Genomic DNA, 113,447 nt, shown 5'->3' on the forward strand with positions numbered 1-113,447 from the left:
CTCAGCCTGGCGGAGATGAGGGTGCTTTTGCTGGGGGGGGGGGGGGGCCCCCCCGCGACCAGCCACGACGAAACCCCCGGCCGAAAACGGCGATGGCCGCCCCCACGCACATGGGAACGGCCACCGTCGAAGAGGCGAGAAGGGTTACGCGGGGACGGACGCGACGCCCGCCTCCAGGAACGGCTTGCCGTTCACCCGCTGGGAGACGCCCTCACGGTCCAGGTACGGCGTGATGCCGCCCAGGTGGAAGGGCCAGCCGGCGCCCGTGATCAGGCACAGGTCGATGTCCTGCGCCTCGGCGACGACACCCTCGTCGAGCATGAGCCCGATCTCCTGGGCGACGGCGTCGAGCACCCGGTCGCGGACCTGCTCCTCGGTGAGGACGACATCGCCCTGCTTGAGGAGCGCGGCGACCTCGGGGTCCAGCTCCGGCTTGCCGGAGTCGTAGACGTAGAAGCCGCGCTTGCCCGCCTTGACGACGGCCGCGAGGTTCGGGGACACCGTGAAGCGCTCCGGGAAGGCGCGGTTCAGGGTCTCCGAGACGTGCAGACCGATGGCCGGGCCGACCAGTTCGAGGAGGACCAGCGGCGACATCGGCAGGCCGAGGGGCTCCACCGCCTTCTCCGCCACCTCCACCGGAGTGCCCTCGTCGATGACGTTCTGGATCTCGCCCATGAAGCGGGTCAGGATGCGGTTCACGACGAACGCCGGGGCGTCCTTCACGAGCACAGCCGTCTTCTTCAGCTTCTTGGCGACACCGAACGCCGTGGCCAGGGCCGCGTCATCGGTCTGCTCGCCGCGCACGATCTCCAGGAGCGGGAGGATCGCGACCGGGTTGAAGAAGTGGAAGCCGACGACCCGCTCGGGGTGCTTCAGCTTCGACGCCATCTCGGTGATCGACAGCGACGAGGTGTTCGTGGCGAGGATCGCGTGCGCCGGGACGACGGCCTCGACCTCGGCGAACACCTGCTGCTTGACGCCGATCTCCTCGAAGACGGCCTCGATGACGAAGTCGGCGTCGGAGAAGCCCTCCGCCTTGTCGAGCACGCCGGAGACGAGCCCCTTCAGGCGGTTGGCCTTGTCCTGGTTGACGCGGCCCTTGCCGAGCAGCTTGTCGATCTCGGCGTGGACGTAGCCCACACCCTTGTCGACGCGCTCCTGGTCGATGTCGGTCAGCACGACCGGCACCTCGAGGCGGCGCAGGAAGAGCAGCGCGAGCTGCGAGGCCATCAGACCCGCACCCACGACGCCGACCTTGGTGACCGGGCGCGCCAGGTTCTTGTCCGGGGCGCCGGCGGGGCGCTTGGCGCGCTTCTGCACCAGGTTGAACGAGTAGATGCCGGCGCGCAGTTCGCCGCCCATGATGAGGTCCGCGAGGGCCTTGTCCTCGGCGTCGAACCCGGCCTGGAGGTCCCCGCTCTTCGCGGCGGCGATGATCTCCAGCGCGCGGTACGCGGCCGGGGCCGCGCCGTGCACCTTGGAGTCGGCGATGAACTTGCCGCGCGCGACGGCCTGGTCCCAGGCCTCACCGCGGTCGACGTCCGGACGCTCGACCTTGACGTCGCCCTTCAGCACCTGAGCGGTCCAGATCAGCGACTGCTCCAGGAAGTCGGCGCCCTCGAAGATCGCGTCGGCGATCCCCAGCTCGTGCACCTTCTTGCCGTTGAGCTGCCTGTTCTGGTTGAGCGAGTTCTCGATGATCACCGAGACGGCCTTGTCGGCACCGATCAGGTTCGGCAGCAGTGCGCAGCCGCCCCAGCCGGGGACCAGACCGAGGAAGACCTCGGGCAGCGAGAACGCGGGGAGCGCCTTGGAGACGGTGCGGTACGCGCAGTGCAGACCGACCTCGACGCCACCGCCCATCGCGGCACCGTTGTAGTACGCGAACGTCGGCACGGCGAGACCCGAGAGGCGCTTGAAGACCTCGTGGCCGCCCTTGCCGATGGCGAGCGCGTCGTCGTGGTTCTTCAGCAGCTCGACGCCCTTGAGGTCGGCGCCGACCGCGAAGATGAACGGCTTGCCCGTGATGCCGACACCGACGATGTCGCCGTCGGCCGCCTCCTTCTCGACCTGGTCGATGGCGACGTTGAGGTTCGCCAGCGAGCCGGGACCGAAGGTGGTCGGCTTGGTGTGGTCGAAGCCGTTGTCCAGCGTGATCAGCGCGAACCGACCGGCGCCGTACGGCAGTTCCAGGTGGCGTACGTGCGCGGAGGTGACGACCTCACCCGGGAACAGCTCGGCCGCACCCTTCAAAAGCTCAGCGGTGGTGCTCACTTGTCCCCCTCGAAGTGCGGGTTTTCCCAGATGACCGTCGCGCCCATGCCGAAGCCGACGCACATGGTGGTGATGCCGTAGCGGACTTCCGGCTGCTCCTCGAACTGCCGGGCCAGCTGGGTCATCAGCCGCACACCGGAGGAGGCCAGCGGGTGGCCGTAGGCGATGGCGCCGCCGTACTGGTTGACGCGCGGGTCGTCGTCGGCGATGCCGTAGTGGTCGAGCAGAGCGAGCACCTGGACGGCGAACGCCTCGTTGATCTCGAACAGGCCGATGTCCTCGATCGACAGGCCGGCCTTGGCGAGGGCCTTCTCCGTGGCCGGGATCGGGCCGTAGCCCATGACCTCCGGCTCGACGCCCACGAAGGCGTACGAGACGAGGCGCATCTTGACCGGGAGGTTGTTCTCGCGGGCGAAGTCCTCGGAAGCGAGGAGCGAGGCCGTGGCGCCGTCGTTCAGACCGGCGGCGTTACCTGCGGTGACGCGACCGTGCGTGCGGAACGGCGTCTTGAGACCGGCCAGGTTCTCGATCGTGGTGCCCGGGCGCATCGGCTCGTCGGCGGTGACGAGACCCCAACCGGTCTCGCCCACCTCGGCGTTGGTGTTGCGCACCGAGATCGGGACCAGGTCCTGCTGGATCTTCCCGTCCGCGTACGCCTTCGCCGCCTTCTCCTGCGAGCGCACGGCGTATTCGTCGGCGCGCTGCTTGGTGATCTGCGGGTAGCGGTCGTGCAGGTTCTCCGCGGTCATACCCATGAACAGGGCGGACTCGTCGACGAGCTTCTCGCTGACGAAGCGCGGGTTCGGGTCGACGCCCTCGCCCATGGGGTGGCGGCCCATGTGCTCGACGCCACCGGCGATGACGGCGTCGTACGCGCCGAACGCGATGGAGCCGGCCGTGCTGGTGACCGCCGTGAGCGCACCGGCGCACATACGGTCGATGGAGTAGCCCGGGACCGACTGCGGCAGCCCGGCGAGGATGCCCGCCGTGCGGCCCAGGGTCAGGCCCTGGTCGCCGATCTGCGTGGTCGCGGCGATGGCGACCTCGTCGATCCTGGCCGGGTCCAGGTTCGGGTTGCGGCGCAGCAGCTCCCGGATGGACTTCACGACGAGGTCGTCGGCGCGGGTCTCGTGGTAGATGCCCTTCGGGCCCGCCTTGCCGAACGGGGTGCGGACGCCGTCGACGAAGACGACGTCCCTGACGGTACGAGGCACGATGGCTCTCCTCCAAGATGCGGGACGGCACTGCCGCGGCGCGCGACTGAGCGCGCGCTCACTCCCTCATGCTACTTGCGGGTAACCATGCTGCCCAGTCCCCCCGGCCGGAGCGGCGAACGTCACATTGCGGGGTGGGTCGTCCGGGGGTGGGGTCGGTGGGGCTGCCGCGCCGTTCGCCGGTTCGTCTGCCGGGTGCGCTTTCGTTCGCGACTGCGGGCCGGTGGCCGCTTCTCGCGCAGTTCCCCGCGCCCCTGAAGCGAGCTTCGCTCGCTCAGGGGAAGGCGCGCGTAGCGCATGCCTTCAGGGGCGCGGGGAACTGCGCGACCAGCCACGACGAGAGCCGCGGCCGACGACGGATCAGGCGTGAGCGGTGGACAGGGCCGTCACCAGCACCGGGGTGACCTGCTCGATCTGCCAGCGCCGCGCCCCGTGCCCGGCCAGCGCGGCGGAAACGGAGTCGACGTCCACCGAGGACGGCGGCTCCCAGCAGACCCGCCGCACGGTGTCCGGAGTGATCAGGTTCTCCTGCGGCATGTTCAGGGTCTCGGCGAGCGCCGTCACCCCGGCCCGCGCCGCGGACAGCCGCGCCGCGGCGGCCGGGTCCTTGTCGGCCCAGGCGCGCGGCGGCGGCGGACCGGCGACCGGCTGTCCGGGCTGCGGCAGCTCCGACTCGGGCAGCTCCCGTACCCGGTCCACGGCGGCCTGCCACTGCTCCAGCTGCCGCCGGCCCATCCGGTGCCCGAACCCGGGCAGCGCCGAGAGGGCCTGCACGTTCAGCGGAATCGCGAGCGCGGCCTCGACGATCGCCCCGTCACCCAGCACCTTGCCCGGCGAGACGTCGCGCCGCTGGGCGACCTTGTCCCGCGCGGTCCACAGCTCCCGTACGACGGCCATCTGCCGACGGCGCCGCACCTTGTGCATGCCGGAGGTCCGCCGCCACGGGTCCTTGCGCGGCGGCGCGGGCGGCGCGGAGGCGATCGCGTCGAACTCCTCGTGGGCCCATTCGAGCTTGCCCTGCCGGTCGAGCTCCTTCTCCAGGGCGTCGCGCAGGTCGACGAGGAGCTCCACGTCGAGCGCGGCGTAGCGCAGCCAGGGCTCGGGCAGCGGCCGCGTCGACCAGTCGACCGCGGAGTGCCCCTTCTCCAGTACGTAGCCCAGCACGTTCTCGACCATGGCGCCCAGGCCCACGCGCGGGAACCCGGCGAGCCGTCCGGCCAGCTCGGTGTCGAAGAGCCGCGAGGGGCGCATGCCTATTTCGCGCAGGCACGGCAGGTCCTGGGTGGCGGCGTGCAGATCCCATTCGGCGTCGGCGAGCGCGTCGCCGAGGGAGGAGAGGTCGGGGCAGCCGACGGGGTCGATGAGCGCGGTGCCCGCACCCTCGCGGCGCAGCTGCACGAGATACGCGCGCTGCCCGTAGCGATACCCGGACGCGCGCTCGGCGTCGACGGCCACCGGTCCTGTGCCCCCGGCGAAGGCCGCGACGACGTCGGCCAGCGCGGCCGGGTCGGCGATCACCTCGGGGATGCCCTCACGAGGTTCGAGCAGGGGGACCGGTGCCCCGTCAGCAGTGACGTCGGTTTCCGGAGTATGGGGCGTCTGCGGCTGCCGCCGCGGGTCTCCGGTGGTGCGCAGTGAGCTGTCTGCTGCGGTTTCTTGGGCGTCGGTCACCTGTCAAGGGTATCTGTGAACGGACGGCGCCCGTCGACGGAACGTTCCGTCGACGGGCGCCGAAGGTGCGTAAACCGGAAAGATCCGGCCAGCTGGCGAAAGGGGAGGTTCAGTGAATGATTCCGGTCCGGAGGGCGACCGCCACCATCCCGGCACGGTCACCCGTGCCGAGCTTGCGGGCGATCCGGGCGAGGTGGCTCTTGACGGTCAGGGCGGACAGGCCCATCGAGACTCCGATGGCCTTGTTCGACTGACCCTCGGCGACGAGCCGGAGCACCTCGACCTCACGGCCGGAGAGCTCGCGGTAGCCGCCCGGGTGGCTCGGGGCACCCGGGGGGCGGCGGTGCATGCGGGCGGCAGCAGATCCGATCGGGGCGGCCCCGGGACGGGTCGGCAGGCCGACATTGGTGCGGGTGCCGGTGACGACATAGCCCTTGACGCCGCCTGCCAGGGCATTGCGTACGGCGCCGATGTCGTCGGCGGCGGAGAGGGCGAGGCCGTTGGGCCAGCCCGCGGCTCGGGTTTCGGAGAGAAGCGTCAGTCCGGATCCGTCGGGCAGGTGGACGTCGGCGACGCAGATGTCACGGGGGTTGCCGATGCGGGGACGAGCCTCTGCGACGGACGAGGCCTCGATCACGTCGCGTACACCGAGCGCCCACAGGTGGCGGGTGACGGTGGAGCGTACGCGCGGATCGGCCACGACGACCATCGCGGTCGGCTTGTTCGGGCGGTAGGCGACCAGGCTTGCGGGCTGCTCGAGGAGAACGGACACCAGGCCTCCTGGGGTGCGGGACGGAGCCGGCTCGGGGTGAAGCCGGGACGAACCGTGCTTTCAAGGTCACTGAGGTCTTCGGCAGCAAACCCGCCCGCCTTTAGAGAAAGATCACGATTTGGTGAGTAACAATTCACGCAATTCGGACAAGCGCTCGATCATCCGAAGATCGAACCGAATCGATTCGCCCGGACAGCGGACATGCGAGAGGGGCGGCACGGCCTATGCGGCCGAAAACCGCCCCTCGAATCAGTGTGTCTGGGGACCCCTGCGCTGCGGCAGCGTCACGACCGCGCCGTCCGTGCCCTGCGGCCCGGCCGGAGCGGGCGGCAGTCCCGCGAGCTGGCACAGCAGCTCGCACCACGCGGCCAGGTGCGCCGCCGTGTCCGGGACCCCGCCCCGGCCCTCGCGCGGCGTCCACGACGCGCGGATCTCGATCTGTGAGGCGGCGGGCCGGTCACCGATCCCGCCGAAGTAGTGCGAGCTGGCCCGGGTGACCGTGCCCGACGGCTCCCCGTAGGACAGCCCCCTGGAGCGGAGCGCGCCGGTCAGCCACGACCAGCACACGTCGGGGAGCAGCGGATCGGCCGCCATCTCCGGTTCCAGTTCCGCGCGGACCAGCGTCACCAGGCGGAACGTGCCGTGCCATGCCTCGTGCCCCGCCGGGTCGTGCAGCAGCACCAGACGGCCGTCGGCCAGTGCCTCCGCATCGTCCGCGTCGGGGCCCGGCTCAATGACCGCTGCCTCCAGCGCGTACGCGAAAGGAGCCAGACGCTGGGGCGGGCGCGTCGGGTCGATCTCGATCTCCGGGCGCAGCCGTGCGGCGCGCAGGGCGTCGACCGCCGTGCGGAAGGCAAGGGGAGCAGCGGGCGCCGTGTCGTCCTTCTTCTGTGCAGCGTTCATGTCCCGAGCGTTCTGCCCGTCCCTCACTGATTCACTCATCCTGTAGGCGTCGTCCGCGTACGAGTCCCGGCCGCGGCCATGCGGGGAAGGTTAAGGGGAACGAACGCCGGGTGCGGGTAGGGACACCCTGCGCCGACGCCGTTCCCGGGGTGACGCGCGGGCGTGCGAAACTCTCCGGTGTGAGTGCCAACACCGAGGCCACGGGCCAGCAGCCGTCAGCGACGACCGACGCAGTCAAGGATTCAGCCTTCCTGAAGGCATGCAGGCGCGAGCCTGTGCCGCACACCCCGGTGTGGTTCATGCGTCAGGCCGGCCGGTCGCTGCCCGAGTACCACAAGGTCCGTGAGGGCATCCCGATGCTGGAGTCGTGCACGCGGCCCGAGCTGGTCGCCGAGATCACGATGCAGCCGGTGCGCCGCCACAAGGTCGACGCGGCCATCTACTTCAGCGACATCGTCGTGCCGCTCAAGGCCATCGGCGTCGACCTCGACATCAAGCCCGGTGTCGGCCCGGTCGTCGCGAACCCGATCCGCAGCCGCGCCGACCTGGCCCAGCTGCGCGATCTGACCCCGGACGACGTCTGGTACGTCACCGAGGCCATGGGGCTGCTCACCGCCGAGCTGGGCCCGACGCCGCTCATCGGTTTCGCCGGCGCGCCGTTCACCCTCGCCAGCTACCTCGTCGAGGGCGGCCCGTCCCGCAACCACGAGCACACCAAGGCGCTCATGTACGGCGACCCGCAGCTGTGGGCCGACCTGCTGGACCGGCTCGCCGAGATCACCTCCGCGTTCCTGAAGGTGCAGATCGAGGCCGGCGCGAGCGCCGTGCAGCTCTTCGACTCGTGGGTCGGCGCGCTCTCGCCCGCCGACTACCGCCGCTCCGTCATGCCCGCCTCCGAGAAGGTCTTCCGGTCGGTGGCGCACTACGGCGTACCGCGCATCCACTTCGGTGCCGGCACCGGTGAGCTGCTCGGTCTCATGGGCGAGGCCGGCGCGGACGTCGTCGGCGTCGACTGGCGCGTCCCGCTCGACGAGGCCGCGCGCCGCGTCGGCCCCGGCAAGGCGCTCCAGGGCAACATCGATCCGGCCATCCTCTTCGCCACCCCCGAGGCGGTCGAGGAGAAGGCGCGCGAGGTGCTGGACGCCGCCGCCGGCCTGGAAGGCCACATCTTCAACCTCGGACACGGCGTCCTGCCGAGCACCGACCCGGACGCGCTGACCCGGCTCGTCGAGTACGTCCACACGCAGACCGCCCGCTAGAGCAGCGAGCCAGACGGACGCGGCGGGCGTCAGCCGCCCGCGCGTACCGCCGCGACCGCCTTGCGCGCCGCCACCAGCACCGGATCCCAGACCGGTGAGAACGGTGGCGCGTATCCCAGGTCGAGCGCCGTCATCTGCTCCACCGTCATCCCGGCGGTCAGCGCGACCGCGGCCACGTCGACCCGCTTCGCGGCGCCCTCCCGGCCCACGATCTGCACGCCGAGCAGTCGCCCGGTGCGCCGCTCGGCCAGCATCTTGACCGTCATCGGCGCGGCCCCCGGGTAGTAGCCCGCGCGGCTCGTCGACTCGACGGTGGCCGTCACGTACTGGAGTCCGGCCCGCCGGGCGTCCTTCTCGCGCAGCCCGGTTCTGGCGATCTCCAGGTCGCACACCTTGCTGACGGCCGTGCCGACGACGCCCGGGAACGTGGCGTACCCGCCGCCCACGTTCGACCCGATGACCTGCCCGTGCTTGTTCGCGTGCGTGCCGAGCGCGATGTGCCGCTCGCGCCGCGACACCAGGTCGAGCACCTCGACGCAGTCGCCGCCCGCCCAGACGACCCCGCCCGCCTCGGGCCCGCGCACCCGCATCGCCAAGTCCGTGAGCAGGCCGCCGTGTTCACCGAGCGGCAGCCCGGCGGCCCGCGCCAGCGTCGTCTCGGGGCGTACGCCGATGCCCAGGACCACGACGTCCGCGGGGAATTCGGCGTCCCGCGTGACGACGGCCCGTACCCGCCCGTCGTCCCCGGTGCGGATCTCCGTCACCTCGGCGTCGTCGACCATGGTGATGCCCATGCCGGTCATGGCCTCGTGCACCAGGCGCCCCATGTCCGCGTCGAGCGTGGACATCGGCTCGGCGCCCCGGTTGACCACGGTCACCTCGTAGCCCCGGTTGAGCAGGGCCTCGGCCATCTCGACGCCGATGTACCCGGCGCCGACGACCACGGCCCTGCGCCCCGAAGTTTCCCGGAGGGCATCGAGCAGCGCCTGCCCGTCGTCGAGGGTCTGCACCCCGTGCACCCCGGCGGCGTCGATGCCGGGCAGCTCCGGGCGGACCGGCCGGGCGCCCGTCGCGATCACGAGCTTGTCGTACGGCGTCCAGGACTCGGCCCCGCTGCCGAGGTCCCGGGAGCGCACCCGCCGCTCCCGGAGGTCCAGCTCCACCACCTCGGTCCGCATCCGCAGATCGATGTCGCGGGCCCGGTGCTCCTCGGGGGAGCGGGCGATCAACTCGTCGCGCTCGTCGACCTGTCCGCCCACCCAGTACGGGATCCCGCACGCCGAGTACGAGGTGAAGTGCCCCCGCTCGAACGCCACGATCTCCAGCTCGTCCGGGCCCCGGAGGCGGCGTGCCTGGGACGCGGCGGACATGCCCGCCGCGTCGCCGCCGATCACCACAAGTCGCTCAGCAGTCATGGGCCCACGCTACGTGGATCACCCGGGTCAGTCCTGCTCACCCGCCTCGGGCCGGGGGTGCGCGGGCAGCGGGCCGAGCGCCGAGCGGACCGGCTCCGGCGCGGGCCGCTTCGGCAGCCGCGGCCGGACCACCCGCACCCACACCAGCACCAGCAGCGCCACCAGGGCCGCGAACGGCAGCACGGCCGCGAGCACGATCGCGACCCACTTCAGGAACGTCACGAAGGCGCCCCAGCCGCCGGACAGGGCATCGAGGAACCCGGGCCCGTCGTCCCCGCCGCGCGCCGCGGCCGGGGCCGGGGCCTCGGTCAACTTCAGCGTGATCGTCGCCATCGTGGTGCGGTCCTTCAGGGACGCCTGCTGTGCGAGCAGCGCCTCCAGCTCGGACTCGCGGCTGCTCAGCTCGCCCTCCAGGGCCACGATGTCGCTCAACTTCGTCGCCCGGTCCATGAGTTCCCGTACGCGTGCCACGCTGGCCCGCTGCGACTTGACCCTGCTGTCGACGTCCACGACCTGGTCGGTGACGTCCTTGGCGCTCTGGTTCCGGGACAGCAGGCGGCCGGTTCCGGCTAGTTGGCCGATCACCTCCTCGTACGACTCCTGCGGAACCCGCAGAGTGACCCGGGTGCGTTCGTGCCCGTGCCCGTCGCGGTCGGTCGTCTCGTCGCCGACATAGCCGCCCGCGCCCTCGGCGGCGGTGCGCGCCGTGTCGAGCGCGTCCGGCACGTCCTTGACACGGACCGAGAGGGAGGCGGTACGGATGATGTGCGTACCGGTGAGCTTCGGCGACTTCGTCGTTTTCGCGCCTTCCTTGCCGCTGGTTTCGGCCGCGCCGCCGCCCGCGGCCCTGGAGTCCGCGTCGCCCCCCGCGTCGGCCCGCACGCCGGACTTGGCGTTGTCCCCGCCGGACGACGAGCCCGCACCCGAGCAGCCGGTCAGCGCCAGGGCCGCGGCGAGCAGCAGCGGAGCCAGGATGTGCGGCGCTCGCCGCAGTGTGGTCGAACCGGAAACCTGCATGGACGTACCCCCCAGAGAAATGCCGATCGTCGGACGCCTCCTTCGACGCGCGAGTGAGCCATTCGGTGATTGCCGGGCGGCGGCGAACCGGTAACGGTCGGGACTCGACGGAGACGGCCGTCCGTTCTGAGAGAGTGGGATACATGCGCGAAGCGGACACACGTACGGAAACAGAGACCGTCAGGGACGTCCTGGTGATCGGTGGTGGCATCACGGGCCTGGCGGCCGCCCATCGATTGCTCGACCGGGACCCCGGTGTCCGGGTCACGGTCCTGGAGAGCTCCCAGCGGCTCGGCGGCAAACTGCGCGCGGGCGAGATCGCCGGCGCGCGGGTCGACCTCGGCGCCGAGTCGATGCTGGCCCGCCGCCCCGAGGCCGTGGGCCTCGCCAAGGAGGTCGGCCTCGGGGACCGCCTCCAGCCGCCGTCGACCGCGACCGCCTCGATCTGGACCCGCGACGCCCTGCGGCCCATGCCCAAGGGTCACGTCATGGGCGTCCCCGGCACGGCCGACGCGCTCGCCGGGGTCCTCTCCGACGAGGGCCTCGCCCGCATCGCGCAGGACGCCGACCTCCCGCCCACCCCGATCGGCGACGACATCGCCGTCGGCAGTTACGTCGCGGCGCGGCTCGGCCGCGAGGTCGTCGACCGCCTCGTCGAACCCCTGCTCGGCGGCGTGTACGCGGGCGACGCCTACCGCATCTCGCTGCGCAGCGCGGTCCCGCAGCTCTTCGAGGAGGCCCGCCGCCACACGTCGCTGACGGCGGCCGTCCGCGCGATCCAGGCCCGCACCCCGCAGCCCGGAGACCGGCCCGCCCCGGTCTTCATGGGCATCGAGGGCGGCATCGGCACCCTTCCGGAAGCGGTCGCGCGATCGGTCCGGGAAAGGGGCGGCGAGATCGTGTTCGGAGAGCGCGCGGTGCAGCTGGGGGCGCGGGGAACCGCGCGCTCAGCCACCCACGACGATCACCCGACGACACCGCACCGGCCCCAATGGCGACTGGTCACGGAATCGGGCCGCACCTTCCACGCCCCCCAAGTGATCATCGCCCTCCCGGCGACCGCGGCGGCCCGCGTCCTGCGCACCGCTTCCCCGAACGCCGCCCAGGAACTCCGGGCGATCGAGTACGCGAGCATGGCCCTGATCACGCTGGCGTACCGCACGAGCGAGGCCGGCCTGCCGCCCGGCAGCGGATTCCTCGTACCCCCCGTCGACGGCCGCACCATCAAGGCCGCCACCTTCGCCTCGCACAAGTGGGGCTGGATCGCCGACGCCAACCCCGACCTGCGCATCGTGCGGACCTCGGTCGGCCGGTACGGCGACGACAAGGACCTGGCCCGCGACGACGCCGACCTCGTCGGCATCGCCCGCCACGACCTGCGCGAGGCCACCGGCCTGACCGCCACCCCCGTCGACGCCCACGTCACACGCTGGCAGGACGGCCTGCCCCAGTACCCCGTCGGCCACGCGGACCGCGTCACCCGCGTCCGCGAGCACATCGGGCGGCTGCCCGGTGTCGCCGTGTGCGGTGCCGCGTACGACGGCGTCGGCATCCCGGCGTGCATCGCGAGCGCGTACGCGGCCGTGGACGAGGTGCGCGGGGACACCGACGCCCGCGAGGAGCTGAAGGCGAACCCGGTGCAGAGCCTGCACGGCGGCGCGGGAGAATAAGAGACATGAGCGACGAGAACACCACCCCCGACGCGGCGGCAGCCCGTATCCCGAACAAGGGCAAGTTGGCGAAGGACCTCAACGAGGCGATCCGCTACACGCTCTGGTCGGTCTTCAAGCTGAAGGACGTCCTCCCGGAGGACCGGGCCGGGTACGCCGACGAGGTCCAGGAGCTGTTCGACCAGCTCGCCGCGAAGGACATCACGGTCCGCGGCACGTACGACGTGTCGGGTCTGCGCGCCGACGCCGACCTCATGATCTGGTGGCACGCGGAGACCTCCGACGAGCTGCAGGAGGCCTACAACCTCTTCCGCCGCACGAAGCTGGGCCGCGCTCTGGAGCCGGTCTGGTCGAACATGGCGCTGCACCGCCCCGCCGAGTTCAACCGCTCGCACATCCCGGCGTTCCTCGCCGACGAGACGCCGCGCAACTACGTCTCGGTCTACCCGTTCGTGCGCTCCTACGACTGGTACCTGCTGCCCGACGACGAGCGGCGCAAGATGCTCGCCGATCACGGCAAGATGGCGCGCGGGTTCGCCGACGTGCGGGCCAACACCGTCGCCTCGTTCTCGCTCGGCGACTACGAGTGGATTCTCGCGTTCGAGGCCGATGAGCTGTACCGCATCGTCGACCTCATGCGGCATCTGCGGGCTTCCGAGGCCCGGCGGCATGTTCGTGAAGAGGTGCCGTTCTACACCGGGCGCCGTAAGTCCGTCGCGGAGCTTGTTGCCGGGCTTGCCTAGGCAGATCAAGCCCCTCCGGCGATTGAGGAGCGGGGTCCGGGGCGGAGCCCCGCGACCTCAGCCCACGCGCCGGAGGAGCTTGGCCGAGCAGGGCGTCAGCGCAGCGGCGTCGGTTCGGCGTGGGCCGCACAGGCAGCCGCGCGCTCGCCCGGCACCCGGCCCTCCAGCACGTACGTGTCGAAATAGCCGTTGACGCAGGCGTTGGCGCCGCCGCCGATGCCGTGCGTGCCGGCGTTCTTCTCCGTCACCAGTGCCGAACCGGCGATCCGCCGGTGCAGTTCCCTCGCGCCCGTGTACGGGGTCGCCGCGTCCCGTTCGGCGGCGAGGATCAGGGTCGGCGGCAGTTCACCGGGCGCCGTCCGCACGTCGAGCGGGTGCCGGCGGGGTGTCGACCAGTAGGCGCACGGCAGGTTCATCCACGCGTTGTCCCACGTCTCGAACGGCGCCTTCTTCGCGAGCGCCGTGTTGTCGCGGTCCCAGACGCGGAAGTCGGTGGGCCAGGGCGCGTCGTTGCACTCGACGGCCGTGTAGACGGCGGTGCCGTTCTCGTTCTCCTGCTCGGCGCGCGCGCCCGACGGTGGTGTGGCCTGGCCGATCAACGGCTTCGGGTTGCCCTTCAGGTACTCGGACAGCGCCGTGGCCCGCATCGGCCAGTAGTCGTCGTAGTACCCGGCCTGGAGGAACGCCGACTGCAACTGCCCCGGACCGACCTTCTTGCCGGCCGGCTCGTGCGCCAGCTCCGCGCGCACCTTCTCGTACGAGCGCTGCACCTCCTCGGGGGTCGTGCCCAGGTGGTACGTCCTGTCGTGCTTGGCGACCCACGTCCGGAAGTCGCTCCAGCGCCGCTCGAACGCCGCGGACTGCTCCAGGTTGTTGCGGTACCAGATCCGCTCCGGCGCGGGATCGACCGCCGAGTCGAAGACCATGCGGCGCACGTGCGAGGGGAACAGCCGGGCGTACACCGCGCCGATGTACGTCCCGTACGAGGCACCCATGTACGTGAGTTTCCGCTCGCCCAGCGCGGCCCGCAGCACGTCCAGGTCACGGGCGTTGTCGAGCGTCGTGTAGTGCTCGATCCCCGGGTTCTTCGCACAGCCCGCCGCGTACGACCTGGCCTGCGCGACGCGCTCCTTCTTGTACGAGGCCGAAGGGTGCGTCGGCGACTGGGTCGGCGCCTTCGCGAAGCGCTTGGGGTCCTGGCAGGAGATCGGCGCCGAGCGGCCCACCCCGCGCGGCGCGTAGCCGACCAGGTCGTAGGCGGCGCCGATGCGCTTCCACTCCGGCATCTCGCCGGCCAGCGGGAAGTACATGCCGTTGCCGCCGGGACCGCCCGGGTTGAACACGAACGCGCCCTGCCGCTCGCTCTTCTTCCCGCGCGCGGCCACCCGGCTGACCGTCAGCCCGATCTGCTTCCCGGCCGGGTCCGCGTAGTCGAGCGGGACGGAGACGGTGCCGCAGCGCACCGAGTCCGGCAGATCCTCCACCTCGGGGCAGTCGCCCCAGGTGATGCCCGCGACGGCGGCCCTCGTCGCGGCGACCGTGACACCCGCCTGTTCCGGCGCGGCGGCGGGGCCGAGGGCAGGGGCGGGGGAGGGGACGGGCGCGGCGCTCGCACCGCCCAGCGCGGACAGGACCAACGATCCCGCGGCGGCGCAGAGGACGGACGTGGCTCGCATCGCGTGTCTCATATGCGGATACTTCGTGGGGTAGTTGGTGATGTAAAGCACCGGGTCGCCGGTGTCGGATCAATGACCCCGATGCGTCGCGGCCAGCGCGGCCCGCAACTGCGGATCGTCCACCGCGCGCAGCCCGCGCAGGGCGACCGCGACAAGGCTGCCCGCGGCCCCGGACCGCGCGGCGAGCAGTCGTTGCCCGACCGGCGACGCCCAGCGCGTGTACGGATGCACCTCGATCCGGGCGATGGCCAGACAGCTCAGGGTGAGCAGCAGCGGCAGCGCGAACCAGAGCGCCACCGGGGTCCGCTGCGCCTCGGTGCCCTCACCCGGGGTGAGCGTCGCGAGCGCGCCGAGCACCACCACCGCGACGGCCGCCGCCCGCACCTGCCGCACGGCGCCCGTGAGCGCCGAGCGGGCGGCGTCCGGGACCGCGAGGCCCGCCGCGACGAGTCCGTCGGCCAGCGCGCGCACCGCGTCGCCCGCGGCGGCTGCCGTCCGCAGCGCCGCCGTCCTGGACTGTCCCGCGGGGCCGATCGTGCCGAGCACGGAACGCTCCATGGCGTCCGTGCCCACCGGGTCGACGACCGTCGCCCAGCCGGTGTGCGCGAGCAGCAGACGGCGCCCGCGGGCCATCGACACCAGCGTCACGTCCACGACCCGCACCGGACCGCCGGACAGGAACGCCGTCTCGTACAGGGACAGTTCGTGGTCCGACAGGACGTGCGCGTCGGCCTGTTCGGTGCCCTCGGCGCGCTCGCCCTCGGCGGCGCGCACGGCCGCGAGGCACAGCCGTCCGCAGGAGACGGCGGCGGCCGCGCAGGCCAGGAGGAGGAACAGGACCCAGAACATGTGGTGTTTCTATGACAGGTGTTCGAGTTTCCGCTACGGCATATTCACTATGCGGACACTCATCGCCCGGCCGCGGAGCCGGACGCCGCCGGGCTGGACGCCGCGGGCGGCAGCGAATAGGTCGGCGACGGCGTGACGGGCGTCGCCGGGTCCGGGGACGAGGTCGGGCCCGGCGGGGCGGGGGAGCGGGTCCCGGGCGGCGGGCTCGCGGTGGCCGCATTTTGGGCCAGCGAGTCGAAGTCGACCAGGCCGGTCGCCTCCAGGACCTTCATGTGGTCCAGGACGGTGGTGTTGGCGTCGTCCGCGAGGTCGCGTACGAGCGTGTTGCGGGTCGAGGCGCGCACCTGGGCGACGAGCGCGAAGACCTGACCGTGTGCGCGGCGCAGGATGTTGGCGAACTTGCGCTCGTAGTCCAGGCCCTTCGCCGCGGTCAGCGTCCGCAGCCAGCCCTGCTGCTGAGGGTTGGGCTGGTTGGGCAGTTCGAGATGGAGCTGCGCCGCGACCTCGCGCACCCGCGCGTCCAGGAACGTGTGGCCCTGGACCAGGTGCTCGCCCGCCGTCTCGATCGCCTTCGTCGGGGCCCGCTCCTCGGCCTGCTGTCCCGCGGGCATCTCCCACAGCCCGGCGAGCCGCACCTTGGTGATGAAGAGACGGTCGGTCGCCGACAGCGGGCCGAACCTGGTCGGCACCGTCTGGGAGTTGAGCGTGTCCAGGCCGGTGGCCGACCGGTCCGCGTAGGACCAGATGGGAAAGGCGAGCGCGGCCAGGGTGGCCAGCAGCCCGGTGACGACGAGCGCGGTCCCGTTGAGACGGGGGCCGGTACGGGAGCCGGTACGGGTGCCGCGGATCGGCGAGAGCAGTCGCATGGTGCCTCCTGGTGCGGCACCGCACGCTAGTGCGCCCCGGGCGCGGAGTGCCGGGCATCAGCCTGGAGTACGTCAACCACCGTACGGAATGCGGGGGTTGTGTGTTTCGCGCGCTCCGCCCGGGTCAGTACGCCGCCCGGGGATCAGCCCCTGCGCAACGCGAACCGCGCGGCCCGCAGCGCCCGGGCCACCGGACGCCCCGCCAGCGACGCGGGGCCGGACCGCTCCAGCCACCAGGCGGTCAGCTCCCGGCGCGGTCCCGGCTCCCGGATCCGCTGTTCCAGGAGCAGGTCCTCGGCGAAGTCCAGCGCGTCGCGCCGGTAGCCGTCGGTCATCGGCCGCCGCGCCGCGTACGCGAGGAACGCCGTGCGGTACGCCGACGGGCCCAGGATCACCGGGAGTTCGGGTGCCACCTTGGCGACGACGTCGGCCCGCTTGCCCGCGAGCGCCCGGCTCTGCACGGTGAGCCGGACCCGGTCGAAGCCCTCCGGGGCCGGGGTGCCCGCGACGAGTGAGGAGAGCAGGGCGGCCTGGGCGAGGGCGAGCCGGCCCCGCACGGAGTCGTCGGCCACGGCGACATCCGTGGGCGCCGAACTCGCGGCGGTGGCCGGTACGGGACCGCCGGCCGCGCGCACCGTGGCCCGGATCGTCTCCACCTCGCGCCCCAGCTCACCGGCGTCCTCGGGGAAGTTCTCGTCCCGTTCGAGCAGGACGCCCGGCGGGGTCGCCCGTGAGGCCAGATCCGCCAGGATGTCGAGCACCGGCCGCGGCACCGGGTGGGCGTGGCTGTCGTGCCACACCCCGTCCCGCTCGAAGCCGCCCGCCACATGCACGTAGGCGATAGCCTCGACGGGCAGTTCGTCCAGCGCCTTGGCCGGGTCCTCGCCGCGGTTGACGTGGTTCGTGTGCAGGTTCGCCACGTCGATCAGCAGCCGGACGCCGGTGCGCTCCACCAGCTCGTACAGGAACTGCCCCTCGGACATCTCCTCGCCCGGCCAGCCGAACAGCGCCGCGATGTTCTCCACCGCGAGCGGCACCGGCAGGGCGTCCTGCGCGATCCGGACGTTCTCGCACAGCACGTCGAGCGCGTCGCGGGTGCGCGGCACCGGCAGCAGGTGTCCGGCCTCCAGGAGCGGCGACGCGGTGCGCTCGCCGCCCGCCCTGACGAACGCGATGTGCTCGGTGACCAGCGGCGCCCCCAACGCCTCGGCCCGCGCGGCGAGATCGGCCAGCCGCGCCCGGTCGGGGCGCTCGGCGCCGCCGAGCCCCAGCGAGACCCCGTGCGGGACGACGGTCACGCCCCGCTCGCGCAGCCGCCGCAGGGAGTCGGGCAGATGGCCCGGGCACACGTTCTCGGCGACGGCCTCGACCCAGTCGATGCCGGGCATCGCCTCGACCTCCTCGGCGATCTCCGGCCGCCAGCCGATACCGGTACCCAGGTGCCCAAGCTGCTCCATGTCCGTCCCCCTCCGCTGCCCCCACGTGTCGGCGCTGTTCAGGTGTCATGACCCCGGCGCGGCCGGCCGAACCCACGGGAGGAGACGTTCAGAGGAACATTTGAGGTTCCGTACCCGGCCGGGCGCGCGGGTCGCGTCCCAGCGCGGCCAGCATCCGCTCGAAGGCCGTGACCTGCCCGTCCAGCGCGACCGGCGGGGCGAAGGCGGCCCCCGGACCGCGCGATCCAGGTCCCGCCGGCACGCGCAGGGCCACGTCGAGCGCGGCCGCCACGACCGGTCCGGGCAGCTCGACCCGGGCGCCGACGGTCGCCGCGACGTCCCAGGCGTGGACGACGTGGTCCACGAGATGGAACCCGACGGCTACGTGTCCGGGCCAGCCGCGGTCGGGCCCCGGGCCCGGACGCGGAATCTCCGGAAGCGTGAACTCCCGCTCCAGGACGCCCGGCAGGGCGAACGCCCCGATCACCTCACGGGCGGCCTCCCGGTGCGCCGCCGCGACATCGGCGCCGGACGGCGGCTCCCGCCAGTGCGCCGGATCCCCGCCCTCGCCGTGCGCGGCGGCCGCGAACCCGCGGTGCTGGGCGGCCAGATGCGCGACGAGCCGGCGCAGTGTCCAGCCCGCGCACGGGGTGTCGCGGTCCCAGTCGTCGGCGCCGGCGAGATCCACCAGGCGCAGGCACTCCTCCACGGCTGCGCGGTCGAGACCGGTCAGCGTTCGCTCGGTCATCGCGGGTCCTGTTCCGTGCCGTACGAGGCGGCGGGCCAGGGCGAGGCTCCCACGAGTACGTCGCGCGCCGACCGCCAGACGGCCGCGGCGTCCCAGTACGGCACGGTCCAGGCGGTGGCCCGCATCGTGCCGTGATCGCGGAACGCGCGCACGGTGCGGGCGTGGTCGGGGCGGCGGACGAAGGCCGTGAGATGCCGGGCATCGGTCCACGCCGAGACCGAGCCCGAGCGGCGGCGCACCGGGTCGGCCCACAGCCACATGCCCACCGCCCCCTTCGTGCCGGGCCAACTGCGGCGCAGCCGCAGCCCGTTGAGGGCGACGCCGACGGAGCGCGGGTAGCCGTCGGCGGTGAACTCGGTGACGCTGACCTGGAGGGGACCGGTGGTCTCGCCGACGGCGGGACCCGGCTGCCAAGGAGCGCGCAGCAGGCGCGCGGACGCTGTCATGCCCCGACGATAAAACTAAACGAACGATCGTGCTGATACTTTCGCGAAGGTGCGGCGGACTTCTGGTGGGGCGGGGCTCAACTCCTAGGCGACGTGCGGCGCGTGGCGCCGATCGGTCGCGGCGGCGGCGATCCGCGCCGCGATACCCACCCGGGCCCGCCGGTAGGCGTCCGGCCCGCCGTGCAGCACCGAGTGGGCGTTGGCCGTCTCCATCAGGGCGATCACCTCGAAGGCGAGCTGGGGCACGTCCGTGTCCGCCCGCAGCTCGCCCAGCTCCCGGGCCTCCTCGGCGCACCGCTCGACCAGTGCCACCCAGGTGCGCTGGGCGCGGGCCAGCTCGTCGTGGACGGCGCCCTCCCTGGCGTCGTACTCGGCGAGCGCCCCGAAGAAGAAGCAGCCGCCGGGGAAGACCCGCTCCTGCGAGTACGCCAGCCAGCTCGCGCACAGCCGCCACAGCCGGTCCGCGCCCGCCGGGCCGTCCAGGGCCGGGCGGACGACCTTCTCCTCGTAGACGCGGGCCGCGGCCCGCACCGTCGCCAGCTGCAACTCCACCTTCGAGCCGAACAGGGCGAAGAGGCCGCTCTTGCTGATCCGGAGTTCGGTGGCGATGCGCCCCAGGGACAGCGCGTCGAGGCCCTCCACCGAGGCGAGGTCGACGGTCCTGCGCAGCACGAGCCGCCGGGTCTCGTTCCCGCGCGCGACCCTGCCGTCCACTGCTTCGTTCATGAGGTCATGATGCGCCACGGGAGAGCGGCCGCCGCCGGCGGCTGAGCCGGCATCGGCGGCGGCCCACGGGCACGGGAACCTGCGCCTCCCCCTGCGCGGCTCGCGTGCTCACCGTCCCCACCGGCCAGGGGCGGGCGGGAGGCCGCCCCGCAGGGGCCAGGGAGGACGAGAGGCCGGGGGTCGAACGACGGCGTGAACTCCCCCGGCCGCTCGGGGAACGGCAAACGGAAGGGACCCGGGGTCTCGGGGGTGTGGTGCGGGCGGCCGAGCGGCCGCCTCATCCGATGTCGCTGTGGGAATCCGACAGTGTCATCGCTTGTGGCCATCGATTGTGCATCGCTTCTGCCCCATCGATGCTAGGCCTCCGCGGACCGGGGCGCCAGGGTCCGATTCGGTCGCTTTCGGTGATCTGGAGGGCCGGGCTCCACCGGGGTGTTGTTACGGTGCTCCTCCGCCTCGGCAGGGGCCGGGGTGCACGAAACGGAACACGGGGGAACGACCATGGCCAAGCCTGTCCGCGCGTCACTGGGCGACATGTGGATCACCTGTCAGATATGCAAGAGCGACACGTTCCGAGAGCGGGGCGTGAAGCTGAACAGCACCGGCGGTGAGCTCTTCAATCTGGCCTGGGCCGACGAGACGGCCACCGGCCTGATCTGCTGGCGCTGCGGTCATGTCCAGCTCTTCGTCAACCGGCAGATCCAGCTGCACCGCGTCAAGGACTGAGCGAGCCGGCGGCGCGGCGTCTCACACGTGCCCGAGATCCGGGAGCCAACTGCCGTCCCGGGGACCCTCGGTGACGACGGTGCACGAGCCCGGCGCGATCTCCGTGAACCCGGCGTCGCGCACCACCGGCAGCCCGGCGCGGGTCAGCGCCGCCCAGCGGTCGCGGTCCTCGCACACCCGCACCGAGAGCGGGAAGCCCGCCTCGCGCCACTCCTTGCGGCGTGCCTCCGGCAGCTCCCACCAGGCGAGTTGGGCGCCGTGACCGGCCTGCGCCATGGCCTTGCCCGCGGTCATGTCCAGCTCCGGGTTGAGCCAGAGCGTCACCCCGGCGGGCCCGGGGGCGGCCGGCGGCTCGGGGTCTTCGAGGTCCGTGCCGGAGACCTGGAGCCGGGCCAGGTCCTTGGGCCAGCCGTCGAGCGGGACCGGCGGGTAGACGCGCACCTCGGTCCCGGCGGCACCCGTCACCGTGATGCCCTCCAGCGCCTCGGCGCGCCGCCACTCGGCGCCCCTGGCCCGCCGCACCACCTTGCGGATCCGGGCGTCCTGCCAGTCGCGCATCGCCTGCGCCCACTCGCCGTCGCCGAGCGCCCGCTCGTCCGAGAGGATCGTCAGCACCGCGCGGGCCGCCGTCTCCAGCGCGTCCGTGCGGGCCGGAGGCGCGGCCCGCTCGATCCGCACGACGAGCGGCAGCACGAACTGCGGCGCCTCGTCCCGCGCGGTGGGCTCGGACCGGAAAGGGCTGTCGGTGGCGGTGTCGTCGCTGGTCACGCCCTCCAGTCTGCCAGCCCGCCGCGCCCTCCCGGCCGCCGACCGGAGTGCTAGCCGGAACAAGCGGCGCGCTGCGCCTCCTGCCATTCGCACACCGGGCACAGCGTCGCGCCCTTCGTGGACTCCGGGTGCTCGGTGGGCTTCCGGCACAGCACGCACTCGGCGAACGGCCCCTCGGCAGCGGTTCCGGTGGCGGGGGCGCGGTGATCGGTCATGCCGGCCAGGGTACGGCCGTGCGTCACGGCTTCCTCGCCGCGGCCCCGACCAGCTCCGACACCCGCACGAACCGGTAGCCCTTCGCCCGCAGCGCCGGGACCACGTCGCGCACCACGCGCTCCGTCGTCGGGGCCGCGCTGCGCGTGCAGTGCATCACGACCACCGAACCCGGCCGCACCCCGTCGAGCACCTGCCGGGTCACCGCGCCCGCGTCCGTCGCGAACGCGTCGCCGCTCACCACGTCCCACTGGATCGCCGTGACGCCCGTGGGGGTCAGGGACCGCAGCGCCTGCCGGTCGTAACAGCCGCCGGGGAAGCGGAAGTACGGCACGACATGCCGCACCCCCGCCTTGCGGAACGCGGTGAAGGCCCGCTCCACGTCCGCCCGCATCCCCGCCGCGGGCACGGTCGGCAGGCCGTAGCAGTCGCCGGTGAAGGCGTAGTGGCTGTACGAGTGGTTCGCGACCTCGAAGAGCGGGTCGCCGCCGATGTCCTTCGCCTCGGCCGGGTACTCCTCGGCCCACCGGCCGGTCATGAAGACGGTCGCCGGGACCTTCAGCCGGCGCAGCGTGCCGATGAGCCGCGGATTGTCGAAGTGCTCGCCCGCGGCGGCCCGCGGCCCCTGGTCGGCGGTCATGTCGGCGTCGAAGGTGAGCGCGACGGTCCGCTCCCGCGCGGCCTTGTGGCCGGTGCCTCCCGCGGCGCTCTTGAAGACGGGCGTGAGGCCGGAAGGCCCCGGGGCGAGCCTGGGCGGCCCGGTCGGCGTCGCCGCGGCCGTGGGGCTCGCGGCGGGCCGCCCGGCCCGCCCCGGGGGCGGATGCTCGGAGCCGCCGGAACAGGCGGCGGCCCCGAGCGCGAGGGCGCCGACGGCGCACGACAGGACGGTGCGGCGGAGGAAGCGGTAGCTGATCACGCCGTGACGATAACTGCGTAAATGGGATTATTCGGTTATCGCCAGGGTTTGCTCACCCGGTCAGCGGGCCCGGTCAGCGGGACCGGGCCTCGTGCCCGCCGCGCGCCCGTCGCGCGGCTCTGATCAGCCGGGCCCGCTCCCGCTCGGAGGTGCCGCCCCACACGCCGGTCGTCTGTCCCGTGGCCACGGCCCAGTCGAGACATTCGGTGACGACCGGGCAGCGGTGGCAGACCTGCTTCGCGGCTTCGGTCTCCCGCAGGGCAGGGCCGGTCGACCCGACCGGGAAGAACAGCTCAGGGTCCTCATGGGCACACGCTGCCCAGTCCCACCACAACATTTCCGTCTCCCTCAACGGCATCTGGACTGCCGCGCGGGTGCCCGGAACCCCCGGAGGGAAAACCTCGCTCAGCCGTCTGCGCGCAACGCCTCGGTGAGCCGCTCGAAGAACGCGGCGTGCGCGGCCGCGCTGGCCGGGGTCTCCGGGTTCCACGGCAGCACGACGGCCCGCTCGGCCACGGCCGCCCAGTGGGCGTCACCGGCGTACTGCGCCTCCGGCGCCGCGTTCGCCCGGGCGTCCAGCAGGACGACGTCCGGGGCGAGTTCGGCCGCGTCGGCCCAGGTGCCGGTGTGCCAGTTGGCGCCGGGCCCCTCGGGCGGCTCGACGGTGTGCACCCCCAGGCCGGTCAGGGCGCTCAGGTCGGGCCACTTGGCGGGCCGCGCCAGATGGACGCTGTCCGGCCCGCCGGGCGACAGGGCCAGCACTCTGGCCGCCCCGCGCGCGGATCCCGCCAACTCCGCCAGGCCCGACTCGGCCCGGGTCAGTCCGGCCAGCGCGTCCGGACTCTCCGCGGTGCCGAGCGAGCGGCCGAGCTCGGCGAATCGTTCCCGTACGCCGGCCAGCGTCCGCCCCTGTCCCACGTCGATCACGACGACCGGGACGTGCTCCTCCAGATGCTTCGCCGTGTCGGGCTCGATCCCGTAGACCTGCCCGCCTCCGTAGGTGAGCGCGACCACCAGGTCCGGCCGCACCGCGAGCACGTCGTCCAGGCCGAGCCCGGCCCCCGCCCCCAGATACGGCACCTCGTCGAGCGGCAGCGATCCCGATTTGGCCCGGTCGGGGCTGTCCCCGTCGTGGTACGAGCCGAAGATTCCCACGGGCCGGGTGCCGAGATCCCACAGGCTCGCCCCGGCCTGTATGTAGGCGACGACGCGCCTCGGTGTGTCGAGCGAGGCGGCCAGATGCCCCCGGTCGTCCTTGAACTCCCATGACTGTGCGGAAGGTTGATTCATGAATCCACCCTGCCCACGGCGCACGGCGGACATGTCCCTTCCGGCTCTCCCGGCCGGTGGGGTGCGGTCAGTCCATCGCCAGCAGCCGCCGCCGGCAGTCCGCCACGTCGAAGTCCGCCTTGGGGTACTGCGGATCGAGGGCCTCCAGATGCTCCAGGAGCAGGGTGCTGACGGCCCAGTTGCGGTACCACTTGCGGTCCGCCGGGATCACGAACCAGGGCGCCGCGTCCGTCGAGCACCGCTCCAGGGCGATCTCGTACGCCTCCTGGTACGCGGGCCACAGCGCACGGTCCTCGATGTCGCCGGGGCTGAACTTCCAGTACTTGTCCGGGTTGTCGAGCCGTTCGAGGAGGCGGCGCTTCTGTTGCTCGTACGAGATGTGCAGGAAGCACTTCACGACCGTCACGCCGTCGTCGGCGAGGGACTTCTCGAACCGGTTGATCTGGCCGTAGCGGCGGCCGAGCGAGGCGCGCGGCACCAGCTCCCGCACCCGGGCGATGAGCACGTCCTCGTACTGGGACCGGTCGAAGATGCCGATCTCGCCCGGCTCCGGCAGCTCCTTGATCACGCGCCACAGGAACGGGTGGTTCAGCTCCTGCGGGGTGGGGGCCTTGAACGCCTTGATGCGGCAGCCCGACGGGTTGAACTGGCCGATGACGTGCTTGACCGTGCCGCCCTTGCCGCTGGTGTCCATGCCCTGGAGGATGAGCAGGACGCGGCGCCTGTCGCCGGCCGTGCCCGCCGCCCACAGCCGTTCCTGGAGTCCGGCCAGGCGTTCGCCGAGCTCCGCGGTGGCCGCGACCCCCGCCGCCTTGTCCTTCGGGCCGGCCGGGGTGGCGGACGCGTCGTACGCCGACAGGTCGACGCGCTCGCCCCCGGGGACGCGCAGCAGCTCGCGCAGGGCGGGCGCGGCCTTCTTCGGACCGCCCTTGCCGCCCTGCCTGCTCTTGTCCTTCGCCACTGCGCGCCCCTTCCGGTCAGGTCCTACGATCCTGCGTCGGTCCGGGCGCCGCCGCTACTTGTGCCAGGGACCGGTCACCGCGAACGTCGTCCCGGGTGTGTACACGTTCACGTACATCGTGTCCCCGCCGGGCGAGAAGGTGACCCCCGCGAACTCGCCCCATGCGGGCTCCTCGGCGGTCCCGATGTTCTGCCGCCCGCGCGCCATCGCGTACACCTCGCCCTTGCGGGTCACGCCGAAGACGTGCTGGGCGCCCTCGCCGTCCTCGCACACCATCAGCCCGCCGCTCGGCGCGAGACAGATGTTGTCGGGCTCCTCGCCCGGCAGCTGCACGTCGGTGTCGGGTCCGAAGACGATGACCAGGGTCAGGCGGCGCGACGACGGGTCGTAGCGCCAGATCTGGCCGAAGTGGTCGGCGGCCGAGCCCTCGCGGCTGCGCGCGTACGACGACACGAAGTAGACGCAGCTCCCGCCCCAGTAGCAGCCCTCCAGCTTCTGGGCGTGGGTGATGCCCTTCGGCCCGAAGTCCTGGTTGCGGATCGGGGTGGTGGCGGCCAGCGGGTCGGGTACGTCGACCCACTCGACGCCGCCGAAGGTGGCTCCCGTCTCCTGGACCACCGACAGGTCGGGCACGCCCGGCACCCGCATCGCCTGGAGCGTGCCGCCCGCGCGCAGGGAGCCGAGGCCGCCGCGGGGCTTCTCGGGCAGGAAGCGGTAGAAGAGGCCGAACGGCCTGTCGAAGGCGTCCTCCGTCTCGTAGACGACACCGCGCCGCGGGTCGACGGCGATCGCCTCGTGCTGGAAGCGGCCCATCGCGGTCAGCGGCACGGCTCCCGAGCGCCTCGGGTCGACCGGGTCGACCTCGAAGATGAAGCCGTGGTCCTTCGTGTAGCCGTTAGTACCGGCTCTGTCCTCGGTCTCCTCGCAGGTCAGCCAGGTGCCCCACGGGGTGTGCCCGCCCGCGCAGTTGACGGCGGTGCCGGCGATGGCGACCCGCTCGCCGAGGACGTCGTTGTGCCGGTCGAGCGTGAGCGCCGTACAGCCGCCCTTGGCCATCGGGTCGTACGTGATGCCCTCGACGACCGGGACCGGGATCCGGCCGGTGACCCTGTTCTCGTGGTTGCGCACGAGGTGCACACGGCCCTGTCCGCCCGCGAAGGCGGCCATGCCGTCGTGGTTGCTGGGGACCTTGCCCTCTTGGGAGCGCAGCTGGTCTCCCTCGCGGGAGAGGACCTTGTAGCGGAACCCCTTCGGGAGGTCGAGCAGACCGGCCGGGTCCTCGATCAGCGGGCCGTATCCTGCGCGGCCCTGGGCTGCGGCCGAGCCGGTGAACAGCTCGGACAGCTCCCCGGCGAAGGCGACTCCCACGCCGAGGGCGCCGGTGCGGGCGAGGATCTGACGTCGTGTTGCGGACTGTCGTGCATCCGTGGTGCGTGACATGAGTGCAACCTCCTGTTGGCGGACAGGAACCTGTGACCCGGCTGTGTCTACCACGCACTTCCCGCCCCGGGAACCACGCGCGTTGCCTGGCGGCGGTGCGGGTGGGTGGGGGCTGCCCTTATTGGGTTGTCGGTCGTGCGCGGGCCGGTGGCCGCTTCTCGCGCAGTTCCCCGCGCCCCTGGAGATGCGCACTTCGTGCGCTATCTCCATCGGGGGAGGCGCGCCATCTACCCAAGGCGGAGGCCGGCCCTTTGCCCCGGGTGGGGGCGCGGCGTCTGCCTCGGGTGGAGGCGCGCGAAGCGCAGCCTCAAGGAGAGGCGGCGCGTAGCGCCTGCCTCAGGGGCGCGGGGAACTGCGCGAGAAGCGGCCACCGGCCGGCAGTCGACCGTCAACCCGTTAAGGGGCGCGGGGAACTGCGCGACCAGCCCCCGCCGGGTCGCAGACGACCGACAACCCCATCAGGCGGCGACCAGCCCCTTGGCGTCGCGGGCCAGGGCGGTGAGGCGGGATATTGCGCGGAAGTACTTCTTCCGGTACCCGCCGTTCAGCATCTCGTCGCTGAAGAGCTTGTCGAACGGCTCGCCCGCCGCGAGCACCGGGATCTCCCGGTCGTAGAGCCGGTCGGCCAGGACGACGAGGCGCAGCGCCGTGGACTGGTCGGGCACGGCCGACACGTCGGTCAGGCAGACCGCCGTCAGGTCGTCCGTCAGCGCGCCGTACCGGCTGGGATGCACGCGCGCGAGGTGGTCGAGGAGGTGCGGGAAGTCGTCGAGCGAGGCGCCCTCGGTGGCGTACGCGGCCTTGGTGACCTGCTCGTCCGAGAACGGCGGCGGGGCGTCGGGCAGACCCCGGTGACGGTAGTCCTCCCCGTCGATGCGCAGCGGGCGGAAGTGCGCGGACAGGCCCTGGATCTCGCGCAGGAAGTCCACGGCGGCGAACCGGCCCTCGCCGAGCTTGCCGGGCAGCGTGTTGGAGGTGGCGGCGAGCGCGACGCCCGACTCCACCAGCCTGCGGAGCAGGGTGGAGACGAGCACGGTGTCCCCGGGGTCGTCGAGCTCGAACTCGTCGATGCAGAGCAGACGGTGTCCGCCGAGCGTCTTCACCGTCTGCTGGAAGCCGAGGGCGCCGACCAGATTCGTCAGCTCGACGAACGTGCCGAACGCCTTGAGCGCGGGCTCGGCCGGGGTCGCGTGCCACAGGGAGGCGAGCAGGTGGGTCTTGCCGACGCCGTAGCCACCGTCGAGGTAGACGCCGCGGGGGCCGGTGGGGGCGGCGGGCTTCTTGCCGAACCACTTCCGCTTGCCGGAGCCGGAGGGGTGCGCGCCGCCGAGCCCGGCGGCGAACGAGCTCAGGACCTCGACCGCCTGGGTCTGACTCGGCTGGTTCGGGTCGGGGATGTAGGTGTCGAAGCGGGCCGACGCGAAACGGGGCGGCGGCACCATCTCCGCGACGAGGCGCTCCGCGGGGACGCGCGGCTCGCGTGCGCACAGGGACTGCGGGGCGGCGGCGCGGGCGGCGGGCCCGTGGGCGGGGGACGACTGGGTGGAGGACGACACAACTCATCAGCTTAATGGCCGTGCCACACTGCACGTCATGCGACGCCTGTTCCCTGTGACGTACGAAACAGCAGATCACCTGGGCCGGGAAGCGGCCGACGGGCCGGAGTGGAGCCTGGAGGCGCTCGCCGACGCGTACGCCTATCCCGCGGTGTCCGAGGGGCGGCCGTGGCTGCGCGCCAACATGGTCTCCACGCTCGACGGCGCCGCCCAGCACGACGGCCGCTCCCAGCCGATCTCGAACGACACCGACATGCGGATCTTCGGCACCCTGCGCGGCCTCGCCGACGTGGTGGTGGTCGGCGCCCAGACGGTGCGTCAGGAGGGGTACCGGCCGGCCCGCGCCCGCGAGGCCTTCGCCGCCCGCCGCGCCGCGGCCGGCCAGGACGCCGCCCCGGCGATCGCGGTGATCAGCGCGAGCCTGGACCTGGACTTCGGCCTCCCGCTGTTCACCGGGCCCCTGGTCCCCACGTACGTGATCACCGGCTCGGGCGCCCCGGCCGACCGCATCGAGGCCGCCCGCCGCTCCGGCGCCGAGGTGCTGCTCGCGGGGGAGGGCGCGACCGTCGAACCGGACCGCGCGGTCGCGGCCCTCGCCGAGCGCGGGCACCGGCGGCTGCTCACCGAAGGCGGACCGCGGATGCTCGGTCAATTCGTCGCGGGCGGGGTACTCGACGAGCTGTGCCTGACGGTGTCGCCGATGCTCACCGCCGGCGATGCCCAGCGCATCGCCGGCGGCTCCACGCTGGAGGTGCCGGAACGTTTCGAGCTGCTGTCTCTGTTGGAGGAGGACGGTTTCCTGTTCACCCGATACGGTCGGAGGCGACACTGAACGGAATGATCTGTTCCGTTTGGTCTTCGCTGGGCACACTAAAACTCGCAGACCCCGTGCGGCCACGGGGCAGGATGGTTTCCGCAGTTCCGCAGGGACCCGTCGAAGGACGGCCCACGGTAGGAGAAGAAGGGCGCCCGTCGTGTTCACGAGCGTATTGATGATCGAGAAGGCCCTGACGTCTGCCGACGTGGAGTTCGTCACCACCTTGCACGGTGACGAGGGTGTCGCCTTCCACGTACTGCTCCAGCCCCGCGGCGACCAGGCCGACCGGCTGCTGCGCGCCATCGACGACGTGGCGATGGGCGAGCTGGACGAGGCGGCCCGCGAGGGCGAGGTCCCCGAGGGGGACGAGGCCAAGGGCCCCGCCGAACAGGCGCTCCAGGTCTCCCTGACCGCCCTGCACCAGGCGGGCAGCGCCGCGCAGGGCAGGCTCATCGAGGACCACCCGCTGAACGCGCTCAAGGCGCTGGTCGACGAGGTGAAGGCGGACGAGGTGATCGTCCTGACCGACCCGCACTACGTCGAGGAGTTCTTCCACCGCGACTGGGCCTCGCAGGCCCGCCACAAGGTCGGCGTGCCGGTCCTGAAGCTGTTCTCGCACAGCAAGGCGTAGCGCGGGCCGTGCGGGGTGCGGGGCGGCCGGTCCCGAGGCAATAGGCTGGGTCCGGTCCGTGGCCGCACGCGCCCCGGACCACGACGCATCGGCACCCCAGGGGAGTAACACGCATGGCACCCGGCCTTCCGCATTCCAGCGCCGCCATGGAGCGACCGCACTTCATCGGCATCGGCGGCGCCGGAATGTCGGGCATCGCCAAGATCCTCGCCCAGCGCGGCGCCACGGTCGCCGGCAGCGACGCGCGCGAGTCCGCCACGGCCGGTGCCCTGCGCGAGCTCGGCGCCACCGTGCACATCGGGCACGACGCCGCCCACGTCTCCCCGGAGACCAGCTGCGTCGTGGTCTCCTCCGCGATCCGCGAGGACAACCCCGAGCTGGCCCGCGCCAAGGAACTCGGCATCCCGGTCGTGCACCGCTCCGACGCCCTGGCCTCCCTCATGGACGGCCTGCGCCCGATCGCGGTGGCCGGCACCCACGGCAAGACGACCACGACGTCGATGCTCGCCGTGTCGCTGTCCGCCCTGGGCCTGAACCCCTCGTACGCGATCGGCGGCGACCTCGACGCCCCCGGCTCGAACGCGCTGCACGGCGAGGGCGACATCTTCGTGGCCGAGGCCGACGAGTCGGACCGCAGCTTCCACAAGTACCGGCCGGAAGTCGCGATCATCCTCAACGTCGAACTCGACCACCACGCCAACTACGCGTCGATGGACGAGATCTACGAGTCCTTCGAGACCTTCACGACGAAGATCGTCCCCGGCGGCACGCTGGTGATCGCCGCGGACCAGTCGGGCGCCGCCGAGCTGACCCGCCGCATCCGCGACACCACCTCCCTGAAGGTCGTCACGTACGGCGAGTCGGAGTCGGCCGACATCCGCATCCACAAGATCACCCCGCGCGGCCTGGCCAGCGAAGTGACGGTCCTGCTCGACGGCAAGCTGCTCACCTTCACCGTCTCCGTCCCCGGCCGCCACTACGCGCACAACGCGGTCGCGGCGCTCGCGGCGGGCGTCGCCATGGGCATCCCGTCCCGGAACCTGGCCGGAGCGCTGAAGTCCTACACCGGAGTCAAGCGCCGCCTCCAGCTCAAGGGCGAGGTGAACGGCGTGCAGGTGATCGACTCCTACGCCCACCACCCGACGGAGATGTCCGCGGACCTGGAGGCGATGCGCTCGGCGGCCGGTGACGCCCGGCTGCTCGTCCTCTTCCAGCCGCACCTCTTCTCCCGCACCCAGGAGCTCGGCAAGGAGATGGGCGACGCCCTGGCCCTCGCCGACGCCTCGGTCGTCCTCGACATCTACCCGGCCCGCGAGGACCCGATCCCGGGCATCACCAGCGCCCTGATCGTCGACGCGGCGCGGGCCGCCGGCGCCGACGTACAGCCCGCTCAGGACAAGGACGCCGCCGTGGCCGCGGTCGCGGGAATGGCCAAGCCCGGAGATCTTGTTCTTACGATGGGCGCGGGCGATGTCACCGATCTCGGCCCGCGGATCCTGGACCATCTGAAGGGATGAGCGACATGGCGTACGACGTCGAGAAGCCGGACGAGGAGTGGCGCGCGGAGCTGAACCCGGCGGAGTACGCGGTACTGCGCCAGGCCGGCACCGAGCCCGCCTTCACCGGTGAGTACACCGACACGAAGACCCAGGGCGTGTACTCCTGCCGCGCCTGCGGCGCGGAGCTGTTCACGTCCACCGAGAAGTTCGAGTCGCACTGCGGCTGGCCGAGCTTCTTCGACCCGAAGGACTCGGCGGCCGTGGAGCTGATCGAGGACCGGACGCACGGGATGGTGCGGACCGAGGTGCGGTGTGCGCGATGCGGATCGCATCTCGGGCACGTGTTCGAGGGCGAGGGGTATCCGACGCCCACGGACCAGCGGTACTGCATCAACTCGATCTCGCTGAAGCTGGAGCCGACCGAGTAGAGGCCGGTCACTGGGGAGACGGCTCGGGGGTCACCGTCTCCTCACCGATCTGCCTGCCGGACTCGTAGATCGTCACGAGATCCCCGTGGATGACGTACCGGTACGGGCCGTTGTCCGCCTCGTAGCCGTCGCTCGTCCGCGATGCCTGCATCGCGATGCCCGCGTCGCGGTGGTCGCTGAACTCGCCGTAGTAGTACAACTGCCCGGCCGTCGTCCGGCACAGCGTGATCTGCTTGTTCTTGGTGAGGTACGCCTCGACCAGCCCGGCCCCGGCGCCCGAGGGCAGTTCGTCGGCGATGCGCGTCGGGCAGGCCGTGGTGGTGCCGGAGCCGTCCGTGCCGCCGGTGCCGGAGTCCTGCGACTTCAAGTAGGTCTGGGCCCCGAACAGGAGGGCGCCCCCGACCACGATTGCGATCAGGCAGCCCGCGCAGCCGTTCGGCTTCTTCCTCGGCGCTGGCCTGGGCGCGGGCGGGGTCCAGGGGAGCGGACCGGTGGCCGGCGGCGGTGCCGGCGTCGGGTGCGGGGCGGTGGGGACGTAGCCCGTCGACACAGGAGGCGGCGGGTGGAAGAGGCTCTCGGGGCGCGGGCCCGCCGCCGTGGTGCGGGACGTGCTCGTGGCCGAGGGGGCGGTCTTCTTCGGCGGCGGTCTCTTCGCGGCCCGCTTGGCCGGGCCCTTCTTCCGCGCGGCCGGTTTCGCCGCCGTCCGCCAGCCCGCGCCGCAGACGAGGCACGACGTGTCGTCCTTGGTGTTGTTGGTGTCGCACTTCGCGCAGCGCCAGGCCGCGGCGGGCCGGGCCGCCGCGGGCCGCTTCGCCGCCTGCCGCGGGGCGCTCCCGCGGGGCGGGGCGGCGGCGTCCGGTGTGCGCCGGCTGCCGCCGCAGATCGTGCAGGTCTTCTCCGCGGGGGCATTGAAGGTGTCGCAGTCCCCGCAGCGCCAGTTGGCCGTCGCCGCCACCCCTGACCACCTTTCCTGACCCCGGCCCGGGGCTTCAACGGGGATCGCTGTCGATCCGGTCCATGACGTGGGCGAAGAACTCGGCGGACACCGGTCCCGCGGGCGCGAGCAGCCAGCCGTTCGACTCGGCGGGCACCTGCTCCGGCCGGACGGTCTCGTCCTCGTCGGCGGGACGGTCGGGCACACCGTGCGCGTCGTGCAGCTCCGCGACGAGTTCCCGCGCCCCCTCGACATCGGCGGCGGGGACCGTGAGCCGCACGACGACCAGGTCCGCCGTCTCCGGGCGCGCCGTCCGGAACCGGAACATCAACTGCCCCTCGCCGTCCGGCGACCGGGGCCGCAGCGAGGCCTCGGCGCACCGGTTGACCGAGAACTGGGCGAACGAGATTCCGTCCCACGCGAACTCCAGGCACCCCTCGGCGAGGGTGACCTCGTTGCCGGGCCAGTACAGCTTCCGTTTCACAGGCTGTTCGCGATCGTCTCGATGATCTCGTCCATCTCGAACTCCTCCAGGCCCTCGCCCGCCTTGGACTCGAAGTGCAGAGTGAGGTCCCACTCCTCCGAGATCGGGTCCTTCCACGGATCCTGGTCGGGGGCGAACAGCACGAGACGCTTCGCCGACTGCTCCATGACGGCGGTCTGGCTACGGGCGTAGCCCCACTGCTCGAAGAGGGCGTCGATGCTGCGCGGAATGTGCGCCGGGTACGTCTGCGCGGACGCGCCCACGGTGCCCAGCGGGTGCGCGGGCGCGTCCGTGAACATCACGATGACGTGCCGCCTGCGGTCCAGGCCCGTCTCCCAGCGGGAGTTGATGGCGAGGGCGAGCGCTTCGAGGCCCGATTCCGGGATGTCACCGCCGCCGCCCGCGTCGATGCTCCGCACGAACCGCTCGAAGTCCGCGGCCTGCTCCGGCAGGCGCAGGAACTCGGTCTGCTCGATCGCCGACCCCGGGTCGTCGCCGAAGTCACGGAAGGCGATGGTCTTCAGCCGCAGCTGGCTGATCGCCTTGCCCTTCTTCGCCATGACGTCGTTCAGCCGGTCGTGGAACTGCAGGGCGCTCGACTTCACGGTGTCGAGGACCGGGAACATGCTGCCGGTCGCGTCGATGCAGAACACGATGTCGACGGCGTACTGAAGATTGCCCTGGTACTGGTCGTTGCTGGCGTTCATGGACGGCTCCTGGTTCAGGTTCAGTTGCGGTCCCGGCTCCGGTCGCCGAGGTTGATGCGGACACGGGAAGAGCGGGGTGCGGGCGGTGCGGCGGGCCCCGGTGCGGGGTCGGCCGGGGGCGCGGACGGGCGGGGCGCGGGCGCCGGTTCGCCCGGCCGGGGACGGAAGTTGGCGCGGATTCGGCTCGTCCGCGTCGGTGCCTCCGGCGCCGCGGCCGGCCGGCCCGCCGGGGCCCCGGTGCCGGGACGGCGGTGCCGCAGCGCGCAGACGTCCGGGTCCGACAGGGTCTTCAGGTACGTCGCCATGCGGGGGCGCCGCGTCGGGTCGCCCTGGGTCATGGCCCGCAGCAGCCCCTGGACCTCGTCCGACAGGCGCGGATCGAGGCGCAGCCGGTCACCGGCGTCGACCGCGTCGGCCGGGGAGCCGAACCGCGCCTCGTGGCGCGGCAGTTCACCGGTCAGATACAGATGGGTCATCAGGCCGAGCGCGAACACGTCGACCGCGCAGGTCAGATCCCCGGCCGAGGCGGAGCCGTCCTCGCGCAGATAGCGGCGCCACTCCGGAGCCCCGTACAGCGAGTCGCCGGAGATGTCCGCGGGCGCGGGCGGCTTCCCGGCGACGTAACTGTCGTCGAAGTCGATGAGCTTCGCGGTGTGGAACGCCGCGTCGTCCCGCTTCTGCACCAGCACGTTGAGCGGCTTGAGGTCGCCGTGCACCACGTCGATGTCGTGCAGTTGCTTCAGGGAGGTGCCGAGCGTCTTGAGCAGCACCATCTTCTGGCGTGGCTCCAGTGTCTGCGGCTTCTCCAGGCTGGAGGTGTCGATGCGCTCGGTGACCTTGTAGTACGTGCTTCCCTCGTGGAAGAAGTCGGTGGCGAGCACGAGATTGCCGCCGCCCCGGGCGTCGGGGCGCAGCCGCGTCATGATCGTGCGGTGCCGCTCCTCGAACTCCAGGGCCAGCTGCCGCCGGATCCGCAGGCTCGGCGAGTCGCGGGCGTCGTCCTTGGGGCGCTTCGGCTCCAGGAACTGCTTGAGGAAGTACGCCGTGCCGGCCTTCTGCGCGAAGGCCCAGATGCATTTGCCGCCGCCCGCGTTGGTGGGATCGGTGGTGACGCGGTAGCCCGCGATCACGTCTCCTTGTTTCATCGGGCCTCCTCGGGCGCGGGCGGCAGATGCCTCTCGTAGTCGTGGCGGTACGCCTGCCAGGTCCGGTCCTGCCACGCCTTGATTCCGGCCGCGGCCTCCCTCGGATCCGCCCCCGGATCGGGCGCGCCGTTCAGGACGCCCGGCCTGCCCACCGACAGCTGATCGGTCAGCTCCCGATACCGGGGCGCGAAGCGGTCCCGCAGGTCGGCGAAGTCCCGGTGGCCGAGGGCCAGCAGTGCGAGCGAGGCGTCGTCGGCCGTGTACGCCTGCACCTCGCGCCGCAGCAGATCGGACCATTCGAGCGCGTCGTGCGCCCGCTCCAGCGTGCGCAGCAGCAGGAGCTCGAACTCGCCCGGAGTGTGCACGTAGCCGAAGAAACCGTCCGTGGCCGCGACGAGCACGCACGGCAGCGGCAGGGTGAGCCGGTGCGTGGCGACCTCGAACTCCCGGTCGGCGCAGACGAGATTCGTCATCGGCGGGTCGCTGCGCAGGAGTTCCAGGGCGTCGCTCTCCCGGGTGTGGTCGCGGGTGAGCACCTGCAGTCCGCTGTGCGGCAGCAGCGCGTACGCCCGTGAGTCGCCCGTCCACAGCGGACGCACCGCGATCTCCGTCTCGCCCTCGCCGACCTCGTAGTGCAGACCGGCCAGGGTGGTGGGCAACTGGCGGCGCATGGTCCCGCTGATCTTGCTCTGCCGTTTCGGCGCCTGCTCCAGGAAGTACTTCACATAGGCGTGCAGCGACTGCGCGTCGGCGTCCTGGCGGTCCCGCGCGACGTCGTGGAACCAGCAGTCGGTGGCGAGCCGCGCCGTCCGCGCGCCGACCCAGGCACCGGTGCGCGCGGTGCCGTCGGGCGCCTGCCAGGCGGGGGCCGCGCCCGCGCCGCCCGATCCGTCGAAGACGGCGAGCAGCCCCTGCATCGACTCCCAGTGGTGGACGACGAACGGCTCGGCGTCCTCGCCGCGCCCCGGCACCCGCTCGGTCCACACGGACACCGCCTGGACCCCGCCGTGGCCCGTGCCCCAGTACAGCTGGGGTGTCGGGGCGCGGCCCGGTGCGGTGGGGCCCGCGGCCGGTTCGGCCGGGGGCGCGAGGGGCGGAGGAGGGAGGGGCGGGGGCGGAAGGGGCGGCCCCGAGTTCCAGGCGGCCGGCAGCGGCTGAGGAGGTGGCTGGTTCATCGCGGCTCCCTGCCGGGATCGGTGGTCCGGCGTGTGGCGGTGCCGCGCACCCGGCTCACCTTCGGCCCCGCCGGTTCGGCGGCCCTGGGCGGAGGCGGAGGCGGTGGCGGCTCGGTGCGGCGCGGTGGCGGCGGGGCGCTGTCGCGCGGCGGCAGCGGTTCGTCCTCGGGCGGCGCGTCCGGCGTCAGGCGGGGGCCGGGCCGGAAGCCGGGCCGGAAGCCGGTGCCGCGCAACCGCGGCCCGTCCCGCAGCACCTCACCCCTGAGCGTCGAGGACCTCGGCGCGTCACCGGAGCCCCCGGGCGCGGGCGTCCCGGGTTCGTCGGCCGGTTCGTCGGCGGCCGGTTCCAGGGCGCGGGACAGCGAGCCGGACAGCCGGCCGCGCCGCGTCGCCGTCCCGAACAGGCCGTCGCCGCCGCCGCGCAGCACCTCGTCGAGGACGGCACGCTCCAGCTCGGTCTGCTCGAACGGCTCCCGGTCGGCGTCGCCGCGCTCCAGGACCATCCGCATGACCTCGCGCTTGACCTCGCGCTGCTCCGCGTCGCTCTTCTCGATCCAGGCGAGCGCGGCGCGCGGCCCCTCCTTCTCCATGATCTCCGCGATCAGGCCGTCGACGCCCTCCTCGCGCATCATCTCGACGTGCCGGGTGCGCCGCATGCGCGAGAGCCGCGTCTCGCGCTCGACGTCCCTGAACTCCCGCCCGCTGGTGACGATCTCGTCCTCGTCGACGAGCAGCTCGACGTGGATGCCGCGCAGCCGCACGGCGTCGTCACCGGCGAACGACGCCACCGCCCCGTTCAGCGCACGCTCCGCCTGGTGGAACTCGGCGATGTCGTAGTCGCGGGCCACCTCGCGCAGCGTCTTGCGCACGAACCCGTACAAGGCGCCGCTCATGTCCCGGATGCCGCGGGCCACGATCTTCGCCGGGTCCGTGACCTTGCAGATCAGGTCGACCCGGCTGCGGAAGGAGAACGTGGGGTCCCGGCTGAGCAGCGGCATGTCCAGGACGAGCCGGTGCTCCCCGAGATCCACCGTGTGCACCGAACGGTAGGTGCCGTACCGCGCCGAAGGGATCTCCTCGCCGCTGCGGATCGTCAGCGACGGACCGCTGTCACGGACCAGGACCAGCGCCTGGCCGGGGTCGGGCGGCCGCAGCGGACTCGTCAGACGCCACTTCGGCAGCTCCGTGACCTCCAGGACGGGGTCGTAGGTCTGTTCCTGCATGGTCTGTCCGCCCCCTCGCTCTCTCGTGTCGCCCGCGTGTCGGCGGGTCGTGTCGTTACGTGGATCAGATGCGGCGGCGCAGTTGCGCCGAGCCCGGCGACGGCCGGTCGCGGTCCGCCGCCCATTTCTCCAGCCACCACCGCAGCCGCTCGCGGTGCTTGCCCGGTCTGCGGGCCACCCCGCGCAGCAGCTCGGCGATGTGGTCGAGGGCGCCGGGGCACAGCGGCGCGAAGGTGTCGATCCACTCCCGCAGGGCGGGCAGCGCCGCGTCCTGCACCGGGCTGCGGGCCAGCGCCCGCGCCCACAGCTCGGTCAACTCCGCACTGTGTGCGGGGAACTGGCTGAGCAGGATCGGGACGCCCGGCACTCCCGCGACGGTCTCCGTGCCCCCGGCCGGACGCTCGTACGGGCGGGAGACCGCGAAGACGAACGCGGAGAGCGTCTTGTTGACCATGGGGGAGTGGTCCTGCGGCGCGGACCACTCCAGATGGGCGGACAGCAGCGCCGACGCCTGTCCCTGGTGGAGGAGGTGGACACCGCCCCAGGCCACGTACGGCAGCGTGCCCCAGTCGTCGCCGCGGTCGAGCGCCGCGCGCAGCACACCGACGGCGCGGTCGGGCGCGCCGCGGCCCAGGAGGGTGCCCACGGCGTTCGCCGCGGTCCCCGCGAGCCGACGCTCGTACGCCGAACTGCCGCCGCGCGCCCAGGTGTCCAGCAACTCCCAGACGGCGTCGGCGGATTCCGGGCGGCTGCCCGCCACACCGAGCGCGGTCGCCGCGCCCTGCCGCTGCGGCCAGGACGTACTGCCCGCCCACGCGGTGAGGAACCGGTGCACCGCGTAGTGGTGGTCGGCCCACGACAGGACTCCGGCGGCGACCGAGGCGCGGGCCCGCACCTCCAGGTCGCGGTGGCCGAGCAGCCGGCGCAGCCAGTCGAGGACGGTCTCGCGGCGCCCGTCCAGGGTGTTCCACGCGTGCACCAGGACCGCCTGGCCGAGCAGCGGGCTGCGGAACCGGACCCGGGGCGGGCCGCCCGCCGTGGAGTCGACCCCGACCCAGCTCTGCTCATGGCCGAGCCGGTCGGCGAACCGCAGGTCGGGCGGGACCGGTTCGGGCGGGACCAGCGCGTTGTGGAGCTTCACCGCCGCCTCGGCGACCGTCAGATAGCCGCTGCCCTCCAGCACCGCGACGGCGAGCGCGAAGGCCACCGGGGCGGGCGCCCGGTGCTGCTGGAACCAGGCCCTGACCTGGTCGCTCGGGTCGCGCAGCGCCGCGACCGTCGCGGCCAGATCACCGTCGGCGGTGATCACCGACGCGAGCCGCACCGCGTGCCGGGCCGCGGGCTGCTCGCGCAGCGCGCGGGTGGCATCGCAGGCTTCCAGGAGCGCGCGCAGCCGGGTCCGCGCCTCGGGCTCGGGGCCGTGCCCGAGCACCCGCCGCTCCAGGACGACCAGCGGGTCGAGCGGGGCGAGCGGGTACCGGGCGTACTGCTCCGTGCCGCCCTCAGCGGTGGCGGCGAGCGCGAGGTCGTGGCCGGCGGTCAGCACCAGGCGGCAGCCCGACGCGCGCAGCGCGGCGGCCAGCGACGTCAGCCGGCGCACCCCGAACGGCTCGGCCCCCGAAGGGCCTTCGTCGACCTCGGCGAGATAGCCGCAGTTCTTCTCGGGCGGCTCCCAGGACGGGTCGGCCAGGACGGCCGGATCGAGCAGCCGGCGGCAGCCGCCGCCCAGGGTCCCGCCGAGGGCCATGGCCTCGGACAGCAGATTGACGGCGGTGGCCGCGCGCCCGCTGCCGGGCGGCCCGGTCAGCACGAGCAGCGCCTGCTCGCACAGCTCGTCCAGAGCGGTGTCGTACCCCTCGGGCTGCACGAACAGCTCGGTGTACTCGGCGAGTTCGACGGCGTCGAGGACGACGGCCGCGCCGGTGCCCCGGGCCGGGCCCGCACCGCGCCCGCCGCCGGTGTGGAAGCCGCCGCCGAAGCTGACGGAGTCGTTGAAGAGGGCGAGCGTGCCGATCCGGGTCCCCGCCGCGTCGTCGCCCAGGCGCGCGGCGATCAGGTCGGCGATGGCCGAGGCCCGCTGCGCCTCGGACCGCTCCGCCGCGTCGGGCCCGGCGCCCGCGGCGAGCGAGCGCAGCGCGTCCTGCTCGCTGACGGGCCCGTCCCGCTCCTCGTCGAAGGGGCGGGACTCCGCTTTCGGTGACTCCTCCGCGGCCGGTGCGGGATCCGCCGGGGCGCCGTCGGTGGCGGCGGAACCGGCGGCAGGCCGGGGCTCGGGTGCTGTTTCCTCGTCCAAGGGATCTCGGTCTTCCGTGCGGGGCACCGGTCCTGCGGCGGGCGCGCGTCAAGGACGCGCCGACGGCGGACGGTCGCAGTGCGGACGGCGAGCGAAGGCTAGGAGATGTTCCAGTCGCCCTGGATCTCGACCTTCTCGTTGAACACGGTGGCGTTCTTGATGAGCCCGGCGCTGACCTGCGGCCCCTGGCCCTGGGCGGCCACCGCCTCGTCGACCGTGCGGCGCATCTCGTCCTCGAAGGCGCGGTCGCGCAGCATGTGGGCGGCGAGCACCCGCTCCAGGTTCTGCCGGGCGCCGTCGTCGTCCGGCGCCCGGGTGACCTCGTCGAGCGCGGCCTCGGCGGCGCCGTCGCCGCGGAACCGCGTGCGGAGGCGCTCCAGCAGGCGGGCGCCCCCGGCCCAGCCCGCGCGCCCGGCCTCCTGGGCCGCGCTCTCCAGTGCTCCCTTGGCCACGAGCGCGACGCTCGCGGCGGCGACAGCCGTTACCGGATCCATCTCGTTCCCCCCGATTTCACCCCACGGTCCACCAGCGTGCGTGAACCGAGCGGCCAATGTAGGACGCACGAGTGGCGGGCAAACGGGACTTGCGCATGTTGTCCGACTTCGCCCGAAGGTGACCGTTCGTCAACCGACGTGTACCGGAAGTTCCTTGATTCCGTTGATGAAGTTCGACACGAGCCGTCGTGGTGCCCCCGCGAGCGACAGCTCCGGCAGGATCCGCCCCGTCTCCTCGTACAGCACGCGCAGTTGGAGCCGGGCGAAGTGCGCGCCGAGGCAGACGTGCGGGCCGTCGCCGAACGACACATGGGGGTTCGGGGTGCGGGTCAGGTCGAGGGTGAAGGGGTCGGGCCAGACGCGCTCGTCGTGGTTGGCGGAGGCGTGGAGGACGACGACCTTGTCGCCCCGGGCGATCCGGGTGCCGGCCAGCCGGGTGTCCTCGGTCGCCGTGCGGCGGAAGCTGAGGACGGGCGGGTGGCGGCGCAGCAGCTCGTCCGTCGCCGTCGTCGGGTCCACCGCTCCCGTGCGCAGCTGCCGGTACGCGGCCGGGTCCGCGGCCAGCAGGGCGAGGGCGCCCGGGGCCGCGCTACGGACCGTGTCGTTGCCCGCGATCGTGAGCAGGAAGAAGAACATCTGCCGCTCGGGCGCGGTGAGTTCGGGGTCGGTGGCGAGCGTCGTCATCACGTCGTCGGCCGGGTGGGCGCGCTTGTGGGCGGCGAGTTCGTCCGCGTACGCGAACATGTCGGCCAGCGCGGCGGGCGAGCGCGGGTTCACGGGCGGGCCGCCACTGGGGGACTCGTCGGCCTCTGCGGCGTCGTCCGGGTCCTGGTATCCGATGACGCGGCGCGTCCAGTCCAGCATCAGGGTGCGGTCCGACTCCGGGACGCCGAGCAGGTCGGCGAGGTTGAGCAGGGCGTAGTCGTCGGTGACCGCCGTGACCAGGTCCACCACGTCGTGCGCCGCGACGGCCTGCGTCAGCAGGGACACGGCCCGTGCGCGTGCCGCCCGCTCGAACGTCTCCACGCGGATCGGTGTGAACGCCCGGCTCACCAGCCGGCGCAGCCTGCCGTGGGCCGGCGGGTCCTGGTTCAGCATCATGGCGCGGATGAAGGGCAGGTCCGCCGGATCGGGGTCGCGGATCTGCGTCGCGCCCAGGTGCGAGGAGTACGCCGACGGATCCTTCAGGACCCGCACGACGTCCGCGTGCCGGGTCACCGCCCAGAATCCCGGCCCCTCCGGCCAGCCGAGGACCGCGGGCTCGGCCTGCCAGGACACCGGGTGGTGGTCGCGCAGCACGCGGTAGCGGTCGTGCGGGACGCCGCGCGCGTACAGCCGCGGATCGAAGACGTCGGGGGTCTCGTGGATGCCGGGTCGCGTCGTCATTCGGTGTCCGCCCGCAGGAAGTCCTCCGCGACCCGGATCAGCGCCAGCGGCGCCTCGTCCATCGCGTAGTGCCCGCACACCGGCAGGTCGACCAGCTCGCCGCGGACGAACCAGCGCAGCCACGTCGCCCGCATCAGGCCCGCGGGCAGCGCCGGGTCGAGCTGGCCGGTCACCGCGAGCGCGGGCACCGTCGAGCCCTCGACGGCCGTGTGGAAGTCGTCGCCGGTCCACGAGTCGAGCCAGCTGCGGAACGCCTTGGCGTCGCTGCACTCCAGCGAGCGGCGCACCATGCGGTCCAGCCAGGCCGCGGGGCGGACGCCGCCCGTGGTGACGTCGAGGATCGCGCGCCGGTGCTCCGGCTTGGCGTCCGCCGTCGAGAACAGCTCCCACTGCTCGGGCGGCAGCGGCAGACCCGACGCGGGGACCGGCGAGACGCCCACCAGACGGCGCACCCGCTCCTCGGCCGACGCCACCACGCGCTGCGCCACGCTGCCGCCCATCGAGTGCCCGATCAGCGAAAAGCGCCGCCAGCCGAGCCGGTCGGCGAGGTCCACGACGTCCGCCGCGGCCTCGGCCGTCGTGTACGCGCCCGGCACGTCCCGCGCCTCGCCGTAGCCCCGCAGATCCACGAACGCGTACTGGAACGCCTCGCGGTCCAGATCGGGCACGATCGGCGCGAACGCGGCACGGTCGGCGAACCAGCCGTGCACCGCGATCACCTTGTGCGGTCCGTCACCGTGCAGCTCGTGGGGGAGCCGGAACGCGAACGGCGACAGGGGGCCATGAGAGGAGAGGGGGGAGCGGGAGGAGTGGGAGGGGGCCACGTCGACTCCTGGAGGTCTGGGGCGATGCCGGTCGCGTCCACGGTTGCGCGGGGCCGGGTCCCCCACAAGGGTGCGTACACCGTCGATCGGTGACAATGGGGGCGTGACCTCCTCCGGCTCCGACCCCGATCCCGCCTCCGGCCCCGCATCCGATCCCGATACCGCCTCCGACCGTTCGGCTCTGCGCGCCGACTGCGGCAGCTGTTTCGGCCTGTGCTGCGTGGCGCTGCCCTTCGCCAAGTCCCAGGACTTCGCGGCGGACAAGAAAGCGGGCACGCCCTGCCGCAACCTCCAGGAGGACTTCCGCTGCGGCATCCACGCGAAGCTGCGCGACGTGGGCTACCGGGGCTGCACCGTCTTCGACTGCTTCGGCGCCGGACAGAAGGTCTCGCAGGTCACCTTCGAGGGCATCGGCTGGCGCGAGCGGCCGCAGACCGCGCGGACCATGTACGAGGTCTTTCCCGTCATGCGTCAACTGCAAGAACTTCTGCGGTACTTGACGGACGTACTGGAACTGCCGCGCGCCGCCCCCGTGCACCGCGAAGCGCGCGCCGCCCGCGCCGACATCGACCTGCTCACGCGCGCGAGCGCCGAGGAACTCCTCGCCGCCGACGTCCCCACGATCCGCGCCGACGTCAACGCCCTGCTGCTCAAGGCGAGCGAGCTGGAGCGCGCCGCCGTCGCGGGCCGCAAGAAGAACCACCGCGGCGCCGACCTGGTGGGCGCCCGCCTCGGGAAGGCCGATCTGCGCGGTGCCAACCTGCGCGGCACCCTCCTCATCGCCGCCGACCTGACCGGCGCCGACCTGCGCTCGGCGGACCTGATCGGCGCGGACCTGCGCGACGCCCGGATCGGCGGCGCCGACCTGAGAGGCGCCCTCTTCCTCACCCAGGCCCAGCTGAACGCGGCGCGCGGGGACGCGGCCACGCGCATCCCGGGCGACCTGGACCGCCCCGGACACTGGAGCGCGGCACGGGAGCGCGCGGGCAGCTGAGCACGGCCCGTCCCCGTCCGGGCCCGGATCGGTCCCCTTTCACGCGATAGTGCGATCATCTCCCTCTCCGGGGATGCCCGCCGGCGGTCACGGGTAGTGCCGCGCACATGACTGAGCAGTCCACCACCGCGGCCTCGCAGCCGTTCCAGTTGCCGCGCTTCTACATGCCGTACACCGCGCGCCTCAATCCCCACCTCGACGAGGCGCGCGCCCACTCCACCGCCTGGGCCCGGGAGATGGGCATGCTGGAGGGCTCCGGCGTGTGGGACCAGGGCGACCTGGAGGCCCACGACTACGGACTGCTGTGCGCGTACACGCACCCCGACTGCGACGGGCCCGCGCTGTCCCTGATCACCGACTGGTACGTGTGGGTCTTCTTCTTCGACGACCACTTCCTCGACATGTTCAAGCGCACCAACGACCGCGCGGCCGGCAAGGCCCACCTCGACCGGCTGCCGCTGTTCATGCCCAGGGATCTGGAGGACCCGGTGCCCGAGCCGGAGAACCCGGTCGAGGCCGGGCTCGCCGATCTGTGGCGGCGCACCGTGCCCGCCATGTCGATGGACTGGCGCCGCCGCTTCGCCGAGTCGACCGAGCATCTCCTCAACGAGTCGATGTGGGAACTGTCCAACATCGACGAGGGCCGGATCGCCAACCCCGTCGAGTACATCGAGATGCGCCGCAAGGTCGGCGGCGCCCCCTGGTCGGCCGGGCTCGTCGAGTACGCCACCGCCGAGGTCCCCGCGCCCGTCGCCCGGGCGCGGCCGCTGCGCGTCCTCATGGAGACGTTCTCCGACGCGGTGCATCTGCGCAACGACCTCTTCAGTTACGAGCGCGAGGTGCGCGACGAGGGAGAACTCTCCAACGGCGTCCTGGTCCTGGAGACCTTCTTCGGCTGTACGACGCAGGAGGCGGCGGAAGCCGTCAACGACGTACTCACGTCACGGCTGCACCAGTTCGAGCACACCGCGTTAACCGAGGTGCCCGCGCTCGCCGCCGACCAGGGACTCACCCCGGACCAGATCGCGGCCGTCGCCGCCTACACCCGGGGCCTCCAGGACTGGCAGTCCGGCGGGCACGAGTGGCACCTGCGGTCCAGCCGCTACATGAACAAGGGCGCCGTGCGCGACGGCGGCCGGCCGGGCGCGCTCTCCGGCCTCGGCGCCGGGGCAGCCGATGTGCGGGCCCTGTTCGACGCCCTGGGCGTCGAGCGGCTGCGGGCGTACACCCATGTGCCGTTCCGGAAGGTCGGCCCCTCGGTGATCCCCGACATCCCCATGCCGTTCGCGCTGCGGATCAATCACGGCCTGGACGGCGCCCGCGCCCGGCTCCTGCCGTGGGCGCACCGCATGGGCATCCTCTCGGAGGGCGTCTGGGACGAGGACAAGCTCGCGGCGGCCGATGTCGCGCTGTGCGCGGCGGGCATCGACCCGGACGGCACCCCCGAGGCGCTCGACCTCAGCGTCGCGTGGCTCGCCTGGGGGACGTACGCGGACGACTACTACCCCCTCGTCTTCGGGAGCCGCCGCGACCTGGCCGGCGCCAAACGGTGCACCGAGCGCCTGTCGGCCTGTATGCCGGTCGACGAGGAGCCGGTCCCGCCGCCCGCCAACGCCATGGAGCGCGGCCTCGTCGACCTGTGGGAGCGCACGGCCGGCGCGATGGACACCGACGAGCGCCGCACCTGGAAGGCGGCCGTCGAGGCGATGACGGAGAGCTGGCTGTGGGAGCTGGCCAACCAGACGCAGAACCGCGTCCCCGACCCCGTCGACTACCTGGAGATGCGCCGCGCGACCTTCGGCTCCGACCTGACCATGGGCCTGTGCCGGCTCGGCCACGGCCCGGCCGTGCCGCCCGAGGTGTTCCGCAGCGGGCCCGTGCGCTCCCTGGAGAACGCGGCGGTCGACTACGCGTGCCTGGTCAACGACGTCTTCTCCTACCAGAAGGAGATCGAGTACGAGGGGGAGATGCACAACGCGATCCTCGTCGTGCAGACCTTCTTCGGCGTCGACCACCCCACGGCCCTGCGGGTCGTCCACGACCTCCTGACCCAGCGCATGCGGCAGTTCGAGCACGTCGTCGCCCATGAACTGCCGCTCCTCCACGAGGACTTCGGCCTCGACCGCACGGCGCGCGCGGCCCTCGACGGCTACGTCCAGCAGTTGCGCGACTGGACGGCGGGCATCCTCAACTGGCACCGGCAGGTGGACCGCTACCGCGCCGACCATCTCGCGGCCCGCGCCCACGGCTTCCTGCCGGACCGGATCCCCACGTCGCCCGTGCCCCTGCTGACACCGGGCTCCGGCTCCGGTCCGCGGATCTTCGCCGGGTAGCCGGGCCGGCCGGGGTCGGCCGGGTCGCGTCGTGCCCCATGGCCGGGGGTGCACTCGCGCCGTCCCCCGAGGGCGGGCAGGATGCTGCCGTGGACGCGGCAGTCGCGAGAAACCCGCACGTACGTACCTATGGAGGACCGGACATGACGACCGGCACAACGGCGCCCTTCACCGCTGCCGACTACCAGGCCCGCATGGACCGTGCCGCGCGGTCCGCCGCCGACGCGGGTCTCGCCGGGGTGCTGGTGGCGCCCGGCCCCGACATGGTCTGGCTCACCGGCTACCACGTACCGGCCGACACCGAACGGCTCACCCTGCTGGTGCTGGCCGCCGGACAGCGGCCCACCCTCGTCGTGCCGACCCTGGAGGCGCCCGACGCCGCGAAGGCCGCGGGCGCCGACGCGATGACGCTGCGCGACTGGACCGACGGCAAGGACCCGTACGACGTCACGGCCCCCCTGATGGACGGGTCCGGCCGCTTCGGCGTCAGCGACAACGCCTGGGCGATGCACCTGCTCGGCCTGCAGAAGACCCTCCCCGACACCTCCTACGTGTCCCTGACCGAGGCGCTGCCCATGCTGCGCGCCGTCAAGGACGCCGCCGAACTGGAGCGGCTCGCGGCCGCCGGCGCCGCGGCCGACGCCACGTACGAGGAGATCAAGAAGGTCGCCTTCGCGGGCCGCAAGGAGATCGACCTCTCCCGTGAACTCGCCGACCTGCTGGGGCGGTTCGGGCACGAGCAGGTCGACTTCACCCTCGTCTGCTCCGGTCCCAACGGCGCCAATCCGCACCACGCGCCGGGCGACCGCGTCATCCAGGACGGCGACATGATCGTCCTCGACTTCGGCGGCCTCAAGGACGGCTACGGCTCCGACACCTCCCGCACCGTGCACGTCGGCGAGCCGACGGCCGAGGAGCGCGAGGTCCACGACATCGTGCGCGCGGCCCAGACGGCGGCCTGCGACGCGGTCCGGCCCGGAATCGCCTGTCAGGACGTCGACCGGGTCGCCCGCGCGATCATCACCGACGCCGGGTACGGCGAGTACTTCATCCACCGCACCGGGCACGGCATCGGCGTCACCACCCACGAGCCCCCGTACATGATCGAGGGCGAGGAGCAGGAGCTGGTGCCCGGCATGTGCTTCTCCGTGGAGCCGGGCATCTATCTGCCCGGCCGCTTCGGCGTACGTATCGAAGACATCGTCACGGTCACGGGTACGGCCGCTGGCGAGGGCGGGGGCGGCGGCAAGCGCCTCAACGCCAGCTCGCGGGACCTGGCGATCGTCGGCTGACGGCATGCGGGAGCCGCCCTCGGAGGACACCGCGCGCCGCCTCCTGAAGACCGTCCTTCCGGACGGCGACGGCGACGGCGTCGAGCTGCGTGCCGTCGCCGCGGACGGCGGGCACGCCGCATGGCGGGTCGGCACCGGGCATGTGCTGCGGCTCGCCGCCGACGGGCCGGCCTCCCGGGAACTGCGCCGCGAGGTGCGGCTGCGTGACCTGGTCCGTCCCTACGTCACCGTCGCCGTCCCCGCGTGCGCCGCCGCCGGGGAGTGGGCGCCCGGCCTCGCCTACACCCTGGACACCCGGCTGCCCGGGGCCTCCGCCGAGATCCGGGACGTCACGGCGGCCGGCGAGGAGGACCTGGCCGGTCTGCTCGCCGGGCTGCGGACGGTGCCGGTGGCGCGGGCCGTGCCGCTCGGGGCGCCCGCGGTGGCGCCCCGCTCCCTGGAGAACCTGCGGCGGGAGGCGGGCGTCGTCGCCGGGCGGCTCGACGGCGCCGGGGAGTTCGAGGCGGCCCGCCTCGGGCAGCTCACCGCCCAGGGGGTGACCCAGCTCGGACCGCAGCCCGACGCGGTCCTGGTCCACCACGATCTGAACGGGGAGCGGCTGACCGTCTCGGCGGACGGGCGCGTACGGGGTGTTCTCGGCTGGGCCGGCGTCGTGGTGGGTGATCCGGCGGAGGACATCGCGGGGCTGGCGATCTCGGTCGGGGCGCGGGCCGCTGTGCGGGGGGCTACTTTGGCCGGGTACGGGGCGCGGGTGTGTTTGCGGGGGCTGTGGCTGGGGCGGTGCGATGCGCTGGTCCGGTTGAGCGCGCGGCTCTCCGACGGCGGGGACGCCGGGCTGTCCCGGATCCGCCTGGAGCGCGCCTGGGAACCGATCCTCCTGGAACTGGTGACGGACTGACCCGGTCTGCGGCCCGGTGGGGGCTGGTCGCGCAGTTCCCCGCGCCCCTGAAGCGAGCTGCGCTCGCCCTTGTTCTCGGGTGCGGGCCGGTGGCCGCTTCTCGCGCAGTTCCCCGCGCCCCTGAGATGCGCACTTCGTGCACCATCTCATCAGAGGCGCGCCACCCGACCCTCAGGAGAAGCGCGCCACCGGCCCTCAGGAGAGGCGAGCCACCGCGGCCCTTCAGGAGATGCGCTCCCCCGGCTAGCAGGAGATGCGCGCCCCCGCCCCTCGGGAGAGGCGCGCCACCCGTCCCTCACCGGAGGCGCGCCCCTGCCCTTCATCAGAGGCGCGCGAAGCGCAGCCTCAGGGGGAGGCTGCGCGGAGCGCATGCCTCAGGGGCGCGGGGAACTGCGCGAGAAGCGGCCACCGGCCGTCGGTCGAGCGACAACCCGATAGGGGCGCGGGGAACTGCGCGACCAGCCCCCACCGGGCGCGCGCTCGGGGGCTAGGGCGCCTCCACCACCACGCACGACTCGGCCGGGACCGTCAGGAGCCCGTCCACTCCGGGGACCTCGATCGGCTCCCACGCGGCGAGCAACCGTGTCACAGGCCGCCCCAGAGGAATCGACACCGGCACCGCGGACAGATTCACCGCCACCCGGACATCCCCGCGTCGAAAGGCGACCCACCGAGCCCGCTCGTCGAAAGCGACCCGTACCGCCGCCAGATCCGGATCCCGAAGATCGGTACGGGCGTGCCGCAGAGCGATCAGCGCCCGGTACCAGGCGAGTACGCGCGCGTGGTCCCCCGTTTCGAGCTCCGGCCAGTTCAGACAGGACCGCTCCCGGGTGGCCGGATCCTGCGGATCGGGAATGTCGGCCTCGGCCCAGCCGTGCGCCGCGAACTCCCGGCGCCGCCCCTTGCGGACGGCCTCGGCGAGAGCCGGATCGGTGTGGTCGGTGAAGTACTGCCACGGCGTGCTCGCCGCCCACTCCTCGCCCATGAACAGCATCGGCGTGAAGGGGCCGGTCAGCACCAGCGTCGCCGCGCAGGCCAGCAGGCCGGGGGAGAGGGACGCGGCGAGGCGGTCGCCCTGGGCGCGGTTGCCCACCTGGTCGTGGGTCTGGGTGTAGGCGAGGAGCCGGTGCGCGGGGACCCGCGAGCGGTCCAGGGTGCGGCCGTGCCGGCGGCCGCGGAACGTCGAGTACGTACCGTCGTGGAAGAAGCCGTGCGTGAGCGTCTTGGCCAGCGACGCCATCGGCGCCCGCGCGAAGTCGGCGTAGTAGCCCTGCCGTTCGCCGGTGACGGCGGCGTGCACGGCGTGGTGGACGTCGTCGTTCCACTGCGCGCGCAGGCCGAGGCCGCCCTCGGCGCGGGGCGTGATGACGCGCGGGTCGCCGAGATCGGACTCGCCGATCAGGAACAGCGGACGCTCCAGACGCACGGCCAACTCGTCCACGGACGCCGACAGTTCCTCCAAAAAGGGCAGCGCGCGGCGGTCGTGGAGTTCGTGGATCGCGTCCAGGCGCAGGCCGTCGATGCGATAGTCGCGCAGCCAGGCGAGCGCGCTGCCGATCAGATAGGCGCGGACCTCGTCGGACCCGGCCGCGTCCAGGTTCACGGCGCTGCCCCAGGGCGTGTGATGGGTGTCCGTGAAATACGGGCCGAACGACGGCAGGTAGTTGCCGGACGGGCCCAGGTGGTTGTGGACCACGTCGAGGACGACCCCGAGACCCAGCTCGTGCGCCGCGTCGACAAAACGCTTCAGCGCCTCCGGGCCGCCGTACGGCTCGTGCACGGCCCACAGACTGACCCCGTCGTAGCCCCAGCCGTGCCGGCCGGGCACCGGGCACAGAGGCATCAGCTCGACGTGCGTGACGCCCAGTTCGGCCAGATGGCCCAGGCGCGCGGCGGCCGCGTCGAGCGTGCCCTCCTTCGTGTACGTGCCCACGTGCAGCTCGTACAGGACGGCTCCGGTCAGATCGCGCCCGGCCCAGTCGCCGCGCCACGCGTACCGCCGGTGGTCCACGACGGCGCTGAGCCCGTCGGGTCCGTCGGGCTGGCGCGGCGAGCGGGGATCCGGCAGCAGCGGGCCGCCGTCGAGCACGTACCCGTAACGGTCCCCGTCGGCGGCGTCCGCCGTCGCCGCCCACCAGCCCGGACGGTTCGCGTCACGCTCCAACGCGCGCGTGACGCCCTCCAACCGGAGTTCCACATGCTCGGCCTGCGGTGCCCACACCTCGAACTGCACGGACGTTCCCCCTCGCGCAACAGGTTGCCCACTCACGGTGACGATGCGTCCCATGGTGCGTCAGACGTGATCGCCGCGCCGCCGGTTCGGCGAGGTGGGTTCCGTTTCACACGCGGATCGCACGCGGTCGACGCGCTTTTGCTCCACGGGACACCCGCCCCGCGCCGCTCCGATCCCACCCCGGTGAACCCGGCACAGGATCCGTCGTATCAGCCGTCTCTGCCGGACGCTTCTCGATTTCTGGACACCCCGGCCGTCACTGCCGGACAATCGCCACTGTGACGTCCTCGTTTGAACACCACACGTACCCGGCGCGGCTTTCCGACGCCGAGCGTGACCGTGCGCTGAAGGTGCTCAGGGACGGCGTCGCGCTCGGCCGGCTCTCGCACGACACGTTCGTGCGCCGCATGGAGGTGGCCCTCACCACGCAGAAGCCCGAGGAACTCGCGGCGCTCACCGCCGATCTGCGGCACGAGAACCGCTGGACACGGGCGATGCTCGGCGCCGTGGGCGCCGTCTCCGGGTTCACGGTGCGGCTGCACCGGGCCTGGACCGTGGAGCGGCTGCCGAAGCTGCTGCTGCCGCCCGTCGACCGGCCGCACCCGCTGCGCATCGGCCGCGACCCGGCCAACGGCCTGCGGCTCAGCCACGAGACGGTCTCCCGGGTGCACGCCGAGCTGAGCCGCCAGGGCGGCCTGTGGATACTGCGGGACCTCGGCTCCACCAACGGCACGTCCGTGAACGGACGGCGGGTGATCGGCGCCGCCGTCGTCAGGGACGGCGACCAGGTCGGATTCGGGCGCATGTCGTTCCGGCTGTCCGCCGACGGCGGCTCCGCGGCGGGCCGGGGCTGACCGGCACGCAGGGCGCGGGACCGGGGCCGCTCAGCCCTGCGCCTGCTGGACCGCCGCGATCGTGGTCCGCGCCTGGTGCTCGATCTGGCTGGCCACCGGCACCCACCGCGCCCCGAACCGGTCCGCGTACACCTCGCACCAGCGGGTGACGAGAAGATCGAGCCGGGGCGCCGCCCGGTCCTCGGCCTCTTCGAGGGTCCGCAGCAGCATGGCGGCGGCCCGCAGCGGCAGCCGCCGGGCGAACGCGTCGATGCTGCCGATGTACGCCATCGTCGCGTCCGGCGGTGGCGGCTGCATCCAGTCGTCGGCGAGCCCCGGCACCAGGCTCAGCGCCCAGCGCGCGGCCCGCAGCAGCGGTCCGTGGGGGCCGGGGAGCCGCGGCAGCGCGTCCGCGAGGATGTCCTCCACGAGCCGGGTGTCGTGGCTGAGTCGCTCCGAGAGCCGCCGCAGCGCCCGCTCGGGGGCCGGATGCGGCGCCGGGTCGTCCACCAGGTCGCTGGCCCACATCGGCACCTCCACGATCGCCGTGGAGCCGCCGTACTTGTGGGCGTGGTGCCAGGTGGAGTGCCGGGCGTCGTCGGGCAGGCTCGGGAACGCGGCCTGCGCGTCGGGGTCCGGCATCACATGCACGCCCGGCCCCGAGGCGGGCCAGCCCGCCGCGTCCGAAGCGCCCGTCTCCACCGGTATGTGCAGCTCGGCCGCCGACTTGGCGAACGGCTCCGCGAGGCCCGGGATGTCACGCGTCAACTGCACCCAGCTGCCCCCCAGTTCGGTCCCGTGCAGGGACACCTGGAGGTAGGGGCGCAGCTCGTCGATGACCCCGGTGAGCGTGGTGGTCTCCGGGGGGAGCCGGTCGGCCGGCAGGACCGAAGGGGACCACTCCGGCTGCTCGGGCCCGGCCGGGCGGAAGAAGCCGCGGTGGTAGTCGAGCAGGGTGCGCGGCGCGGGGTTGGTGTGCAGGGCCGCGCCGTCCGGGTCGGCGCACAGCAGGAAGTGCCAGGAACGGTCGGATCTCAACGCCTGCTCGAAGAGCGCCCGCTGGGCCAGGTGCAGCGCCGTGGCACCGCCGGTGGGCTCGTTGGAGTGGGCGCCCGCGACGACCAGGACCGTGCGCGTGTCGTGGCCCACGGACAGCAGATGCAGGGGACGCCCCGCGCGTGAAGTCCCCACCTGGCGCAGTCGGCACAGGTCGGGTCGTACAGTCGTCAGCTCCCGCGCTGACCGGGCCAGTTGGGCCGCATTGGGGTACCGCTGGTCCGTCAGATGACTCACCCCCGTTGGTGCTCCCGCCGTCGGCAATCCGCAGTACCCCACGCTTGCCGATCCCTGTCAAGAAGGTCTGTACCGGTGCCGTGCCGACCCGCTCGGTACCCCGGCCGCCGGGGCGCCCGCTCCCGCAATCATCCCGGAAACGCCCGGCTCTCCGAGGCGGATTCCCGGTTCCGGTCCGCCGTCTTCGTCGACGGCCGCCGTGCCGACGCGGCCCGCCTGCGCATCGTGCTCCCGCCACGGATGTCGGCGAGGCGGAGTTCACACCGAGTTCATACCCACGCGCGCGTAGGGTCGACTCCGCGCCGAGGCGCTCCGGTGGGCGCGTCCGTCACCCGTACGGCCGCACGGGTGCTGCGCGCCCGAGCCGGTGGTGGTGCCCTGGGAGCATCCGTGCGCGGCACCCGGCGCACCGGCCCAGAGAGGGAGCCCCGCGGTGCTGTGCCCCCTGGAACCCGCCGCGCGACCGGCCACCAAGGGACCGCGCCGCCACCCGGCGCCCCCGAGCCTGGCCGAGCCGGACGTCGCACGCGACCCGTACCCCCTCTACCGCACGCTCCGCGACGCGCACCCGCTGCGCCACGACGAACCCTTCGGCGCCTGGCTGCTCAGCCGCCACACCGACGTCCGCGCGGCGCTCGCCGATCCCCGCCTGGTGGCTCCGCCGCCCGGGCGCACGTTCACCCACCTCGAACAGGGCACGCACGCCGCCCACCGGGCGCTCGTCTCCCCGGGGCTGCAAGGGCGCGCGCTGGCCGCGCTGCGGGCCGGCGTGGAACGCGCCGCGTACGTCCTGGCCCGGCGCCTCGTCCGGCGCGAGGAGGCCGACCTGGTCGAGGAGTTCTGCCGCTGGCTGCCGTCGGCCGCCGTCGTCGCCGCGCTCGGCCTGCCCCACGAGGAGACCGCCCGCGTCACCGCGTGGAGCCGTACGGACCTGACCCACCTGGGCGCCGTGCCCGCCGACGTGGAGACCGCCCTGCGCCCCCACATCGCCCGCCGCCGCGCCCGCCCCGGAGCCGACCTCCTGTCGGTCCTGTGCACCGCGCGGGCCGACGGCCGCCCCCTGCCCGACGAGGCCGTCGCCGGGATCGTGGCGACCCTGCTCGGCGCGGGCGGCGAGGCCACCGGCCGGGCCCTCGCCGCACATCTCGCCAATCTCCTCGACCACCCGGCCCAGCTGGCCCTGATCCGGGCCCGGCCCGCGCTGACCGACGCGGCCTGGGCGGAGTCGCTGCGCCGCGACCCGGCCGTCCACCTCGTGCTGCGCCGCGCCCTCGCCCCGGTCCCGGTGAGCGGCGGCACGATACCCGCCGGGGCCACCGTGGCCTGCCTGCTGGGCTCGGCGGGCCGGGACGCGGCCCGCTTCCCCGACCCCGACCGCTACGACCTGTTCCGGGCCGACCCGGGCCAACTGGCCTTCGGCGCGGGCCGGCACCGCTGCCTCGGCGTCCCGTTCACCCGCCTGATCGCGGGCTCGGGCCTGTCCGCCCTGCTCGCGGCCCTGCCCGGCCTCGCCTGGGCACCGGGCTTCCGGCCCGCCCCGGAGGGCCTGCTCACGCGAGCGCCGACCGCCCTCGTCGTCCGTACCCACTGAGAACGCGGGACCCGACTAGTCGCCCCGCACCAGCAGCGCCACCGGCAGCTCGCCGAACAGCTCACCCACGCGCGTGGGACCGCTGAACCGCCGGCCGGGCGTGAGGAGTTCGGACCACTCGCCCTCGGGGAGGACCAGCTCCGTGTCCCGCCAGCCGCCCGCCTCGGCCAGCCGCAGCGAGAGCCGGGTCGCCGCCACGACCACCCGGCCGGAGCGCACATAGGCCGCGCAGTGGGCCTCGCCGGGGCCCCGCGCCGTCAACGGCTCGTATGTCGCGGCCCCGCCGAACCACTCGGGATGTTCGCCGCGCAGCCGCAGCGCCGCCCGGGTCAGCGCCTCCTTGTCCCGCGACAGCGCACCGTGTGCCTCCCCGTCCTTCTCGTCGAAGCGGGCCGGGGCGCGGTTGTCCGGGTCCACCAGGGCGCGGTACTCGCGCTCGCTGCCCTGGTAGAGGTCGGGCACCCCGGGCATCGTCAGGTGCACGAGCGCCGCGCCCAGGACGTTCGCCCGCACATGGGGGAGCAGCCCGTCCATGAACCGCAGCACCTCGTCGCCCGGAGGGCCGCACGGACCGGACGCCACGAAGCCCCGTACGGCGTCCTCGTAAGCGGCGTTCTGCTCCGTCCACGTCGTGAAGAGGCCCGCCTCGCGCGCGTGCTTGAGCATCGCCTGTTGCAGTCGCTCCGGCTCGGCCGGGCCGAGACCGGCCACCATCTGCCAGGCCGCCCAGGCCAGTTGGGGGTCGGGCGCCGTGGCCCGCCCGGCCACTTCGGAGAGGAGCGTCTCCCACCGGTCCGGGCACTGGGTGAGGACCGAGATGCCCGCGCGCACGTCGGCGCTGCGCTTCGTGTCGTGCGTGGACAGCACCGTGGAGGTGTCCGGCCAGTCGCGCTGCACGCGCGCGCAGTACGCGTGGAACGCCTCGGCGGAAACGGCCGGCTCACGCGGGCAGCCGCCCACCTCCAGCGCCGACAGGAGCGGCGTGTACCGGTAGAACGCCGCGTCCTCGACCGACTTGGCCCGCAGCGCCGACGACGTCTGCGCGAACCGGGCCCGGAACGCCTCGTGCCGCGGCCCCGCCCCGAGCAGGCCGAGCGCGAGATCCCGTACGACATCGACCGCGCGGGCCTCCTCGGGCACCGCGAACGCCGTCTTTGCGTCCTCGGCCGCCGCGGCCGTCAGCACCGTCTCGGGGGCGTCCCCGCCGGACACGTACGGCCGGTAGACCGGAACGCGCACCAGAAGCTCGCACAGGGCCGTGCGCAGCGCCCACGGCGCGTGGTCGCGCAGCCGGGGGTCCGGGGCGCACAGGGCGACCGCCTCGCGCGTCAGCCGGTCCACCTCGGCCGCCAGGCCGTGGGCGACCACCTGATCGGCGGCACGGTGCGTCGTCTGCGCCCAGCGGCCGCCCGCGTCGTCGGCGACGCCCGTGAAGCGCCGGAACAGGCCGAGGAGCTGATCGGCGCCGGCCGGGTCGGTGAACAGGCCGTCGATGTGGCGCAGCGCGTCGTAGCCCGTGGTGCCGGCCACCGGCCAGGCGGCGGGCAGCCGCTCGTCGTCCTCCAGGATCTTCTCGACCACGGTCCACCGGCCGCCGCTCGCCTCGGCCAGCTGCCGCAAGTAGGCGCCGGGTTCGGCGAGCCCGTCGGGATGGTCGACGCGCAGCCCGTCGACGACGCCCTCGCGCAGCAGCCGCAGCACGGTCGCGTGGGTGGCGTCGAAGACCTCCGGGTCCTCCACCCGCACCGCGATCAGGTCCGAGATGGTGAAGAACCGGCGGTAGTTCAGCTCCGTACGGGCAAGGCGCCACCAGGCCGGGCGGTACCACTGGGCGTCGAGCAGCTCCGGCAGCGGCAGCGACTCCGTGCCCGGCCGCAGGGGGAACACGTGGTCGTAGTAGCGCAGCACGTCGCCGTCCACCGTCAGGTGGGGCAGTTCGTCGCCCACGTGAGAGGCGAGGACCGGCAGCAGGACCCGGCCGCCCTGAGCCTCCCAGTCGATGTCGAACCAGCGTGCGAACGGCGACGACGGCCCGTCCCTGAGGACGTCCCACAGGGCGCGGTTGTGGCGCGGGGCCGCCGCCATGTGGTTGGGCACGATGTCCACGACGAGGCCGAGACCGTGCGCGCGGGCGGTGCGAGACAGGGCCCGCAGTCCCTCCTCACCGCCCAGCTCCGCGCGTACGCGCGCGTGGTCGACGACGTCGTAGCCGTGCGTCGATCCGGGCACCGCCTCCAGGACGGGCGACAGATGCAGATGGGAGACCCCCAGGGAGGCCAGGTACGGGACGGCCGCCGCGGCGGCGGCGAACCCGAAGTCCGGTTGCAGCTGGAGCCGGTAGGTGGCTGACGGCGTCGTCGGGGCGTGAGGCGTCATGCGAATCTACGTACCCGTAAGGGCGGCTTTCGTGTCATCGCCGCATGCATGGACCGCGGCGCACCTCGTTAGTTTCGGACGATGACCGGCACACCTGTGGAGACCAGCACCCCCGGCGGCACGCTCAACACCTACCGGCGGGTCCTCGCGGTGACCGGGCGGCCGCTGCCCTTCGTCTCCTTCCTCGGACGGCTGCCGGTCGCCGTCATCCAGTTCGGCAGCGTCCTGCTGGTGACCCGTACCAGCGGCTCACTGGCCACCGGCGGCACGGTCGCCTGCGCGCTCGCGCTAGGCCAGGTCGCCATGGGCCCCCTCGTGGGCCGGCTCGCCGACCGGCACGGCCAGCGCCCGGTCGTGCTCGCCTTCGCCCTGGCCAACTCGCTCGCCATCACGCTCTACACCCTGGGCGCCCTGTACCACCTGCCGACGCCCGCGCTGATCGCGCTCGGCATCGCGGCGGGCGCCACCGTGCCCGGCATCGGCCCGCTCGCGCGGGCCCGCGGTGTCGCCCTGGTCCGCCGCGACGGCGCCGACGAGCGGGTGGTCGACGCCGTGCTGTCCCTGGAGTCGACGATGGACGAACTCTCCTTCGTCCTCGGCCCGGCCCTCATCGGCGTCGCCTCGGTCGTCGCGCACCCCGCCTACGCGTTCGGCGTGGCCGCACTCCTGGTCGGCGTCTGCGGCACCGCGTTCGCCCTGCACCCGACGGCCACGGCCGTGCCGCGGGCGGCCCCGGTCGCGCGGGCCGACCGCACGAAGCGGCCGCGGATGCCGCGCCAGGTCCACGTCGTCCGCGTCGGACTCGTCCTCCTGGGCGTCCTGCTGGGCGGCTGCGGCGCCGGGATCACCGCGCTCACCCAGGAACTGGGTCACGAGGATCAGGCGGGGCTCGTGTACGCCGCGATGGGGGTCATGAGCGCCGTCGTCGGCCTGTCCATGGCGGCGGTGCCGGAACGGTTCACGCTGCCGGCCCGCTGGCGGGTCGCCACGGCCGCCGCCGCGCTGCTGTCCCTGCCGCTGGTCGTCACCGACACCATGCCGGTGCTGTACGTGGTCGTGACCGTCTTCGGCGCCCTGTTCGCCCCGAACCTGATCACCGGCTTCGGGCTCACCGAACGCGCCGTGCCGCGCGACCGGCTCGCCGAGGGCATGACAGTCGCCGCGAGCGCGTTCGTCGGCGGACAGGCCGTCACGCTCGCCGTGGCGGGGCGCCTCGCACAGGCCCACGGCCCCGCTGCCGCGTTCGCGGTGGGCAGCGTGGCCGCGGGGCTCGCCTTCCTCGTGGCGCTGCGCGTACGCCCCCTCAAGGGCGCCGCCGGTCCGGCTACGCCGGCCGTCGCAGCACGGTGAGGCTGCGGCCCACCAGCGTCAGCCGGTCGCCCGCCTGCACCTTGGGGCCCTCGTCGGCCGGAATCCCGTCGGGCAGCGCCGTGTCGACCACCGTGTGCCATTGCAGGCCGTGATTGACCGGCACCAGGAACTCCTGCGCTTCCGGATCGGCGTTGAACAGCAGCAGGAACGAGTCGTCCGTGATGCGCTCGCCCCGCGACCCCGGCTCCGAGATCGCGTTCCCGTTCAGGAACACCGACATCGCGCGGGCCTGCGCCGCGCCCCAGTCCTCCTGCGTCATCTCCTCGCCCTCGGGGGTGAACCAGGCGATGTCCGACAGGTCGTCGTGCGTCCCCTCCACGGGCCGGCCGTGGAAGAAGCGCCGCCTGCGGAAGACCGGATGCTCACGGCGCAGCCGCACCATCGCGCGCGTGAAGGCCAGGAACGGGTCCTCGCCCGCCTCCCCGGACGCCTCGCTCCCCTCGCCGCCGGAGGGCGCCCAGCTCACCCACGCCAGCTCGTTGTCCTGGCAGTAGGCGTTGTTGTTGCCGCTCTGGGTGCGCCCCAGCTCGTCACCGTGGCTGAGCATCGGCACGCCCTGCGACAGCATCAGCGTGGCGACGAAGTTGCGCATCTGGCGGGCCCGCAGGTCCAGGACCTGCGGATCGTCGCTCTCGCCCTCCGCGCCGCAGTTCCACGACCGGTTGTGGGACTCGCCGTCCCGGTTGCCCTCCCCGTTGGCGTCGTTGTGCTTGTCGTTGTACGAGACCAGGTCGCGCAGGGTGAAACCGTCGTGGCAGGTCACGAAGTTGATGGACGCCAGCGGCCGGCGCCCGTCGTCCTGGTACAGGTCCGACGAGCCGGTGAGCCGGCCCGCGAACTCGGCGAGCGCCCGCGGTTCGCCGCGCCACAGGTCCCTGACCGTGTCCCGGTACTTGCCGTTCCACTCCGTCCACAACGGCGGGAAATTGCCCACCTGATAGCCGCCCTCGCCGACGTCCCACGGCTCCGCGATCAGCTTCACCTGGGAGATGACCGGATCCTGCTGCACCAGGTCGAAGAACGACGACAGCCGGTCCACCTCGTGGAACTGCCGCGCCAGGGTGGCCGCGAGGTCGAAGCGGAATCCGTCGACGTGCATCTCCTCGACCCAGTAGCGCAGCGAATCCATGATCATCTGCAGGACGTGGGGAGACCGCATCAGCAGCGAGTTTCCCGTCCCGGTGGTGTCCATGTAGTAGCGCTGGTCGTCCGTCAGCCGGTAGTACGACGGATTGTCGAGCCCCTTGAAGGAGAGCGTCGGACCCAGGTGGTTGCCCTCGGCCGTGTGGTTGTAGACCACGTCCAGGATGACCTCGATCCCCGCCTGGTGCAGCGCGCGGACCGCCGACTTGAACTCCAGGACCTGCTCGCCCCGGTCGCCCCAGGAGGCGTACGTGTTGTGCGGGGCGAAGAAGCCGATCGTGTTGTAGCCCCAGTAGTTGTTCAGGTCCATCTCGACCAGCCGGTGGTCGTTGACGAACTGATGGACCGGCATCAGCTCCAGCGCCGTGACGCCCAGTTCCGTGAGGTGGTCGATGATCGCCGGGTGGGCGAGCGCCGCGTACGTGCCGCGCAGTTCCTCCGGCAGATCCGGATGCTGCATGGTCAGGCCCTTCACATGGGCCTCGTAGATCACCGTCTCGTGGTAGTCGATGCGCGGCGGCCGGTCGTCACCCCAGTCGAAGTAGGGGTTGACCACCACGGACGCCATCATGTGCGGTGCGGAGTCCTGGTCGTTGCGCTCGTCGGGGGAGCCGAAGGGATAGCCGTACACCGACTCGTTCCAGTCGATCTTCCCGCTGAGGGCGCGCGCGTAGGGATCGAGCAGCAGCTTCGCCGAGTTGCAGCGCAGACCGTGCTCGGGCTCGTAGGGGCCGTGGGCGCGGTAGCCGTACCGCTGACCCGGCATCACTCCCGGTAGGTAGGCGTGCCGCACGAAGGCGTCCGACTCGCGCAGTTCGACCGCGGTCTCCGACCCGTCGTCGTGCAACAGGCACAGTTCGATGCGGTCCGCGGTCTCCGAGAAGACCGCGAAATTGGTTCCGGCGCCGTCGTACGAGGCACCCAGCGGATACGCCTGTCCAGGCCAGACCTGCATGCTGACGACTCTTCCACTTCCGGCCCGGGGCTCCGGGCGACATCGGACAGTCTCCCCCGAACATGGCGGAACCAGCCGGGAGTTGGCTCCCTCTTACAGGAAGACCACGCAATACCGGTATGCCCACCGGTGGGACTGCCGGGGACAAAGGGGGAAGATGTGCGCGCGCTAGCAAGACGCCATCTCGGGAAAATCGTGGCGGGAGCGGCCCTCGCGGTCGCCGGGGCCGCAGTGACGCTCGGCGTGAGTCTGCCGGACGACACGGGGGGCGACACGGCCAAGGCCGCCACCACGCAGCAGGACGCCGTGGCACCCGAGGGCAAGGTGGAGGCCGCGCCCGCGGAGGGCGAGAAGGGCGTCGGCCGCGATCCGCTGACCGACGCGGAGACGGCCCGCGCGGAGCAGCTCGCGGAGACGGCGGGCGGCCTGCGGCTGAACGCGCGGGACGTGGACGGGGACCGCGGCCCCCAGCACCTGTCGACGAATCTGACGGAGGTCGACCCGGACCTCAGCGGCGCCGCCGCGGCCCAGCGCCGTGCCGACGTCGTCTTCTACGACTACAAGAGCGACGCGGTCGTCACCAGGACCGTGAACCTGGACACCGGCAAGGTCGAGGACACCGCCACCGACCGGGGCGTGCAGCCGCCGCCCAGCCAGGACGAACTGCGGCAGGCCGCCGAGCTGCTGATCGGCAGCCCGCTCGGCGCGGGCCTGAAGAGTGACTACAAGGACGCGACCGACAAGCCGCTGACCACGGCCGGCCAACTCCAGCTGAGCGGCATGGTGTTCCGCAAGGAGACCGTGGCGAACGTGCCCGCGGACCTCACCGCCTGCGGCAAGCACCGGTGCCTGCGCATCGTCACCAAGGTGAAGAACGGGCCGTGGATCGACACCCGCGCCCTCGTCGTCGACCTGAGCGACCGCACCGTCGGCCGCCTGTCCTGACGACCGGGGCCCGCGCCCCGCCGACCACTTCCGCTGCCGTTCCTCCTGCACAAGGGAGCCCTTCCGTATGCACGTCACGCATGTCAACAGACTCCGGCGCGCCCGCATCAGGCCCGCCGCCACTCTCACGGGCCTCGCGGTCACCGCGCTGCTCGGCACCGCCCTCGCCACCGCCCCGTCCGCCACCGCCGGGCCCCAGCGGGCGCCCGCGGCGGCCGCACCCGCCTGCTCGTCCGCGTACCAGATCGAGCAGACCCTCGACGGCGGCACCACCTGGCGCATGTGCTGGCACTACAACACGCTGTCCGGGCTGGTCCTGGACGACGTCAGCTACCAGCCCAAGAGCGAGCCCAAGCCGATCCCCGTCCTCACCAGTGCCCGCCTCGCGCAGGTCCATGTCCCCTACGACGACGGGCAGGCCGAGTACGACGACATCACCGGCACCGACTTCGGCCAGGCACTGCAGAACCTGAAGCCGGCCGAATGCCCCGGCGGCACCATCAAGACCGTCAAGGTCCCCGACATGGGGAACGTCAAGGGGCTGTGCACGACCACGCGTGCGCGCGGACACGCGTACCGGCTCAACGACGACGCGTCGACGGGCGGCAACGGCAAGCTGTACAGCGCCCAGGGCAAGGACCTGCTGGTCTACACGGTCAACAAGGCGTCCTGGTACGAGTACATCACCGAGTGGCGCTTCTCCTCCGACGGCACCATCACCTCGAACGTGGGAGCCACCGGCAGCCTGTCCCCGTACGACTACGACGGCACCGACGGAAAGGGCTGGCCCATCGGCAAGGGCGCGACCGCCTACGCCGAGAGCCACAGCCACAACGTCTTCTGGCGGCTCAACTTCGGCCTGGACGGCTCCAGCAAGGCGAAGGTCGAGCAGTACGACTCCAAGGTCACCCCGCCGCGCGGCGCCGGCTCGCCGACCACGAAGACCACCCGCACCCCCGTCACCAAGGAACTCGCCGGTGACGTGAAGGACATGCGGTGGTGGCGCGTGGTGTCGACGGCCGGCAAGAACAAGGACGGTCACGCCAGGTCGTACGAGTTCGTGCCCGGCCGCTCCAGCAAGTACCCCGGCCGCTCCTTCACCAAGCACGACGTGTACTTCACCGAGTACAAGAAGTGCGAGCAGTACGCGAGCGACAACCCGTCGGCGAACTGCGGCGGGACAAGTGTGGACAAGTGGGTCTCGGGTCAATCGCTCACCCACCCGATCACCTGGGTCAACATCGGGTTCCACCACATCGCCCGTGACGAGGACCAGCAGCCCATGCCGGTGCACTGGCAGGGCTTCTCCATGGCTCCCAGGGACGTGACCGCTATGAATCCGCTCACTCCCGCCGATCTGGCCGGACAGAACGGAGTTCCCCCGAACGGGAGTTGAGAAACTCACCGGTCCATCCGGCTGCACCGCCCGCCGCTCCCGGAGTACCCTTCCTTGATCGTTGCTGGGGGAGTGCTCGACATAGCTCGGGGGAGCGGAAGGCGGTGCGGAGCGGGTGAGCTCGGGTGGTCTGGAGCTGCCCCCTGGTGACGACGGTCACGAGGGTCAAGAAGGGCAAGGGGCAGGCTCATCGGACATCCCGCCCGGAGCGGTGTCACTGGCTCGGCCCATGGATGTGGGATCGCAGATCGGACCCGAACTGGACTGGGGCGCCGACGCCTGGCGCGAGGTCCGTACGCGTGCCCAACGAGCGGGACGCGCCTACATCTGGCTGAACCTGGTCGAGCAGCGGCTGCGGGCCGTGGTCGCGGCCGTGCTGCGCCCCATCTACGAGCCGGTGAACGGGGACGACTGGGTCGTCGCCGCCGCCGGGCCCGCCGGGCAGGAATGGGTGCAGCGGGCCGTCGCCGTGCGCGAGGTCAGCCGCCGCAAGGGCTATCTCCTCGACCCGGCGGACGACAACGTCCTGTCGTTCCTCACCCTGCCCCAACTGCGTGAGCTGATGGTGCAGCACTGGCCGTGTTTTGAGCCGTACTTCGACGACCGGCGCGACGTCGAACTCGCCCTCGACGAGCTGGAGGTCACCCGCAATGTGGTCTCCCGCAACCGGGCCCTGTCCGAGACGGTCCTCGCCCAGGCCGAGCGCGCCTCGGCCCGGCTCCTCGAGATGCTCGGCGCCGGATCCGACGTCCCCTCCGCCCGCCGGCTGCCCATCGACGCCGTCGAGGACCTGGTCGGCGACCGGTACGCGGACGTGGTCGGCGTCCACTCCGACCGGGTGCGGCTGCTGCGCCAGTTCCCGGCCGAGGACCTGTTCGGCGAGGCGCGCCGCCTCGACGCGATCGGGATAGGCCTGAATCTGCTGGTGCAGAACTTCTCGGGGCGTCGGCTCGTGCGGCTCGCCGAGTCGGGCTGCCGCGTCCGGCTGCTCTTCCTGAACCCGGCCTCCAGCGCCGTCAAACGCCGTGAGCGGGAACTGGGGCTCAAGCGGAGCGAGTTGAGCCGCGCCGTCGAGATGAACATCCTGCACATGCGCCGGGTGCGGGCCCGTCTGAGGGACCCCGGGGCGTTCGAGATCCGGGTCTTCGACGAGACGCCGCGCTTCACGGCTTACCTCGTCGACGGCGACGGCTCGGACGGCATCGCCGTCGTCCAGTCGTATCTGCGTAGAACCCGGGGGATGGAGGCGCCGGTCCTCGTGCTGCGCGGCGGGGGCCGCGTGGTGAGGTCGGGGCATTCGGTCGACATGGGGGAGAACGGACTTTTCGTGACGTATCGCGATGAGTTCGAGCAGGAGTGGGCGGACGCGCGCCCTGTGTCGTAGGGCAGACGGGACTTTGCGGACGCGCCCTGGCGGAACCGGGCCGGGGGCCGATTGTCAGTGGCGCATGCGATCGTGGTGGTCATTGGGGGAACGCACCACAAGAGAGGGGGCAGCCATGGGCTGGCACCGAGAGCTGTTGATCGGCTTCGACCTGGAGACGACCGGGACGGATCCGCGCGAGGCGCGCATCGTCACGGGCGCCGTCATCGAGGTCAGGGACGGCACGGTCCTCGGCCACCGGAAGTGGCTGGCCGACCCGGGCATCCCGATCCCGGACGAGGCGGTCGCGGTGCACGGGATCAGCACCGAGCGCGCGAGCGCCGAGGGTGAACCGGCCGACCGGGTCGCGGACGCCATCGCCACTGTCCTGGTCGGGTACTGGCGCACGGGTGTCCCGGTGGTCGCGTACAACGCGACGTTCGATCTGACTCTGCTCTCCGCCGAGTTGGCCAGACACGGGCTGCCCTCGCTGAGCGAGCGCCTCGGCGGCGCCGAGCCCGGCCCGGTCGTCGACCCGTACACGATCGACCGCAGCGTCGACCGCTACCGTCGCGGCAAGCGCAACCTCGAAGCGGTCTGCACCGAGTACGGCGTCACGCTCGACGCCGCCCACGACGCCTCCGCGGACGCCCTGGCCGCGACACTCCTGGCCTGCGCGATAGGCGAGCGCCACACCAAGGTCGCCGAGCTGGGCGCCGCCGAACTGCACCGCCGACAGGTGGAGTGGTACGCGGACTGGGCCACGAACTTCCAGAGCTTCCTGCGCAGAAAGGGCGAACCGGACGCGGTGGTGGACCCGACGTGGCCGATGCGGGCGCACCACATAAGCCCGTCCGGCGTTTGAGGACTGGGGGTCCGGGGGCGAAGCCCCCGTGCAGTGGCGGGAAACCCGCCCACGCACCTCAGAAGGGATACCACCGCACGGCGGCATCCCCGTCCCGCAACGAAGCCACCCGCCGCCGAAACTCCACCAACGCCTTGGGGTTGCCCGGCGCATGCTGGGCGACCCACGCACAGGACGCGGTCTCCCGCGCCCCGCGCAACACGGCACACCCCTCCCACTCCCGCACATCCCACCCGTAAGCCTCGACGAACCCGTCATAAGCCGCCGCAGGCATCCCGTACCGGTCCCGCGACAGCGCCATGACCACCAGATCGTGCTCCCGCAGATCCACGGAGAACGTCTCCAGGTCGACGAGGACGGGCCCCTCGGGCCCGATGTGCACATTGCGGGGCAGCGCGTCCCCGTGGATCGGCCCGACGGGCAGCCGCGGGGTGAGCGCGGCCGCCGCCGAGGCGAACCCGTCGCGCCGCTCGCGCAGATAGTCGGCGTCGGCCGGATCGATGGCGTCGCCCGCGAGCCGCAGCCAGCGCTCGACCCCGCCGAGCAGTTCGCGGCGGGGCAGCTCGAAGCCGGCGGGCACCGGCAGCGCGTGCACCAGCTTGAGCAGTTCGGCGAGATCGCGGGGCTCGGCCGGCCGTACGGCCGCCGGGACCCGGTGCCAGAGCGTCACGGGGTGTCCGTCCACGACGAGCGCCTCGTCCTTGGCGGCGCGCACCGCGGGGACCCCGTGCTCGGCGAGGTAGGAGGCGACGGCCACCTCGCGGCGGGCCCGGTCGAGGAGCTCGGGCGCCTGCTCGGCGCTGCGGCCGACCTTGACGACGAGGTCGCCCGCGCCGAAGACCGCGTTCTCCCCGAGGGCCAGCAGCTCCGCGCCGCCCGCCGCGTCGCCGACCCCCGCCCGCGCCAGCACGTCCCGTGCCCGTGCCTCGTCCATCTCGTGCCTCCCGCGTTCCAGCTGGTACCGGCCCAGTCTCGCACCCGGCCGCGCGCAGCCCCGTACCCGTCCGGATGTCTTGACGGCGCAGGGCGTTGTCAGGACCATGACGGAGGCCGCCGGGGCGGCCGGAAGCCGTGTGCGTCAGCCGAACCGCGCCATCCGAACCGCCCGAAGGAGCCGTATCCATGACGACGGCGATCACGCCGAAGGCAGCGGGAACCGCCGCGCGGCAGCGCGGCGCCTGGTTCCTGGTGCTGCCCGCGCTGATCCCGATCCTGGGACTGAGCGTCGGCCCGATCCTGTACGGGGTCGGGCTCGCCTTCACCGACGCCCAGTCGGGCCGCACCTCCTCCACCCAGTGGGTCGGCACCCTCAATTTCAGCGATCTGCTGCACGACACCCTGTTCTGGGAGTCGTTCCGGATCGGCCTGGTGTGGGCGGTCGGGGTGACGGTCCCGCAGTTCGTGCTCGCCCTCGGACTCGCCCTCCTGCTCGACCAGAACCTGCGGTTCCGATGGCTCGCGCGGGCGCTCGCGATCGTTCCGTGGGCGATGCCGGAGGTCGTCGTCGGCATCATGTGGCGCCTCGTCTACCACCCGGACGCCGGTGTCCTCAACGAGACGCTGCGCAGTCTGGGCCTCGGCGACGGCCGCGACTGGCTCACCGGCCTGGCCACCGCGCTGCCCGCCGTGATCGTCGTCGGGATCTGGGCGGGCATGCCGCAGACCACGGTGGCGCTGCTCGCCGGGTTGCAGAACACGCCGCGCGAGCTGCACGAGGCGGCGGCGATGGACGGGGCCGGGGCCTGGCGCCGGTTCCGCACCGTGACCTGGCCGAGCCTGCGGCCCGTCGCGCTCGCCATCACCGCGCTCAACTTCATCTGGAACTTCAACTCGTTCGCCCTCGTCTACGTCCTGACGAACGGCGGACCCGGCGGCCGCACCCGCCTGCCCATGCTCTTCGCCTACGAAGAGGCCTTCCGCTACGGCCAGTTCGGCTACGCGGCGGCGATGGGCTGCGCCATGGTCGCCGTCATCTCGATCCTCCTCGCCGCCTATCTGGTGGGCCGTCTCAAGGGAGGCGACGAGTGATGTTCAAGGTGAGCAGGTCCACCCGCGCGGGCCAGTGCCTCGCGCTCCTCGCGTATCTGGTCTTCCTCGCCTTCCCGTTCCTGTGGCTGATCTCCACGGCGTTCAAGCCCGCGGGCGAACTCGCGAGTCTGCACCCCACCTGGATCCCCCGGCACCCCACCCTCGCCAACTTCCGGCAGGCCTTCGACGAACAGCCCCTGCTGCGGGCCGCCGGGAACTCGCTGCTCGTCGCCGTCTGCGCCGCTGTCGTTGCGCTCGTCATCGCGACCCCGATGGCATACGTGATGGCACGCCACCGCGGTCTGCTGTCCCGGGCGGGGACCGGCTGGGTGGTGATCAGCCAGGCGTTCCCCTTCGTCCTGCTGATCATCCCGCTGTTCCTGGTCCTCAAGAACCTCCACCTGATCAACTCCCTGGTGGGCCTGACCCTGGTGTACGTGGTGTGGGCGCTGCCCTTCGCCCTGTGGATGCTGGTCGGCTATGTCCGGGCCGTGCCGAGGGAGTTGGAGGAGGCTGCGGCGGTCGACGGCGCGGGCCGGCTGCGGGTCCTGGTCTCGGTGACGGCGCCGCTGCTCGCGCCCGGACTCGTGGCGACCGGCCTGTTCGCGTTCATCACGGCGTGGAACGAGTTCTTCTTCGCGCTGGTCCTGATGAAGACCCCGGAGAGGCAGACGCTGCCGGTGATCCTCACCCACTTCCTGGGCGCCGAGGGCGCCGCCGACCTGGGCCCGCTGGCGGCCGGGGCGTTCCTGGCGACCCTCCCGTCCCTGCTCATCTTCGCCGTGATCCAGAAACGCATCACGGGCGGCATGCTGGCGGGGGCGGTGAAGTGATGCGCGGCGCGGGCAAGTTGGCGACCGCGTTCGCCGCCGTGACGGCGCTGCTGCTCGCTGGCTGCTCCGGCGGATCGGGGACGACGGACCACGGCCGCGTCACCCTGGAGTTCCAGTCCCTCGCCTGGCAGAAGGAGTCCGTCGACGCCAACAAGCAACTCGTCGCGGAGTGGAACCGCGAGCATCCCGACATCCGGGTCAAGTACGTCCAGGGCAGTTGGGACAGCGTCCACGACCAGCTGCTGACGGCGTTCGAGGGCGGCGAGGCGCCCGACATCATCCACGACGCCTCCGACGACCTGGCCGACTTCGCCTACGGCGGGTATCTGGCCGACCTGAGCGACTACCTCCCCGCCCGCCTCAAGTCCGACATCCCGCAGCGGAGTTGGCGGACGACGACCTTCGGCGACGGGGTCTACGGGGTCCCCTTCCTCCAGGAGCCGCGCGTCCTGATCGCCAACGCGACGTGGCTGAAGAAGTCGGGGGTGCGCATCCCGACGGCGGCCGACCCGTGGACCTGGGACGAGTTCCGGCAGATCACGAAGGAGCTGAGCGGGGACGGGAAGTACGGCGTCGCCTGGCCGTTGAAGGAACCCGTCTCGGCGACCCTGAACCTCTCCCTGTCCAGCGGCGGCGAGCTGTTCCATCGCGGCGCGGACGGCAAGGTGACGATCCGGTTCGGCGCGGCGGACGAGGTGATGCCGCGCACCGTCCACGACCAGGTGAACACCGACCACAGCGCCTCCGGCACGACGCTCGGCATGGGCGGCTCCGACACCCTGCCCGGGTTCTTCGCCGGCAAGTACGCGATGGTGCCGCTCGGCTTCTCCTACCGGCAGCAGATCGTGCAGCAGGCCCCCAAGGGCTTCGACTGGCAGGTGCTGCCCGCGCCGGCCGGCGCCGACGGCCTCGCCCAGGGCGTCAGCCCGCAGACCCTCTCCGTCTCCGAGGACAGCCCGCACAAGAAGGAGGCGGCCCGGTTCATCGACTTCCTCCTCCAGCCGCGCAACATGGTGCGGCTCGCCCTCGGCGACTGGATGCTGCCGACGGGGACCGAGGCCCTGAAGGCCCCCGAGCTGCGCACGCCGAAGAACGACTGGGCGACCGGCACCGCCCTCGCCACCGACCTCCGCTCGGCCCCGGCCCAGTCGGTGCGCGGCTACCCCGAGTGGAAGGACAAGGTGGCGACCCCGGCGCTCCAGGAGTACTACAGCGGCGCGATCGGCCTCGGCGAGCTGCGCGAACGCCTGGTCGAGGACGGGAACTTGGTCCTGGACCGGTATCAGAGATAGTCCGGGAGCGGGCTATGACGCACTGAGTCCCAGCGACGCGATCAGGGCGTCCATCTCGTCGCGGTAGACCGTCGCCGGGGCGCCGATGAGCGGGCTCAGATGCCCGTACAGCTCAAGGGCCATGAGCCCGTGCATCCGGCCCCAGACCCGCAGCGTCAATGCCACTGCCTGTGGCGGCAGTTCGGGGAACTCCTCGCGCACGTGCCCCACCAGGCCGGGATCGAAGTCGTCCCAGCCGTAGTCGCGACCGGCCGGTGCCGCGGCGCGGGCGGTCGGCCAGGCGGCGGCGACCAGGCCCACCAGGCCGGTGCAGGCCCGCAGCCCGGCGGCCTTTCCGGGGCTGTCCGCCGGTTCCTGGTATCCCGGCACCGGGTCGCCGTAGATCAGCCGGAAGCCCTCGGGGTGGGCGAGGGCCCAACTGCGTACGGCATACGCCCAGGCCTGGATCCGGCCGCCCGGGTCGTCCTGCGGCAGCGCGTCCCTGGCGGCCTCCGCGGTCTCCACCAATGAGCCGTACAGATCGCCGATCAGGGTCGTGAGCAGGTCGTCGCGCGTGGCGAAGTAGCTGTAGATCGCGCCGGCCGTCATGCCCATGTCGCGGGCGATGGCGCGCAGTGAGATCGCGCCGGGACCGCCGTCGGCCATCTGTCGCAGCGCAATCGCCTTGATCTCGTCGCTGGTCTGCACCCGCAGTCGGGCGCGGCGGCTCATGGGCTGATCCGTCGGGTCTTTCACGCTTGACACTTTACAGCGTTGGTCTACTGTACGGCGTGCTGTTAATTGAACGCCGTGTAGTAACTGGACGACGTAGAGGTTGGCTATGAATCTCCCTGCGACATCGGCTCGTTGGCGCTTAGGGCTGCTCGCGCTGACACAGCTCATCGTGGCGCTGGACTACAACATCGTTTATGTGGCACTGCCCGACATCGGGCGGGAGCTGGGCTTCGGCCCGGCGTCCGTGCAATGGGTGGTCAGCGCCTACTCGGTAGGGCTCGGCGGGCTGTTGCTGTTCGGCGGTCGGGCCGTCGACCGGCTCGGAGCACGCCGGATGTTCATGACCGGACTCGCGCTGTACGGCATCGCCTCGCTGGCGGGCGGCCTGGCCCCGGGGGCCGGCGTACTGATCGCCGCACGCGCGGTGCAGGGGATCGGCGGCGCCCTGCTGACCCCGGCGACCCTCGCCCTCATCTACCGGGGGTTCGCCGAAGGGCCCGCCCGGAACAAGGCCCTCGGCGCCTGGGGCATGGCGGGCAGCGCGGGCCTCGCCGCCGGTTCCCTGCTCGGCGGGGTGCTCACCAACTACCTCGGCTGGGAGTGGGTGTTCTTCGTCAACGTCCCGCTGGCGCTCAGCTGCGCGCTGGCCGCCCCGCGCCTGCTCCCCGCCGATCCGCCCCGCACGCCCGGCGGCTTCGACGTACCCGGCGCACTCCTCGCCACGGCGGGCTCGGCGTTGCTGGTGTTCGGGCTCGCCAGCGGCGCGGACGCCGGATGGGCGTCGCTGCGTGCTGCCGGGGCGCTGGCCACCGGGGCAGTGCTGCTCGTGGCGCTGCTCGCGGTGGAGGCCCGGACCCGCGATCCGCTGATCCCGCTGCGGCTCGCGCGGGGTCGGAGCCTGGCCACCACCATGATCGTGATCGCCGTCTTCCAGGGCACGCTCGGCGGCGGCTACTACATCCTCACCTCCTACCTCCAACCCGTGCGCGGCTACAACTCGTTGGAGACGGGCCTGTCCTTCCTTCCGCTCACGCTGGTCTGCATGCTCGCCGCGGTGAAGCTCACGCCACCGCTGCTCGGCCGGTTCGGGATCCGCGCCACGCTCGCCGCCTCCACGGTCGGGACCGGCATCGGTATCGCCGCCATGGTCCTGGGCACCACGGCCGACGGCGGCTTCTGGACGCTGCTGCCCGGCAGCGTGGTGTGGGGCCTGTTCGGCGGCGTCGCCTTCGTGACGCTGTTCGCCTCCGCCGGGTCCGGTGTCGCCCCGCACGAACAGGGGGTCGCCTCGGGCCTGGCCAGCAGCACGAAGGAACTCGGCGGCGCGCTCGGCCTGGCCGTCTTCGTCGCGATCGCCACGAGCGCGCCCCGCCTTCTCGAGGGCCTGCACCTCGCAGGCTGGACGGCCGCGGCCGTCACTGTCGCGGGCGGACTGATCGCACTGGCCCTCGAACGTTCCGGCCCTGCGAAGAAGTCGACGAAGTCTCCCGCTCTGGAAGGAGCAGCCAAGTGACCACGAACGACGCCGTTCTCCCGTACGTCGACGTCCTGAACGAGCGCGACGCCGCCACCCGCGAGACCCTGATGAACTCGGCCCTGACCAGTGTCGTCGGAGTCTTCGCATGAGCGCCCGGGGCAGCGGCTGGGCCACCGCCTGGACCACCGCGCCGCAGCGCCCGGGGGACGGCTTCGTCCCCAACTGGTCGCAGGAGCGCCGCGCCGAGGTGACGCTCCGCCAGACCGTGCGGGTGAGCATCGGCGGCGATGCCCTGCGGATACGGCTGACCCACCGCTACGGCACCGCACCGCTGCGCGTGGCGGGCCTCACCGTCGCCGCCTGCGCGGGCGGGGCGGGGGTCAAGCCGGACACCGTGCGGGTGGCGACCGTGGACGGTTCGCCCACCTTCACCGTCCCGGCGGGACAGGACATGGCGACGGATCACGTTCCCTTCCCCGTCGCGGCCTTCGACCAGGTGACCGTCACTCTGTACCTGGCCGAGCCGTCGGGCCCGCTCACGTACCACGCCCAGGCGCTGGCCACGGCGTATCGGGCGGCCGGTGAACATCTGGCCGACGGTGACGGCGCCGCCTTCACCGAGGAGTCGCTGTCCTCGTACTGCCTGGGCGGGATCGAGGCGGCCGGGGCGCCGGGCGACGGGATCGTGGTGTTCGGCGACTCGCTCACCGACGGGACGGGGAGCACGCCCGACACCGACCGGCGGTTCCCCGATCTCCTCGCCCGGCGGCTGGCCGCGGTGGGACGGCCCCATGCCGTACTGAATCAGGGCATCGGCGGAAACCGTGTGACGGTGGACTCCGACCGGCTGGGGGAGCGGGCCACCGCACGGTTCCCGCACGATGTGCTCGCCCTGAGCGGGGTGGGCACGGTGCTCGTCCTCGCCGGGATCAACGACATCGCCATCAGCGAACTGGCCGAGGACTCGCCGTTCCCGGTCCTGGCGCCGTATACCCCGGTCTCGGCCGAGCAGGTCGTGGCCGGGCACCGGGAGCTGATCCGGCAGGCCCGGGGCGCCGGGATACGGGCGGTCGGGGCGACGCTGCTGCCGATGCGCGGCTCGGCGTTCTCGACCCCGCGCAGCGAGATCAAGCGGGGCGAGATCAATGCCTGGATCCGGGATTCGGGGGAGTACGACGCCGTGGTCGACCTGGGGCGGGCGATGGGCCACGCCCTGGATCCCGTACATGACAGCGGTGACCACCTGCACCTGAGCGATGCCGGGTACCGGGCGTTGGCCGAGGCGGTGGATCTCTCGGCCCTTTGGCCGATCTCCCGGGCCTTCGGGGATTTCTCGGGGCGGGGAGCCGGAATTATTGTTGCACGAGACGTCTCGTCTCGCTTACGGTAGCGGTATGACGAACCCGGACCCCACCCAGCACACCGAGCGCGCCCACATCGCCATGTTCTCCATCGCCGCCCACGGGCACGTGAACCCGAGTCTGGAAGTGATCCGGGAGCTCGTGGCCCGTGGGCACCGTGTGACGTACGCGATCCCGCACCTCTTTGTGGAGAAGGTCGCCGGGACCGGCGCCGAGCCGATCCCGTACAGCAGTACGCTGCCCGGCCCGGACGACGACCCGGCGGCGTGGGGGACCACCCTGCTCGACAATGTCGAGCCGTTCCTGAATGACGCGATCCAGGTCCTGCCGCAGCTCGCCGAGGCGTACGAGGGTGAGGGCGGGGCCGGAGTGCCCGATCTCGTGATCCACGACATCGCCGCGTACCCGGCGATCGTGCTCGCCCACCGCTGGGGCGTGCCCGCGGTCTCCCTCTCGCCGAACCTCGTCGCGTGGGACGGCTACGAGAAGGAGGTCGCCGAACCGATGTGGGCGGAGCCCAAGAAGACCGAGCGCGGCAAGGCGTACTACGCGAAATTCACCGGCTGGCTGCGGGAGAACGGAATAGCGGACCACCCGGACGATTTCGCGGGACGCCCGCCCCGGTCCCTCGTGCTCATCCCCAAGGCGCTCCAGCCGAACGCCGAGCGTGTCGACCCCTCGCGGTACAGCTTCGTCGGCGCCTGTCAGGGCGACCGGGCGGCGCAGGGCGACTGGCGGCGGCCGGACGATGCCGAGCGGGTGCTGCTCGTCTCGCTCGGATCGGCGTTCACCAAGCAGCCCGACTTCTACCGGGAGTGCGTCAAGGCGTTCGGCGACCTGCCGGGCTGGCACGTCGTGCTCCAGATCGGCAAGCACGTCACCGCCGACGACCTCGGGGCGGTCCCGGGGAACGTGGAGGTGCGCAACTGGGTGCCGCAGACGGCGATCCTGAAGCAGGCCGACGCCTTCATCACGCACGCGGGCGCGGGCGGCAGCCAGGAAGGACTCGCCACCGCCACCCCGATGGTCTGCGTGCCACAGGCCGCCGACCAGTTCGGCAACGCCGACGTGCTGCAAGGCCTCGGGGTCGCCCGCGTCGTCCCCAAGGAGGAGGCCACGGCCGACGCCCTGCGCGAAGCCGTGCTCGCGCTCGTCGACGACCCGGAGGTGGCCCGGCGCCTCGCCGTGATCCAGCGGGAGATGGCCGAGGAGGGCGGCACCCCGCGCGCGGCCGATCTCATCGAGGCGGAACTGGGGGGACGGAATTAACGGCCGCTCGGTTCCACCCTTGCGTGAAAAGAATGTGACCATGCGATAACGGGCGGGTCGCAGAATAGCGCATGACCGCTACCCCAGTTCAAAGGTTGTGCAGAAATCCTCTTGAACTTGGTAAGAACACTTTCTTAGCGTGAGGTGAACCTGCTCTGAAATTTCGAAAGTTGGCGCCCCCATGCCCCGAGACATACCACCGCTGTCCGACGTACGTCGGCTCACGCAGAAGAAGCGTGACGCGTGGTGGACCGTGCTGCTCGTCGACCCGGTCGCGACGCCGCTCGTGCGGCTCACTGCCCGGTGGACACGCATCACGCCGAACCAGATCACGTGGGGCGCACTCGTCCTCGGCCTCGGCGCGGCAGGCTGCTTCGCGATGGGGGACTGGCGCTGGCTGATCGCCGGTGCCCTCATCTACCACGTGAGCTTCATCCTCGACTGCATGGACGGCAAGGTCGCCCGGCTGACCGGACAGGGCTCCGTGTTCGGCGCCTGGCTCGACTACATCTTCGACCGGGTCCGCGTCATGGCCTGCGCGGTCGCCCTGATGGGCGGCCAGTACCACCGCACCGGCGACATCTGGTACGTGTGGCTCGCCGTGGTCGTCGTCTTCCTCGACGGGCTGCGCTATCTCAACGCGCTGGAGATCTTCAAGACCCGGCACACCATGCGCAAGAAGATCAAGGCCCATGTGCGGGCCGCCCGCCGCGCGCAGAACGAGCAGAGCCTCGCCTTCATGGAGGACCTGCTGCGGGCCAACCCGTCGGCCGACATGGAGCAGGACCTGACCGGCGCCGCCGCCGACGCCGAGACGGGCGTCGACGAGGACGGCGACGTGGTGGAGGCGCGGCGCGAGACGGACGAGCCGGAGGCGCAGGAGGCGGAGACGGAGGCGCCCAAGCGCCAGGTCGTCGACCTGCACCAGGAGTTCCGCAGCCGCTTCCCGGCCTATCTGCGGCTGCGCGCCTTCCTGCTGCGCCACCGCATCCGCACCCACCTGATCAGCGGTATCGAGTTCCAGATGGCCGTCTTCATCATCGGCCCGCTGATCGACCAGGTGATCGGCACCACCATCGTGGCCGGCGCGCTGCTGCTCGTCTTCGAGCTCGCCATCATCTACAAGCTGCTGCTGTCCACCCGCGACTTCGGCCGCACGCTCGAGACCTTCGAGCAGGAGGCCCAGGCGCAGGAGGTCCAGGCGCAGGAGGCCCGGAAGGACGGCGTGCCCACCGCCGTGTGACGCGGCGGGCGGGCACACCGCCCCTCGGCCGGGCGGGAGCCGCGGTCGTCAGACGCGCAGCTCCTCGCCCCCCTTGGCGGCAGCCGCCGGAGCCGGTACGGGCGCCGGCGGCTCGTCGTGCGTGAGGTCCGGCATCCGGTGCAGCCACCTCGGCAGGTACCAGTTGCGGTCGCCGAGCAGCGCCATCACGGCCGGGAGCAGCACACCGCGGATGACGGTCGCGTCGATCAGGACGGCCGCCGCGAGTCCCACGCCCATCTGCTTCATCGACTGCATGGACAGCGTGCCGAAGATCGAGAAGACGGCTACCATGATGACGGCGGCGCTGGTGACCACGCCCGCGGTCGTCACGACACCGTGCCGGATCGCGTCGGTGTTGGTACGCCCCTGGAGCCGCGCCTCCTTGATCCGCGACACCACGAACACGTGATAGTCCATCGACAGGCCGAACAGGATCACGAACAGGAACAGCGGCAGCCAGGAGATGATCGCGCCGACCCCCTCCGCACCGACCAGGGACGCGCCCCAGCCGTGCTGGAAGACGGCGACGAGAATCCCGTAGGCGGCGCCCACGCTCAGCAGATTGAGCGCGATCGAGGTGATCGCGACGGTCAGCGAGCGGAACGACAGCAGCATCAGCAGGAACGCGAAGACGACCACGAAGGCGAAGACCGGGACGACCGAACCGACGATCTGGTCGTTGAAGTCCTTCGACCCGGCGACCTGACCGGTGATCGGCGCCTCGACGCCGTCGACCTTGCCGAGCGTGGCCGGACGCACCTCGTCGCGCAGCAGCGCGAGGCTCTTCTCCGCCTTGCCCTGGTCGGAACCGCCGACCAGCGGTACGTCGATGAAGGCGACGTTCTGCGCCGCGTGCACCGTCACCTCGACCGGCCCGCGTGAAGCACCCGAACTCACCGCGCGCGCACGGAAGTCGGCGATGGCCGTGCGCACCGCGGGCGCGTTGATGTCGGCGGCGCCGACGATCACCTGGCCCGGTTCGGAGCCGCCGGGGAACGCCGCGTTGACCCGGTCGTACGTCGCCACGATCGGCAGCGAGTCGCCGAACTCCTGGTCCAGGGTGAGGTTCTGCGTCTTCATGCCGAGCGCCGGTGCGGCGACCGCGAGGAGCGCGCAGACGGCGACGGCCACCGAGACGGCGGGCCGCTTGAGCACGACGCCCAGGACGCGCGTCCAGAACCGGCTGCCGCCCTCGGCGCTGGTGCCACCCCGCCGCTTGTCCGGGTGCAGGAAGGGGAGGCGGCCCTTCTCGACGCGCTCGCCGAGCAGGGAGAGGAGCGCGGGCAGCACGGTCACCGAGCCGACCATCGCGACCGCGACCACCATCAGCGAGGCGAGCCCCATCGCCTGGAACTCGGCGATGCCGGTGAACAGCATGCCCGCCATCGCCACGCACACCGTGACACCGGAGACGATGATCGCCCGCCCGCTGGTGGCCGCCGCGATCCGCAGCGCGGTCCCCGCGTCGTGGCCCTTCATCCGCTCCTCGCGTTCGCGGCGCAGATAGAACAGGCAGTAGTCGACGCCGACCGCGAGGCCCACGAGGAGCATCACGGAGTTCGCGGTGTCGCTCATCGGCTGGAAATGGCTGACGATCGCCATCAGGCCCATCGTCGCGATGATCGCCGTGACCGCGAGCGCCACCGGCAGCAGCGCCGCGACGAGCGCCCCGAACGCGATCAGCAGGATGCCGAGCGCCACCGGCACGGCCGAGTACTCGGCCCGCTGGAAGTCGTCGCCGAAGGCGTCGTCGAACGTCTTGTTCATGCTCGCCGCGCCGATCTCCTCGATCCGCAGCGAGCCGTGGTCGTCCGCGACGCCCGCGACGGCCTTCTGGACCGGCTCGACCCGGTCGGACGCCGTCTCGGGGTCGCCCCGCATGTCGAACTGGACGAGCGCGGTGCGGCCGTCCTTCGAGATCGTCTGGGCCTGGGCGGCGTAGGGGGAGCGGACGTTCGTGACCGCGCCGGTGCCCTCGACGGCCTTGACGACGTCCGCGACCGCCCGCTTGAACTCCGGCGCCGTGGCGGTCAGTTGTCCGTCCTTGCCCTGCACGAGCACCGTCTCGCCCGCCGGTTCGTCGATGCCGGCGTCGTCGATGATCCGCGCGGCCCGGCCGGTCTCGCCGCTGAGCTGGTCGCTCTCCTTGACATCGACGCGGCCCGCCGCGTTCCCGATGCCCATCGCCAGGACGACGAACAGCACCCAGATCCCCACCGCCGCCCATCGATGACGGGCGCTCCATCCGCCGGCCCGGGCCGCGACACCGCGCACCCGGCCGTTCTGCCGTTCCCCGTTCCTCACCATGAGGTCACCTCCGGATTCGAAGGTATGGGCGGCGTAAGCGCGCTTCGTCGTGCTGCCCGGTGAGGTGCGGGGCGCCCGGGTCATCCCTCCGGGCAGGGTGTGTCGGCGCGGAGGATGACGAACGCCCCTTACATCTATCCGGGTTGATGTGTCCGGTTTGTTATTACAGAACCTTGTTGAAAAAGTCACAGCTGTATGAAGGTCTTGATCTGGTCGCGTCAATCGGTCAGGGTTTCGTCTCAACCCCCGGAGATCTTCCGGAGATTGCCGGAGGTTGCACGAAATTGCGCGCCCCCACGCGCGTAGATGACACACAACCCCCCACACACCACGAGGAGTTCACTCTTCATGGCACTTCACAAGCGTGCACGTTCGATGAAGTTCACGGCCGCGATAGCCACGGCGGCCACCGCCGTCGGCGTCACCGTGTTCACCGGCGGCTTCGCGGGCGCCGCCGCCCCCGCCCAGGGCAAGGTGTACGGACTCGACGCCAAGGGCGCCGTGACCGGCAGCTACATCGTGCTGCTCGACCAGAAGGCGAACACCGCCGCCAAGAAGGACCTCGCCAAGGAGTACGGCGGCACCTTCCGCCGTAACTACGACTCGGCCGTCAACGGCTTCTCGGTCAACGGTCTGTCGCAGACCGAGGCCAGGCAGCTCGCCGCCGATGACAGCGTCGGCAAGGTCGTCCAGAACAAGAAGTTCCACATCGACGCCACTCAGTCGAACCCGCCGTCGTGGGGCCTGGACCGCATCGACCAGGCGGAGACCGCGGGCGACGGCAAGTACACCTACCCCGACACCGCGGGTGAGGGCGTCACCGCGTACGTCATCGACACCGGCGTCCGCATCAGCCACAAGGACTTCGGCGGCCGGGCCTCCTCCGGCTTCGACGCCGTCGACAACGACGACAGCGCCGACGACGGCAACGGGCACGGCACGCACGTCGCCGGCACCATCGCCGGTGACGCGCACGGCGTCGCCAAGAAGGCGAAGATCGTCGCCGTCCGCGTCCTCGACGACTCCGGCTCCGGCACCACCGAGCAGGTCGTCGCGGGCATCGACTGGGTCACCGAGCACCACTCGGGCCCGTCCGTCGCGAACATGTCGCTCGGCGGCGGTGTCGACGAGGCGCTGGACGCCGCGGTGAAGAAGTCGATCGATTCCGGCGTCACCTACGCGGTCGCGGCGGGCAACGAGTCGGCGGACGCCTCCACCAGTTCCCCGGCCCGCGTCCCGGAGGCCATCACCGTCGCCTCCTCCACCAAGGACGACGAGCAGTCCAGCTTCTCCAACTACGGCGAGGGCGTGGACATCTACGCCCCCGGCTCGGACATCACCTCCGACTGGAACACCGGCGACGACGCCACGAACACCATCTCCGGTACGTCGATGGCGACCCCGCACGTCGTCGGCGCCGCAGCCGTCTACCTCGCCGGGCACCCGGACGCGGCCCCCGCCGACGTCGCCACGGCGCTGACCGGCGGAGCCACCGCGGACGCCATCACGAACGCCACCGACGGCACCCCGAACAAGCTCCTGAAGATCGTCGAGTAGGCCCACCGGGTCCCCACGGGCCCTTTTGTGCCGGCGGCCGTCGTGCCCACCCCCACGGGGTGCGACGGCCGCCTTATCGTGTCCGCATGGCGATCACCCGGTACGCGGCACTGCTGCGCGGCATCAACGTCGGCGGCAACAAGAAGGTCCCGATGGCCCAACTGCGCTCCCTCATCGAGGGATTGGGCCACCAGGACGTGACGACGTATCTCCAGAGCGGCAATGTGACGTTCGCCGCCGGGAGCGGCGACGAGGACTCCCTCGCCGAGGCGATCGGGCAGGGCATCGCCGACACGTTCGGCTTCCCGGTCGACGTCCTGGTCCGCGACCACGCCTATCTGGCGGCGGTCAGGGACGACTGCCCGTTCCCGGCCGCCGAGCTGGAGGGCAAGCAGCTGCACGTCACGTACCTGTCGCAGGCGCCGGACCCGGAGCGGTACGCCGGAATCGACCTGCCCGGCTACGCGCCCGAGGACTTCCGGCTCGGCGACCGCGCCCTCTATCTCTACGCGCCCGACGGACTCGGCCGCTCCAAGCTCGCCGAGCAACTGGCCCGCCCCGCCGTGAACAAGGGGCTGATCGCGACGAGCCGCAACTGGAACACCGTCGTCAAGCTGGTGGAGCTCACGCGCCCGACGCCGTGAGCGCGTCCAGCCGCGCCATGTCCCCCTCGGTGAGCCGGAGTTCGGCCGCCGCGACGTTCTCCTCCAGGTGCGCCACGCTCCCGGTGCCCGGCGTCGGGCACAGCACGGGGGAGTGGTGCAGCAGCCACGCGAGCGCGACCTGCGACGGCGTCGCGTCGTGCGCCGCCGCGATGTCCGTCAGTGCCTGATGGTCCGTCAGCGCGCCGTTGCCCAGCGGGAACCAGGGCAGGAACGCGATGCCCCGCGCCTCGCACAGCTTGAGCAGTGGCTCCGAGGCGCGGTCCAGGACGTTGTAGCGGTTCTGCACGGAGACGATCGGCACGATGTCCAGGTCGAGGGCCTCCTGGAGCTGCTCGGCCCGCACGGAGTCCAGGCCCACGTGCCGGATCTTCCCCTCGTCCCGCAGTTCGCGCAGCACCCCCAGCTGGTCGGCGAGCGGCACCTCCGGGTCGATCCGGTGCAGCTGGTAGAGGTCGACGCGCTCGAGCCGCAGCCGCCGCAGGCTCGCCTCGCAGGTCTCGCGCAGCCAGGCCGGGCTGCCGTCGACGTGCCAGACGTCGGCCCCGGTGCGCACACAGCCGCCCTTGGTGGCGATCACCAGATCGTCGGCGTACGGATGCAGCGCGGCGGCGACCCGCTCCTCCGCGATGCCGGGACCGTAGTTGTCGGCGGTGTCGATCAGCGTCACACCCAGCTCCACGGCCCGCCGCAGCACCGCCGTCGCGTTCGCGTCGCTGCCGCGCGGCCCCCAGGCGCCCTGTCCCGTGAGATGCACCGTGCCGTAGCCGAGACGGCGTACGGGCAGGTCGGAGCCGATGGTGAGCGTCGTCCGCGGAGCCGTGTGCGTCATGGGGGCGACGGTAACCGATGGCCTGTGCATCTGGTTCGGGAGGTCGTCCGTGTGCCAGGGTCGACGCCATGCGCTATCTCATCATCGGAGCAGGGGCGGTCGGCGGTGCCATCGGTGCCCGGCTCGCCGAGGCCGGGCAGGATGTCGTCCTGGTGGCGCGCGGCAGACAGTACGAGGCGCTGCGCGAGCGGGGGCTCAGATTCGAGGCGCCGGACGGGGCGCGCGTGCACCGGCCGCCCGTGGCCGACGGACCGGACGCGCTCGGCACGCTGCGCGCCGACGACGTCCTCGTGCTCTGCGTGAAGACCCAGGACAGCGCCGCCGCGCTGGCCGCCTGGGGCGCCGCGCCCGTCGAGGGCGGCGGCACCGCGGCCGCCCGGCTGCCGCTGGTCTGCGCCCAGAACGGCGTCGAGAGCGAGCGGCTCGCCCTGCGCACCTTCCAGCGCGTGTACGCGATGTGCGTCTGGCTGCCCGCCACCTTCGTCGAGCCGGGCGTGGTGCGCGCCGACGGCACCCCTCTCACCGGCATCCTGCACCTGGGCCGCTACCCGGCGGGCAGCGACGGCACGGCGCGGGCGATCGGCGCGGACCTGGAGCGCGGCGGCCGGCTCGCCGCACCCGTCGTCGACGACGTGCTGCGCTGGAAGTACGCCAAGCTTCTCTCCAACCTCGCCAACGCCGTCGAGGCGGTCTCCGGAGTGCTCACCGGCGAGGAGAGCATCGCGCTGTTCCGCCGGGCCCGCGCCGAGGGCGAGGCCGTGCTCGACGCCGCGGGGATCGCGTACACCTCCCAGGACGAGGAGAAGAAGACCCGCGCCGACAGGATCCGCTTCGAACCCTTCGACGGATCGCCGCGCGGCGGCGGCTCCACCTGGCAGTCCCTCGACCGGGGCGCGGGCAGCGTCGAGGTGGACTACCTCAACGGCGAGATCGGCCTCCTCGGGCGGCTGCACGGGGTGCCGACCCCGGTCAACGACGTCCTCCAGGAACGCGCCAACGACGCGGCCCGGCACGGCCGTCCGCCGGGCGCGACCCCGATCGCGGAACTGGTCGCGGCGGTCGACGCCCGCATCCGGATCCCGTAGATCCCTGTCGCGTTTGTTCAAGAGCGGCGGGCGCCCCCGCTCGTACCGTCGACAGCATGGAAGAACGCAGGGACACCGTCCACCCGTACCTGATCGAATGCGCCACCGAGGCGGCCCGCGTCGCGGCAGCCGTCAAGCCCGACCGGCTCGACGCGGCCTCCGGCTGCGGCGACTGGGACGTGCGCACCCTCGTCAACCACTGGGTCGCGTACACCGGTGACGGCATGCTGCACCGGGCGCGGCGCGAACCGCTGCCCGAGGACCTGGCGACCCGCGACTTCACGGCCGGGAGCGACTGGGCCGACCGGTACGCGGCCCGGCTCGACGAGGCCGTCGCCGCGTGGTCGGGACCGGCCGCCTGGGAGGGCGAGGTCGACCTCGGCTTCGCCCGGCAGCCCGCGCCGGAGGTCGCCGCGCTGCTGTGGGCCGAACTCGTTCTGCACGGCTGGGACGTGGCCCGCGCCACCGGCGAGGAGTTCCACGTCTCGGACGGCGCCGCCGCGCTGCTCCTGCACGTCGTCGAGAAGAACGCGGCGGTCTACCGCCAGTACGAGGGCTTCGCCGATCCGGTGCCGCTGCCGGACGGCGCCTCCGTGTACGCACGGGCCCTCGCCCTCAGCGGGCGCGACCCCCGGCCGCGCTGAATGGCCCACTCGAATGAGGCAGGAATGGACCATCGGTCGGGGCCACCCGGCGGCTAACTTCGGGACATGACCACTGACCCGGCCACCGGTTCCGCCACCCGCGTCGACTTCTGGTTCGACCCCGCCTGCCCCTTCGCCTGGATCACGTCCCGCTGGATCCTGGAGGTCGAGCGTCACCGTCCGCTCGACCTCCGCTTCCACGTCATGAGCCTGTACCTGCACAACGTCGGCAATGAACTCCCCGACTGGTACCGGGACCTGGTCGACCGGTCCATCGGCCCGGTGCGGGTCGCCGCGGCCGCCGCCCAGCAGCACGGCGAAGGTGTACTGCGCGACCTCTACACGGCGCTCGGCACCCGCATCCACCAGCAGAAGCAGGACGACTTCGACGCCGTGACGGCCGACGCGCTCGCCGAGCTGGGGCTGCCCGCCGAACTGGCCGCCGCCGCGCACGACCCGGCCCACGACGACGCGGTGCGGCGCAGCCACGACGCCGGCCGCGAGCCCGAGACGGACTCCTACGTCGGCACGCCCACCCTCCACGTCGACGGCACGGTGTGGTTCGGGCCGGTCCTGCGGGCGATCCCGCGCGGGGAGCGGGCCGCGCAACTCTTCGACAGTTTCAGGGTGCTGGCCACCGAGCCCGACTTCTTCGAGCTCAAGCGGACCCGCACCGGCGGCCTCGACGCCGGCTGACCCGGCCGGTCACTCGCCCCGCCACGCGCCGTCCCGCCGCGCCCACCGCACGGCGGGACCCACGCCGAGACCGGCCACCACGAACAGCACCGCGAGCACGATCCAGCCCGCCGCGCCGTGCCGGATCGCGGTCACCGTCACCAGCGCGGGCGCGGCCATGGTCGCCGCGGCCTGCCCGGAGTTGAACACCCCCTGGTAGACGCCCTGCGCCCGGGAGTCGGCGAGTCCGTACCCGACGGTCCAGCCGCCCGCCGCCGACAGCACCTCGGCGCCCACCTGCACCACCGCGCCCACGACCAGCACGGCCAGGGCCGCCATCGGGGACAGCCCGGCCGTCACCGCGAACGCCGCGCACGACACCGCGAGCAGCAGCCCCGCCCGGCGCATCGCCCGCACCGCGCCCGACAGGTCCTCGACGCCGCGGGTCGCGCGCACCTGCAACAGCGCCACCAGCACGCAGTTGAGGACCATCACCAGCGCCGCCGACCAGCGCGGCGCCTCGGTGTGCTCGGTGATCCACAGCGGCAGCCCCACCTCCAACAGGCCGTATTGCAGGGCCAGTACGGCATTGAGGAACGTCACCGCGAGGAACGGCAGATCGCGCACCGCCCGCCAGCGGTCACCCGCCGGAACGTCCTCCACGGCCCGGCGCCCGCCGCCACCGGGCAGCCGCAGCACCAGCAGGGCCGAGGCCACGAACATCGCCGCGTCCAGCAGGATCAGCACCGTGTACCCGGCCCTGCTGTCGATCTGGAGCGCCAGGGCGCCGAACGCGCCGCCCACGCCCATCCCGACGTTCGTCACCATCCGCAGATGCGCGCGGCCCTCCACCCGCGATCCGGCGGTGAGCACATCCGCGTAGAGCGCGTTGCGCACCCCCATGCTCGCCTGGCACAGCGCCGCGTAGGCGATCGCCGTGACGAGGAAGGCCCCGTAGGAACCGATCACCGTGTACGCGGCGAGCGCGACGCCGCAGCCGATCCACAGCCCCGTCAGCAGCGTGCGGCGCCCCCACAGGTCCGAGGCCCGCCCGGCCGGCGCCCCCGCCGCGATCCCGAACAGCCCGGCCACGGTGAGCCCGACGCCCACCGACGTGGCGCTCAGGCCGATGACCCGCGTGAAGTACAGGACGCTGACGGGGAAGAAGAGGCCGCGTCCGAAGGCGTTGAGGAGCGTGAGGACGGACAGGTGGCGAAGCAGCGTGTCGGCGGGCAGCAGTCCGCCGAAGCGGGTGGCGGGCGCGGTCGCGGCGGGGCGTTCCGTGGGCGGTGACGTGGTCATGGCCATAGCGAAACGGGGTTATGGGCGCCGCGACATTCATTTAGCGTGCAGCTAAAGCATGGGGTGAACGGAACTACTGGGAGGGAGGGCGCCGCGCGTGATCGAGTTCCGCTTCGTCATGGGCGACCTGGCCCGGACGTCCTTCGCCTACTCGCCGCTCCAGGAAGCCGTGTACTCGCTGCGCGCCTGGCGCGAACCCGCGCGCTACCCGCTCCAGCGGCCCTGGCTGCGCCGCCTCGGCCCCGCCTTCCGCAACCAGGACACCGAACTCCTCGGCGCGCTCATCGCTCCCCATCTGTGGATCCCGGACTTCCTCACCCCGCGCCCGGACCGGCCGCGCCCCTCGTTCGCGGGGCAGATCGCCGCGCTGCGCCGGGTGCCGCCGCAGCTCCTCGCCCCCGAGTTCACCGCCGCGTACGACACCTCGGCCGACCGGCTGCCGGGGGTGCTGCGCACCGGGCTCGCCGACCCGGCCGCGTTCCGGCACCGCATCGCCGACGCGCTGGAGAGCTACTGGCACGAGTGCCTCGCCGCCGACTGGTGGCCGCGCGTGCAGTCCGTCCTGGAGGCCGACCTCACCCATCGCGGCAAGGTCCTCGCGGAAGAAGGGGTGGGCGGCCTGTTCACCAGCCTCGACCCGCGGCTGTCGTGGGACGGCGAAGTACTCACCCTCGCCCAGACCAACAGCCACGGTTACCTCCGCTGGCCGGAGGCGGACATCTCCATCGGCGGCCGCGGTCTCGTCCTCGTCCCCACCCTGTTCGCGCACGGCGCCCACACCATGATCGACCCCGGACTGCCGCCGCTGCTCAGCTATCCGGCCCGTGGCCGCGCCACGATCTCCGAGACCGCGCCGCCCGCATCCGGCGAGGCGCTGACCCGGCTCCTCGGCGCGGCCCGCGCCCGCCTCCTGAGCCTGCTCAGCGAACCCGCGTCCACGACCGAGCTGGCCCACCGCCTCGCTGTGACGCCCGGCGCCGTCAGCCAGCACCTGTCGATCCTGTACGACGCCGGACTGCTGACCCGGACCCGCGGCGGACGCAGCGTGCGCTACGGGCGCAGCGAGCTGGGGGAGCGGCTGTGCGGCTCCGGTGAGCACGACTGACCACGACAGGCCGGGCGTTGTCAGACCCGGCCGTTACCTTCGGGACCATGAACGTCGCACCCCCGGCCCCCGGGCCCATGAGCGAACCGGCGCCGCACGTGCGCCGGTTGCGGGCCGCGCTGGCCGGACCGCCGCCGTCCGACCCGCGGTTCCTGCCGGGGTACGCGGAGATCCGGCAGCTCACCCCGCACGAACTCGGAGCGCTGCTGCCCCTGGTCCACCGGGTGGTCGCCGACGAGGAGGCACCCGGCGAGCAGCGTCGGCTCGCGCGCGGCATCCAGCACGACGGCGGCTCCCCGTCGTTCACCGCCGCGACCTGCGCCGAGCTGTTCGCGGTCCTCGCCGAGCGGCCCAGGCGGACCGACGTGTCGCTCGCCGCCGCCGCCCTGATCCGCTGCACGGAGCCCTGGGACCGGGCAGCGCTCGCCGGCCCCGCGGGGGTGCTCGCGCGGGCCGCGCTCGACGGCGGCGCGGTCGCCGGGTACGACGCGGAGCTGCTCGCCGTCGCCGGTCTCGCCGGTCCGGACACCGAGGCCGAGGCGGTGGCGGCGCTGCGCACGGCCTTCGCCGACCTGCCGCTGACCCGCATCGCGGGCGAAGCACTCATCGCGACCGGAGTGCGGGAGCGCGCCCTGCTCGCCGAGGACCGCCGCTGGACACACCTGGCGCACTGGCCGCCGCTGCCCGCCGCCGCACGGTCCGCGGACGACGGGGCCTGGTACGCCGAAGGAGCCCGCCGCGTCCTGGCCGAGGCCGCCGACCACCTCGCCGCTCTGCACCGCGACGAGGTGCCGTACGCGGCGGACGCGGCGTTCCCCGGCCCGGAGGGGGAGACCCTGCGCCGCGCCGCGGGCGTCGCCCTGCGCCGTGACGAGCCCTGGGCGGGCGACCTGCTCGCCGCGATCCTGCCGAAGGTCGCCGTCGCCCCGACGGCCGCCAGGACCCTGCCCTCGCAGAGCGTCTGCATCGCGCTCGCCCAGACCGTGGAGGAACTGCCGACACCGGAGGCCGTCGACGCCCTGCGCGCGGCCCGTCGCGCCGTCCGGCACGCGGGCGTCACCAAGAAACTGGAGCGCAGCCTGCGCCGCGCGGAGAAGAACCTCGCCAAGCGCCCCGAGGTGGCCCTGCGCCTCCCGGACCTGGGCCTGGATGAGTCAACGGGCTTGCTGCGCACGCCTATCGGCCCCTACGTCGCCGTGGTCGCCGCCACCGACGAGGGTCCGTCCCTGACCTGGGAGCGTGCCGACGACGGAACCGCCCTGCGCGGCACCCCGGCCGCGGTGCGCCGCGACCACCCCGACGCGGTCGCGGCGGCCCGCACCCTGGTCAAGCGGATCCGCACCCAGCAGCGCACCCTCGCGCTCGCCCTGGAAGGGGGCTACGTCCTCAACACCACCTACCGGTACGGGCGGTGGAGAGCCGAACTGGCCGAGCACCCCGTGGCGCGCACGGTGATCCGGCGTCTGGTCTGGGAGATAGAGCGGGCGCCCGGGGAGTGGCACGCCTTCCTGCCCGCCGACGGAGCCCCGGGAGCATCGGACATTTCAAGCGCTGGGGACAGGCTGCCCGAGGCCGGCCCCGCTGCCGCGATCCGCCTGTGGCACCCCGCCCGCGCCACGGATCCCGCCGAGCGGACCGCCTGGCGCGACCGCGTGATGGCCCTCGCCCTGCGCCAGCCCTTCCGTCAGGTCTTCCGCGAGCAGTACGCCCCGCAGGAGAGCGGCGCCGAGACCGCCCTGTTCGAGGGGCCGGTGCTCGACGCGGGCGCGGTGCTCGGCCTCGCCGTGCGCGAGAGCTGGGACATCGAGGACGACGTACTGGTGCGGCGGATCGGCCCGGCCCGGGTCGTCGTGAACTTCGACGGTCACCTGTACCCGGGCCGCACCGGCTGGTTCACCGTGTCCGGAGTGCGCCTCGACCCGCCGCTGGGCGCCCTCGATCCGGTGGTCCGCTCCGAGGCGCTGCGCGCGGTCGACCTGCTGGTCAGCGTCGGTACGTTCGCCTGGTGGGACGCGAGCGACGTCGCCGGGGGACGTTGGCAGCGGCTGCGGCAGGTGCACGCCTTGCCCCTCGGCGGCCAGGCCCGGCTGCGCCGCGCCGCCCTGCGCCGGATCCTCGACGGGGTCGACGGGGTGAGCGTCGCCGACCGGCACCTGACGGTGCGCGAGCACACCGTGCACCTGGCCACGGGCCGCGTCAGCCGGGCGGGGGAGCCGGTCGACATCGACGTACCGGACGGCGGACCGGCGTCGCGCGCCCTGCCGTTCCTGCCCTACGACGAGAAGCTGCTGGAGCGCATCGTGCGGACCGTGGAGGTGCTGCTGGAGGCGTGAGGGGGAGAGCGGGAGCGCGTGGCCGGGGCAGGCTGTCGGTTCAGGCGCCGACGGCCAGCAACTCCCGTACGGTCGCGGCCGCGTCGTCGTAGCGCCGCAGGAGCACCCGGGCCACCTCCGGCGCGGCGCCGAGCACCCCGCCCAGGACATCAGCGTCGGCGGCGCCCGCCGCGATCCGGTCCGGCAGCCGGCCGGGGGCCAGCACGTAGGGCGCCACGGCGACACGCTCGCAGCCGAGGGCCCGCAGTTCGCGCACGGCGTCCTCCGTGCGCGGCAGAGATGCGGAGGCGAAAGCAGGCCGCACGGCGCACCAACCGGTGTGCCGCCACTCCCGCGCGATTTCTGCGATCACTGCGATCGCCTCCGGGTCACTGGAGCCCGCCGAGGCCAGGACGACCCCGGTCGTGGGCTTGTCGGCCGGGCTGAGCCCGGCCTCGTACAGGCGGCGTTCCAGGGCCGACACCAGCAGCGGTGACGGGCCGAGGACGTCGGCCTGGCGGATGCGCAGGCCCCGCGGGGCCTCGCGCAGTACCGCGGGGATGTCGGCCTTCGCGTGGAAGGCGCGGGTGAGCAGCAGCGGAAGGGCGACCACGTCGCGGACGCCCTCCGCCGCCAGGGACTCCAGGACCCCGCTCACCGAGGGGACGTTGAAGTCCAGGAACGCGGTCTCCACCCGCACCCCCGGCCGCTGCGCCCGCGCCTCGCGCACGAGGGCGTGCACGGTCGCGGCGTGCCGCGGGTCGCGGCTGCCGTGGGCGATGACCAGCAGGACGGGGGAAGGGGTGGAGTGGTGCATGACGGGCTGCTCAGTTCTTGACGAGGAGGCCGCGACCGCGCAGCACGCGACGCTCCAGCGGGCTGAAGATCAACAGGTCGATGACGATACCGACGATCAGGATGAGGAAGATGGCGAGGAACACCATCGGCATGGACGAGGCGTTGCGGCCGTTCTCCAGGAGCTGGCCGAGGCCCACACCCAGGTCGGGTGAGGACGCGATGATCTCCGCCGCCATCAGCGAGCGCCAGGAGAACGCCCAACCCTGCTTGAGCCCCGCGAGATAGCCGGGCAGCGCCGCCGGGAGCACGATGTGCCACAGGCCGCGTACCCCGGTCGCGCCGAGCGTGCGGCCCGCCCGCAGGAACAGCGGGGGCACCTGGTCGACACCGGAGACCAGGCCGTTCGCGATCGAGGGGACCGCGCCCAGCAGGATCACCGCGTACATCATCGAGTTGTCCAGGCCCAGCCAGAGCACCGCGGGCGGCACCCACGCCACCGACGGCAGCGACTGAAGACCGGACAGGATCGGGCCGATCGCCGCGCGGACGAACTTCACGCGGGCCACCAGCAGACCCAGCGGGGTGCCGATGACGAGCGCGAAGACGAAGCCCAGCAGACCGCGCGAGACGCTCGTCCAGATGTAGCCCAGCAACTCGCCCTTGAGCCAGGCGTTCTGGACCTCGGCCCAGACGTCCGACGGCGCGGGCAGCTTCGTCGGATCGTCGACGATCTTGAAGGAGATCAGCGCCTGCCAGACCACCAGGACCACGACGACCGCGGTCAGCGGCGGCAGGATCTTCTCGCGGAACGTCCTCGAGAACGGCGTGCGCCCCGACTGCACCGTCTCCAGTGCGTCCAGGCCCGCTTCGAGCCCGGCGAGGTCGTCCGCGCGGACGGCGTCTGCCGGTGTGCCTGTCTCGTCGGTCTTGTCGACGACGGCCGTCGGTTCAGTCCTTGCCATGGCGGCGGATCTCCCCCCGGAGTTGTTCGGTGATCTCGACGGAGAGCTCGGCCACGGCCGTGTCCTCGATGCGGCGCGGCTGCTCGATGTCCACGGTCCACTCGTGGGCGATCCGGCCGGGCCGGGACGACAGGAGCACGACGCGCTGCGCGAGCCGCACCGCCTCGCGCACGTTGTGGGTGACGAACAGGACGGAGACGTTCGTCTCCTTCCAGATCCGGGTCAGTTCGCCGTGCAGTACGTCGCGGGTGATGGCGTCGAGCGCGGCGAACGGCTCGTCCATCAGCAGCAGTCGGGCGTCCTGGGCCAGGGCCCGGGCCAGCGCGACGCGCTGGCGCATCCCGCCCGACAGCTCGTGGACGCGCTTGCCGTACGCGTCCTGCAACCGGACCAGTTCGAGCAGTTCCTGGGCGCGGGCGCGCCGCTCGGACTTCGCCACGCCCCGCAGTTTCAGGGCCAGTTCGATGTTCTTGCCCGCGGTCAGCCACGGGAACAGGGCGTGCTCCTGGAACATCAGGGCGGGCCGCCCGTCCGTCGTGATGGAGCCGGCCGACGGGGCGTCGAGCCCCGCGACCAGGTTGAGCAGGGTCGACTTGCCGCAGCCCGAGGCCCCCAGGAGGGTGACGAACTCGCCCGGAGCGACATCGAGACTGATGTCGTCCAGGACGAGCTGGGACCCGGCCGGTGTGCCGAAGGACTTCGATACGTGCTCGATACGGGCCGCCGTGCCGCCCGTGCCGACGGCGGAGCCGGCCGCCGTCTTGGCGAGGGTGGTCGCCATGGTCGTCACCTCCTGGGAACTCGGTGGGGCAGGACGGTTACTCGGTGCCGAGACCGGCGGCGTCGACCGCGGAGGCGCCCTCGGCCTTGAGGATCTTGTTCAGGGGCGCCAGGTCGTAGATGCCGTCGAGGTCGGGCTTCTCCAGCAGGCCCGCCTTGACCGCGTGGTCCGCCTCGGTGTCGAGGGTCGAGGCCAGCGGGTCGTCGGTGAACTCGATGGACTTCCAGGCCGGGTCGAGCACGTTCGCCGGAAGCGCCTTGCCGGAGTCGGTCTCCAGCTGCTTGTTCGCGGCGGCCTTCGCCTCGTCGGGGTTGGCGTTGATCCACTTGTTGGTCTTCACCGAGCCGCGCAGCACGGCCTCGACGACGTCCGGGTGGGCCTTGAGGAACTTCTGCGACACGATGATGTTCGTGATCACGAACTTCTTGTCGGGCCACAGGTCGGACTCGTCGAGCAGCACCTTGCCGCCCTCGGCGACCAGCTTGGACGCGGTCGGCTCCGGCACCCAGGCGCCGTCGATGGAGCCGGACTTGAAGGCGTCGGGGGTGATCTTGTTGTCCGTGCGGACGACGGAGACATCGCCCTTGCCGGAGTTCGCGTCGACCTTCCAGCCCTTCTCGGCGATCCAGTTCAGGAACGCGACGTCCTGCGTGTTGCCGAGCTGCGGGGTGGCGATCTTCTTGCCCTTGACGTCGTCCAGGGACTTGATCTTCTTGGGGTCGACGACGAGCTTCACACCGCCGGAGGCGCTGCCGCCGATGATGCGGAGCGACTTGCCCTTCGACTTGGTGTAGCCGTTGATCGAGGGGGAGGGGCCGATCCAGCCGATGTCGATGGATCCGGCGTTCAGCGCCTCGATCTCCGAGGGGCCGGCGTTGAAGACCTGGTAGGAGGCCTTCGTCCCCTTGAGCTCCTTCTGGAAGAAGCCCTTCTGGTTGCCCACGAGAGCCGTGCCGTGGGTCAGGTTCCCGAAATAGCCGATCTTGACGGTGTCGGCGGAGAGAGCCTTGCCCTTCGCGGCGACCTTGGTCTGGGAGCTGTCGTCGGCGTCGGAGCCGTAGCTGCACGCCGTCGCGGTGAGCGCGAGGAGCGGCAGGGCGGCGACGGCTGCTACGGAGCGTCGCGCGAGGGTGGAGCGGCTGGCAGGCACGGGAGGTGTTCCTCTCGTAGGCCCGGCGGGTCACGCGTCAGGGCGTGGCCGGGAGATCGACTGGTCTTCGTCTACGGACGTGCGGGCTGTGGGGGGTGAGGGCGCGCAAGCAGTGCGCGTACGTCTTCACGCACATCGCGCGACCCCGCCCTGCCCGCTGCCGAGGGAGCCGCTGCCGACGCGGCCGCCCTCCTTGGCGAACGTCCCGTAGTAGTCGATGGAGATCATGGTGATCAGAAGTCCCAACCGTCTTCGTCTGCAACGGAATTGGTGGCCTCGGCGGTCGCGAACGACTCTCCGGCCATACCGGCGGCGAGTGTGGTGCCGTCCGCCGGGTCGATCAACAGGAACGAACCGGTGCGCCGCGAGTCGGCGTACGTGTCGATGGCGAGCGCCTCGGAGAGCCGCACCTTCACCCGGCCGATGTCGTTGGCGACGAGCTGACCGGGGGAGGGGTGCTGGGAGAGGTCGTCGAGCGTGAGCCGCGACGGGATCTCCTTGACGATCGCCTTCACCGTGCGCGTGGTGTGCTTGAGCAGCACCCGCTGGCCGACGGCGAGCGGGGTGTCGGCGACGTGGCAGACGGTCGCCTCGACGTCCTGCGAGGTGGCGGGCGCGTCATGGCTCGGCACGATCAGATCGCCGCGCGAGACGTCGATGTCGTCCTCCAGGAGGAGGGTGATCGACTGCGGCGTCCACGCGACGTCGACCGGCGTGCCCAGCAGGTCGATGCCGACGACCTTCGACGTACGCCCGGACGGCAGTACGGTCACGGACTCGCCGACGCGGAAGGTACCGGCCGCGATCTGGCCCGCGTAGCCCCGGTAGTCGGGGTGCTCGGCGGTCTGCGGACGGATCACGTACTGCACGGGAAGGCGTGCCTGGCAGCTCGTGAGGTCGTGGCTGACCGGCACGGTCTCCAGGTGTTCGAGGACCGTCGGGCCGCCGTACCAGTCCATGTTGGCGGACGGCTCCACGACGTTGTCGCCGGCCAGCGCCGAGATCGGGATGGCGGTGATCTCCGGGACGCCCAGATCGCCCGCGTACGCCGTGAACTCCTCGGCGATCTTCGCGAAGACGCTCTCCCGGTAGTCGACGAGGTCCATCTTGTTCACCGCGAGGACGACGTGCGGGACGCGCAGGAGCGCGGCGACGGCGGCGTGCCGGCGGGTCTGCTCGATGACGCCGTTGCGCGCGTCGACCAGCACCACGGCCAGGTCGGCGGTGGAGGCACCGGTGACCATGTTCCGCGTGTACTGCACGTGTCCCGGGGTGTCGGCCAGGATGAACCGGCGCCGCGGGGTCGCGAAGTAGCGGTACGCGACGTCGATGGTGATGCCCTGCTCGCGCTCGGCGCGCAGTCCGTCGGTGAGCAGCGCGAGGTCCGGCTCGGCGGCGCCGCGCGAACGCGAGGCGTGCTCGACGGCCTCCAGCTGGTCGGTGAGGACCGACTTGGAGTCGTGCAGCAGCCGCCCCACGAGCGTGGACTTGCCGTCGTCGACGGAACCGGCCGTGGCGAAGCGCAGCAGGGTGGTGGCCGACAGACCGGCCAGCTCTTCAACAGCGGGGGTGGTGCTCATGTCTAGAAGTACCCTTCGCGCTTGCGGTCTTCCATCGCGGCCTCGGACATCTTGTCGTCGGCGCGGGTGGCGCCCCGCTCGGTGAGGCGGGAGGCGGCGATCTCGGCGATGACCTTCTCGATGGTCGTGGCGTCGGAGTCGACGGCTCCGGTGCAGGACATGTCGCCGACCGTGCGGTAGCGGATCAGCCGCGTCTCGACCGTCTCGCCCTCCTTCGGACCGCCCCACTCGCCCGCGGTCAGCCACATGCCGTTGCGGCTGAACACCGGCCGCTCGTGCGCGTAGTAGATCTCGGGGAGTTCGATGTTCTCGCGGGCGATGTACTGCCAGACGTCGAGCTCGGTCCAGTTGGAGAGCGGGAAGACGCGGACGTGCTCGCCGGGAGCGTGGCGGCCGTTGTAGAGCTGCCAGAGTTCGGGCCGCTGGCGGCGCGGGTCCCACTGCGAGAACTCGTCGCGCAGGCTGAAGACGCGTTCCTTGGCGCGGGCCTTCTCCTCGTCGCGGCGGCCGCCGCCGAAGACGGCGTCGAACTTCTCGGCCTGGATCTTCTCGGTGAGGGGCACGGTCTGGAGCGGGTTGCGGGTGCCGTCGGGGCGCTCGCGCAGGAGGCCGCGGTCGATGTAGTCCTGCACGGAGGCGACGTGCAGGCGCAGTCCGTGCCGCTGCACCGCGCGGTCGCGGTAGTCGAGGACCTCGGGGAAGTTGTGCCCGGTGTCGACGTGCAGCAGCGTGAAGGGGACCGGCGCGGGGGCGAAGGCCTTCAGCGCCAGGTGCAGCATGACGATGGAGTCCTTGCCGCCGGAGAAGAGGATCACCGGCTTCTCGAACTCGCCCGCGACCTCGCGGAAGATGTGCACCGCCTCGGACTCCAGGGCGTCCAGGTGGCTGAGGGCGTACGGGCTGTCGGTCTCCTCGGATCCGTCGGAGGACCCTTCGGACACGGAGGAAGTGGGCGCGGTCGTCATGCGGCGAGACCCCTTTCGGTGAGCAGCACGCGCACGGCGGCCGCGGACTCCTGCACGGTCTGGTTCTGCGACTCGATGCGCAGGTCGGGCGATTCGGGTGCCTCGTAGGGGTCGTCCACCCCGGTGAGACCCTTCAGTTCACCGGAGGCCTGCTTGGCGTACAGGCCCTTCACGTCGCGTACGGAGCACACGTCGACCGGAGTGGCCACGTGCACCTCCAAGTAGGCGGTGCCGCCCACCTGATGGCGCTTGCGCACCGCCTCGCGGCTGTCCGCGTACGGGGCGATGACCGGGACGAGCGCCAACACGCCGTTACGGGCGAGGAGTTCGGCCAGGAAGCCGATGCGCTGCACATTCGTGTGGCGGTCCTCGCGGCTGAAGCCGAGGCCCGCCGAGAGGTATTCGCGGATCTCGTCGCCGTCCAGCACCTCGACCTGTCGGCCCTCGGCGCGCAGCGTGTTCGCCAGCTCGTACGCGATGGTGGTCTTGCCGGCGCTCGGCAGACCCGTGAGCCAGATCGTGGCTCCGGTCACTTGCTTCTCCAAAATCTGGGGTGCGGTCATGGGGGTCAGCCGTGGATTCCGCACTCGGTCTTCGCCCGCCCGGCCCAGCGCCCGGCGCGCGCGTCCTCGCCCTCCAGGAGGCGGCGGGTGCACGGGGCGCAGCCCACGGACCCGTAACCGTCCATCAGGAGCGGGTTGGTGAGCACGCCGTGCTCGGTGACGTAGGCGTCGACGTCGTCCTGCGACCAGCGGGCGATCGGCGAGACCTTCACCTTCTGCCGCTTCTCGTCCCAGCCGACGACCGGCGTGTTCGCGCGGGTGGGGGACTCGTCGCGGCGCAGTCCGGTGGCCCACGCGGCGTACTTGGTCAGCCCCTCCTCGAGAGGCTTCAGCTTCCGCATCGCGCAGCACAGGTCGGGATCGCGGTCGTGCAGCTTCGGGCCGAACTCGGCGTCCTGCTCCGCGACCGTCTGACGGGGCGTCAGGGTGATGACGTTGACGTCCATCACGGCCTCGACGGCGTCCCGCGTGCCGATGGTCTCCTCGAAGTGGTAGCCCGTGTCGAGGAAGACGACGTCGACGCCGGGCAGGGCGCGCGAGGCCAGGTGGGCGACGACCGCGTCCTCCATGGACGAGGTCACGCAGAACTTGTTCCCGAACGTCGCCGTCGCCCACTGGAGGATCTCCAGGGCGGAGGCGTCCTCCAGGTCGCGTCCGGCCTGCTCGGCGAGCGCCTTCAACTCTTCGGTGTCCGACGAGATCTGAGCCGTGGTCATATCTGTTCCCCTCCACCGTCGTTGCGCTGAAGTCCCCGGGACAGCAGCCCGAGGAACTTCAACTGGAAGGCTCGGTTGCACGCTCCGCATTCCCACGCGCCGTGACCTTCTTCGTTGGGCCGAAGGTCCTCGTCGCCGCAGTACGGGCAGTAGAAAGGCGCCGCGCGCTCGCTCATGACAGGGCCTCCTCGGAGGCGCGGCCCGCCCACGTGGCGAACCGCTCGCCGCTCTCCCGCTCCGCCTGGAAGCGCTTGAGGACCCGCTCCACGTAGTCGGGCAGCTCGGTCGCGGTCACCTTCAGGCCGCGCACCTTGCGGCCGAACCCGGCCTCCAGGCCGAGCGCGCCGCCGAGGTGCACCTGGTAGCCCTCGACCTGCTCGCCGTCCTTGTCGAGCATCAGCTGGCCCTTGAGACCGATGTCCGCGACCTGGATGCGGGCGCAGGCGTTCGGGCAGCCGTTGAGGTTGATGGTGATCGGCTCGTCGAAGTCCGGGATGCGGCGCTCCAGTTCGTCGATGAGGGAGGCGCCGCGCGCCTTCGTCTCGACGATGGCGAGCTTGCAGAACTCGATGCCGGTGCAGGCCATGGTGCCGCGCCGGAACGGCGAGGCGTTGACCTTCAGGTCCAGCGCCTCAAGGCCTGCGACCAGCGAGGGGACCTGCGCCTCCTCGACGTCGAGCACGATCATCTTCTGCTCGGCGGTGGTGCGCAGCCGGCCGGAGCCGTGCGCGCCTGCCACCTCGGCGATCTTCGTGAGGGTCGTGCCGTCCACCCGGCCGACGCGCGGCGCGAAACCGACGTAGAAACGCCCGTCCTTCTGCCGGTGTACACCGAGGTGGTCGCGCCAGGTGCCGGCGGGCTGCTGCGGCGCGGGCCCGTCGACCAGCTTCCGCTTCAGGTACTCGTCCTCCAGGATCTGGCGGAACTTCTCGGTGCCCCAGTCGGCGAGCAGGAACTTCAGGCGGGCGCGGGTGCGCAGACGCCGGTAGCCGTAGTCACGGAAGATGCCGATGACCCCGCCGTACACGTCCGGGACCTCGTCCAGCGGCACCCATGCGCCGAGCCGCTGGCCCAGCTTGGGGTTGGTGGACAGGCCGCCGCCGACCCAGAGGTCGAAACCGGGACCGTGCTCGGGGTGCTCGACCCCGACGAACGCGATGTCGTTGATCTCGTGCGCCACGTCCAGCTGCGGGGAGCCGGAGATCGCGGACTTGAACTTGCGCGGCAGGTTGGAGAAGTCAGGGTTGCCGATGAAGCGGCGCTGGATCTCGTGGATGGCGGAGGTGCCGTCGATGATCTCGTCGGCGGCGATCCCGGCGACCGGCGAGCCGAGGATGACGCGGGGCGTGTCACCGCAGGCCTCGGTCGTCGACAGGCCGACGGCCTCCAGACGGTTCCAGATCTCGGGCACGTCCTCGATCCGGATCCAGTGGTACTGGATGTTCTGCCGGTCGGTGATGTCGGCGGTGCCGCGCGCGAACTCCTGCGAGATCTCACCGACGACCCGCAGCTGCTCGGTGGTCAGCCGCCCGCCGTCGATGCGCACGCGCAGCATGAAGTACTCGTCGTCCAGCTCCTCCGGCTCCAGGACGGCGGTCTTGCCGCCGTCGATGCCGGGCCGGCGCTGGGTGTAGAGGCCCCACCAGCGCATACGTCCGCGCAGATCATTGGGGTCGATGGAGTCGAATCCGCGCTTGCTGTAAATCGTCTCAATGCGTGTCCGCACATTGAGACCGTCGTCGTCCTTCTTGAACTGCTCGTTGCCGTTGAGAGGCGTGTGGTGGCCCACGGCCCACTGGCCCTCGCCGCGGTGACGGCTCACCTTGCGGCGGGGCGCGGCCGTGGTGGGCTTTTCAGGGGTGGCAGCCATGGATACGTCCTTCAAGGCAGGGCTTAGGGCGGCTCTGACCCGCACACTTCGCGCGAAGGCGCGGCGGTGCGCAAGGGAGATAAGGGTGAAGCGGAATCGGCGGTGCTGGTTCTCTCAGCGCGCCGGACAGATGGCGCTGGACATGCGGCCGAAGTCGACGTGCCGTCGACTCACCAAGGCGATTCCAGCTGTAGACATGACGGAAGCGTGTCACGGGACTTTGGGCCCGGTCCACCATCGTCCGCCATGTGGACGCATGTGTCCCACATGGCGGACAGGTGTGGTTCTGGTCACGTCAAGGGTGGCTCCGGGTGCCCGGATTGCCGCGAAAAGGGCGGTCGGTGCCCCGTGTCAGGCTCCGGGCCACGGCCCCGGAGTGGCCACGTCCGGTTCCTCCGCGACCTCGGTCCTGAACAGCCGGAACCCGCGCCGCTGGTAGTTGGCCATGGCATGCTCCCCGTCGAGGCTGCACGTGTGCACCCACACCCGCTTCGTCGGCATCCGCCCGGGCCACCGCTCGGCCAGGTCCCAGGCCCGCGCAATCCCGTACGACAGCAGGTGCCCGCCGATCCGGCGCCCCCGGAAGGCCGGGATCAGCCCGAAGTAGGCGATCTCCACGACGCCGTCGTCGTGCGTCTGGAGCTCCACGAACCCGGCGGGCGTGCCGTTCTCGTACGCGACCCAGGTCTCGCTCCCCGGGCGCCCGAGCTGCTCCTGCCACTGGGCGTACGTCCAGCCGAGCCGGTCGATCCAGTGGATGTCGCCGCCCACGGACGCGTACAGGAAACGGCTGAACTCGGGGGAGGGCACCTCGGCGCGCACGACGCGCACGGCGTCGCCCCCGGGCGGCGTCGCGGGCCGCAGGTCGGAGGGTGAGGTCTGCTCCAGTGACCAGGTGGTGACGGTCACGGTGGCGGTGTCGCTGCTGCTCATGCGGCCATCGGATCACGACGGACGACTTCCGGCCAAGGTCTCTCCCCGACCGCCCCGGAAAGCTAGCGTGAGCGCCCATGATCGTATGGCTCAACGGAACGCACGGCGCGGGCAAGACGACGACCAGCAGGCTCGTGCAGCAGCTGCTTCCCGACTCGCGGGTCTTCGACGCGGAGAAGGTCGGCGAGACCCTGATGGACATCACGCCGCCGCTGTCCGCGACGGACAACTTCCAGCACTGGCCGCCCTGGCGCCCCCTCGTGGTCGAGACCGCCCGGCACGTGCTCGACTACACCGGCGGCACGCTCGTGATGCCGATGACCGTCCTGGTCGAGGAGTACTGGCGGGAGATCGCCGCAGGGCTCGCGCGCCACCGCATCCCCGTGCACCACTACGTCCTCCACGCCGACCAGGAGACGCTGCGCGGGCGCATCGAGGGGGACCTGGTCATGGGGCCCTCCGCGTTCCGCCTCAAGTACCTCGAACCCTATGCCGAGGCGGCCCGCACCTGGCTGCACGAGGAGGCCGAGGTCGTCGACACCACCCGCCTCACGCCCGAGGAGGCCGCCCGGCGGATCGCGGACGACGTCGCGGCCGTCAGCGCTCGGGAGTCCGCGCCCTGACGACGGCGGGCGCCGTCGAGTGGGGCAGCAGGTCCAGCGGATCGCCGGGCAGCACCGTCTCGACCTCCGCGTCCTCCTGGAAGCGGTACGGGCGATGCGCCAGCAGGCCGCCCAGATAGCGCCGGATCCGCGACATCTCCGCGCGCACCGTCACCGTGCGCCCGGGGTCGCCGAACAGGTCGTCGGCCAGGCCCGCCGCGGTGCGGCCGTCCGGCTGAAGAGCCAGCAGGTACAGCAATTCGGCGTGTCGCGGGCTCAGTTCGTGGACCCAGGAGGCCGCGCTGCCCGTCACCTGGAGCGACGAGCGGCGCGGACGGCTCAGGTCGAGGGTGATCCGGGTCCCGGTCAGCGGCTGCGGGCTGCTCTCCGCCGGGAGCAGCAGCCAGCCGCCGGCCAGCGGCGTCACCTGGCAGGTGCCGAGCGACGGTATCCAGCAGCGGCCCTCCGCCAGGGACTTGGGCAGCGCCACCCGCTCGGGCAGCGGCATCCCGGTCACCGCCGCCGGCCAGCCGTGCGCGTCGACGGCGAGCGCCCTGCCGGCCATGCGGGCGAGCAGCGGGGCGGCCACCGACCGCAGCCGCTCCAGACCCGCGACATGGCGCTCGCGCAGCCGCGCCTCGGCGAGCTGCGCCACCGACGTCACCCACGACAACGTTGCCGGATGCATGGTCTCCAGCGGCCCGCTCACGTCCACGACACCGAGCACGCGCCCGTCGCGCGGATCCTTGATCGGCGCCCCGGTGCACGTCCACGCGTGGTGCGACTCCACGAAGTGCTCGGCGGAGAACACCTGGACGGGGCGGCGGGTCACCAGCGGCGTACCGACCCCGTTCGTCCCGACGACGTGCTCCGCCCAGTGCGCGCCCACCTGGAAGCCGAGCCGGTCGCCCTTGCGCAGCACCGCCGGATGCCCCTCGCGCCACAGGATCCGGCCGTCCGCGTCACTGATGACCATGATGTGCTGCGCGGCCTCGGCCACCGCCACCAGCGCCTCCCGCAGCACGGGCAGCACCGGCACCAGCGGCGACGCCTGCCGCCGCTCCTCGATCTCGTCGACGCTCAGCAGCCCCCGGCGCACATCGCGGTCCGGATCGACGCCGTCGCGCAGCATCCGCCGCCAGGACTCGCCGATCACCGGCCGTGGGCGCACCGGTGGTCGCTGCCCGGAGAGCGTGGCGTCGCGGACGCCCTTGAGCAGGCGCGACGCGAGCGTCACGTCCATCGCCGACAGACGCGCCAGATCGATCGTGGAGTCGTTCTTCATGCCGGAAACCTCGGTCTGCAAGCGGGCTGCGGACGGTCCGCGGGAGAGCCACGCCGTCGTGCGCCCCCCGAACCACGGCAAGGGTCGGACTTTAGAAGGAACGTTGCAACCCCCTGCAACCCTGGCGAACAGCCGTGCGGCGTTTGAAACTGGGATCAACGCCGCTCAGGCGGCGCCCAAGCTCCTGACGGGGCCTCTGAAGGCGGGGATGGTGCCGTGTCGGCGCGGCACCATCCCCGTATCCGTCTCCCGCCGCGGGTCAGACCGGCCGGGCCCGCTCCACGAGCGCCCCCAGGTCGAGCGTGTGCGGCAGCGTGCCGAACGCCGCGCCCGCGTCCCCGCCCAGCCGCGTCGCGCAGAACACGTCCGCGACCTCCGCCGGGGCGAACCGGACGAGCAGCGAACCCTGGAGGACGAGCGCGATCCGCTCCGTCAGCCGGCGGGCCCGTGCCTCGATGCCGTCCAGGTCGCCGAGTTCGGTCAGCAGCCCCTTCACCGCGGCGTCGAGCCGGTGGTCCGCGCCGCGCGCCCGGCCGATCTCCACCAGGAACGCGTGGAACGCCTGCGGTTCCTTCCGCAGCACCCGCAGCACGTCCAGCGCCTGGACGTTCCCCGAGCCCTCCCAGATCGAGTTCAGCGGCGACTCGCGCAGCAGCCGCGGCATCCCCGACTCCTCCACATAGCCGTTGCCGCCCAGGCATTCGAGGGCCTCGGCCACCAGCGGGGTGCAGCGCTTGGTGACCCAGTACTTGGCGGCGGGCACCGCGATCCGCAGGAGGTCGCGCTCCGCCGGATCATCGGAGTCGTACGCCGCCGCGAGCCGCAGCGCCAGCGTCGTCGCCGCCTCCGACTCCAGGGCCAGATCGGCCAGTACGTTCTGCATCAGCGGCTTGTCGATCAGCCGGCCGCCGAACGCCTCCCGGTACGTGCAGTGGTGCACGGCCTGCGCCACCGCCTGCCGCATCAGGGCCGCCGAGCCCAGTACACAGTCGAGCCGGGTCGCCGCGACCATGTCGATGAGGGTGCGCACCCCGCGCCCCTCGTCACCGACCCGGCGCGCCCACGTCCCGTCGAACTCGACCTCGGCCGACGCGTTGGAGCGGTTGCCCAGCTTGTCCTTCAGCCGCTGGATCGCGAACACGTTCCGCCCGCCGTCCTCCAGGACGCGCGGCACCAGGAAGCACGTCGGCCCCTCGGCGGCCTGCGCGAGGACCAGGAAGCCGTCCGACATGGGCGCGCTGCAGAACCACTTGTGGCCGGTCAACCCGTAGCTGCCGTCGTCCCGGACGAGGGCCCGCGTGGTGTTCGCCCGTACGTCGCTGCCGCCCTGCTTCTCCGTCATCCCCATGCCGAAGAGCGCCCCGGCCTTGTGCGCCGGGGGCCGCAGCCCGGAGTCGTACACGGTGGAGGTCAGCAGCGGCTCCCAGCGGGCGGCGAGGTCCGGCTGCGCGCGCAGCGCGGGCACCGCCGCGTGCGTCATCGACAGCGGGCACAGATGGCCGGCCTCGACCTGGGACCAGACCAGGAACGCCGCGGCACGCCGCAGATGGCCCCCGGGCCTGGTCCAGGCCGACGTCAGCCCGGCCGAGACGCCCTTGCCCAGCAGACGGTGCCAGGACGGATGGAACTCCACCTCGTCGATCCGGTGGCCGTAGCGGTCGTGGGTGCGCAGGACCGGCGGATTCTCGTTCGCGAGCCGGCCCCACTCCTGGGTCTGCGCCGAACCGGCGGTGCGGCCGAGCAGGGTGAGCTCCGCGCGCGCCTCGTCCAGGAGTTCGGGCGCCAGATGACGGGCCACTCCCTCGGAGAGCGGCCGGTCGGTGGTGAAGACGTCGTGCCCCGTCAGGGGCGGGGGCTGGTTCCCCACGGTGTGCGTGCTGCCTGCCATGTCCTGGAACCTACCCGGGCGTACCCGGACGCTTCACCACCACACTCAGCCGATGTGCGCCATCGCCGGCTCCGGTTCGGCCGGGTGCCGCGCGGTCTCGGAGGGTGTCCACCCCTCGCGGTACACCGTGTCGAGATAGCGCTCACCGAGGTCCGGGGCGATCGCCACCGCGGTCATGCCGCGCCGTCCGTGCCGGGCCAGCCACTGGTCCGCGCCGCTGATCACGGTGCCGGTCGACCCGCCGAACAGGAAGCCGTGGCTCGCGAGCCGACGGCACACCCGCACCGCGTCGCTCTCGTCGACGTGGACGACGTCGTCGATGTACGAGGTGTCGAGCAGCGGCGGCCGTACGCCCGCCCCGAGCCCGGGAATGAGCCGGGGTCCGGCCGGGCCGCCGAAGGTGACCGAGCCGACGCTGTCGACGGCGACGATGCGCACCCGGCGCCGCCACTGCCAGAACCAGCGGGCACAGCCCATCAGCGTCCCCGTGGTGCCCGCCCCGACGAACAGGACGTCGAGCCGCGGGAACCCGCGGGCGATGGCCGGGGCCGTCGTGCGGTAGTGCGCCCGCCAGTTGCCCTGGTTGCTGTGCTGGTCGAGCCAGACGTAGCGGTCGTCCGCCGCGCACAGGGCCCGTACGTACGCCTTCCGGGCGCCCAGCAGACCGCCGTGGGCCGTCGGTTCACGGACCACGTGTACCTGGGCGCCGAGCGCCCGCATGAGCCGGACCGTGGGCTGGTTGCAGCGCACGTCCGTCACGCACAGGAAACGGTGGCCGCGATGCGCCGCGATGACGCTCAGGGCCACGCCCAGGTTCCCCGACGACGACTCGATCAGGATCGAGCCGGGCCGCAGCAGCCCTTCGCGCTCGGCGGCGTTCACCATCTCGGTGGCGGCCTTCATTTTGATGGATCCTGCGAAGTTGAAACCTTCGCACTTCAGGAAGAGCGGCAGATCGAGCGTCGACCGCAGGTCGACGAAGAGCCCCTCCTCGTTGAACTGTGCGGGATCGTCAATGACACGCATGATGTCGTCCCGCCCCCCTCTCCTCGAATCCCCCGTTGTTCATGTCCCCCTTGCCTTTCCTGTCGTGCTGCTGAGGTGCTGCCGACGTGGGGTCAGCCGTGGCGGCTCAGCTCGTGGAAGAAGCCGTCCACCACGTGCAGCCGCCCCCTCCGGGCCACTTCGTCGTGGACGAACCGGCCGACGGCGAGGTCGAGTACCCCCAGCCCGAACGGTGAGAACACCACGGTTCGGCCATCGGGGACCCGGGACCGCCCGGCGAGCACGTCGGCGAGTGTGCCGTCGATGAACTCCCTTCCTCCGGTCAGCTGTTCGGCCAGATGCGGCGAGGTGTCCGCCTTGAGACAGTGCTCGACGTCGTCGACGTAGTTGGCGGACGCGAGCAGGATCTCCGGCGCGAGGTCGCGCAGTGAGACGTGCAGCACCAGCGGGTGGTGGGCGAACCAGGCCGGGTCGTGCAGATGCGGCCGCGCGGCGACCGTCGCACAGACGATCAGGTCGTGGCCGCGGACGAGGGAGGCGGCGGTGTCGTGCACCGTGACCTTCCCCTTCGTGTCCGCCCGCTGGAGATAGTCGCGGAACCCGGCCGCGCTGTCCGGCGCCACGTCGTAGACCCCTGTCTCCTCGAACTCCCAGCCGGTGGCGACGAGATGGGAGTGGATGTAGCGGGCGATGAGCCCGGTCCCGATGAACCCGGCCCGTGTCGGCCGGGCCCGGTCACGGCTGAGCCGGTCGGCCGCGAGGGCGGCGGAGGCGGCGGTCCTGGTGGCGCTGATCACCGAACTCTCCAGACAGGCGTACGGATAGCCGGTGTCCGGGTCGTTGAGGATCAGCACGGCGGAGGCCCGGGGCAGCCCCGACGCGGTGTTCTCCGGGAAACTGGAGATCCACTTCAGGCCGTCCACGCGCAGCGGACCGCCGAGCGAGGCGGGCAGCGCGATGATGCGGTCCTTCGGCCGGTCGGGAAAGCGCAGGAAGTACGAGGGCGGGTTCACGGTGCCGCCCGTGTCGTGCAGCAGATAGACCGCCTCGATCAGCTTCCCGATCTCCGGCTCCCGCCCCTCCAGGGCCTGTTGGACCTGCTCGCCGGTGACCACGGCGAAGGTGGGCGTCATGCGCTCACCCCGGCCGTCGGCGCGCAGTCGGCGAGCCGGACCGGATCCGCCAGCGCGGCGAGCATCTCGCGCGGCCCCTCGAACGGCTCGCGGCTGTGCGCGGTGCGGATGTTGTCGACGAGCAGCAGATCGCCGGCCTGCCAGCCGACCCGGACGGTGTGCGCCGCGTACGCCTCGTTCAGGACGCGCACGACGTCCTCGCCGACCGGATCGCCGTTGCCGTAGAGGGTGTTGAAGGGCAGCCCGTCCGGGCCGTACTCCTCGACCAGGTACTCGCGGACCTCCGGCTCCATCGTCCACTCGCTGAGGAACGCGATCTGGTTGAACCAGACCCGGCGGCCGTCCGCCGGATGGCGCAGCACGGCGCTGCGGTGCTGCCGGGTGCGCAGCGAACCGTCGCTCTGCCACACGAAGTCGATGCCGTGCGCACGGCAGTACGCGGAGACGGCGTCCCGGTCGTCGGTGCCGAAGGCCTCGGCGAGCGACGCCCCGATCTCGTCGTGGTACGTCCGCGTGAGCAGCCACCCCTCCTGCTCGAACCGCTTGGCCAGATCGGCCGGGAGCGTGTCCAGGACGGCGCCCGCGTCGGCGAGACCCGTGGCGCCGCCGCTCGTCGGCGCCTCCAGGCAGGCGAAGAGCATCAGGCCCGGGAAGTCGAGGGCGTAGCTCACCTCGTGGTGCATGCACATCTGCTGGTTCGGGGGCCACTTGGTGGCCGAGTACAGGCCCTCTCCATAGGTGCGCCGGGGCGCGAAGGGTTCCGGGTCGGACATGAGGGTGTCGGCGCAGGCGCGGAAGACGGCCGCCACCGCGCCGGGAGCGGACAGGCCGAGGCCGCGGACGAGCACATGCCCGTGCTCGGCGACGGCTGCCCGCAGGGTGTCACGGCACCGGGCCGCCCAGTCGGCGGGATCACCGTCGAACTCGGCTGTCAGCAAAGGCGGTTGTCCGGGTGAGAGACGGAGGTGCGGGGTCGAGCTGGAGAGCGGCATGCGGGTGCTGCTCCTTTCGGATGCCTCGGTACAGATGCCTGGTTCTGTTGCCTGGTTCAGTGGCCCGGTCCGGATGCCCGGTCGAGCAGGACGGCGAGGTCGGCGAGGACCGGCTGCCGGGTGACGTCCTTGAGGGTGACCACCCGGTCCAGGGCGATCGCGAGCTTCACGGCGGCCAGCGAGGTGCCGCCGAGATCGAAGAAGTGGTCGTGGCGGCCAATGCCCCCGACGGGCACCCCGAGCACGTCGGCCCAGGCGTCGGCGACCCGGCGCTCGGCGTCCGTGCGGGGCGGGTCGCCCGCCGTGCCGTCCAGCTGCTCGGCGAGCGCGGTGAGCGCGCGGCGGTCGATCTTGCCGTTGCCGGTCAGCGGCAGCCGCTCCCGCCAGTGCACCGCGTACGGAACCATGTAGTGCGGCAGCGAGACGGCCAACTGCTCCTTCACGTCGACCTGTTGGCCTCCCGCGCAGAACGCGGCCAGTTGCGTGCCGCGCACCACGACCACCGCGCCGTCGCGGACGCCGGCCACCCGCAGCAGCGCGTTCTCGATCTCGCCGAGTTCGACGCGGAAGCCGCGGATCTTCACCTGGTTGTCGCGCCGCCCCAGGAACTCCAGCTTCCCGTCGGGCCGCCAGCGTCCGTGGTCGCCGCTGCGGTACAGGCGCTCGCCCGGCCGGTGGGGGTCCTCGGTGAACGCCGCCTTCGTGCGCTCCGGGTCGTTGACGTAGCCGCGCCCGACGCACACCCCCGAGAAGACGATCTCGCCGGGCGCGCCGAGCGGCACGGGCAGCAGATCCTCGTCGACGACGTAGACCCGCACGTTGGCGACCGGCGGCCCGAGCGGCACCCGGTCCCCGTCCGGGGCCCGCTCCAGCACCTCGTGGTTGGTGTCGTCCGACGTCTCCGTCAGGCCGTACGCGTTGACGAGCCGCACCCCGGGCCGGGCCGTGAACCAGCGCCGTACGAGTTCGGCCTTGACGGCCTCACCGGTCACCGACACGCAGCGCAGATCGGGGAGTTCGCGCGGCCGCTGCCCCCATTCGGCGAGCACGGCCTCCAGGTAGGACGGCACGACCTGGAGCACATTCACCCGCGCGCGCTCGACGGTCTCCACGAACCGCGACACGTCCAGGATCGTCTCCTGCCCGATCACGCAGGTGCGGCCGCCCGCGACGAGTGCGGCGACCAGCTGCCACAGCGAGATGTCGAAGCACTGCGGCGCGGTCTGGGCGACCACGTCGCCGACGCCGATGTCCAGGTCGGTGATCTTGGCGAGTACGTGGTTGAGGAACCCGGCGTGCTCGCACATCGCGCCCTTGGGTTCGCCGGTCGAGCCGGACGTGAAGTAGATGTAGGCGAGCTGCGAGGCGGCGACGGGGACACCCAGATCGGTGTCGGAGTGCCCTTCGGCGCAGGCGTCCGCGACGGACAGGGTCCGGACCGGGCTCGGAGCGTCGTCCGGGTCCTGGGTCTCGGCCGGGTTCTCGGTCTCGGCCGGGCTCCGGGTGTCGGCGACGACGAGTGAGCAGTCCGCCCGGCCGAGCATCCCCGCGATCCGTTCCTCGGGAAAGTGCGGCTCGACCGGCAGGTACACCCCGCCCGCCTTGAGCACGCCGAGCACCGCGGCCATCCACTCCAGGCCCCGGTCGAGGACCACGGCGACGACCCCCTCGGGCCGCAGACCGCGCGCCAGGAGGGCCCGGCCCACCTGATTGGCGCGGGAGTTGAGCTCGGCGTACGTCCACCGACGCTCCCCGTGCACGGCGGCGACGTCCCCGGGCCGCCCGGCCGCCTGCTCCTCGAACAGCTCGTGCACCCGCCGGTCGGGCAGCGTGCGGGACGGTCCCGCCAACTCGTGCAGCTGATAACGGAGTTCCGCCTCGGAGAGCAGGTTCCGGCGGCGCGGGGCTGTGAGGGCGGTGACGTGATAGCCCGCGATCCGCTCGGCCGCGGCCCGGTCGTACAGCTCGGGGCGGTGGCGCAGCAGCAGGGTGTGCCGCGGGGTGACGCTCACCCGCAGCGCACGCTCGTCGTGCTCGGCGGACAGCGCGGTGAGCACCCGCTCGTGCGCGGCCTCCACCGCGCCCCGGGGCACCAACAGGCCCTTGGGCAGCGGTACTTCGAGTTCCTCGTAGCCGTGGTCGTCGTAGGCGGTGTCGCGGTGTTCGGTCCGTGTGGTCATGGTGTTACCTCCCCACCGCCGGGTTGCCGCCCCAGTGCGCCCCCGGTGGCATCTGCTCGCCCTTCATCAGGAAGGAGTCGGGGGCGAGCACCGCCGCGTCTCCCATCTCCACGCCGTAGTGCACGAGTGCGCCGGTGGCGAGCGTGCAGCCCGCGCCGATCACGATGCGGTCGGACTTGAAGGTGCCGTCCTCCTGCGAGTGCGCCTGCACCTTGGTGTGCGCGCCGAGCGTGCAGTCGTCGCCGATCGTCACGAGCGTGCGCTCGGTGATGTTCGCGCCGTCGTCGAAGACGCGGCGTCCGATCCGCACGCCGAGGGCCCGCCACACCAGCGCCTTGAACGGTGTCCCGTTGAAGATCGCCAGATGGTTGTCCGGCGTCTTCCACAGCCGTTCGTGCCACCAGAAGTACGGGTCGTAGATCGAGCAGATCTGCGGCCGCAGCGGCCGGAACCGGCAGATCAGCCGCTCGATGAACACGTAGTAGGAGGTGCTGAACACGAGCCCGAGCAGCATGGCCGCGCCGACGAACAGGGCGGCGGCCCCGCCGTACGTGTCGTACAGGTCGAAGGCGACGAGCGCGATCAGCGAGATCACGAACCAGTGCAGCCAGCGCAGGCCCAGGAACAGGCCCATCGTGCGCAGGTTGGAGCGGTTCTTCGCGGCGAGCCGGCGCCGCAGCTCGTCGCCCTCGCGGAGGTGGTCGAAGCGGCTGTCGCGCTCCACCGAGCGCGGGATCTCGAACGCCGGCGAGCCGAGCAGCCCCACCCCCTCGCGCACCTTGCCGTCCAGCGGTATCAGCACCTTGGTCGCCAGCAGGCAGTTCGCCCCGGTGCGGGCGCCCGACGGGTAGACGACGTGGTTGCCCACGAAGTTGTGGTCCCCGATCGCGGCACGCGCGACGCGGAACGAGGTGGCCGAGAAGTCGGTGTTGACCACCGAGAGGCCGTCGGCGACCATCGTGCCGCTGCCGATCGTGGCCAGGTACGGCGTCTCGTGCTGCACCTCCGTGCCGAAGTTGGAGCCGGTCTGCTCGACGTGCGACAGGTCGTAGCCGATGGCCTTCAGATATCCGGTGATGTACGAGCTGTCGCCGCACAGCCACTTGAAGAACTTGACGTTGGTCATCCGTGCGATGGTGCGCTGCACCGAGTAGTGGAAGCCGTACAGCGGATAGACCCGGTCCTCGCGCAGCAGCGGTCGCAGCGCGCGCGGCACCAGTGCCACGGTGGCGAAACCGACCACCAGGAACGCGGCGAACCCGACGACCGACAGGCCGAGCGCCTCGACGTAGAACACCGGCGACGTCAGATCCTCCGAGTCCGGCGAGAGCAGCGCGCCCAGCGCGGGCACCTTGGTCAGCAGCAGATACGTCCCGCCCAGCGCGAGCGGCGTCCACAGCAGCAGCGCCGGCACCAGCGCGCCGAGCGCGTATCCGATCCGGCGGACGGCCGACGTGCCGGCGGGCGGTACGCGGACGTAGTCGACGTCCGTGCGCCGCGCGGGGGAGCCGTGCCAGCGCTCGCCCGCCGGGACCGCGGCCCCGTCGTACAGGGCGGAGGCATGGCCGAGCTGGCTGCCGTCACCCATCGACGTACCGATGTCGAGCACGGTCTTCTCGCCGACGTACACGTCCCGGCCGATGGTGACCGGGCCGGTGCGGATCATGCCGGCGTGCGCCCGGTAGCCGAGGAACGTGGCCTCCTTGCGGAGCACCGTCCCCGCGCCGATCGTCACCAGGTCGGTGCAGACCGGGACGGCGCGCGACAGGATCGTCACGCCCGGGCCGATCCGCGCGCCGAGCAGCCGCAGGTAGAGGACGTACAGCGGGTTGCCGACGAAGAGCATCAGCGGGTTGGTGTGCAGCAGCACCCGCACCGTCCACAGCCGCACGTACGCGAGGCTCCACACCGGGAACTCGGTGGCGCGCCAGCGGCCGACGAGCAGCCACTTCGCCACGATGGGCAGCACACAGGCGGCGGCGAACAGCGCCGCGCCGAACGCCAGCGAGCGCAGGTACACGTCGACGACGCCGGAGGCCGAGGAGATCCACGCGTAGCCGTGCGCGGTGACGAACCCGGCGAGCGCGCAGTACCCGGCGAAGACCAGGAACTGCAGCACGCCGCAGAGCACATGACGCCGGTCGTTCCCCGGCGGCGGTGGCGGTTCCGGCTCCGCCGCGCGGGCCGGCGCGGCGGCGGGCGCCGAGTCGAGCGCGGCTGCCAGACTGCGGATCGTGGGGTGCCCGTAGACGTCCCGCATCGACACCGACGGGAGATCGGTGCGCTTGCGGACACGGGCACAAAAGTGCGCCATCACCAGAGAATTGGCACACAGGTCGTCAAAGAAATGACTATCGGGCGGCACATGGTCCTGCCGCACGACACCAGCCAGAACTTCGGCGAGAACGCGTTCGGTGCCGTTCGCCACTTGTGCTCCTCGTGGTTAATCCTGTTGTTTCTGAAAAGCAGGAGCAAACGGTGAATTGCACGCCTCGGCCGGTCGCGCTTCTGCAACGGGCATGGCCCGAAACCCCCGATGTCCCCCCAGGTGCGCTGCGCTCGCACGGCCCCCCGCCGGGCGCAACGAATACAATCCGGATTCTTTCTAGAATTTCATGAACGGTGCAACCCGGATTCGACGTTTGGCGCTTTCCTGTTCCCCTGTTCTGACGCGGTCATGTCGTTCGTGCCTCGATATGGCCTGCCCCGCCGGGGAACTCACCCGAAAAGACGGCCAAGGGTCGCCGTACGGTTCCCGGAACGTCCCCACACCATTCGGCCAGTGCGGTCCGGCGGCGGGGCGGCGTGCGGGGCCCGGCACCGGGGATGAGTGCCGCCGTCTGTGACGGATACCTTTAGGACGTGCAGCCAGCAAGTGAATCCCCCCAGCGGCAGGGCCGTCTCCACCGCGCGCGTGTGCTCTACCAGAACGTCTCCAAGCGCAGGACCGTTTGGCTGCTCCTCAAGGACACCGTCAACTCCTGCATGGAGTACCGCGTCCTGGGCCTCGCCGCCGAGGCCGCGTTCTTCACCCTGCTGTCGGTGCCGCCGCTGCTGTTGTCGCTGGTCGGGCTGCTCGCGTACGTCGACGCGTGGACCGGCGCCAACACCATCGAGGGCGTCCGCGACAACATCCTGGAGGCCTCCCGCACGGTCCTCACCGATCAAGGCGTGAAAGAGATTGCGGAACCGATCCTGGACGACGTCCTCAAGGGCGGCCGGCCCGATGTGATCTCCATCGGCTTCCTCATCTCGCTGTGGTCGGGCTCGCGCGCGGTCTCCACGTTCGTGGACACGGTGACGGTGATGTACGGCCTCGACGGCGTACGCGGCATCGTCAAGACGCGGCTGCTCGCCTTCCTGCTCTTCATGGTGGGGCTCGTCGTCGGATCGGTCGCGCTGCCCCTGATGATCGCCGGACCGGACGCCGTGATCGCCCTCGTGCCGTGGTCGGAGACGCTCGTCCAGATCCTGTACTGGCCGGTCGTCCTCGTGCTGTCGATCGCCTTCCTCACGACGCTGTACCACGTGTCGGTGCCGGTGCGCTCGCCCTGGATCGAGGACGTTCCCGGAGCGCTGGTGGCCCTCGGGATGTGGATCCCGGGCAGCTTTCTGCTGCGCCTGTACCTCACGAACACCATCGAGGGCCCCACGATCTACGGCTCGCTCGCGGCGCCCGTCGCGGTGCTGCTGTGGATCGGGGTCTCGGCCTTCGCCGTGCTGGTCGGGGCCGCGGTGAACGCCGCGATCGACCGGGTGTGGCCTTCCGTGGCCACGGCCGCGGCGCGGGCCGCCAACGAGCGGGGGCGGGGGGCTGGCGCCGGGCGCCGGGATGCGCCGGCCGGGCCGGGATCCTTCGGCTCCGGCCTCTCCGACGACTCCGACGACACGGACGACGCCGACGGGCTCGGGGATCCGGACATGCCGTCCGAGTTTCCCGAGCGCTGGTCGAAGTTTCTGCCGCCCGAGGACGTGACGTCGCGCTTGCGGACGTCCCACTCGCGCCGAGGCGAGGTGCCTCCGGAGGACGGGGAGTCCTGATGCCCCCGCCGCCTTGGGCGTGCCTCCGCCGTCTTGGGCAATCTGCCGCCTGGGGCGGCAGGGTGGGCAAGGCGGCACCCCGGCGCGGGGCTAGCGCCTAATGGGCGGCCAGTACAGCGCCGTTTGCGGGTGCGGCCCCGGTGGGGCTTCTCGCGCAGTTCCCCGCGCCCCTGGGTCGTTGTCGGCTGACGGTCGGAGGGGCTTCTCGCGCCCACGCGGCGGAGCCGCAAATCGACACGGCCCCGCGCCCCTGGCGGGGCGCTCGTTGCCGCGCCTTGCGGTCTAGGCTGGGTTTATGGACGGCGGTTACGCGGAGCGGAGCGCCCGGGTGCCGGGGGCCGTGGTGTGGAGGCGGACGCTCGATCCGGCGGACGGGCCCGTGGCGCCCGTGCTGCCCGACGGCTGCATGGATCTGCTGTGGCTGGAAGGAGGGGCGGGGGAGTTGCGGGTCGCGGGTCCCGACACCCGGGCCCACCGTCCCGCCGCGGACACCGTCACCCGGTACACGGGCATCCGGTTCGCCCCGGGCGCGGCCCCGGCCTGGCTGGGCGTCCCGGCCCACGAACTGCGCGACCGCGGCGTCGGCCTGGCCGACCTGTGGCCGTCCGCGCGGGTGCGCCGTCTCACCGAACGGATCGGCGCCGCCGCCGACCCGGCCGCCGAACTGGAGGCCGTCGCCGTCGGGCTCGCGGGGGCGGCGGCCCCGCCCGACCCGCTGCTCGCCGAGATCGTGCGCGCGCTGCGCTCGGGCGCGACCGTCGCCGAGACCGCGCGCCGGACGGGCCTCGGCCCGCGACTCCTGCACCGCCGCTCCCTGGCGGCGTTCGGCTACGGCCCCAAGACGCTCGCCCGCGTCCTGCGCCTCCAGCGCGCCCTCGCGCTGGCCCGCGCGGGCGTCCCCTTCGCCGAGACGGCGGCCCGCGCCGGATACACGGACCAGGCCCATCTCTCCCGCGACGTCAGGGACTTGACGGGCCTGACGCTGCGCCGCCTCCTCTGATCCCGGGTCCGGGCGCCGCACCGGACCCGTCAGGCGAACAGGTCGATCTGATTGCCGTCCGGGTCGTGCACCACGGCGTAACGCTGTCCCCAGGGCGCGTCGAACGGCTTGCTCTCGCCGTGGTGGCCGGCGGCCGTCACCCGCTCGTACGCCGCGTCGACCCCGGCGGCGTCACCGCAGTGGAAGGCCAGCGCGATCCGCCCGTGGCCGCGGTCCGCCGCGCCCTCGTCCGGGTCGAACATGAGCCGGATCCCACCCGCCAGTTCCGTCTCCACGTGCGGCTGCTGCTCGGCGCCCTCGGGGAACGCGAGGCCGAGGAGGCGGTAGAAGGCGAGGGACGCGGCCAGATCGGAGGCGGCGACGCCGATGGCGTCCATCCGCATGCTGATGTCGTTCATGCGCCTCACGGTAGGCGGACGGCGCGCGGCCGGTCTTGTACGAAACGGACGCCGCGGGGCGGAGGCGAGTGCGACGTCGGGCCGCAGTAGCGTCGGGCCCATGAACACCAGCGCGTTCCCCGACGGCCCCGGCTCCCTGGCGTTCGCCCTGCGCGGCGACGCGGCGATCGTCCTCGACGGCGGACTGTCCAATCAGCTGGAGGCCGCCGGGCACGACCTGAGCGACGAGCTGTGGTCGGCGCGGCTGCTCGCCGAGCATCCCGAGGCGATCGTCGCCGCCCACCGCACCTACTACGAGGCGGGCGCGAGCGTCGCCATCACCGCGAGCTACCAGGCCACGTTCGAAGGGTTCGCGCGGCGCGGCATCGGACACCGGCGCGCGGCCGAACTGATGGCGTCGAGCGTGGAGTCGGCCCGCGAGGCCGCACGCCTGGCGGATGCCGCGCGGCCGCTGTGGGTGGCCGCGTCCGCGGGCCCGTACGGGGCGATGCTCGCCGACGGCTCGGAGTACCGGGGCCGGTACGGGCTGAGCGTCGCGGAGCTTGAGCGGTTCCACCGGCCGCGCCTCGAAGTGCTGGCCGGGGCACGGCCGGACGTCCTCGCCCTGGAGACCGTCCCCGACGCGGACGAGGCCCGCGCACTGCTGCGGGCGGTGCGCGGACTCGGGGTCCCGGCCTGGCTCACGTACAGCGTCGACGGCGACCGCACCCGCGCGGGCCAGCCGCTCACCGAGGCGTTCGCCCTCGCCGCCGAGGTCCCGGAGATCATCGCCGTCGGGGTCAACTGCTGTGTCCCCGAGGACGTCGACCGCGCCGTCGAACTGGCGGCCGAGGCCACCGGAAAGCCGGTGGTGGTGTACCCGAACAGCGGCGAGACCTGGGACGCGGACGCACGCCGCTGGACCGGGCAGGCATCGTTCCCGGGGGCCCGTGTCACCGGCTGGCGGGACCGGGGCGCGCGACTGATCGGGGGGTGCTGCCGGGTGGGCCCCGGGGCGATCGCGGAGATCGCGTCGAGCCTCGCGTGAGCCGGGGCGGCGGGCAAGCCTCTCAGTCGCCGAAGGCGGTCGCCCGGGTCACCTTCTCCCACGCGGTGATCTCGGCCCGCACGGCATCCAGATGCCCGAGCAGCATGTCCACCCCCATGTCCCCCAGCGGGAGCCGCAGGGGAGGCGCATCGGAGTCCAGCGCCGAGACCACCGCGGCCACGGCCTTGGCCGGGTCGCCGGGTTCGTTCCCGGTCGCGGCGCCCGCCGTGGCGAGGAAAGCGCCGACCGTCCGCTCGTAGTCGGCGATCTCCCCGCTCGTCGTGTTGCTGAACATCAGGTTCGTACGGAACGCCCCCGGTTCCACGATCAGCACCTTGATGCCGAGCGGCGCCACTTCCTGGGCGAGCGCCTCCGAGCACCCTTCCAGCGCGAACTTCGTGGCGCTGTACGCCCCGACCCCGGGGAACGAGGCCTGCCCGCCCATGCTGCTCATCTGCACGATCTCTCCCGAGCGCCGGGCCCGCATGCCCGGCAGGACGGCGCGCACCAGCGCCGCGGGGCCGAAGAAGTGCAGATCGAACAGCGAGCGCAGCTCCCCGTCCGTGGCCGCCTCGGCCGCGCCGACGTGCCCGCGCCCCGCGTTGTTCACCAGCACGTCGATCCGGCCGTGCCGGGCGAGGACGCCGGCGACGGTCGTGTCGATCGCCGTCAGGTCCGTCACGTCCAGCGCTACCGCCTCCACCTGCCCGGGATGGGCGTCGACCAGGTCCGTCAGCTCCTGTGGCCTGCGGGCGGTGGCCACGACCGTGTCACCCCGCTCGGCGGCCGCCGCGGTGAAGGCTCGCCCGAAGCCGCTGTTCGCGCCGGTGATCAGCCAGACCTTGCCCATCGTCCACCCCAACTCGTCGGCAGAACCGGGACGTTGCCGCCCCGCTCGGTCTCCAGGCTGGCGTGGGCGGGCACCCCGCGTCCAAGTCCCTCTGTCATAACCAGCGGCTATGGAACCCCGCGCCCCGGCTCACGGCTTGAGCGCGACGGCCCCGTAGATGTTGATGTCCTCGTCCCGTACGTCACCGATGCCGCGCCGCGCGGCCACCTCCAGGGCGTCCTGGCCGGTCGTGTCCTCCGGTTCCAGGTCCGTGGTGTGCCAGGTGCCGTCCGGGCGCCAGCGGTGGACCGGGACCACGCCCGGGTCGACCGGCGGCAGGCCGTTGTCGGTGAGGAGGCGGAGCACCTCCGCGTGGGTGCGGAGCGTGAAGTCGAGGCCCGTCGCCCGCAGCGCGGGCAGCAGGGTGCCCGGGTTGAGGTCCGGGGTGAGGTGGGTGAGGAACACGGCGCTGCCGGACGGCAGGGCGTCGAGCAGGGTCCCCACCGTCTCGTCCGCCGCCGGGGACTCCATGAAGTGCAGGATCGCCGCGAGGC

General features: G+C 72.3%; 99 protein-coding genes (1 of these 99 only partly in view). 37 read left to right on the plus strand and 62 right to left on the minus strand.

The window, feature by feature from the left end:
- Positions 1–144: 144 nt before the first annotated feature.
- From ACFVDP_RS22425 to ACFVDP_RS22445, 5 genes are all read right to left on the minus strand, one after another.
- Positions 145–2,274 carry a 3-hydroxyacyl-CoA dehydrogenase NAD-binding domain-containing protein gene (locus ACFVDP_RS22425; protein WP_383492136.1) on the minus strand — a complete coding sequence of 710 codons (2,130 nt, stop codon included), beginning with the start codon at positions 2,272–2,274 and terminating at the stop codon, positions 145–147.
- Positions 2,271–3,488 carry a thiolase family protein gene (locus tag ACFVDP_RS22430; RefSeq protein ID WP_383492138.1) on the minus strand — a complete coding sequence of 406 codons (1,218 nt, stop codon included), beginning with the start codon at positions 3,486–3,488 and terminating at the stop codon, positions 2,271–2,273. The genes ACFVDP_RS22425 and ACFVDP_RS22430 overlap by 4 nt, the downstream gene beginning before the upstream one ends.
- Before the next feature lie 360 nt (positions 3,489–3,848).
- Entirely contained in the window at positions 3,849–5,159 is a 1,311-nt protein-coding gene (locus ACFVDP_RS22435) for an HRDC domain-containing protein (protein WP_383492141.1), read from the minus strand.
- Between the two features lie 109 nt (positions 5,160–5,268).
- Positions 5,269–5,931 (minus strand): response regulator transcription factor, encoded by a 663-nt coding sequence (locus ACFVDP_RS22440; RefSeq protein ID WP_019073943.1) that lies wholly within the window; start codon positions 5,929–5,931, stop codon positions 5,269–5,271.
- A 249-nt stretch (positions 5,932–6,180) separates the two neighbouring features.
- Positions 6,181–6,834 carry a DUF3000 domain-containing protein gene (locus ACFVDP_RS22445; protein ID WP_383492144.1) on the minus strand — a complete coding sequence of 218 codons (654 nt, stop codon included), beginning with the start codon at positions 6,832–6,834 and terminating at the stop codon, positions 6,181–6,183.
- A gap of 179 nt (positions 6,835–7,013) precedes the next feature.
- On the opposite strand from ACFVDP_RS22445, the gene hemE reads away from it, so the two are divergent.
- Positions 7,014–8,093, plus strand: coding sequence for a uroporphyrinogen decarboxylase (gene hemE, locus ACFVDP_RS22450; protein ID WP_383492147.1), 1,080 nt, complete (start codon positions 7,014–7,016; stop codon positions 8,091–8,093).
- Positions 8,094–8,122: 29 nt separating this feature from the next.
- Here hemE and ACFVDP_RS22455 read toward each other — a convergent pair whose 3' ends face one another.
- Positions 8,123–9,508: an FAD-dependent oxidoreductase gene (locus ACFVDP_RS22455; RefSeq protein ID WP_383492150.1), complete on the minus strand. Its 1,386-nt coding sequence runs from the start codon at positions 9,506–9,508 to the stop codon at positions 8,123–8,125.
- A 27-nt stretch (positions 9,509–9,535) separates the two neighbouring features.
- Positions 9,536–10,525 carry a DUF4349 domain-containing protein gene (locus ACFVDP_RS22460; protein WP_383492153.1) on the minus strand — a complete coding sequence of 330 codons (990 nt, stop codon included), beginning with the start codon at positions 10,523–10,525 and terminating at the stop codon, positions 9,536–9,538.
- 143 nt (positions 10,526–10,668) lie between these two features.
- Here ACFVDP_RS22460 and hemG point away from each other — a divergent pair, with 143 nt between their 5' ends.
- Together hemG and hemQ are read left to right on the plus strand one after the other, a co-directional pair.
- Complete coding sequence (hemG, locus tag ACFVDP_RS22465) at positions 10,669–12,195, plus strand: protoporphyrinogen oxidase (protein ID WP_383492156.1); 1,527 nt, start codon at positions 10,669–10,671, stop codon at positions 12,193–12,195.
- Between the two features lie 5 nt (positions 12,196–12,200).
- Positions 12,201–12,938, plus strand: coding sequence for a hydrogen peroxide-dependent heme synthase (gene hemQ / locus ACFVDP_RS22470; RefSeq protein WP_018535538.1), 738 nt, complete (start codon positions 12,201–12,203; stop codon positions 12,936–12,938).
- A gap of 95 nt (positions 12,939–13,033) precedes the next feature.
- Here hemQ and ACFVDP_RS22475 read toward each other — a convergent pair whose 3' ends face one another.
- The 7 genes from ACFVDP_RS22475 to ACFVDP_RS22505 all read right to left on the minus strand — a co-directional run bounded on the left by ACFVDP_RS22475 (position 13,034) and on the right by ACFVDP_RS22505 (position 19,685).
- Positions 13,034–14,614, minus strand: coding sequence for an alpha/beta hydrolase (locus tag ACFVDP_RS22475; RefSeq protein ID WP_383492159.1), 1,581 nt, complete (start codon positions 14,612–14,614; stop codon positions 13,034–13,036).
- Between the two features lie 69 nt (positions 14,615–14,683).
- Positions 14,684–15,463, minus strand: coding sequence for a TIGR04222 domain-containing membrane protein (locus ACFVDP_RS22480; RefSeq protein WP_383492162.1), 780 nt, complete (start codon positions 15,461–15,463; stop codon positions 14,684–14,686).
- A 59-nt stretch (positions 15,464–15,522) separates the two neighbouring features.
- A complete protein-coding gene (locus ACFVDP_RS22485) occupies positions 15,523–16,329 on the minus strand; it encodes a DUF4142 domain-containing protein (protein WP_383492165.1) in 807 nt (268 codons plus the stop codon).
- A 143-nt stretch (positions 16,330–16,472) separates the two neighbouring features.
- Entirely contained in the window at positions 16,473–17,786 is a 1,314-nt protein-coding gene (locus ACFVDP_RS22490; RefSeq protein ID WP_383492168.1) for a DUF692 domain-containing protein, read from the minus strand.
- Positions 17,787–17,874: 88 nt separating this feature from the next.
- Positions 17,875–18,513: a TIGR03086 family metal-binding protein gene (locus tag ACFVDP_RS22495; RefSeq protein WP_383492170.1), complete on the minus strand. Its 639-nt coding sequence runs from the start codon at positions 18,511–18,513 to the stop codon at positions 17,875–17,877.
- Positions 18,510–18,959 (minus strand): hypothetical protein, encoded by a 450-nt coding sequence (locus ACFVDP_RS22500; protein WP_383492173.1) that lies wholly within the window; start codon positions 18,957–18,959, stop codon positions 18,510–18,512. Before ACFVDP_RS22500 ends, ACFVDP_RS22495 begins: the two co-directional genes overlap by 4 nt.
- Before the next feature lie 84 nt (positions 18,960–19,043).
- Positions 19,044–19,685 carry a TetR/AcrR family transcriptional regulator gene (locus ACFVDP_RS22505; RefSeq protein ID WP_383492175.1) on the minus strand — a complete coding sequence of 214 codons (642 nt, stop codon included), beginning with the start codon at positions 19,683–19,685 and terminating at the stop codon, positions 19,044–19,046.
- 501 nt (positions 19,686–20,186) lie between these two features.
- On the opposite strand from ACFVDP_RS22505, the gene ACFVDP_RS22510 reads away from it, so the two are divergent.
- Positions 20,187–20,411, plus strand: a complete 225-nt coding sequence (locus ACFVDP_RS22510; RefSeq protein ID WP_383492178.1) for a hypothetical protein — start codon at positions 20,187–20,189, stop codon at positions 20,409–20,411.
- Positions 20,412–20,432: 21 nt separating this feature from the next.
- Here the strand turns inward: ACFVDP_RS22510 and ACFVDP_RS22515 are convergent, their stop codons facing one another.
- The 8 genes from ACFVDP_RS22515 to zapE form a co-directional block, all read right to left on the minus strand.
- The gene (locus tag ACFVDP_RS22515) at positions 20,433–21,179 is read right to left on the minus strand and encodes a peptidyl-tRNA hydrolase (protein WP_383492180.1); all 747 of its coding nucleotides are present in this window, start codon (positions 21,177–21,179) and stop codon (positions 20,433–20,435) included.
- A 50-nt stretch (positions 21,180–21,229) separates the two neighbouring features.
- Positions 21,230–21,394, minus strand: a complete 165-nt coding sequence (locus ACFVDP_RS22520; protein WP_383492183.1) for a hypothetical protein — start codon at positions 21,392–21,394, stop codon at positions 21,230–21,232.
- A gap of 23 nt (positions 21,395–21,417) precedes the next feature.
- A complete protein-coding gene (locus ACFVDP_RS22525; RefSeq protein ID WP_383492186.1) occupies positions 21,418–22,308 on the minus strand; it encodes a polysaccharide deacetylase family protein in 891 nt (296 codons plus the stop codon).
- 73 nt (positions 22,309–22,381) lie between these two features.
- On the minus strand, positions 22,382–22,645 hold the full coding sequence (locus tag ACFVDP_RS22530) for a WhiB family transcriptional regulator (RefSeq protein WP_383492189.1): 264 nt from the start codon (positions 22,643–22,645) through the stop codon (positions 22,382–22,384).
- A 68-nt stretch (positions 22,646–22,713) separates the two neighbouring features.
- A complete protein-coding gene (locus ACFVDP_RS22535; RefSeq protein ID WP_383492192.1) occupies positions 22,714–23,598 on the minus strand; it encodes an ABC transporter substrate-binding protein in 885 nt (294 codons plus the stop codon).
- A gap of 67 nt (positions 23,599–23,665) precedes the next feature.
- The gene (locus ACFVDP_RS22540; RefSeq protein ID WP_383492195.1) at positions 23,666–24,559 is read right to left on the minus strand and encodes a polyphosphate kinase 2 family protein; all 894 of its coding nucleotides are present in this window, start codon (positions 24,557–24,559) and stop codon (positions 23,666–23,668) included.
- A gap of 54 nt (positions 24,560–24,613) precedes the next feature.
- Positions 24,614–25,999, minus strand: coding sequence for an alkaline phosphatase PhoX (locus ACFVDP_RS22545; protein ID WP_383492198.1), 1,386 nt, complete (start codon positions 25,997–25,999; stop codon positions 24,614–24,616).
- 458 nt (positions 26,000–26,457) lie between these two features.
- Positions 26,458–27,555 carry a cell division protein ZapE gene (gene zapE / locus ACFVDP_RS22550; RefSeq protein WP_383492201.1) on the minus strand — a complete coding sequence of 366 codons (1,098 nt, stop codon included), beginning with the start codon at positions 27,553–27,555 and terminating at the stop codon, positions 26,458–26,460.
- Between the two features lie 37 nt (positions 27,556–27,592).
- Here zapE and ACFVDP_RS22555 point away from each other — a divergent pair, with 37 nt between their 5' ends.
- The 4 genes from ACFVDP_RS22555 to msrB all read left to right on the plus strand — a co-directional run bounded on the left by ACFVDP_RS22555 (position 27,593) and on the right by msrB (position 30,930).
- Positions 27,593–28,387, plus strand: a complete 795-nt coding sequence (locus ACFVDP_RS22555) for a pyrimidine reductase family protein (RefSeq protein WP_383492204.1) — start codon at positions 27,593–27,595, stop codon at positions 28,385–28,387.
- Between the two features lie 142 nt (positions 28,388–28,529).
- Positions 28,530–29,003, plus strand: coding sequence for an indole-3-glycerol phosphate synthase (locus tag ACFVDP_RS22560; protein WP_383492206.1), 474 nt, complete (start codon positions 28,530–28,532; stop codon positions 29,001–29,003).
- Between the two features lie 113 nt (positions 29,004–29,116).
- Positions 29,117–30,520, plus strand: a complete 1,404-nt coding sequence (gene murC, locus ACFVDP_RS22565) for a UDP-N-acetylmuramate--L-alanine ligase (RefSeq protein ID WP_383492209.1) — start codon at positions 29,117–29,119, stop codon at positions 30,518–30,520.
- Positions 30,521–30,525: 5 nt separating this feature from the next.
- Entirely contained in the window at positions 30,526–30,930 is a 405-nt protein-coding gene (gene msrB / locus ACFVDP_RS22570) for a peptide-methionine (R)-S-oxide reductase MsrB (RefSeq protein ID WP_383492604.1), read from the plus strand.
- 7 nt (positions 30,931–30,937) lie between these two features.
- Here msrB and ACFVDP_RS22575 read toward each other — a convergent pair whose 3' ends face one another.
- From ACFVDP_RS22575 to ACFVDP_RS22620, 10 genes are all read right to left on the minus strand, one after another.
- Positions 30,938–31,885, minus strand: coding sequence for a hypothetical protein (locus ACFVDP_RS22575; protein WP_383492212.1), 948 nt, complete (start codon positions 31,883–31,885; stop codon positions 30,938–30,940).
- A 34-nt stretch (positions 31,886–31,919) separates the two neighbouring features.
- Positions 31,920–32,348 carry a hypothetical protein gene (locus ACFVDP_RS22580; protein WP_383492215.1) on the minus strand — a complete coding sequence of 143 codons (429 nt, stop codon included), beginning with the start codon at positions 32,346–32,348 and terminating at the stop codon, positions 31,920–31,922.
- Positions 32,345–33,055, minus strand: coding sequence for a vWA domain-containing protein (locus ACFVDP_RS22585; RefSeq protein WP_383492218.1), 711 nt, complete (start codon positions 33,053–33,055; stop codon positions 32,345–32,347). The genes ACFVDP_RS22580 and ACFVDP_RS22585 overlap by 4 nt, the downstream gene beginning before the upstream one ends.
- Positions 33,056–33,075: 20 nt before the next feature.
- Positions 33,076–34,200: a lipopolysaccharide kinase InaA family protein gene (locus ACFVDP_RS22590; protein ID WP_383492221.1), complete on the minus strand. Its 1,125-nt coding sequence runs from the start codon at positions 34,198–34,200 to the stop codon at positions 33,076–33,078.
- Complete coding sequence (locus tag ACFVDP_RS22595) at positions 34,197–35,375, minus strand: serine/threonine protein phosphatase (RefSeq protein WP_383492224.1); 1,179 nt, start codon at positions 35,373–35,375, stop codon at positions 34,197–34,199. The genes ACFVDP_RS22590 and ACFVDP_RS22595 overlap by 4 nt, the downstream gene beginning before the upstream one ends.
- Positions 35,372–36,598, minus strand: a complete 1,227-nt coding sequence (locus ACFVDP_RS22600; protein WP_383492227.1) for a hypothetical protein — start codon at positions 36,596–36,598, stop codon at positions 35,372–35,374. The genes ACFVDP_RS22595 and ACFVDP_RS22600 overlap by 4 nt, the downstream gene beginning before the upstream one ends.
- 64 nt (positions 36,599–36,662) lie before the next feature.
- Positions 36,663–38,891, minus strand: coding sequence for a hypothetical protein (locus ACFVDP_RS22605; RefSeq protein WP_383492229.1), 2,229 nt, complete (start codon positions 38,889–38,891; stop codon positions 36,663–36,665).
- A gap of 98 nt (positions 38,892–38,989) precedes the next feature.
- The gene (locus ACFVDP_RS22610; protein WP_383492232.1) at positions 38,990–39,385 is read right to left on the minus strand and encodes a hypothetical protein; all 396 of its coding nucleotides are present in this window, start codon (positions 39,383–39,385) and stop codon (positions 38,990–38,992) included.
- Between the two features lie 129 nt (positions 39,386–39,514).
- The gene (locus ACFVDP_RS22615) at positions 39,515–40,771 is read right to left on the minus strand and encodes a cytochrome P450 (protein ID WP_383492235.1); all 1,257 of its coding nucleotides are present in this window, start codon (positions 40,769–40,771) and stop codon (positions 39,515–39,517) included.
- Positions 40,768–41,547, minus strand: coding sequence for an alpha/beta fold hydrolase (locus tag ACFVDP_RS22620; RefSeq protein WP_383492606.1), 780 nt, complete (start codon positions 41,545–41,547; stop codon positions 40,768–40,770). The genes ACFVDP_RS22615 and ACFVDP_RS22620 overlap by 4 nt, the downstream gene beginning before the upstream one ends.
- A 229-nt stretch (positions 41,548–41,776) precedes the next feature.
- Here ACFVDP_RS22620 and ACFVDP_RS22625 point away from each other — a divergent pair, with 229 nt between their 5' ends.
- From ACFVDP_RS22625 to ACFVDP_RS22640, 4 genes are all read left to right on the plus strand, one after another.
- A complete protein-coding gene (locus tag ACFVDP_RS22625) occupies positions 41,777–42,589 on the plus strand; it encodes a pentapeptide repeat-containing protein (RefSeq protein WP_383492609.1) in 813 nt (270 codons plus the stop codon).
- Between the two features lie 107 nt (positions 42,590–42,696).
- Positions 42,697–44,922, plus strand: coding sequence for a germacradienol/geosmin synthase Cyc2 (gene cyc2, locus ACFVDP_RS22630; protein ID WP_383492238.1), 2,226 nt, complete (start codon positions 42,697–42,699; stop codon positions 44,920–44,922).
- A gap of 143 nt (positions 44,923–45,065) precedes the next feature.
- Positions 45,066–46,214 (plus strand): aminopeptidase P family protein, encoded by a 1,149-nt coding sequence (locus ACFVDP_RS22635; RefSeq protein WP_383492241.1) that lies wholly within the window; start codon positions 45,066–45,068, stop codon positions 46,212–46,214.
- A gap of 4 nt (positions 46,215–46,218) precedes the next feature.
- Complete coding sequence (locus tag ACFVDP_RS22640; protein WP_383492244.1) at positions 46,219–47,112, plus strand: aminoglycoside phosphotransferase family protein; 894 nt, start codon at positions 46,219–46,221, stop codon at positions 47,110–47,112.
- A gap of 487 nt (positions 47,113–47,599) precedes the next feature.
- On the opposite strand, the gene treZ is transcribed toward ACFVDP_RS22640, so the two are convergent.
- Positions 47,600–49,345 (minus strand): malto-oligosyltrehalose trehalohydrolase, encoded by a 1,746-nt coding sequence (gene treZ / locus ACFVDP_RS22645; RefSeq protein ID WP_383492245.1) that lies wholly within the window; start codon positions 49,343–49,345, stop codon positions 47,600–47,602.
- A 278-nt stretch (positions 49,346–49,623) separates the two neighbouring features.
- Between treZ and ACFVDP_RS22650 the strand changes: the two genes are divergently transcribed.
- Positions 49,624–50,199: an FHA domain-containing protein gene (locus ACFVDP_RS22650; protein ID WP_383492248.1), complete on the plus strand. Its 576-nt coding sequence runs from the start codon at positions 49,624–49,626 to the stop codon at positions 50,197–50,199.
- Positions 50,200–50,229: 30 nt separating this feature from the next.
- Here ACFVDP_RS22650 and ACFVDP_RS22655 read toward each other — a convergent pair whose 3' ends face one another.
- Positions 50,230–51,471: a M14 family zinc carboxypeptidase gene (locus ACFVDP_RS22655; RefSeq protein ID WP_383492251.1), complete on the minus strand. Its 1,242-nt coding sequence runs from the start codon at positions 51,469–51,471 to the stop codon at positions 50,230–50,232.
- A gap of 433 nt (positions 51,472–51,904) precedes the next feature.
- Between ACFVDP_RS22655 and ACFVDP_RS22660 the strand changes: the two genes are divergently transcribed.
- Entirely contained in the window at positions 51,905–53,062 is a 1,158-nt protein-coding gene (locus ACFVDP_RS22660; RefSeq protein WP_383492254.1) for a cytochrome P450, read from the plus strand.
- Between the two features lie 15 nt (positions 53,063–53,077).
- Here ACFVDP_RS22660 and treY read toward each other — a convergent pair whose 3' ends face one another.
- Positions 53,078–55,438: a malto-oligosyltrehalose synthase gene (gene treY / locus ACFVDP_RS22665; RefSeq protein ID WP_383492255.1), complete on the minus strand. Its 2,361-nt coding sequence runs from the start codon at positions 55,436–55,438 to the stop codon at positions 53,078–53,080.
- 81 nt (positions 55,439–55,519) lie between these two features.
- Between treY and ACFVDP_RS22670 the strand changes: the two genes are divergently transcribed.
- Entirely contained in the window at positions 55,520–56,788 is a 1,269-nt protein-coding gene (locus ACFVDP_RS22670) for an MFS transporter (RefSeq protein WP_383492258.1), read from the plus strand.
- Here ACFVDP_RS22670 and glgX read toward each other — a convergent pair.
- Positions 56,763–58,907 carry a glycogen debranching protein GlgX gene (glgX, locus tag ACFVDP_RS22675; RefSeq protein WP_383492261.1) on the minus strand — a complete coding sequence of 715 codons (2,145 nt, stop codon included), beginning with the start codon at positions 58,905–58,907 and terminating at the stop codon, positions 56,763–56,765. The two genes, ACFVDP_RS22670 and glgX, sit on opposite strands and share 26 nt — an antisense overlap.
- A 195-nt stretch (positions 58,908–59,102) precedes the next feature.
- Here glgX and ACFVDP_RS22680 point away from each other — a divergent pair, with 195 nt between their 5' ends.
- The 4 genes from ACFVDP_RS22680 to ACFVDP_RS22695 all read left to right on the plus strand — a co-directional run bounded on the left by ACFVDP_RS22680 (position 59,103) and on the right by ACFVDP_RS22695 (position 63,476).
- The gene (locus tag ACFVDP_RS22680) at positions 59,103–59,852 is read left to right on the plus strand and encodes a Tat pathway signal sequence domain protein (RefSeq protein WP_383492264.1); all 750 of its coding nucleotides are present in this window, start codon (positions 59,103–59,105) and stop codon (positions 59,850–59,852) included.
- Between the two features lie 67 nt (positions 59,853–59,919).
- Entirely contained in the window at positions 59,920–61,248 is a 1,329-nt protein-coding gene (locus ACFVDP_RS22685; RefSeq protein ID WP_383492267.1) for a copper amine oxidase, read from the plus strand.
- Between the two features lie 115 nt (positions 61,249–61,363).
- The gene (locus ACFVDP_RS22690) at positions 61,364–62,632 is read left to right on the plus strand and encodes an SAV2148 family HEPN domain-containing protein (protein WP_383492270.1); all 1,269 of its coding nucleotides are present in this window, start codon (positions 61,364–61,366) and stop codon (positions 62,630–62,632) included.
- Between the two features lie 115 nt (positions 62,633–62,747).
- A complete protein-coding gene (locus tag ACFVDP_RS22695; RefSeq protein ID WP_383492273.1) occupies positions 62,748–63,476 on the plus strand; it encodes a 3'-5' exonuclease in 729 nt (242 codons plus the stop codon).
- A gap of 58 nt (positions 63,477–63,534) precedes the next feature.
- Here ACFVDP_RS22695 and ACFVDP_RS22700 read toward each other — a convergent pair whose 3' ends face one another.
- Entirely contained in the window at positions 63,535–64,410 is an 876-nt protein-coding gene (locus ACFVDP_RS22700; RefSeq protein ID WP_383492276.1) for a phosphotransferase enzyme family protein, read from the minus strand.
- A 188-nt stretch (positions 64,411–64,598) separates the two neighbouring features.
- Here ACFVDP_RS22700 and ACFVDP_RS22705 point away from each other — a divergent pair, with 188 nt between their 5' ends.
- Genes ACFVDP_RS22705 through ACFVDP_RS22715 form a run of 3 tightly spaced genes read left to right on the plus strand, consistent with a single transcriptional unit; the run spans position 64,599 to position 67,629 of the window.
- Positions 64,599–65,504 (plus strand): carbohydrate ABC transporter permease, encoded by a 906-nt coding sequence (locus tag ACFVDP_RS22705; protein WP_383492279.1) that lies wholly within the window; start codon positions 64,599–64,601, stop codon positions 65,502–65,504.
- A complete protein-coding gene (locus ACFVDP_RS22710; RefSeq protein ID WP_383492282.1) occupies positions 65,504–66,337 on the plus strand; it encodes a carbohydrate ABC transporter permease in 834 nt (277 codons plus the stop codon). Before ACFVDP_RS22705 ends, ACFVDP_RS22710 begins: the two co-directional genes overlap by 1 nt.
- Positions 66,337–67,629: an ABC transporter substrate-binding protein gene (locus ACFVDP_RS22715; RefSeq protein WP_383492285.1), complete on the plus strand. Its 1,293-nt coding sequence runs from the start codon at positions 66,337–66,339 to the stop codon at positions 67,627–67,629. The genes ACFVDP_RS22710 and ACFVDP_RS22715 overlap by 1 nt, the downstream gene beginning before the upstream one ends.
- 12 nt (positions 67,630–67,641) lie before the next feature.
- On the opposite strand, the gene ACFVDP_RS22720 is transcribed toward ACFVDP_RS22715, so the two are convergent.
- Positions 67,642–68,364: a TetR/AcrR family transcriptional regulator gene (locus tag ACFVDP_RS22720; RefSeq protein WP_383492288.1), complete on the minus strand. Its 723-nt coding sequence runs from the start codon at positions 68,362–68,364 to the stop codon at positions 67,642–67,644.
- An 85-nt stretch (positions 68,365–68,449) separates the two neighbouring features.
- Between ACFVDP_RS22720 and ACFVDP_RS22725 the strand changes: the two genes are divergently transcribed.
- The 4 genes from ACFVDP_RS22725 to ACFVDP_RS22740 all read left to right on the plus strand — a co-directional run bounded on the left by ACFVDP_RS22725 (position 68,450) and on the right by ACFVDP_RS22740 (position 73,693).
- The gene (locus tag ACFVDP_RS22725) at positions 68,450–69,856 is read left to right on the plus strand and encodes an MFS transporter (RefSeq protein ID WP_383492290.1); all 1,407 of its coding nucleotides are present in this window, start codon (positions 68,450–68,452) and stop codon (positions 69,854–69,856) included.
- Positions 69,857–69,965: 109 nt separating this feature from the next.
- Positions 69,966–71,210 (plus strand): SGNH/GDSL hydrolase family protein, encoded by a 1,245-nt coding sequence (locus ACFVDP_RS22730; RefSeq protein WP_383492292.1) that lies wholly within the window; start codon positions 69,966–69,968, stop codon positions 71,208–71,210.
- Between the two features lie 4 nt (positions 71,211–71,214).
- Positions 71,215–72,450: a macrolide-inactivating glycosyltransferase gene (mgt, locus tag ACFVDP_RS22735; protein ID WP_383492295.1), complete on the plus strand. Its 1,236-nt coding sequence runs from the start codon at positions 71,215–71,217 to the stop codon at positions 72,448–72,450.
- 181 nt (positions 72,451–72,631) lie between these two features.
- A complete protein-coding gene (locus ACFVDP_RS22740) occupies positions 72,632–73,693 on the plus strand; it encodes a CDP-alcohol phosphatidyltransferase family protein (protein WP_383492297.1) in 1,062 nt (353 codons plus the stop codon).
- Positions 73,694–73,741: 48 nt separating this feature from the next.
- Here the strand turns inward: ACFVDP_RS22740 and ACFVDP_RS22745 are convergent, their stop codons facing one another.
- Positions 73,742–76,021, minus strand: a complete 2,280-nt coding sequence (locus ACFVDP_RS22745; RefSeq protein WP_383492300.1) for an MMPL family transporter — start codon at positions 76,019–76,021, stop codon at positions 73,742–73,744.
- Between the two features lie 348 nt (positions 76,022–76,369).
- Between ACFVDP_RS22745 and ACFVDP_RS22750 the strand changes: the two genes are divergently transcribed.
- Together ACFVDP_RS22750 and ACFVDP_RS22755 are read left to right on the plus strand one after the other, a co-directional pair.
- The gene (locus ACFVDP_RS22750; RefSeq protein ID WP_383492303.1) at positions 76,370–77,578 is read left to right on the plus strand and encodes a S8 family serine peptidase; all 1,209 of its coding nucleotides are present in this window, start codon (positions 76,370–76,372) and stop codon (positions 77,576–77,578) included.
- A gap of 86 nt (positions 77,579–77,664) precedes the next feature.
- Positions 77,665–78,222: a DUF1697 domain-containing protein gene (locus ACFVDP_RS22755; protein ID WP_383492306.1), complete on the plus strand. Its 558-nt coding sequence runs from the start codon at positions 77,665–77,667 to the stop codon at positions 78,220–78,222.
- On the opposite strand, the gene ACFVDP_RS22760 is transcribed toward ACFVDP_RS22755, so the two are convergent.
- Positions 78,203–79,072 (minus strand): aldo/keto reductase, encoded by an 870-nt coding sequence (locus ACFVDP_RS22760; protein ID WP_383492309.1) that lies wholly within the window; start codon positions 79,070–79,072, stop codon positions 78,203–78,205. The genes ACFVDP_RS22755 and ACFVDP_RS22760 overlap by 20 nt on opposite strands.
- Before the next feature lie 68 nt (positions 79,073–79,140).
- On the opposite strand from ACFVDP_RS22760, the gene ACFVDP_RS22765 reads away from it, so the two are divergent.
- The 3 genes from ACFVDP_RS22765 (at position 79,141) to ACFVDP_RS22775 (ending at position 81,497) form a co-directional block, all read left to right on the plus strand.
- The gene (locus tag ACFVDP_RS22765; protein ID WP_383492311.1) at positions 79,141–80,157 is read left to right on the plus strand and encodes a ketopantoate reductase family protein; all 1,017 of its coding nucleotides are present in this window, start codon (positions 79,141–79,143) and stop codon (positions 80,155–80,157) included.
- A 56-nt stretch (positions 80,158–80,213) separates the two neighbouring features.
- Positions 80,214–80,801 carry a TIGR03086 family metal-binding protein gene (locus tag ACFVDP_RS22770; protein WP_383492314.1) on the plus strand — a complete coding sequence of 196 codons (588 nt, stop codon included), beginning with the start codon at positions 80,214–80,216 and terminating at the stop codon, positions 80,799–80,801.
- Positions 80,802–80,867: 66 nt separating this feature from the next.
- Positions 80,868–81,497: a DsbA family protein gene (locus ACFVDP_RS22775; RefSeq protein ID WP_383492317.1), complete on the plus strand. Its 630-nt coding sequence runs from the start codon at positions 80,868–80,870 to the stop codon at positions 81,495–81,497.
- Between the two features lie 9 nt (positions 81,498–81,506).
- Here the strand turns inward: ACFVDP_RS22775 and ACFVDP_RS22780 are convergent, their stop codons facing one another.
- Complete coding sequence (locus ACFVDP_RS22780) at positions 81,507–82,778, minus strand: MFS transporter (protein ID WP_383492319.1); 1,272 nt, start codon at positions 82,776–82,778, stop codon at positions 81,507–81,509.
- 97 nt (positions 82,779–82,875) lie between these two features.
- Between ACFVDP_RS22780 and ACFVDP_RS22785 the strand changes: the two genes are divergently transcribed.
- Together ACFVDP_RS22785 and ACFVDP_RS22790 are read left to right on the plus strand one after the other, a co-directional pair.
- Positions 82,876–83,883 (plus strand): DUF5937 family protein, encoded by a 1,008-nt coding sequence (locus ACFVDP_RS22785; protein WP_383492322.1) that lies wholly within the window; start codon positions 82,876–82,878, stop codon positions 83,881–83,883.
- A gap of 47 nt (positions 83,884–83,930) precedes the next feature.
- Entirely contained in the window at positions 83,931–86,216 is a 2,286-nt protein-coding gene (locus ACFVDP_RS22790; RefSeq protein ID WP_383492325.1) for a DUF4132 domain-containing protein, read from the plus strand.
- 40 nt (positions 86,217–86,256) lie between these two features.
- On the opposite strand, the gene ACFVDP_RS22795 is transcribed toward ACFVDP_RS22790, so the two are convergent.
- From ACFVDP_RS22795 to ACFVDP_RS22845, 11 genes are all read right to left on the minus strand, one after another.
- The gene (locus ACFVDP_RS22795) at positions 86,257–87,012 is read right to left on the minus strand and encodes a sirohydrochlorin chelatase (protein ID WP_383492327.1); all 756 of its coding nucleotides are present in this window, start codon (positions 87,010–87,012) and stop codon (positions 86,257–86,259) included.
- A 10-nt stretch (positions 87,013–87,022) separates the two neighbouring features.
- Positions 87,023–87,955, minus strand: a complete 933-nt coding sequence (locus tag ACFVDP_RS22800) for an ABC transporter permease (protein WP_383492330.1) — start codon at positions 87,953–87,955, stop codon at positions 87,023–87,025.
- Positions 87,942–88,736 (minus strand): ABC transporter ATP-binding protein, encoded by a 795-nt coding sequence (locus tag ACFVDP_RS22805; protein WP_383492333.1) that lies wholly within the window; start codon positions 88,734–88,736, stop codon positions 87,942–87,944. Before ACFVDP_RS22805 ends, ACFVDP_RS22800 begins: the two co-directional genes overlap by 14 nt.
- 37 nt (positions 88,737–88,773) lie before the next feature.
- Positions 88,774–89,886 carry an aliphatic sulfonate ABC transporter substrate-binding protein gene (locus ACFVDP_RS22810; protein WP_383492335.1) on the minus strand — a complete coding sequence of 371 codons (1,113 nt, stop codon included), beginning with the start codon at positions 89,884–89,886 and terminating at the stop codon, positions 88,774–88,776.
- Positions 89,887–90,119: 233 nt separating this feature from the next.
- Positions 90,120–91,466 (minus strand): sulfate adenylyltransferase subunit 1, encoded by a 1,347-nt coding sequence (locus ACFVDP_RS22815; protein ID WP_383492338.1) that lies wholly within the window; start codon positions 91,464–91,466, stop codon positions 90,120–90,122.
- A 2-nt stretch (positions 91,467–91,468) separates the two neighbouring features.
- On the minus strand, positions 91,469–92,431 hold the full coding sequence (gene cysD / locus ACFVDP_RS22820; RefSeq protein WP_383492341.1) for a sulfate adenylyltransferase subunit CysD: 963 nt from the start codon (positions 92,429–92,431) through the stop codon (positions 91,469–91,471).
- Entirely contained in the window at positions 92,428–92,994 is a 567-nt protein-coding gene (gene cysC, locus ACFVDP_RS22825) for an adenylyl-sulfate kinase (RefSeq protein ID WP_383492344.1), read from the minus strand. Before cysC ends, cysD begins: the two co-directional genes overlap by 4 nt.
- A gap of 5 nt (positions 92,995–92,999) precedes the next feature.
- The gene (locus tag ACFVDP_RS22830) at positions 93,000–93,710 is read right to left on the minus strand and encodes a phosphoadenylyl-sulfate reductase (RefSeq protein WP_383492347.1); all 711 of its coding nucleotides are present in this window, start codon (positions 93,708–93,710) and stop codon (positions 93,000–93,002) included.
- On the minus strand, positions 93,707–93,886 hold the full coding sequence (locus ACFVDP_RS22835; protein ID WP_383492350.1) for a hypothetical protein: 180 nt from the start codon (positions 93,884–93,886) through the stop codon (positions 93,707–93,709). Before ACFVDP_RS22835 ends, ACFVDP_RS22830 begins: the two co-directional genes overlap by 4 nt.
- Positions 93,883–95,580 carry a nitrite/sulfite reductase gene (locus ACFVDP_RS22840; RefSeq protein WP_383492353.1) on the minus strand — a complete coding sequence of 566 codons (1,698 nt, stop codon included), beginning with the start codon at positions 95,578–95,580 and terminating at the stop codon, positions 93,883–93,885. The genes ACFVDP_RS22835 and ACFVDP_RS22840 overlap by 4 nt, the downstream gene beginning before the upstream one ends.
- Before the next feature lie 351 nt (positions 95,581–95,931).
- Positions 95,932–96,513, minus strand: coding sequence for a GNAT family N-acetyltransferase (locus ACFVDP_RS22845; protein WP_383492356.1), 582 nt, complete (start codon positions 96,511–96,513; stop codon positions 95,932–95,934).
- A 77-nt stretch (positions 96,514–96,590) separates the two neighbouring features.
- Here ACFVDP_RS22845 and ACFVDP_RS22850 point away from each other — a divergent pair, with 77 nt between their 5' ends.
- Positions 96,591–97,136, plus strand: coding sequence for an AAA family ATPase (locus ACFVDP_RS22850; protein WP_383492359.1), 546 nt, complete (start codon positions 96,591–96,593; stop codon positions 97,134–97,136).
- On the opposite strand, the gene ACFVDP_RS22855 is transcribed toward ACFVDP_RS22850, so the two are convergent.
- From ACFVDP_RS22855 to ACFVDP_RS22885, 7 genes are all read right to left on the minus strand, one after another.
- Entirely contained in the window at positions 97,111–98,400 is a 1,290-nt protein-coding gene (locus ACFVDP_RS22855) for a GAF domain-containing protein (protein WP_383492361.1), read from the minus strand. The two genes, ACFVDP_RS22850 and ACFVDP_RS22855, sit on opposite strands and share 26 nt — an antisense overlap.
- A 259-nt stretch (positions 98,401–98,659) precedes the next feature.
- Entirely contained in the window at positions 98,660–100,288 is a 1,629-nt protein-coding gene (locus ACFVDP_RS22860; RefSeq protein WP_383492364.1) for an acyl-CoA dehydrogenase family protein, read from the minus strand.
- A 45-nt stretch (positions 100,289–100,333) separates the two neighbouring features.
- Positions 100,334–101,314 (minus strand): 2,3-diaminopropionate biosynthesis protein SbnA, encoded by a 981-nt coding sequence (gene sbnA, locus ACFVDP_RS22865; RefSeq protein WP_383492367.1) that lies wholly within the window; start codon positions 101,312–101,314, stop codon positions 100,334–100,336.
- 92 nt (positions 101,315–101,406) lie between these two features.
- Entirely contained in the window at positions 101,407–102,426 is a 1,020-nt protein-coding gene (sbnB, locus tag ACFVDP_RS22870; RefSeq protein WP_383492370.1) for a 2,3-diaminopropionate biosynthesis protein SbnB, read from the minus strand.
- The gene (locus ACFVDP_RS22875) at positions 102,423–103,418 is read right to left on the minus strand and encodes a TauD/TfdA family dioxygenase (RefSeq protein WP_383492373.1); all 996 of its coding nucleotides are present in this window, start codon (positions 103,416–103,418) and stop codon (positions 102,423–102,425) included. The genes sbnB and ACFVDP_RS22875 overlap by 4 nt, the downstream gene beginning before the upstream one ends.
- A gap of 56 nt (positions 103,419–103,474) precedes the next feature.
- A complete protein-coding gene (locus tag ACFVDP_RS22880; protein WP_383492376.1) occupies positions 103,475–105,598 on the minus strand; it encodes an amino acid adenylation domain-containing protein in 2,124 nt (707 codons plus the stop codon).
- 4 nt (positions 105,599–105,602) lie between these two features.
- Positions 105,603–108,026, minus strand: a complete 2,424-nt coding sequence (locus ACFVDP_RS22885) for a Pls/PosA family non-ribosomal peptide synthetase (RefSeq protein ID WP_383492379.1) — start codon at positions 108,024–108,026, stop codon at positions 105,603–105,605.
- 434 nt (positions 108,027–108,460) lie between these two features.
- On the opposite strand from ACFVDP_RS22885, the gene ACFVDP_RS22890 reads away from it, so the two are divergent.
- Both ACFVDP_RS22890 and ACFVDP_RS22895 read left to right on the plus strand, forming a co-directional pair.
- Positions 108,461–109,639, plus strand: coding sequence for a YihY/virulence factor BrkB family protein (locus ACFVDP_RS22890; RefSeq protein WP_383492382.1), 1,179 nt, complete (start codon positions 108,461–108,463; stop codon positions 109,637–109,639).
- Between the two features lie 295 nt (positions 109,640–109,934).
- Positions 109,935–110,639, plus strand: coding sequence for a helix-turn-helix domain-containing protein (locus ACFVDP_RS22895; protein ID WP_383492385.1), 705 nt, complete (start codon positions 109,935–109,937; stop codon positions 110,637–110,639).
- 29 nt (positions 110,640–110,668) lie between these two features.
- Here the strand turns inward: ACFVDP_RS22895 and ACFVDP_RS22900 are convergent, their stop codons facing one another.
- Entirely contained in the window at positions 110,669–111,037 is a 369-nt protein-coding gene (locus ACFVDP_RS22900; protein ID WP_383492388.1) for a VOC family protein, read from the minus strand.
- 100 nt (positions 111,038–111,137) lie between these two features.
- Between ACFVDP_RS22900 and mmuM the strand changes: the two genes are divergently transcribed.
- Positions 111,138–112,064 carry a homocysteine S-methyltransferase gene (gene mmuM, locus ACFVDP_RS22905; RefSeq protein ID WP_383492391.1) on the plus strand — a complete coding sequence of 309 codons (927 nt, stop codon included), beginning with the start codon at positions 111,138–111,140 and terminating at the stop codon, positions 112,062–112,064.
- Between the two features lie 22 nt (positions 112,065–112,086).
- On the opposite strand, the gene ACFVDP_RS22910 is transcribed toward mmuM, so the two are convergent.
- Positions 112,087–112,914 (minus strand): oxidoreductase, encoded by an 828-nt coding sequence (locus ACFVDP_RS22910; protein ID WP_383492394.1) that lies wholly within the window; start codon positions 112,912–112,914, stop codon positions 112,087–112,089.
- 129 nt (positions 112,915–113,043) lie between these two features.
- Positions 113,044–113,447: the 3' portion of an SAM-dependent methyltransferase gene (locus tag ACFVDP_RS22915; RefSeq protein ID WP_383492397.1), read on the minus strand. It continues 532 nt past the right edge of the window; the window shows 404 of its 936 coding nt (coding positions 533–936); its start codon lies beyond the right edge, outside the window; its stop codon occupies positions 113,044–113,046.

This window comes from Streptomyces sp. NPDC057694, from assembly GCF_042799415.1.
Lineage (GTDB): Bacteria > Actinomycetota > Actinomycetes > Streptomycetales > Streptomycetaceae > Streptomyces.

Excerpts from the sequence above, each read along its gene's own strand:
- ACFVDP_RS22835 (WP_383492350.1), bottom strand. The coding sequence starts at position 93,886 with ATGAGCGAGCGCGCGGCGCCTTTCTACTGCCCGTACTGCGGCGACGAG.
- ACFVDP_RS22475 (WP_383492159.1), bottom strand. The coding sequence starts at position 14,614 with ATGCGAGCCACGTCCGTCCTCTGCGCCGCCGCGGGATCGTTGGTCCTG.
- ACFVDP_RS22765 (WP_383492311.1), top strand. The coding sequence starts at position 79,141 with ATGCGCTATCTCATCATCGGAGCAGGGGCGGTCGGCGGTGCCATCGGT.
- ACFVDP_RS22555 (WP_383492204.1), top strand. The coding sequence starts at position 27,593 with ATGCGACGCCTGTTCCCTGTGACGTACGAAACAGCAGATCACCTGGGC.
- ACFVDP_RS22460 (WP_383492153.1), bottom strand. The coding sequence starts at position 10,525 with ATGCAGGTTTCCGGTTCGACCACACTGCGGCGAGCGCCGCACATCCTG.
- ACFVDP_RS22845 (WP_383492356.1), bottom strand. The coding sequence starts at position 96,513 with ATGAGCAGCAGCGACACCGCCACCGTGACCGTCACCACCTGGTCACTG.
- ACFVDP_RS22745 (WP_383492300.1), bottom strand. The coding sequence starts at position 76,021 with ATGGTGAGGAACGGGGAACGGCAGAACGGCCGGGTGCGCGGTGTCGCG.
- sbnB (WP_383492370.1), bottom strand. The coding sequence starts at position 102,426 with ATGACGCCCACCTTCGCCGTGGTCACCGGCGAGCAGGTCCAACAGGCC.
- ACFVDP_RS22710 (WP_383492282.1), top strand. The coding sequence starts at position 65,504 with ATGTTCAAGGTGAGCAGGTCCACCCGCGCGGGCCAGTGCCTCGCGCTC.
- ACFVDP_RS22600 (WP_383492227.1), bottom strand. The coding sequence starts at position 36,598 with ATGCAGGAACAGACCTACGACCCCGTCCTGGAGGTCACGGAGCTGCCG.
- ACFVDP_RS22615 (WP_383492235.1), bottom strand. The coding sequence starts at position 40,771 with ATGACGACGCGACCCGGCATCCACGAGACCCCCGACGTCTTCGATCCG.
- hemQ (WP_018535538.1), top strand. The coding sequence starts at position 12,201 with ATGAGCGACGAGAACACCACCCCCGACGCGGCGGCAGCCCGTATCCCG.
- ACFVDP_RS22750 (WP_383492303.1), top strand. The coding sequence starts at position 76,370 with ATGGCACTTCACAAGCGTGCACGTTCGATGAAGTTCACGGCCGCGATA.
- ACFVDP_RS22495 (WP_383492170.1), bottom strand. The coding sequence starts at position 18,513 with ATGACCGAGCGAACGCTGACCGGTCTCGACCGCGCAGCCGTGGAGGAG.
- ACFVDP_RS22670 (WP_383492258.1), top strand. The coding sequence starts at position 55,520 with ATGACCGGCACACCTGTGGAGACCAGCACCCCCGGCGGCACGCTCAAC.
- ACFVDP_RS22505 (WP_383492175.1), bottom strand. The coding sequence starts at position 19,685 with ATGAACGAAGCAGTGGACGGCAGGGTCGCGCGCGGGAACGAGACCCGG.
- ACFVDP_RS22590 (WP_383492221.1), bottom strand. The coding sequence starts at position 34,200 with ATGAAACAAGGAGACGTGATCGCGGGCTACCGCGTCACCACCGATCCC.
- ACFVDP_RS22855 (WP_383492361.1), bottom strand. The coding sequence starts at position 98,400 with ATGAAGAACGACTCCACGATCGATCTGGCGCGTCTGTCGGCGATGGAC.
- ACFVDP_RS22535 (WP_383492192.1), bottom strand. The coding sequence starts at position 23,598 with ATGAATCAACCTTCCGCACAGTCATGGGAGTTCAAGGACGACCGGGGG.
- ACFVDP_RS22875 (WP_383492373.1), bottom strand. The coding sequence starts at position 103,418 with ATGCCGCTCTCCAGCTCGACCCCGCACCTCCGTCTCTCACCCGGACAA.
- sbnA (WP_383492367.1), bottom strand. The coding sequence starts at position 101,314 with ATGCGTGTCATTGACGATCCCGCACAGTTCAACGAGGAGGGGCTCTTC.
- mgt (WP_383492295.1), top strand. The coding sequence starts at position 71,215 with ATGACGAACCCGGACCCCACCCAGCACACCGAGCGCGCCCACATCGCC.
- ACFVDP_RS22780 (WP_383492319.1), bottom strand. The coding sequence starts at position 82,778 with ATGACCACGTCACCGCCCACGGAACGCCCCGCCGCGACCGCGCCCGCC.
- murC (WP_383492209.1), top strand. The coding sequence starts at position 29,117 with ATGGCACCCGGCCTTCCGCATTCCAGCGCCGCCATGGAGCGACCGCAC.
- ACFVDP_RS22635 (WP_383492241.1), top strand. The coding sequence starts at position 45,066 with ATGACGACCGGCACAACGGCGCCCTTCACCGCTGCCGACTACCAGGCC.
- ACFVDP_RS22585 (WP_383492218.1), bottom strand. The coding sequence starts at position 33,055 with ATGAACGCCAGCAACGACCAGTACCAGGGCAATCTTCAGTACGCCGTC.
- ACFVDP_RS22715 (WP_383492285.1), top strand. The coding sequence starts at position 66,337 with ATGCGCGGCGCGGGCAAGTTGGCGACCGCGTTCGCCGCCGTGACGGCG.
- cysC (WP_383492344.1), bottom strand. The coding sequence starts at position 92,994 with ATGACCGCACCCCAGATTTTGGAGAAGCAAGTGACCGGAGCCACGATC.
- ACFVDP_RS22775 (WP_383492317.1), top strand. The coding sequence starts at position 80,868 with ATGACCACTGACCCGGCCACCGGTTCCGCCACCCGCGTCGACTTCTGG.
- ACFVDP_RS22850 (WP_383492359.1), top strand. The coding sequence starts at position 96,591 with ATGATCGTATGGCTCAACGGAACGCACGGCGCGGGCAAGACGACGACC.
- ACFVDP_RS22900 (WP_383492388.1), bottom strand. The coding sequence starts at position 111,037 with ATGAACGACATCAGCATGCGGATGGACGCCATCGGCGTCGCCGCCTCC.
- ACFVDP_RS22520 (WP_383492183.1), bottom strand. The coding sequence starts at position 21,394 with ATGACCGATCACCGCGCCCCCGCCACCGGAACCGCTGCCGAGGGGCCG.
- ACFVDP_RS22730 (WP_383492292.1), top strand. The coding sequence starts at position 69,966 with ATGAGCGCCCGGGGCAGCGGCTGGGCCACCGCCTGGACCACCGCGCCG.
- hemG (WP_383492156.1), top strand. The coding sequence starts at position 10,669 with ATGCGCGAAGCGGACACACGTACGGAAACAGAGACCGTCAGGGACGTC.
- cyc2 (WP_383492238.1), top strand. The coding sequence starts at position 42,697 with ATGACTGAGCAGTCCACCACCGCGGCCTCGCAGCCGTTCCAGTTGCCG.
- ACFVDP_RS22595 (WP_383492224.1), bottom strand. The coding sequence starts at position 35,375 with ATGAACCAGCCACCTCCTCAGCCGCTGCCGGCCGCCTGGAACTCGGGG.
- ACFVDP_RS22770 (WP_383492314.1), top strand. The coding sequence starts at position 80,214 with ATGGAAGAACGCAGGGACACCGTCCACCCGTACCTGATCGAATGCGCC.
- ACFVDP_RS22830 (WP_383492347.1), bottom strand. The coding sequence starts at position 93,710 with ATGACCACGGCTCAGATCTCGTCGGACACCGAAGAGTTGAAGGCGCTC.
- msrB (WP_383492604.1), top strand. The coding sequence starts at position 30,526 with ATGGCGTACGACGTCGAGAAGCCGGACGAGGAGTGGCGCGCGGAGCTG.
- mmuM (WP_383492391.1), top strand. The coding sequence starts at position 111,138 with ATGAACACCAGCGCGTTCCCCGACGGCCCCGGCTCCCTGGCGTTCGCC.
- cysD (WP_383492341.1), bottom strand. The coding sequence starts at position 92,431 with ATGACGACCGCGCCCACTTCCTCCGTGTCCGAAGGGTCCTCCGACGGA.
- ACFVDP_RS22485 (WP_383492165.1), bottom strand. The coding sequence starts at position 16,329 with ATGCGACTGCTCTCGCCGATCCGCGGCACCCGTACCGGCTCCCGTACC.
- ACFVDP_RS22800 (WP_383492330.1), bottom strand. The coding sequence starts at position 87,955 with ATGGCAAGGACTGAACCGACGGCCGTCGTCGACAAGACCGACGAGACA.
- ACFVDP_RS22705 (WP_383492279.1), top strand. The coding sequence starts at position 64,599 with ATGACGACGGCGATCACGCCGAAGGCAGCGGGAACCGCCGCGCGGCAG.
- ACFVDP_RS22880 (WP_383492376.1), bottom strand. The coding sequence starts at position 105,598 with ATGACCACACGGACCGAACACCGCGACACCGCCTACGACGACCACGGC.
- ACFVDP_RS22480 (WP_383492162.1), bottom strand. The coding sequence starts at position 15,463 with ATGTTCTGGGTCCTGTTCCTCCTCCTGGCCTGCGCGGCCGCCGCCGTC.
- ACFVDP_RS22860 (WP_383492364.1), bottom strand. The coding sequence starts at position 100,288 with ATGGCAGGCAGCACGCACACCGTGGGGAACCAGCCCCCGCCCCTGACG.
- ACFVDP_RS22530 (WP_383492189.1), bottom strand. The coding sequence starts at position 22,645 with ATGTTGTGGTGGGACTGGGCAGCGTGTGCCCATGAGGACCCTGAGCTG.
- ACFVDP_RS22805 (WP_383492333.1), bottom strand. The coding sequence starts at position 88,736 with ATGGCGACCACCCTCGCCAAGACGGCGGCCGGCTCCGCCGTCGGCACG.
- ACFVDP_RS22685 (WP_383492267.1), top strand. The coding sequence starts at position 59,920 with ATGCACGTCACGCATGTCAACAGACTCCGGCGCGCCCGCATCAGGCCC.
- ACFVDP_RS22455 (WP_383492150.1), bottom strand. The coding sequence starts at position 9,508 with ATGACTGCTGAGCGACTTGTGGTGATCGGCGGCGACGCGGCGGGCATG.
- ACFVDP_RS22700 (WP_383492276.1), bottom strand. The coding sequence starts at position 64,410 with ATGGACGAGGCACGGGCACGGGACGTGCTGGCGCGGGCGGGGGTCGGC.
- ACFVDP_RS22790 (WP_383492325.1), top strand. The coding sequence starts at position 83,931 with ATGAACGTCGCACCCCCGGCCCCCGGGCCCATGAGCGAACCGGCGCCG.
- ACFVDP_RS22725 (WP_383492290.1), top strand. The coding sequence starts at position 68,450 with ATGAATCTCCCTGCGACATCGGCTCGTTGGCGCTTAGGGCTGCTCGCG.
- ACFVDP_RS22840 (WP_383492353.1), bottom strand. The coding sequence starts at position 95,580 with ATGGCTGCCACCCCTGAAAAGCCCACCACGGCCGCGCCCCGCCGCAAG.
- ACFVDP_RS22815 (WP_383492338.1), bottom strand. The coding sequence starts at position 91,466 with ATGAGCACCACCCCCGCTGTTGAAGAGCTGGCCGGTCTGTCGGCCACC.
- ACFVDP_RS22640 (WP_383492244.1), top strand. The coding sequence starts at position 46,219 with ATGCGGGAGCCGCCCTCGGAGGACACCGCGCGCCGCCTCCTGAAGACC.
- ACFVDP_RS22740 (WP_383492297.1), top strand. The coding sequence starts at position 72,632 with ATGCCCCGAGACATACCACCGCTGTCCGACGTACGTCGGCTCACGCAG.
- ACFVDP_RS22445 (WP_383492144.1), bottom strand. The coding sequence starts at position 6,834 with ATGAACGCTGCACAGAAGAAGGACGACACGGCGCCCGCTGCTCCCCTT.
- ACFVDP_RS22755 (WP_383492306.1), top strand. The coding sequence starts at position 77,665 with ATGGCGATCACCCGGTACGCGGCACTGCTGCGCGGCATCAACGTCGGC.
- ACFVDP_RS22500 (WP_383492173.1), bottom strand. The coding sequence starts at position 18,959 with ATGACAGCGTCCGCGCGCCTGCTGCGCGCTCCTTGGCAGCCGGGTCCC.
- ACFVDP_RS22610 (WP_383492232.1), bottom strand. The coding sequence starts at position 39,385 with ATGGATCCGGTAACGGCTGTCGCCGCCGCGAGCGTCGCGCTCGTGGCC.
- ACFVDP_RS22910 (WP_383492394.1), bottom strand. The coding sequence starts at position 112,914 with ATGGGCAAGGTCTGGCTGATCACCGGCGCGAACAGCGGCTTCGGGCGA.
- ACFVDP_RS22510 (WP_383492178.1), top strand. The coding sequence starts at position 20,187 with ATGGCCAAGCCTGTCCGCGCGTCACTGGGCGACATGTGGATCACCTGT.
- ACFVDP_RS22490 (WP_383492168.1), bottom strand. The coding sequence starts at position 17,786 with ATGGAGCAGCTTGGGCACCTGGGTACCGGTATCGGCTGGCGGCCGGAG.
- ACFVDP_RS22695 (WP_383492273.1), top strand. The coding sequence starts at position 62,748 with ATGGGCTGGCACCGAGAGCTGTTGATCGGCTTCGACCTGGAGACGACC.
- ACFVDP_RS22895 (WP_383492385.1), top strand. The coding sequence starts at position 109,935 with ATGGACGGCGGTTACGCGGAGCGGAGCGCCCGGGTGCCGGGGGCCGTG.
- ACFVDP_RS22760 (WP_383492309.1), bottom strand. The coding sequence starts at position 79,072 with ATGACGCACACGGCTCCGCGGACGACGCTCACCATCGGCTCCGACCTG.
- ACFVDP_RS22545 (WP_383492198.1), bottom strand. The coding sequence starts at position 25,999 with ATGTCACGCACCACGGATGCACGACAGTCCGCAACACGACGTCAGATC.
- treY (WP_383492255.1), bottom strand. The coding sequence starts at position 55,438 with ATGACGCCTCACGCCCCGACGACGCCGTCAGCCACCTACCGGCTCCAG.
- glgX (WP_383492261.1), bottom strand. The coding sequence starts at position 58,907 with ATGCAGGTCTGGCCTGGACAGGCGTATCCGCTGGGTGCCTCGTACGAC.
- ACFVDP_RS22795 (WP_383492327.1), bottom strand. The coding sequence starts at position 87,012 with ATGCACCACTCCACCCCTTCCCCCGTCCTGCTGGTCATCGCCCACGGC.